Below are 115343 nucleotides of genomic sequence, written 5' to 3'. Positions count from 1 at the left end.
GGCTGATCATGTGGATGCTGAAGATAAGGATGGGGTAACGATTCGTGACGCCATCGGTCGTGAGCAAACGGTCATTTCAATCAATGAAAGTGGGCTTTACAGCCTTATCCTTTCAAGTAAAATGCCAAATGCTAAGAAGTTCAAACGTTGGGTAACTTCTGAAGTACTACCAGCGATTCGGAAACACGGCGTGTATGCGGTTGAAGAATTGATTAATAATCCTGATCTTGCTATTGCTGCTTTGACAGCGTTAAAAGACGAGCGTGACAAGAACAGTTTGTTGAATCAGAAATTGGCTATCCAAAATCAACAAATTTCTGAACTGAAACCCAAGGCAACATATTATGATGTCATTTTGCAATGCAAAGATTTAGTCGCTATTTCTGTCATTGCGAAAGATTACGGTTGGACGGCCAATAAAATGAACCAGTTTCTACATTCAAAAGGTATTCAATTCAAGCAAGGACGTATTTGGTTGCTCTACAAAAAATTTGCGGAGCAAGGTTATACCAGCACGAAAACGCATTCTTACGATGGTAAGGACGGCACAATGCACAGCAACATTCATACCTACTGGACGCAAAAAGGACGTTTGTTTATCTATGATTTGTTGAAAATTGACGGCATTCTACCAATGATTGAAAGAGGTAACGAAAATGACTAGAAATCCAAATTACAAACCGCTGGTCTTCATCAGCTCCCCATTTTCTGGAGATGTTGAATCAAATATTGTAAAGGCAAGAAAATATTGTCGTTTCGCTGTGGATAATGGCTATATTCCAGTTGCACCACATTTGCTATATCCACAATTCATGAATGAGAAAAATGAGCGTGACTCTGCCCTGCATATGGGCATTGTCTTGCTTGGAAAATGCGAGGAGGTTTGGGTATTTGGCGACACGCTTTCGGAGGGAATGTTGCAGGAAGTACTTCAAGCTGAGTATTGGGGAAAAATAGTCCGTTGTTTTAACGAGGCTTGCGAGGAGGTAAAGCATGCTTAATTTCACACTCTATAAATCAGACTTTAGAGGTAATCTGAAAAATTGCCTGTTTCCTACTAAGGTTGATGTAACTGATCAGCAGTCACTACAAAGTGCGATTCAATTTGATCATGTAACTGCTGAGTACAGAGATAGCTATCGGAGTGGGGCAAATTTTCTAAGTTCAAACGTGATTCCACTAGACTGTGACAATGACCACTCCGATAATCCGCAAGATTGGGTAACGTCTGTTGATGTCGCAATGGCGTTTCCAGATGTTTCATTTGGGGTTACTTATTCACGAAACCATATGAAAGATAAGGGCGTGAAGTCAACACGTCCACGTTTTCATGTGTATTTTCCAATCACGACAGTTACAAACGCAGATGAGTATGCTGCATTAAAACAACAAGTTCAAGCGGAGTTTCCGTATTTTGATGATAATGCTCTGGATAGTGCAAGATTGCTTTTTGGTACGCCAAATACTGAAGTTGAGATATTTGAGGGTAGTAAAACTGTTCTTGATTATCTGAATGATGACTTGTTTGTGAATTGGGATGAAGAACAATATCAAATTTCTGAGGGTAGTCGGAATAGCTCTATGAGCCATATTGCGGGAAAACTTATTAAGCGGTTCGGTAATTCTACCGAGGCGCATGAAGAGTTTATCAAAGCATCTGAGAAGTGCCATCCACCATTGCCAGATGAGGAATTGTCTACAATTTGGAATAGTGCCGTGAATTTTTGGAAGAAAGTATCCAAGCAAAAAGATTATATTCCACCAGAACAATACAACTCTGATTGTGCACTTAAGCCTACTGACTATTCAGACGTGGGACAAGCGACAGTATTAGCTCGTGAGTATGCAGGTGTTTTACGCTATTCGCCATCAACGGATTACATCGTTTACAACGGGAGCTATTGGGAGGAGTCTAGTCCAAAAGCTCAAGCTGTGGCACAAGATTTGACTGAGCGTCAATTAGAAGAGGCGGAAACTGAAATCAAGAAAACGATGAAAGAGATGATCGACAATGGGGCTTTTGAAATCCTCGCAAGTGTTGGTGCGAAAAAGGCACAGACTATTTTTAATAAAGCTCAATTGCACTCTTTTGAAAAATACGAAGAGGCGGGAATTTACAAGAAATATGCGATAAAAAGGCGTGATGATAAGTATCTAACTTCAGCCTTAAAGGTTGCTAGACCAAAACTAGAGATTGAGCAACGGATTCTTGACGTGAACGAATTTTTGCTCAATACACCATCTGCTACGTTTGATTTGCAAACTGGCGATAAGCGAGAACACAATGCATCAGACTTTATTACGAAACAGACTGAGTGTGATCCAAGCTCTGATAAGGATAATATTTGGCAAGACGCACTCAGCACGATTTTTTGTAATGACCAAGAGTTGATTGATTATGTCCAAAAAATTGTTGGTTTGGCATCAATTGGTAAAGTTTATGTTGAGGGATTACTTATCTCCTTTGGCGAGGGTCGAAATGGCAAGTCGACATTTTGGAATCTGATTTCTCGTGTCCTTGGGAATTACAGTGGTAGTATTTCTGCCGATATTCTTACAACAGGGATTCGCAGAAATGTGAAACCAGAGCTTGCTGAGGCAAAAGGAAAGCGATTATTGATTGCGGCAGAGCTTGAGGAGGGGATGCGACTCAATACATCAAACATCAAGCAGTTGTGTTCGACAGATGAAATCGCTGCAGAGAAGAAATACAAAGACCCATTCAAGTACGTGCCAACTCACACGCTCGTTCTTTATACGAACCACTTACCCAAAGTTGGTGCGATTGATAAAGGGACGTGGCGCAGGCTGATTGTGATTCCTTTTTTGGCTAAGATTGAGGGGAATGACGACAAGAAGAATTATGCGGATTATCTTTTTGAGAATGCGGGAGGGACTGTTTTACAGTGGATTCTTGAGGGAGCGAAAAAAGTGATTGCGGATGATTATCATATTGCGCTCCCCAAAGTAGTTGAAAATGCAATAAATACTTATAAAAGTGACAATGATTGGCTTGGACATTTTCTAGAAGATTGCTGTGAAATGGATAAAACGTACACTGAGAAATCGGGAGAACTTTATTCCGAATATCGTGCTTTTTGCCTTAGAACGGGCGAGTATGTTCGCAGTGCAGCAGATTTCTATACTGCCTTAGACGCTGTGGGAGTCACGCGCAAAAGAAGCAATAAAGGCGTAATCGTTTATGGTCTCCGTCTAGTTTCCGAGTTTTTGGAATAGCGTATTTTTATTAAAAGTGTAGCCCCATGTAGGGTCTTACCTTACTTTTCCTAGTAAGTAAAAAAATACTACCTATAGAAAAGTTAATGTAAAGGGGTACATGGGGATACACTAAAAAATTTGGAGGTTGAAATGTTAGAAAAAATAATTGAACAAAAGCTTGGTATAGCAGTCAAATCAGCAGGTGGTCGCTGTTTAAAGTTTATAACACCAACACTTGATGGTGTTCCAGATAGACTTGTCTTAATGCCCCAAGGTCGAATTGCCTTTGTGGAAGTCAAACAGAAAGGGCAGAAACCCAGACCACTACAAGTTTTACGAATGAAACAATTGACGAATCTAGGGTTTAGGTGTTTTGTTCTTGATGATATTGAGCAGATACCTGAAATTGTAAAAACGTTAGGAGGTGATGCCAAATGAAGTTCATATCACATGACTACCAGAAATTTGCGATTGAGCATATCAAGAAGAACAAAATTTCTGCCTTATTCCTTGATATGGGCTTGGGTCGGAAAAACTGTGACGACTCTGAGTGCTATAAAAGATTTGATGTTTGATGAGTTTGAGATTGGTAAGGTATTGATTATTGCACCACTTCGGGTAGCACGTGATACATGGCCAACGGAAATTGACAAATGGGATCACCTAAAAGACATGACGTATTCAGTTGTCATGGGAACGCCAAAACAGAGAATAGCAGCACTTCAGAAATCGGCGAATCTGTATCTCATCAACCGTGAGAATGTTGATTGGCTGATTACGAAAAGTGGCAAAGCTTTTGATTTCGATATGGTTGTAATTGATGAGCTGAGTTCGTTCAAAAATTACAAGGCAAAGCGATTCACGAGTTTGATGAAAGTCAGAAATAAAGTCAATCGAATTGTTGGTTTGACTGGGACACCTTCGAGTAACGGTTTGATGGATTTGTTTGGCGAGTTCAAACTACTGGATATGGGCGAGCGACTTGAATATTACATTACACATTATCGTGAGAAGTATTTTGAGCCAGACAAACGAAATGGGATGAGGATATTTTCTTGGAAACCAAAATCTTGGGCTGAGGAGGCAATCTACGACAAGATTTCAGATATCACGATTTCGATGAGGTCAGCTGACTTTCTTGATATGCCTGAGTGCGTGATGAATGAAGTTTCCGTTTCTTTATCAATCAAGGAATTAGACAACTACAATGAGTTTAAGGAACAGTTGGTTGTTGAACTAGGTGACACGGAAATTGATGCAGCCAATGCGGCGGTTCTTTCAGGTAAACTACTTCAGATGGCAAATGGAGCAGTTTATGACGAGGACAACGAAAGTATCCCAATTCATGATCGAAAACTTGATGCTTTGGAAGATTTAATTGAGGGCGCAAATGGTAAGCCACTACTCATTGCTTATTGGTTTCAACATGATTTGGCGAGAATTAAAAGTCGTTTCAAGGTACGACAAATCAAGTCAAGTCGGGATATACAGGATTGGAACGAGGGAAAGATTGAAGTTGCGATGATTCACCCAGCAAGTGCAGGACATGGTTTGAATCTTCAAAGTGGTGGCTCAACGCTTGTGTGGTTTGGGCTAACGTGGTCACTAGAATTGTACCAACAAACCAATGCACGACTTTGGAGACAAGGACAAAACGATACCGTTGTGATTCATCATATCATTGCGAAAGATACAATTGACGAAGATGTGATGAAAACATTGAAACTAAAAGAGAAAACGCAAAATTCACTGATTGATGCAGTGAAAGCAAGATTAGGAGGAAGATAGAAATGACACCAAAGGAATATTTGAAACAAGCCGATAGATTAAATGAGCGAATTAATTCTTTACTTACTGAAGTTGATGAATTGAGAGCATTATCGTTTAGCGTACCAACAACAAGATTTAGAGAAAGAGTGCAAACAACAAGAAGCAATGAGGCATCATTTGTTCGTTGCTTGACTAAAATTGCAAAGCTAGAAGATAAGATTAACAAAGAAATCGACCATTTAATTGATTTGAAAATTGAAATTGGCGAGGCAATTGAACGAGTAAATAATACTGAAGAACGTATATTATTGCGTTACAGATATGTAAACAGCTACTCTTGGGATAAAATCTACGTTTTGATGAACAGATCAAAGAGTGGCACACATCGAATCCATTCTCAAGCACTACACCACTTTCAAGTACCTAACTCAAAAGTTGGGACACAAATGGACTAAACTGGACTTGTTTAGACTGGGAGAGTTGATATAATAGTATTATGAAAATATTGTAAAAGCACAGAGCCTTTGAGGAGTAATCCTTGAAGGCTCTTCTCATGTTCAAATGGAGGTAACATGCAATGCCAAGAAGTCCACGCAAGCCATGCAAGTTCCAAGGCTGTCCGAATCTAACTGATGGAGACTACTGTGAGGAACATAAAGATAAAGCAAGGAAACGTTACGAAAAGTATGAACGTGACCCAGCAACCTCAAAGCGTTACGGCAGAGCTTGGCGAAAGATACGTGCGAGGTATGTTGCAGAGCACCCTCTGTGTGAGATGTGTTTAGAAGAAGGACGGCTGACACCTGTCGAACACGTACATCACATCATTGAGTTGAGTGTTGGTGGTACAAATGATTTTAGTAATTTGATGAGTGTATGTAAGCATCATCACTCAAAGATTCATAGAACTAGAATGAACTTAAAAGACAAGAGTGCATTGTAAGAATAGGTGGTAGGGGATGTCAATCTCTACCACTATTTTTATGCACCAGCGGCGTGGGGTCACACGCACAAAGTTTTGAGTTCAAAGGGGGGATAGCCCCTAGATAATGAAATGAGGTGAAAAATAGTGTCAAAAGATGGAACAATGCGTGGTGGCAGAAGAACTCGTTCAGGGGAACGTCCGCAAGCATTAGTTGATAAAATCTCCGCTGGAAAATCTGTCAAGCGGATGGAAATAGATGATTTGCCAGATGTTGATTTATTGGTCGGTGGAGATATTGGTGAAGGAGTGGAACTTGAAGGTAGCTATTTCCCAGAGCCAAGTGAATATCTGTCGGCAAAGCAAAAAGATGGAACGATACTCGGGGCTGATGATATTTACCGTGATGTTTTTGAATGGCTACATGATAGAGGGTGCGATAAGTTAGTCGCTCCTCGAATGGTCGAAGCATACGCTCAGAATTTTGCTCGTTTTGTGCAATGCGAAACAGCACTGAGCCAATATGGTTTGTTAGGAAAGCACCCAACCACATCGGCAGTAATGGCATCTCCGTTTGTTGCGATGAGTCAGAACTTTCAAAAGCAGGCAAATGTCATCTGGTATGAGATTCAACAAATTGTAAAAGAAAATTGCAGTGTGGAATATACGGGAGATCTTAACACGGATGCAATGGAGAAATTATTACGCTCAAGGAAAGGAAATTAATATGATTGAAAAAGTAAATCCGAGTCACCCAGACAAGGTGGCAGATAGAATAGCAGGAGCCATTGTCGATTTAGCTTATGCAACTGAAGAAAATCCTAAAATAGCAGTTGAAGTTTTGATTGGTCACGGTAAATGCCATGTGATGATTGAAACATCGGCTACTCTTTCTTTTGATGAAGTGAAACGTGCGATTAACCGTATCGCAGGTGACGTGAAACAAGATATTGTAATTGTTCCACAAGACAAAGAATTGGCGGCTAATCAAGTTGATGAAATTCGCTGTGGAGATAACGGTATCTTCAAGGGTGTGCCACTCACAGAAGAACAGCTCAAACTTTCAAAAACTGCTCGAAACCTTTACGAAAAGTATCCAATGGACGGCAAATACATTCTTGATGGAGAAAGGTTAATTATTTGTCAAAGCCATGCGAAAACAACTGACTTACAGAAATTGTATCCAACTGCACAGATTAATCCACTAGGTGATTGGACGGGTGGAACTGATGTTGATACAGGGGCAACCAATCGTAAACTTGGTTCTGATATGGCTGACTCTGTTACTGGTGGTGGCTTACACGGTAAAGACTTATCTAAAGCTGATGTATCAATTAATATCCATGCGTTCCTTAAGGCCCAACAAACAGGAAAACCTGTCGAGTTGGTGTGCGCCATTGGTGATGAGAAAGTTGATGGCTTGCCTTACTCGGAAATTGTAGAGGAAGCCAGAGACTTCGTGGATCAGCTTGGAGGCTTTGAGAAACTTGCGAAATGGGGGTTATTCTAATGACAAAAACGATAGACCGATTTGAAAAAGTTGATATTGAAAAGCTGATACCCTATATCCGAAATTCTCGAACTCACTCGAAGGAGCAAGTGCTACAACTTCGAGCCTCTATCCGTGAGTTCGGATTCTTGAATCCATGCTTGATCGATAAGGAGTATAATGTCATTTCTGGGCACGGCAGAATCACTGCGGCAAAGGAAGAAGGCATCAAGGAAGTCCCGTGTATCTTTATAGAACATCTGACAGATGCACAAAAACGAGCTTACATCATTGCCGACAACAAACTCGCCATGAATGCGAGTTGGGATGAAGAAATGCTCTCGATTGAGTTATCAGACTTACAAGGTGCGGAATTTGATTTGGATTTACTTGGCTTTGACGCTTCTGAGATTGATCAGTTGCTTAATGGTGATGCAGAAGGACAAGATGATGATTTTGATGTGGATGCTCAGCTAGAGAAACCAACTTTTTCAAAAGCAGGAGACTTGTGGCTTTTGGGCAATCATCGTCTTGTCTGTGGCGATAGCACCAATCAAGAAACCTATGATGTTCTGATGGATGGGAAGAAGGCAAATCTCTGTGTGACAGATCCACCTTATAATGTGAACTACGAAGGGGCGGCTGGAAAAATCAAAAATGACAATATGGCAAACGAGGAGTTCTACAGTTTTCTGTATGATGCTTTTTCTTGTATGGAAAAGGCAATGGCTGATGATGCTAGCATTTATGTATTCCACGCTGATACGGAAGGGTTGAATTTTCGTAAAGCCTTCGTTGAGGCAGGCTTTTATTTGTCAGGGACGTGTATTTGGAAGAAACAAAGTCTTGTCCTTGGGCGTTCGCCATACCAGTGGCAACATGAGCCAGTTCTCTATGGGTGGAAAAAGAAAGGCAAACATCAGTGGTACACAGGTCGTAAAGAATCAACCATTTGGGAATTTGATAAACCTAGGAAGAATGGTGACCATCCTACGATGAAACCAATCCCACTACTTGCCTATCCTATTACAAACTCAAGTATGAGCAATTGCATCGTCCTCGATCCATTCGGTGGTAGCGGCTCGACTTTGATTGCCTGTGAGCAGACGAATCGCATCTGTCACACGATTGAACTTGATGAGAAGTTTGTGGATGTTATCGTGAACCGCTACATCGAACAAGTCGGAACATCTGAAAATGTCACACTGATCCGTGACGGCAAAACATACAAATACAGTGAGGTGACTGGTGATGAGTAATTTAACTTTAGGTAGCTTATTTTCTGGTAGTGGTGGCTTTGAATTAGGTGGACTCCTGAGTGGGATTACACCTAAGTGGGCTTCAGAAATTGAACCATTTCCAATTCGAGTGACAACCAAACGGTTACCACAGGTTAAACATTTAGGAGATATTAAAACTATCCACGGAGATGAAATCACACCCGTGGATATTATTACATTTGGCAGTCCGTGTACTGACTTATCCATTGCAGGAAAACGTGCAGGACTTGAGGGTGATAAGTCATCCTTATTTTACCAAGCTATCCGAATAGTCAAAGAAATGAGGGAGAAAACTAATGGAGAAAAACCAAGATTTATCGTGTGGGAAAATGTCTGCGGGGCATTTTCCTCAAACAAAGGCGAGGACTTCAGAAGTGTCCTCGAAGAAATCTGCCAAATCAAAGATGAAAACCTTACTATCGCTCAACCTAAAAAGTGGGCAAATGCAGGAAGAATCGTGGCAGATAACTTCTCACTTGCATGGCGAGTGTTTGACGCTCAGTATTGGGGAGTTCCCCAACGCAGAAAACGTATCTACCTTGTCGCAGATTTTAGAGGCGAATGTGCCAACAAAATATTATTTGAGTCAGAAGGCTTGTCTGGGTATTCTGCGAAGAGCTTCCGTGCGTGGCAAAGAGCTACCACAAGTTTTAAAGAAAGCGCTAAAGATGCAAGCAACCTGTGCTTAAACGACCAAGGTGGCAGTCGAATGGATGTGACCAAAGATATGACTTGTACTTTAAGGGCAACATCGAACCACCCACCGTTAGTATTTGAAAATCATAGCCAAGATAGCAGATTTAAAGGACCACTTGAAACCGCTCAAACTGTTCTTGCGACTTACGGAACTGGTGGGAATAATCAGCCCTTTGTCGTTGAACTAAAAACATATGATGTGAGATTAACATCTGAAAGAACAGTAAATTCACGAGCGAACATCTATGAAAGTGACACTTCACGAACGATTGATACTTCTGGGAATGCACCAGATAGCAATCAAGGAGGTATTGCAGTTGTCTCTGTTCAAGGTTCTATGATTGGTCGCAGTGATGAAAATGGACCGAAAGGAAGTGGTATAGGTGAAGAGGTTAGTTTTACGCTTAATACAGTGGATAAGCACGCAGTGGCCTATTCATCAAGTAAGAATTCGCATTTTACACAGGCAGAAAAAGAAAGGGCGAGTACACTGGTCGCCACTGATTACAAAGATCCTCCGCTAGTCAATGATGGTAGATATATTGTTCGTAGACTGACACCAACGGAATGTGCAAGACTGCAAGGCTTTCCATCTTGGTGGTGTGAGAGCCTTGAAACTGAAAACCTAGCTGAAGATGATTTAATATTTTGGAGAGAGGTATTTGAAACCTACCGATTAGCAGTTAAGCCAAGCGTAAAACCAAAGACAGATAAGCAAATCTTGAAATGGTTAGCTAATCCATATTCTGATTCTGCTTCTTATAAGATGTGGGGTAATGGAGTCGCTTTACCAAATGTCATATTCGTGCTTAGTGGCATTGCCTACTATGCTCAAAAATAATTAGAAATATCGCATAAAAGACTTGCTATTATAGGCGTTTAGAGTGATATATAGTGTAGCGAAAATAAGAGGAGGTAGGCGAATGTTTCCAAATAGAAAAATAGTAGAAAGGCTTAAAAAACAATATCCAAAAGGCGCACGAGTGAAATTGGTAAAAATGGACGATACATATGCACCACCAATTGGAACACTTGGAACGGTAAGAGGTGTGGATGACATTGGTTCTATCATGGTTTGTTGGGACAATGGTTCGGGTTTGAGTGTGGCTTATGGCGAAGATATGGTAACGAAAGTTGAGGCGGTTTGAAATGAAAAAAGTAAGTAAACGCAAAATCTACAACATTGCTAAACCACATATTTATGAACTTGAGGAACGTGGCGATTTACAAGCACATAACAGCGACTCGGAAGACTTCCTTGATGTTGCGGTTTGGAGCCTTGAGAAAGCACTTGTGGCGGCGTACGAGCAAGGAAAGTTGGATGCTCAAAAAGCATATGAGAAGGAGAAAAAAGATGAACTCAAAAATTAAGGAGCAGATACTGGCAGTCAGAGAAACAGGTCAAACAAATATGTTAGATGCGACTACTGTTCAGCGAATTGCCAATGACAAAAATTTCTTTGAACTTGTGATTTTCATTGAAGAACATAAAAATGATTACACAAATTTCATTATGACAGGAGAATCCAATGATTGAAAAAATCTATTTTCCAGAAAATGATTATGGGATTAAAGAAGGTTATTACGCATGGCATGAGTTAGTGGCTTTGCTCAGAGAAAACTGCGATAAAGCTGATGTTGTACGATTTATCGCTGATATGATGGAATAATAACTTAAACAGGACTTAGCAAGGACAGCTTGAAAGGCTGTTTTTTGCGTTGCGAAGAAAGGAGTTGACAGCTGTTGCGAAAATTAAAGAAATACAAACCAACGAAGTTTAAAGCGAAAGATTCTGTCTACAATGAGACACTGGCAGATTACGCTGTTAACTTTATTGAATGTTTATGTCATACGAAAGGCACATGGGCAGGCAAACCATTTGAATTAATTGATTGGCAAGAACAGATTATTCGAGATTTATTCGGCACTATTAAGCCAAACGGCTACAGGCAATTCAATACGGCATACATTGAAATTCCCAAAAAGATGGGCAAACAGGTATCACTTAACACACTCATTCCCATACCAGATGGTTATACGACTATGGGAGATATTAAAGTTGGAGATACTGTTTTTGATGAAAGAGGACATGAATGCCAAGTTGTCGCCAAAAGTAACATTGATTATCAAGAAAAAGCCTATCGAATCATATTTAAAGATGGTGAAGTCATTGACGCAGGGGCAAACCATCAGTGGGCTGGACAATGGACTTATGGCAAAAAGAAAAATTGTACGATGACAACAAACGAATTATTTCATCTTCCTAAAGACGGTAATTCCTATAGATTTCGTATTCCAATTGCCAAGTCGATTCAGACGGATTCAAAGGAATTATTGATTGAACCTTATTTGATGGGTTACTGGCTAGGAAATGGGAATGCTGTCAAGCCAGAAATCACCATTAAGACGGAAGATATAGCAGGAGTTCTTAAAAATATTGTTGGCTATTATGATATTAGTAGCACATGGCTAAATGTCGGTGATAGCATTGTGGTGAATATTCCTGCATTAAGGCCTATATTGCTTCATAGCTTTCATGAAAAGAAAATACCAATAGAATATTTACGTGCTAGTCATGGGCAACGTCTGAGATTGTTACAAGGACTAATGGATTCAGATGGATGTGTGAATGGGTTGAAAGGTCAGGCTATTTATACCTCAACAGAAAAAATGTTGTCTGAGTCTGTAAGTGAGTTGCTTTGGAGTTTAGGGATAAAAAATGCGATTTCTGAAGCTGAATCTACGCAAAGGGTTGATTGGAATTTAAAAAGTAGTGAATGTGGACGTATTTCGACGGGAGAAACTTTATATTATGTGAAATTTACGGCATTTGAGGATACAAGAATCTGTGGTTTAACGAGAAAGCAGAAGAATAGTACAAAACGAAATCCAAGAACTAGAAGTCATTTTAGGTATATAGATAGAATCATTCCGATTAAGAATAGGGGAATGCAATGTATTCAGGTAGATAGTCCATCACATCAGTATTTGATTGGCAAATCCTATCTGCCAACACATAATAGTGAACTTGCTGCGGCTGTTGCACTACTGCTTACGTGTGGCGATGGTGAGGAGCGTGCTGAAGTGTACGGCTGTGCGGCTGATAGGCAACAGGCAACCATTGTGTTTGACGTAGCTGCTGATATGGTTCGAATGTGTCCCGCTTTGAACAAGCGTGTGAAAATATTAGCCTCACAAAAACGGATAATTTTTCAACCGACAAATAGCTTTTATCAAGTGTTGTCCGCTGAGGCTTATAGCAAGCATGGTTTCAACATTCACGGTGTGGTGTTTGATGAACTTCATACGCAGCCGAATAGAAAACTGTTTGATGTTATGACCAAAGGTTCAGGGGATGCGAGAACACAACCCCTTTACTTTTTAATCACAACTGCTGGTACAGATACCAATTCTATCTGTTTTGAAACACATCAAAAGGCATTAGATATTATCGAGGGACGGAAAAAGGATGCGACCTTTTATCCTGTGATTTACGGCGCTAAGGAATCGGATGATTGGACTGATCCAAAAGTCTGGAAGAAAGCAAATCCGTCACTTGGTATTACAGTAGGGATTGACAAAGTTAAAGCAGCTTGTGAATCCGCCAAGCAGAATCCTGCAGAAGAAAATTCGTTCCGACAGTTACGACTCAACCAATGGGTCAAGCAAGCTATACGTTGGATGCCAATGGATAAATGGGACGCTTGCTCATTCAAGGTCGATGAAGAAATGTTAAAAGGTAGAGTTTGTTATGGTGGACTTGACCTTTCAAGCACAACGGATATTACAGCTTTTGTTTTGGTTTTTCCACCACTTGATGAAGAAGATAAATTTTGCGTTTTGCCTTTCTTTTGGATTCCAGAAGATACGCTAGATTTGCGAGTCAAACGAGATCATGTCCCTTATGACTTGTGGGAGAAACAGGGGTTCGTCCAGACGACTGAGGGGAATGTGGTACATTATGGCTATATCGAAACATTCATTGAAAATTTAGGGAAAAAGTTCAATATCCGAGAAATTGCTTTTGACCGTTGGGGCGCAGTGCAAATGGTGCAGAATTTAGAAAACATGGGATTCACAGTTGTACCATTCGGACAAGGCTTTAAAGATATGAGTCCACCGACTAAAGAGTTGATGAAACTGACACTTGAAAAGAGATTGGCTCATAGTGGTCATCCAGTCCTACGTTGGAATATGGATAATATTTTCATTCGAACTGACCCTGCAGGTAATATCAAGGCTGATAAGGAAAAATCAACTGAGAAGATTGATGGTGCGATTGCGGCTATTATGGCGCTTGATAGAACGATAAGATGTGGCAATGATAATGGTGCGAGTGTTTATGATGATAGAGGATTATTTGTGATTTAAAAAAGGTTGCTATTGTTCCGTTAATTCGTTTTGTGTTATTCCGATAAGTTGCTATTGTTCCGATAAAAGGTTATAATTAGTGAAAGATTGGAGATGCGAACATGTATATTACCGTGAAACAAGCCGCCGAGAAGTGGGGGATTTCTGATAGACGAGTTAGAATTCTTTGTGCTGAAGGAAAAATAGTTGGTGCAATTCAACTTGGACGTGCTTGGAAGATTCCTCATGATGCTGTAAAACCTTCTGATGGTAGGTACAAGTCAGAAGAGAATCAATTGAAAAAGATTGATGAAAAAAAACGTGAACTTGATTCAAAACGTCCACTAACTTCAGGGGAATTAGAGAGATTAACGGAAGAATTTATTGTAGAATATACTTATAATTCTAATGCGATTGAAGGGAATACCTTAACGCTTCGTGAAACAGATATGGTTTTACGTGGTCTCACTATTGATAAGAAACCGTTAAAAGACCATATGGAGGCGATTGGTCATAAAGAAGCATTTGAATTTGTTAGCAGTTTAGTGAAGGAAAATGCACCAATTTCTGAAAGTATCATCAAGCAAATTCATTATCTTGTTTTGGCCGATAAGAAAGAAGATAGAGGTATCTATCGAAAAGTTCCTGTACGCATTATGGGAGCAGCACATGAACCTGTTCAACCTTATATGATTGCACCAAGTATGGAGCAGTTAATGAAAAAATATCATGAGAGTGACGAACATGTTATTCCTCGGTTGGCACGATTTCATATTGAATTTGAAAGCATACATCCATTTATTGATGGGAATGGCCGAACAGGTCGATTGCTAGTCAACCTAGAGTTGATGAAAGCAGGGTTTCCGCCAATTGATATTAAGTTTACTGATAGGGTCAATTATTATACAGCTTTTGATGACTATCATGTTAAACACAATCTAGCAGCTATGGAAAAATTATTTGCAGGGTATGTAGATGAGAGACTAGATTCATATTTGACAATGCTTTCCGACTAATATATCGTAAATTGAATTGAGATAAAATCAAAAATTATTATCAAGCATCTATCAAATCGGTGGGTGCTTTTCTTATGCCCCAAAACAAAGGAGGTTGATGTGTATGGGAATATTTACAGGTTTATTCAAATCAAGAGACAAACCAAGCGATAGCACTGTTGGAAGTGGCTATCGTTTTTTAATGGGCGGAACAACAAGTGGCAAATCTGTCACAGAACGAAGTGCTATGCAAATGACAGCAGTTCACTCATGCGTGAGAATTTTATCTGAGGCAGTCGCAAGTCTGCCACTTCATTTGTATAAACAAACTGAAACGAGTAAGGAAAAGGCAATAGACCATCCACTGTATTTACTTTTGCATGATGAGCCAAATCCAGAGATGACCTCGTTCGTTTTCCGAGAGACGTTAATGACACATCTGTTGCTTTGGGGTAATGCCTATGCTCAAATCATTAGAAATGGTAAAGGCGAGGTGATAGGACTTTATCCGTTAATGCCAAATCGCATGGGTGTGGATAGGGATAAGAATGGCGCGCTTTATTATATTTACACTGTGACTACTGGTGATGCTATGAAAGGCAATCAAGTCAAACTTCATTCATCTGAAGTTTTGCATATTCCAGGACTAGGGTTTGATGGCTTAGTAGGCTACTCACCAATTGCGATGGCAAAAAATGCGATAGGTATGGCGATTGCCTGTGAGGAATATGGGGCGAAGTTCTTCGCTAATGGTGCAGCACCTAGTGGGGTATTAGAACACCCCGGAACCTTAAAAGACCCTGTCCGAATTCGTGAAAGTTGGCAACAGACCTTTGGTGGGTCAAGCAACTCGCATAAGGTGGCAGTTTTGGAAGAAGGCATGAAGTACACACCGATTTCCATATCGCCAGAACAAGCCCAATTCTTGGAGACAAGGAAGTTTCAAATCAATGAGATAGCTCGAATTTTCAGAGTGCCACCACACATGGTTGGTGACCTTGAGAAATCGAGCTTTTCTAATATTGAGCAGCAATCACTTGAGTTTGTGAAATATACGCTTGACCCTTGGGTATTACGGATTGAGCAATCAATGATTCGTTCACTTTTGACTAAAGAAGAAAAGAAGAAATATTTCATTAAGTTCAATGTGGATGGGTTACTTCGAGGCGATTATCAATCACGGATGAACGGTTATGCGACAGGTCGTCAAAATGGCTGGATGAGTGCCAATGATATTCGTGAGCTTGAAAATCTTGACCGTATTCCTAAAAGTGAGGGTGGCGATTTATATTTAATTAATGGCAACATGCTCCCGTTAAAAGATGCAGGAGCTTATGCAAATAAAACGACTAAGGGAGAGGAGGAAAACAAAAATGAAGAAGTTTTGGAAGTGGAAGAATCAAACAGTGATAAATCAAAAGACACTGGAGGAAGTGCAGGAGAGAACCCTGTTCCTAAATGGCACAATCGCTGAGGATAGTTGGTTTGATGATGATGTCACACCTAAGTTGTTTCAGAGTGAACTTATAAGTGGTGAGGGAGACATTACTGTGTGGATTAATTCGCCCGGAGGCGATTGTGTGGCAGCGGCACAGATTTACAACATGCTGATGGACTACAAAGGGAATGTCACGATTAAGATTGATGGCATTGCGGCAAGTGCAGCGAGCGTGATTGCGATGGCTGGTACAAAAGTGTTCATGTCGCCAGTATCAATGCTAATGATTCATAATCCTGCAACAATGGCTTGGGGCGACAGTGCTGAAATGAAAAAAGCGATTTCTATGCTTGATGAAGTCAAGGAAAGTATCATCAACGCTTATGAAATTAAGACGAGAATGAACCGTGTGAAATTATCACATCTCATGGATTCAGAAACTTGGATGGATGCTCATAAGGCAGTTGAACTTGGATTTGCGGATGATATTTTACATCGAGAAACGAATGAAATTGTAGAGGACTTGACACCGACATCAAATATGATGTTCTCACAAGTTGCAGTCACAAATTCACTCATGGATAAGATTGCACATCATTGCAAAATTGATAAACCAAAGCCACAAATTCAACAAGAACAAATAAATAGCAAGTCAACAAAAGCCGATTCACTTATGAGTCGGCTTAATTTAATTAAAAATTGGAGGTAAGCAAAATGGATAAGATTTTAGAATTACGAGAAAAGAGAAACAAAGCATGGGAGGCGACAAAAGCCTTTGTTGAAACGAAAAAGGATAAGGACGGCCTTTTATCTGAAGAAGATGCGAAAGTCTATGCAGAAATGGAAGATAAAGTGAAAAATTTTGGTATTGAAATCGAACGTTTGGAAACAATGCAACAGATGGAGAATGAACTATCAAAACCTGTTAATCAGCCACTAACTTCACGTCCTATGGCAGACGGAAAACAAGCCGAAAAGACTGGTCGAGCAAGAGATGAATACAAAGAGGGAATGTTACAGGCTTTCCGTTCGAATTTCAAACAGGTTTCAAACGTCCTTCAAGAAGGCGTGGATTCGGCTGGTGGCTATCTTGTGCCAGAAGAATATGACAAACGTTTGATTGACGGTTTGACTGAAGAAAATGTCATTCGTGCGCTTGCAACAACAATCACAACAAGTGGCGAACACAAAATCAATATTGCAGCGACTAAAGCTGCGGCATCGTGGATTGAAGAAGGTGGCACACTGACTTTCGGCGATGCGACATTTGACCAAATCTTGATGGATGCACACAAACTTCATGTGGCAATCAAGGTGACAGAGGAGTTGCTATATGATAACGCATTTAACTTGGAGGGCTATATCATTGACCAGTTCGCTAAGGCACTTGGTAATGCGGAAGAAGATGCGTTCTTGAATGGCGATGGGGTTGGCAAACCACTGGGGATTTTTGCGGCAACAGGCGGTGGTCAAATTGGTATCACGACCAATACGCAGAGTGCGATTACGGCTGATGAGATTATCAATTTGATTTATGCCTTGAAACGGCCCTATCGGAAAAATGCCGTGTTTATCACAAATGACCAAACCTTGTCAGTGATTCGCAAGTTAAAAGATGGCAATGGTGCTTATCTGTGGCAACCATCTCTTCAACAAGGTGAGCCAGACCGATTACTTGGCTATCAGATCCAAACTTCGCCTTATGTGCCAACGATTGCGGCTGGTCAACCAGTTCTTGCTTTTGGGGACTTCAGTTACTATAACATTGGCGACCGTGGCACTCGTTCATTTGCGGAATTGAAAGAGCTTTTTGCGGGAAATGGCTTAGTCGGCTTCCTTGCAAAAGAGCGTGTGGACGGTAAACTTGTCTTACCAGAAGCCATTCAGATTTTGAAAATGAAAGGCACCGCATCGTAATAGGTTAGGAGATTGAAGTGATGGATAATTTATTCGAAAAGGTCAAAGCAAATCTGATTATTTCTCATGATGAAGATGATGAATTGATTATAGTATTCATCACTTCAGCGATTGCCTATGCGGAAAGTTACCAACATATCACAGAAGGATATTACTCTGAAAATGAAATGCCTGCAACAACGGAACAAGCAATCATTATGCTGTCATCTCACTTTTATGAAAGCCGTGATGGTTCGACTGGAGGGTTTTACGCAGACAACGTGAATGCAAGTAGCCAAATCTGGAATACCGTTAATATGTTACTCAGACTAGATAGGCGGTGGCAACTATGAGTTTTGGAAAGATGAATCAGCAGGTTGAAATTCGGAATAACTCGCCATCAAAAGATGCGGACGGTTTTCTAGTTTCAAGCGATACAGTGCTCGCAACAATCAGAGCATATCGAGAAAACCAACATGGCAATGAAAAATGGGCAAATATGGCGACCTTTTCATCAGCGACAGCCCTTTTCAGATTTCGAATGATTCCAAATCTGAAAGTGACAACTGAGATGATTCTTGTTTGTAATGATGAGCGATTTCAAATTTTATCCGTAGAAGACGTGCGAAATCGTGGGATGTACCTTGAAGTCTTAACTGAAAAAATTGAAGGGAGTAAAAAGTAATGGCGAATGTTCAGATGAAACTGCCAGATGACTTTCTGCTTGCTTTATCTAAATTAGAAGGCAGAACAGATGAGATACTCTCAAAAGCTCTTGAGAGTGGTAGTCAAGTAGTCGAATCAAAAGTTAGAGGTAATCTATCAGCGGTCATTGGCACAGGAACGAAAGTATCAAGTCGTTCAACAGGAGAACTGGAACGTGCCTTGGGTGTTTCAAAACCATTGCAAGACAGAAATGGCGATTGGAATATCAAGGTTGGCTTTTCTGAGCCGAGAAGTGATGGTAAATCAAATGCCATGATTGCGAATATCATCGAATATGGTAGACACGGACAACCTGCAAAACCCTTTTTAAAACCAGCCAAATCACAAAGTAGAAAGGCTTGTCTCGAGGCAATGAAAACGAGATTACAACAGGAGGTGGACAGTATATGAATATTTTATCAGAATTAAATGCACTACTTGATGAGCGTTCAATTCCTGTTGAGATTGGAGTCTTTAGTGGTGTGCCACCAGATGAATATTGTGTGTTGACACCACTTTCAGATAGCTTTGAAATATTTAGTGATAATAGACCGCAGATTGATTTGAATGAGGTACGAATTTCATTATTTTCAAAAGGGAATTATCTGCAGACTAAACAGAAAATTACTAAAGTGCTTATTGAGGCGGAATTTACAATCACAAACCGATTATTTGTCGGCTTTGAAAATGACACGGGCTACTACCATGTAGCGATTGATGTTGCAAAATATTATGAAATTGAAACGGAGGAGTAAAGATGGCAACAGTAGGATTGGATCGACTTTTTTATGCACCGATTACGGAATCAGCTACGACTGGTGATGAAACTTATGGCACACCAGTCATGCTTGCCAAGGCAATGACTGCTGAATTATCAGTAGAACTTGCCGAGGCAACGCTTTATGCGGATGATGGGGCAAGTGAAGTCGTCAAGGAATTTAAAAATGGGAAACTCACACTTGGCGTTGATAATATCGGGCGAAGTGTGGCGAGTACTTTGACAGGTGCCACCACTGATGACAATGGTGTACTGATTTCAGCTAGTGAAGATGGCGGTACACCAGTAGCAATTGGTTTTCGTGCTAAGAAGTCAAACGGCAAGTACAAATATCTCTGGCTTTATCGTGTGAAGTTTGCCGTACCAAGTACAAGCCTTGCGACTAAAGGTGATAGTGTCACTTTTTCAACGCCAACAATTGAGGGAACGGTCATGCGAAGAAACAAACTCGATGAACAGGGGAAACACCCATGGAAAGCCGAAGTAGATGAGGGCGATACAGACGTGTTACCTGCAACAATTAGTGCTTGGTACACTTCGGTGTATGAGCCCAGTTTTGAATAGGAGGCAGATGAAATGGCAGATGAAAGAAGTGCAAGTATTACGATTGGTGATGACCAGTTTGAACTAATTCTGACAACCAAGGCAACTAAACAGATAGCTAAACGTTATGGTGGGTTAGAAAATCTTGGCGAGAAATTGATGAAGTCAGAGAATTTTGAAATGGCGCTTGATGAGATTATTTGGCTGATAACCATTTTGGCGAATCAATCCATTCTTATCTACAATCTCAAGAACAAGGAAAAGCCTAAAGAGGTATTAACGGAAGAATACGTAGAACTATTGACCACCCCACTTGATTTGGCAACTTACAAATCAGCAATCACAGAGGCAATGTTCAAAGGTACAAATCGCAACATTGAAAGCGAAGATACAGGAAAAAACAAGGCGGGCGTGTAAGTGATGAAGTCACATTTACACGCCTTTACTATTACGGAACAGTTCAAATGGGTATGAGCACAGAAGATTTCTGGTTTTGCCCGCTCGGACTGTTCTTGGATTTATGGGAATGTCACAAGCAGTATGTTGGTATCAGTAAGCCAAAAATTGAGTTGTTTATTGACGAAATTTTATCTTTAGGGGTTTAAAGTTGTGGTATAAATACTGAACAACTGAATACGTATTGGACCATAGGACAATATATCGTGGAGTTCGAACAGGAAGGTGAAAATAAAGCTAAGTATGGGACTAGCTTACTGAAAAAACTTTCAAAAGACTTAACTTTAAGGCTTGGGAGAGGTTTTTCTAGGTCTAGTTTGCAAAACATGAGATTGTTTTACCAGCGTTTTCCAATTTGCCAGACAGTGTCTGGCAAATTGAGTTGGTCACATTACATCGAAATAGTTTCGATTGATGATGAGTTAGAACGACAATTTTACATGGTCGAAAGCATAAAAAATCATTGGAGCATTCGAGAATTACGTAGGCAAATTGATTCTGCGTTATTTCCAAGGTTAGCGTTATCCAAAGATAAAGAAGGCATTTTGAAATTAGCTCAAGATGGACAAATTGAGGAAACGGCTCAAGATATTGTCAAGAGTAATTATGTCCTTGAATTTTTAGGATTACCCGAACAAGAGAAAATATTAGAACGCGATATTGAAACGGCGCTAGTAAATCATCTAGAACAGTTTTTGCTAGAGCTTGGGAAAGGGTTCGCGTTTATCGGGCGGCAAGTGAGATTGACTGTCGATAACACGGATTATTACGCAGACTTAGTTTTTTACCACGTTGTACTAAAACGTTATGTAATAATTGATTTGAAAGTTGGGAAAGTTAAACATTCAGATGTCGGACAGATGAACCTATATTTAGGATATTATGCGCTCGATATGAATAACGAAGACGACAATCCACCTATTGGTATTATTCTTGGTGCTGGTAGAGATGACACAATGGTAAAATATGCCACTTACGGTATGGATGTCGATTTATTTATTTCAAAATATCAACTTTATTTGCCTGATGTTGAGGAATTACGAAATTTAGTTAAATCAGAATTTGAGGAGCTAGACGCTGAGTGATTTCGCAGACGATTTTACAAAAAAAATAGGTGATATGTCAAGAGCGCTAGATAAGCTAGATAAGGGAATTCCAACAAATCATTTTGAGGTGGCGCTTCAATATCGCTATGAACTCAGATATGAAAGAGTTAAAAGTCAGAGATAATTAAATAATATTTTTAAGACTGCTTAGGCGGTCTTTTTTCATGCTCAAAAACAACAAGGAAAGGAGACATTTAGGTGTCTGATAATTTTGGCTTAAAAATCGGTGTTGAGGGTGAGAAGGAGTTCAAAAACTCACTCCGAGATATTAATCAGTCGTTCAAGGTACTGGGCTCAGAGATGAAATTAGTATCATCTGAATTTGATAAAAATGACAAGAGCATCAGTGCAGTCTCCGCCAAGAACGCTGTTTTGAATAAATCAATTGATGCTCAAAAAGAAAAAATCGCCACACTTGAAAGCGCATTGAAGAACGCAACTGAAAGTTTTGGTGAAAATGATAAGCGAACACAAAACTGGGCGATTCAATTGAACAATGCCAAAGCGCAACTCAATGGTATGACGCATGAACTTGAAGAGGCAACTGAAGATACTGATGACTTTGGTGAGGAAATCAAAGAAACAGCTGAAGAAACAGAGAAATCTGGTTCTAAGTTTGAAAAGTTCGCAGGTGTTCTCAAGGGAATCGGTGTCACGGTTGGTGCTGTTGCTATTGCAGCGGGTGCTGCGGCCATCAAACTTGGTAAGGAAGTCGTCTCGCAATTTGGCGAACTTGAACAAAACCTTGGTGGGTCTGAGGCGGTATTTCAAAACTATGCTGACCATATGCAAAAGATAGGGGAAGATGCCTATAAAACGATGGGTGTTTCTCAAAGTCAATACCTTGCGACTGCTAATAAAATGGGTGCTCTCTTTCAAGGTTCGGGTGTTGATGTTCAAAAGTCAGCTGAATTGACTGAAAAATCCATGCAACGTGCAGCGGATATGGCATCTGTCATGGGGATTGACATGCAAGTAGCACTTGACTCTGTTGCGGGAGCTGCCAAGGGCAACTTTACCATGATGGATAATCTTGGAGTTTCCATGAATGCCACAAATATTGAGGCTTATGCTCTCGCAAAAGGTCTTGATTTCACATGGAAAACGGCAAGTCAAGCTGAAAAAGCTGAAGTTGCTATGCAGATGTTTTTTGAAAATACTGAGCAGTATGCAGGGAATTTTGAAAGAGAGGCAACACAGACAGTTTCTGGTTCAATTGGACTGCTCCAAGCAGTACTAGGTTCATTTACAGCAGGATTAGGCAATGCGGATGCTGATATGCAAAATCTAACAGGTAATATGGTTGCAGCCTTTCAAGCGGTCATTAAAAATATCGTGCCTGTCATTGAAAACATTGTTAAAGCATTGCCTCAAGCAATCAGTGCAATCCTAACCGCAGTGAGTGATTTATTGCCAATATTACTAACAACTGTAACGACACTTTTTAAATCTGTTTTAGAAACCTTGCTCGCTTTATTACCAAAGTTAATACCAGTAGCTGTTGATGCAGTGCTGACGATTGTTAAAACCTTGATTGAAAACTTGCCACTCATTATTGATGCGGCTTTTCAATTGGTCACGACTTTGGTATCGGGATTAGCTGAGGCGTTGCCCCAATTAATTCCCACTGCAGTCACAGCAATCATCACAATCGTTAATGGTCTGATTGAAAATCTTCCACTGATATTGGATGCAGCTCTCCAGTTGATTTTAGGCTTGGCAGAAGGGCTGATTGCTGCGATTCCAATGTTGGTTGAAAGTTTACCTACGATTATCACGGCATTAGTCGAATTTCTTATCAACTCAATCCCATTGATTATCGACACAGGCATCCAATTATTGACGGCTCTTGTCACGGCTTTACCAACTATCATTGAAGCTATTGTGGTTGCGATTCCAGTGATTATTGAGAATATTATCACGGCAATTATTGGCTCAATTCCCCAATTGATTGATGCTGGGATTCAATTATTGGTCGCTCTGATAGGGGCATTACCACAGATTATCACAACAATTGCCAATGCTATACCACAAATTATAGAGGCGATAACAGGTACATTAGTCAATAACATTGACAAAATAATTATGGCAGGTGTGCAACTACTGGTTGCTTTGGTTCAGAATATGCCACAGATTATTTCGGCAATTGTTTCAGCTATTCCGCAAATCATCAATGGACTTGTTACAGCCTTTGACTCTTATATTTCAACTATGGGAACGATTGGTTTTAATCTCATCAGTGGTGTATGGAATGGTATCTCAAACGCTGGAGATTGGTTGAGGAGCAAGATTTCAGGGTTCTTCGGTGGTGTCGTTGATAATATCAAGGATTTCTTTGGTATTCATTCGCCATCAACGCTATTTAGAGATCAGATTGGTAAAAACATGGCACTGGGGATCGGCGTTGGGTTTGATGGGGAAATGGCTAAAATCTCCAAAGAAATGCAAGAGGCAATTCCAACTGAATTTGATGTGCCGAACTTTGATATTAAGACAGGCATCCACACAGCAGTTGATAGCATGGGTGCAACTGTCAGTCTAGCTGATTTGGCAGTGAAAATGGATGCAATCTCAGAGATGTTCCCATTGCTTTTAAAGGCACTTGATTTGAAAGTGGTACTTGATGATGGGACACTGGTTGGTCGGTTGACACCAGAAATTGACAAGGCTTTAGCCCAATTGAAAAAGCGTAATCTGGCATGGTAAGGAGGTGAGGAGATGAACGCTTTTATATTAGATGACACAATTAATTCCAGAACCAATCTAGGACTTCGGATAACTCAACCGCCGACAATTCCAATGTCAGAACAGCTTGCGGATACGATTGAAATTGATGGACGAGAAGGCACCCTCAAAATTTTAAAAGGTTGGGCAGACATCACATTCACTTTCAAGGTTGCAACATCAAGTCAAACACAATGGCGAGACGTTTTGCCACAATTAATCAAGGCAAAACGCATTACTTTTAGTAATGACAACACTGTTCATTTCAAAATCAAGCAAGTAAAGGCAAGTGGACTCACACAGTTATTATCTAGCCTTTGGGAGAGTGAGCTGACTTTTGTTTGTGCGCCATTTCGTTACTTGAACAATGTGGCAATTTTGAATCGAACAAGTTCAGGTGTGGTCACTAACAACGGTGGTGTTTATTCATTACCTAGAATCAAGGTATACGGTACAGGTACAAGAACACTGACCATTAACGGAAAGCCAATCGTCCTGAATTTACTGCAAGATTCTCTCATCATTGATAGTGAATTGAAAGAATGTTATCACGGTAATACGGCTCAAAATAATTATATGACAGGTGATTTTCCAATCTTCAATGTTGGCAACAATCAAGTAACGCTTGGCACAGGCATAACCAAACTAGAAATAGAACCGAGGTGGCGCTATTTATGATTTCTTATTTTGATAAAACAGAGACAAGCTTCACAAATAACGGTTTAGGTATTCTTGATGATTATGTGATAAATCCAATTGTATCTGAAGAGTTGAATGGTCTGTTCATGCTTGAATTTGACTACCCAATCCATGCGCCACATAGTGAGAAACTTGTCTCAGAAATAATTGTGCGAGCCCCTGTACCAGAACTGGCAGACCAGTTGTTCAGAATCAGTGAAAGAAGTGAGGCACTTGGTGGATTACGTCATATTGTCGCTTATCATGTCTTTTATGATTTGGCGAAAAATCTGATTGAAGATACGTTTATCACCATTAAAAATGGTAGCGGAGCTTTGAATCAATTGCTCAACGCCACGCAGTATTCCCATAATTTTACAGGTGCATCAAATATCAGTACAACAAATAATGCGAGACTGGTGCGATTAAATCCTGCTGAGGTATTACTTGATACAGATTTGGATAATAGTTTTCAAGCGAGATGGGGTGGCGAAATCACTCGTGATAATTTTCATATCATCATGAGCAACAAACGTGGCAGCGATAATGGCGTGCAGATTCGAGACAAGAAGAATCTTACAGGCTACAAATCAACTATTGATTATTCAAGCATTGTCACTCGGATAATGCCAGAAGGCTCTGATGGTCTGTTCTTACCAGAAAAATATGTGGACAGTCCTCGAATCAATCACTACGTTGCACCTAAAATTAAGGTCATCAAGTATGATTCAGTCAAGGTTGGAACGAATGAGGGCGAACTGACTCAAGCACAAGCCTGTGCCAAACTACGAGAATTAGCTAACCAAGAATATTCTAAAAACCATATTGACCTACCAATCGCAACCTATGAAGTTGAATTTGCGCCACTTGAAAAAACGGAAGAATATAAAGATTTCGCAGCACTTGAAACGGTTAATATTGGCGATACGGTATCTGTGATTCATGAAGAAGACGGACTAAATATCACGGCACGGATGATGTCTTATACTTACAATCCATTGTTACAAGCCTACATTTCTGTTTCCCTCGGTAATGTTACACCAAAATTTACGGACATTGCTAAAGACATTAAACGAGTAGATACTCATGTCAAACAAGCGGTAGATGATGCCAACTATGCTTTAACCTCTGCGAATGGGAAAAATACGAATTATTTCGGGACAGTCACACCCAATCATCCACGGATTGGCGATATTTGGTATAAGGAAAATGGCGATAAGATTGAGTTGTGGATTTATGAAACAAGAGAGGGCGTCACACAATGGTATCTCTTGGTTTCCGAAACCACCCAAGAAGAAATCGAGTTCAGTATTCATGAGATTTTAGACCCAGCCATGGCAGAACTGCAGGAAAACTTATCTGCCAAAGACCAATTACTAGAGGCATTGGAACAAGCAAGAATCATTGCAGAGGCGGAAATCGCTGAGAATGAAAGCCTCCTTGCACAACTTGATGAAGAACTTGAACAAACCAAAACCCAATTGACGGCGGATTTGGCAGAAAATCAAGCCCTTCAAACCCAGCTAGCAGAAGATTTATCACAGGCTCAATCACAAATGAATGCGCAAATCACACAAGCATTGAGTGAAACTGAAACTGCTAAAACAAATGCCAACAATGCCGTAGCGAAAGCAGATAGTGCTATCGAAAATGCAAGTACAGCCTTGACACAAGCACAAAATGCTCATGCGAAATCGGTCAAAAGTTCTGCCGTGACATATCAAGCAAGTTCGTCTGGTACAACTGCACCAACAAGCACGTGGGGAGCGACAATCCCAGTTGTAACTGCTGGTCAATATTTGTGGACGAGAACAGTTTTTACCTTGCAGGATAATTCAACCGTCACAAGTTATTCAGTTGGTATGAAAGGTCTGACAGGAGAGACTGGTGCAACAGGGGCAAAAGGCGCTGATGGTTCTACTGGAACAAATGCCCCAACTATCACAACCGTCCAAGACCAGTTCTATCTGTCAACATCACAAACAGCCCAATCGGGCGGTTCATGGGGAACAGCTGTGCCAACTTGGGCAAGTGGAAAATACTACTGGTCGAGAGTAGCAACTACCTTTAGTAATGGCACAACAACTTACTCTACCCCAGTTTTGGATGTAGCTCTGAATCAAGCGCTGGTATCAACTTTAGAGGTTCAAACAACAGCTGCAACGATTCAAACGACAATCACACAACATGCGACCTTGATTGCAACAAAGGCAAGTCAAAGTTCGGTGGATAGTTTGACAGGTAGAATGACCACTGCTGAAACATCCATCACAGAACACGCAGGACAGATTGCTTTGAAAGCCAGTCAGACTTCGCTTAATAGTCTAACCAACAGAGTAACAACCGCTGAAAGTTCCATCACACAACATGCAGGCTTGATTCAACTGAAAGCAAGTCAAAGTTCTGTAGATAGTTTGAATGGAAAAATAACAACGGCTGAGAGTAAAATCACGCAAATGGCAACAGACATTAATCTTCGAGTCACAAAAGCCGATATCATTAATCAAATCAACCTATCAAGCGAAGGCATTTTGATTTCCGCAAACAAGCTAACGATTGAAACGGCTGGCAATCTATTCATCAATTCAGAATTTCATTCGAATAATGTATTGGACGGTTGGAGTCAGCGCCAAGGTGGTCTAACGAGAGGATTTGGCATCTCAGATTCCTATTATACAGATAAGGCAGGTTCAAGGAGTCACTATATTGCCTTCAATAATTTGACAGATGATGTGACAACGGCTGATTGGCGAACACTTGAGCAGATATTTCGTGCGAGAGCCAACTCAATATGGTCAATGAGTGCAGTGGTTTATTTCTATAGCAGAGGAACCGTTGCCGCAGGGGATTACAAATTAAAAATCGAGTTTCTGGATAGTACAGGTGCCATATTGCAAGAGAATAATGGCACTGTTGTCACAACAACAGGAACAACTGTTCAAAAATTAGAAAACGCCATAGCCCCTGCAAGTACAACACAAATAAGAGCCATGCTTGTTGTAAAAGGTCAAGTCAGATTATATGCGACACGGTTTATGTTGAATTATGGGACAAAGGTAGCCCCCTATTCATCATCAGCGGGTGCGTTATCGGTCGTTGGCAATATGGTTGTGACAGGCGCTATCACAGGTGATAAAATCACAGTCGACACAGGATTCTTCGACAAAATCAATGCTGTAAGTGGTAATTTCACAAACATCAATGCGACAAAAATCACAACAGGCACCTTGTCGGTTGACCGCTTAGCTGCCAATGCCATCGTTGCAGGAAAACTTGCGACCAATTCCGTCATAACGGAGAAAATCAATGCAGGAGCCGTGACTGCTGCAAAAATGACCATTGATGCGGCATTCATCACAAAACTTAACGCAGTATCTGCGACCATTCAAAATTTGAATGCAAGTAACATTACCACAGGCACCCTGTCAGTCGACCGTTTAGCCGCCAATTCCATCGTGGCAGGAAAACTGACCATCAGCACCTTATCATCCATCTCGGCAAATGTCGGCACGCTCACATCAGGCACTATCAATGCAAGTGGGGTAAATGTTATCAATCTCAATGCCGCTAATATCACAACAGGGACATTAAATGCGGCAAGAATTGGGGCGAATACGATCACAGCAGACAAAATTAAAGCAACAAGTTTGGACTTGTTTGCCACAGATACGTATACCAATGTCACGGCAACAGGGATGAGGATTCAAAGCAAAGCTCAGATTATCTTTGCCAACTGGAAAGATAGTAGTGGGAACACTATGAGCACCCAAGGTTTGTATATTGGTGGTTATGGTTCTGGAACGAAACATATCGCCTTTACTCGCTCGAATGGCACAACTTTTATGTTAAGAGCCGAAACAGGGATGGACTATGGTGCAAATACCAATGTGGCGACAGGTGCCTTAAATATTTATGATTATGTCCATGTTTGGAATGCACTAAGAGCTCATGGGCATATTATTACGGAGGGCGGTGCCTTTGTCTTTAACGCGACAACAGATGCAACGATTCAATATGCAGTCGATAAGTGTACCATGAATTTTCGTGTTCCGGGTGGGCAATCGGGTGGCAGTTATTTCTGGTTCAATCAAAAGATTCTCAGTGCGGACGGCTTTGCCTCAAGTTCACTTTTGTCACTAAAGGATGTCAAGGGTAACTATAAGGGAGATGCACTGTCAGAAATCTGTCAAACGGATATTGTTGAGTACACCTACAAGAACAATCCGCATGACAGACAGTTATCACCGATTATTGACGATTTACATCAGACAAAAGCGTATTATTTACCAGACATCATTCATGATGAACAGGCGGTAAATTTATATGCGATGACTTCGCTCTCTTGGATAGCGATTCAGCAATTAGCAAATAAAATAGAAAAATTGGAGGAAAAAAATCAATGCTTACATTTAACAATGAGGAACTTGTCCCAATTGTCAACTTTCTCGGAACTTTAGAACTTACTCCTAAAGTCAGCCGTTGTCGCACAAAACTCGTCAAAAAATTAATGGCAAAAGTTGAGGCCTTTGGGGCAGATGAAAAAGCGTTACTAGAACTATATGGCGAACGTGATGAGGACGGAAAACTTGTCGAAAGTGACTCAGGGTATCGCTTACAAGTGGAAAGTGCGAGTGACTATCATGCCGAATATCAAGACTTATTGAACGAAAACGTGAATATAGACATTGCGGAAATTAAGGACCAGATACGTCTCTTGGTTACAGCACTAAACGAGCTTGATATAAAATTAGCCAATCAAGATGCCATGATTTTTGATGAATTAATGGAAAAACTAGAGGAGGAACTTTAAATGGCTTTGACAAACTTAATCTCACAAGGCACGATTTCAGCATCATCCAACATCAATGGAGCAGATGCGGTCTACTATTCGGCGAATGTTTCAACGGATGGCAATTTCAATATTTCAGTCACAGGTCAGATTGCGAATGCGATTTTTGACGCTGATAAAAAAGTCTCAACAGAAGTAAAAAGTGATCTCACAAAGTTTATCACGGAGACTTACAAACAAGCACAGGCAAAGCGTGCAAGTTATGTCCCACAAACGACTGACGAAATAAGCGGATAGAAGAATAAATCTAAAAAAGTAATTACTCTAAGGCATTTTGAAACTATGGTTTTGAAGTGCCTTTTATCATGCAGAAAGTGAGGATACGAAAATGAAAGAAACATGGAACTGGATTCAAATAGCACTTAGTGCAGTAGGCGGATTCACAGGTTGGTTTTTAGGAGGATTTGACGGATTGTTATATACACTGGTCGCCTTTGTGGTCGTTGACTACATCACAGGCATTCTGCGAGCGGTCGCAGATAAGAAGTTATCAAGCAAAATTGGTGCACACGGCATTACAAAGAAAATCATGATTTTCTTATTGGTTGGTGTCGCACATTTGCTTGACTTAGAGATTATTGGCAACGGCAGTATCTTGCGAGATGCAGTCATTTTCTTTTACATTTCAAACGAGGGCATTTCTCTTTTGGAAAATGCCAGCAAGATTGGTTTACCAATCCCACAAAAATTAACGGATATTTTAGAACAATTACACGACAAAACGGAGGATAAATAACATGAGTATTAGTACATTAGCAAGTCCATTTGGCTTTCAGAGTTTCCCACATTTCACAGCAGGACGTTCTGGTGCGAAAATAGATAAAATCGTCATTCATCACATGGCAACTACTAACTTTGATAGCGTACCAAGTATTTGGCAAACACGTCAAGCTTCAGCACATTATGGCATTGGCAAGAACGGAGAAATTCATGCTTATGTAGATGAGAACAACACGGCATGGCACGCAGGAAACTGGAATGCGAATATTTCAAGTATCGGAATTGAACATTGTAATAGCACAGGTAGTCCAGCTTGGGGAATTAATCAAGCTACGATTGACGCCAGTGCGAAATTGTGTGCGGATATTGCCAAACGTCAAGGCTTAGGGCAACTCGTCCCATATAAAAATATCTTCCCACATTCGCACTTCTCAGCGACTGCTTGTCCAGGACAATTACTGAATAAATTGCAGTATATTGCGGATAAGGCGAATGCGATTAATAATAGCACTCCTGCTCCAATAGCACCATCAAGTGTCCTTTATCGAGTCCGTAAAACATGGGCAGACGTGAAATCACAAAAGGGTGCATTCAAGGATTTAGCTAATGCCAAGAAATGTGCGGATAGTAACAAAGGCTATTCAGTATTTGACGGTAATGGCAAATCAGTATATACGAGTAGCACATCAGCACCAACGCCACAACCAGTCAAACCAGATTTGACAGCAATCGCTAAACAAGTCATTGCAGGAAACTTTGGCAATGGTGCAGACCGCAAGCGCAACCTTGAGGCAAAAGGTTACAACTACGATCAAGTACAAGCCAAGGTCAATGAACTGCTTGGTAGTACACCAGTTTCAAAACCAGCGGTAGATTTGAACGCCATAGCTGATGCGGTCATCCGTGGCGACTATGGCAATGGCGATACCAGACGGCAACGTATTATAGCAGCGGGTTATGACTACAATGCAGTTCAAGCACTCGTGAATAAAAAATTAGGATAATAACCAAAAGCCTGTAAGGATGTAGCATTACATTCTTACAGGCTTTTTTCTTTTGTCAAAATTTCTGACTACTAGAGGGTTCGATTTTCACTGATTCTTCGCTTATAGATAAGGACAGAAGAAATTTATATCAGAAGGGTTTACTTCATTCAAATTTCTTCGCCTGTAACTTGAGGAGGAAGAAATTATGAATGACTATCAAAGAGAACAAATAAAGAATTTACGCCATCAAGGGTTGGGTTATAAGCGAGTAGCTATGGCACTAGAACTACCCGTTGATACAATCAAATCATTTTGTCGGAAGAATCAGCTTACTGGCGTGATGGCGAAACCAAATACTGATGTTTCCATTGGATTTTACTGCAAAGAATGTGGCAAGGAATTACGCCAAGAGGAGAAGAAAAAACAACTGAAGTTTTGTAGCGCTACTTGTCGTGATATATGGTGGCGAAAACATCGAAATGAATCCAAAAAAGGTAAAGCTAAAGTCATCTCCTGTAAATATTGTGGCAAAGAATTTTTAGCTTACCAACATGAAAAAAGAAAATATTGCTCGCATGAATGTTATGTGACTGACCGTTTTAAAGGTGGTGAGCATCATGAGTGAGAAAGAAATCAAAAATGACATGATGTATTCGGTTTCACTTTCTTTGGCTAAATCCATGCTTGAAAAAGGCATCGTTACGGAGAGCGATTATAGAAAAATAGATGCTTTTCTTCTTGAAAAATATCAACCATATATAGGTCTATTATTAGCTGATAAGGCTTGACTTTACAAGGCTTTAGAGTGATATATGGTAGTGGAAAGAAAGGAGGAAAACCATGAAAACAATACAGAAAATCGACGCAAAAACGCCTCAATTTGAAAAGCGAAAACGGGTGGCGGCTTACGCTAGAGTGTCCGTTGAAAAAGGTAGAACCATGCACTCACTATCTGCTCAAGTCAGTTACTATAGTTCATACATACAGAACAATCCCGAATGGGCGTATGTAGGCGTGTATTCTGACGGAGGTATATCTGGAACAAGCACAGGTGCAAGAACAGAATTTCAACGAATGATAGCCGATTGCGAGAAAGGTCAAATCGACATCATTTTGACAAAATCTATTTCACGGTTTGCAAGAAACACAGTAGACTTGCTTGAGACAGTCAGACACTTACGAGAGATTGGCGTTGAGGTGAGATTTGAAAAAGAGAATATACGCTCTTTAAGCGGTGATGGTGAGTTGATGTTATCAATTCTTGCCTCATTTGCACAAGAGGAAAGTCGCTCTATTTCAGAAAACATCAAGTGGGTGATACAAAAACGTTACAAGCAAGGTCTGCCAAATTCCAAGCAAAATCTCTATGGCTACCGCTGGATTGGGGAAGAATTGATTGTTGTTCCTGAAGAGGCAGAGAATGTGAAATTCATCTTTGACAGTTATTTGAATAAAATTTCAGCTGAACAGACAGCGAAAAAGTTAAATGAAATGGGGTGTAAAAGTTTTCGCGGTGGGAGATTTGGTGGTCCCGCTGTTCGCGCAATACTTCTGAATATCACGTATACTGGGACACTTCATCTTCAAAAAGAATATATCGTGGATTCAATTACCAAAAAGAGTAAACGCAACAAAGGAGAATTGCCACAGTATTTTGTGGAAAATCATCATGAACCAATTATTTCAATGGAGACTTGGCATGCGGTAACAGAGGAACGAGCTAGACGCCTTTCGGAGGGGGCAACATCTAATTGGAGTTTGAACACCACTTGCTTTACAAGCAAAATCAAATGTGGGCATTGTGGTAAGAACTTTCAAAGAAAACAACGCAAAAAGATAAAAAGTCCTTATCGCTATTGGTGTTGTGCAACCAAGAATAATAAGGGTAAAAAATATTGTCAATCCTGTAATATCAAAGAATGGCAATTGGAGGAAATTTCTGCAGAAGTTTTGGGTTTATCAAAATTTGATAGTGATGTGTTTATCAATAAAATAAAACAAATCAGTATTCAAGACCATGAACTTATATTTCTGTTCAAAGACGGTCATTCTGAAACTCGGACATATGAATCGCATACGTCTTCAAGAACTCCTGAGTGGACGAGAGAAATGAGAACGCAAATGAGCGAGTTTCAAAAGAATAAATGGAGGGAAAGACGTGACAAAGAAAGTAACAACAATACCAGCAACGATTGGCAAGTTTAGTCAGACACCGATAAATGAAATGAAGAAACGTAAAGTTGCCGCCTATGCTCGTGTTTCAACTGACCACGAAGACCAAGTGTCAAGCTATGAGGCACAGATTGATTACTACACGAATTACATCAAGGGTCGTGAAGATTGGGAGTTTGCGGGAATGTTTGCGGACGAAGGAATTACAGCGACTAATACCAAAAAGCGTGTCGGGTTTAAAAAGATGATAGCTGAGGCACTTGACGGTCATATCAACCTTATCATCACGAAGTCCGTCAGTAGGTTTGCGAGGAACACGGTAGATAGCTTAAGCACCATACGAAAGCTAAAAGAACATGGCGTGGAGTGTTATTTTGAGAAAGAGAACATTTGGACTTTTGACGGCAAAGGGGAACTCCTGCTTACCATTATGAGTTCCCTTGCTCAAGAGGAGTCAAGGTCAATTTCAGAAAACTGTACTTGGGGTCAGCGAAAGAGATTTTCTGACGGAAAAGTGACAGTGCCCTTTAAGAGATTTCTCGGCTACGATATGGGCGAAGATAGAAACCTTGTGATAAACGAAGAACAAGCCATCACGGTTCGCAGAATTTACGGTTTGTTTCTAAAAGGCATATCCCCTCATGCCATAGCTAGACAATTATCTGATGAAGGGATATTATCACCGGGTGGCAAACCAAAATGGAATCCGAGTAATATAAAAAGTATTTTAAGCAACGAAAAGTATAAAGGTGATGCATTACTCCAAAAATCTTACACAATCGACTTCTTATCCAAGAAAAAGAAAGCCAACGAAGGCGAGATTCCACAGTATTATGTCAAAGGTAATCACCCAGCAATTATCAGCCCAGAAGTGTTTGACATGGTACAAAAGCAATTGGCTTTAAGAAAGAATGGCAAGAACAGATACAGCAGTGTGAATATTTTTTCAAGTAAGATAAAATGTGGAGATTGTAGCAGTTGGTATGGCTCAAAGGTTTGGCACTCCACGGATAAGTACCGAAGAACTATATGGCAGTGCAATCATAAGTTTGAGGGGGAGAAATGTCAAACGCCACATCTTAAAGAAGATGACATCAAGCAAATATTCATCAAGGCAACTAATCAGTTAATTGACAACAAAGCTGAAATACTTGAGAACTTTGACACCATTAAAGGTATGCTGTTTTCAACTGAGAAACTTGAAAAAGAGGAAACGGAGCTAGAAAATGAAATCAACGTGGTTGCAGGGTTGATTCAAGAAGTTATCGCTGAGAACTCACGAGTCGCACTTGACCAAGCAGAATACGAGAAACGGTATAATAGCTTGGTTGAAAGGTTTGATAGGGCGAATGTTAGACAGGCAAAAGTCAAAGAGCAGATAGTTGAAAAGCAAGCACGCAGGGAACAGATTGAGATGTTTCTGAAAGAACTTGAGAGTTTGGATTTGATTACTGATTTTGATGAGGACTTGTGGTGCAGTCTGGTTGATTTCATTGAGGTCAATAGGGACGGAGGTATAAAAGTTAGATTTAAGGACGGGACGGAGATAGACAAATAGGAAGAAAATGAAAGGATGGCATTCTGCATTGATTGTGGAGTGCTGTTTTTGTATTTATAAAAAACAATTTTCAGCTTAAGGCGGCTATCAAATAAATGTTCAAAATGATATAATTGTGATATTGAGAAAAGTTGACGGAGAAAAGAATATATGAACAGAGTGAGAGCAACATTAAATGCAGGAGGTGTGTACTAATGGATGAAATTACTGTTGATTTATCACAACATGTATTTGGGGATGGAATAAAGGTATTTAAAGATTCAGAAGTTACCCTTAAAAATAAAAATTTTATTTTTGCTAGAAACGGTTCTGGAAAATCTACATTTGCAGAAATTATCAAACACCAATTTTCTTCAAAATATGATGTTGAATTATACCAAGGATTTGATGCTTTACTAGGTGAAAATAAAAATTTAGATGCCTTTACATTAGCGGTAAATGCAGATAAGAATGAAGATGAAATTGAAAAGAAAGAATTCGATATTCAAGAGAAGAAAAAAGTTGTTAAAGGAATTAAAAATTCATTAATTGAGCCAGATAATGCTAAAACTGTAAATTATTTTACAAGTTTAAAAAAAGCAGAATCTGAGAAAGCTAAAAAATCAAAAGAAATAACTGATTTTTACAAGAAATCAGCTGCAAAAATTAAGAACTGCTCGGATCCTCAGATTGCTAAGACAACTTATCAAAGAAAAGATTTTGAGGATGAAATCCCTAAAGCATCCTTGTTGCAAGATATTGAAATAGAGACTTTAAGAGAAATATTACAATCAAATGCAAAATCAGCTGACAAGTTACCATGCGTAGATTTTGAGTTTCGTACAATTTTTGAGAGCGTTAATGAAATTTTAAATAGCGAAGTTAAAGAAAAAACTATAATTAATAGATTTTATAATAATCAAGAAAAAACAAATTTTGCACAAAAGGGATTAGAAATTCATGCTCATAATAATGGAGAAGTTTGTGCCTTTTGTGGAAACGAAATATCACAAGCAACATTTGATGAACTTGAAAATTATTTCTCAGCTGACGAGGTCAAAGAACTACAAAATATAATTTTAAAAAAGAAAAAAGAGGTGGAACACCAAATTGAACAAATTAATATTATTAAACTGAATGAGTCAGGTTTTAATTCACCCTACATTGAGGAGGCAAAAAAATGCTATGAAGAGATTGAGAAGCAAAAAATAGAAGCAATCCAATTTTTGGACAAAATCAAAAGTGCTCTTGAAGGTAAAGAAAAGAATTTATTCAGTAAAACGGAGCAATTGATGTTAGATATTCCAAGTAGTATTGATACTGAACCATTAAATGAAATTATTGATAAAAATAATAATTTTGGGAAAAATATCGAGAGTGAAAAAACAAAGTCTAAAGAAAAATTACGTTATCATGAGATTAAATGTTTATTAAATGAATTTAATTTTGATGTCAAAAAATCTGAATCAAAAAAAGCTGATGAGTTGTTTGAAAGTGCTCAAAATGATTTTGACGAGAAAGAAAAAGAGAGACAGTCTGTTCAAAATGATATAGATAATTTGAAGAGTGAAATCGAAAAATTAAAACCAAAAGCAGAAAAGCAAGCTGTTATTAATATCAATAAAAGATTAAAGGTATCAGTACCATGGCAAGTAGACTATTATTCGAATGAAGATTCTGGATACTATCGAATTGTGCAGAATGATGTGGAAGGTAATCCTACTTATAGAGGAGTGAAGGAGCTTTCAACGGGAGAAAAAAATGTAATAGCGTTTCTGTATTTTATAGAAAAACTTGAAGAAAAACTTGAAGAAAATCAAAATAAAACTTCATTGCCTAAAATTATTATTTTTGATGACCCTATGAACTCTAATGATGCAACAATGCAATATTTAATAATTACGGAACTCCAGAGATTATATCAAGGTAAAGAAAGCCATAAATGCAATCCGCAAAGGGATTACTTATTGATTTTAACACATAACATTCATTTTTATTTAAATGTTCAACCCCATGGAAATTTCAAAGAGTTAAAAAAACAAAATGTTGATGGGGAAGATATAGTAAAAGAAATTTCAAAATACGATAAAATTAATTTTTATCGCTTGGAATCAGGACGGTTTAATTTAATTAAGAGTGAGAAAGAAGATTTTAAAACAAACTATGATGCACTGTGGGTAGAACTTCAGGATTTATCAAAAAATGGGTTAAGAAATTCTATGCTTAATTCAATGCGCCGTATTATTGAAACATATATGGAATTTACTAAAATTAGTCAGGATAATTTTTATCGAGGAAATGAACAGTATTTAAAATTGTTTAATGTAAATTCGCATTCAGCCATTGATAGTCTGTCAGCTGAATCATTTACTGAGTCTACTGAAGAGTTATTGGAACTTTTTAAGCAAATATTTATTGATAATGATGCCAATAGTCATTTCGATGCACATTGGAAAGGGTCGTTGACAAAATCTCGTAACTAAGTATTAGACGAAATAAAAAATAATATTTGACTTTGCACTCTACCAAATCAGTAGGGTGCTTTTAAATGCTCTAAAATCCCTGCAATACAATATTTCCCCGCACCCAATTTCTCCGAGTACCCAAAATGTCAGAGTTCTACCCAATTTGTCAGAGTAAAAAGGCAAAATGTCAGAGTTCAAACCCAAATTGTCAGTGTATCAAAGACAACGTCTTAATAGATCCGCCATATAACACAGGGAAAGATTTCGTTTATCACGATAACTTCAAACAAACGCAAAAAGAAGCTGATATCGCTGATGGCAGTGTTGATGAGTACGGCAACCGTCTGGTTAAAAATGAAAAGTCAAATGGTCGCTATCATTCTGATTGGTTGAGTATGATGTATCCACGCTTGAAATTGGCGCGTAATTTGTTGAGTGATACTGGGGTGATTTTTGTCAGTATTGATGATAATGAACAGGCTAATTTGAAGTTGTTGATGGATGAGGTTTTTGGGGAAGATAATTTTGTCGCTTCGGTTCCGGTTATTAGTAATTTAAAAGGTAATCAAGATCAATTTGCATTCGCAGGAACACATGAATATTTGGTAGTGACCTCAAAGAATGTAGAAAAGGCTGAATTTGGAAATTTGTCAATAGACGATGAAAGTATAAATGATTGGGAAATTGATGATAATGGATACTTTAAGAAAGGAGCGAATCTCAAGTCTACTGGAGTAAATGCACCCAGGGAAAAACGCCCTAATTTGTTTTATCCAGTATATTTGAATAGCCAAAAACAGGTATCACTTCATAAAATAAATGATGATGATATTGAATTGCTTCCGATAACTAATGGTCAAGAAATGTCATGGCGTTGGTCGAAAGAAAAAATGTCGAATCAACTTTATGACGTTATTGTCACTAATTCAGAAAATGGATTTTCTTTGTATAAAAAGCAACGACCTGAGCTGGGGGATTTACCGTCAAAGAAACCAAAATCAGTATTTTATAAACCAGAGTATAGTTCTGGAAATGGTACAAATCAAATAAAGAATTTGTTAGGTGATAAGTTATTTTCCAGTCCTAAGGCCGTTGATTTAATAAAAGATATAATTCAAATTTCCACAGATTCAGGCAGTTTGATTCTGGATTTCTTTGCGGGTTCTGGAACAACAGCAGATGCAGCCATGCAACTTAATAAAGAAGATGGCGGCAATCGTAAGTTTATTGTTGCGACATTAGATGAAGAAACGCCCGAAAATTCTGAAGCCCGCAAAGCTGGATATTCTACAATTGATCAAATTTCCCGCGAACGCATCCGTCGTGCAGCTGCAAAGATTGGTGACACAAGCGGATTCCGTGCATTGAAAGTCGATAAAGTTGGTATCAAAGAAGATGTGTTCAAAACAGCCGATAATTTAAATCAAGAATCTCTCTTGCTTGATGTAGATAATCAAGCAGATGAACGCAGTGATTTTGATTTACTATATGATGTTTTGGTTGATGGCGCTTTGGAATACAACCGTCAAATTTCAAACGAGACAATAAATGATGAAGAAACCATCAAGTACGACTATTTTGGTGAATTATCTGGTGTGATTGCGTACTTTGGCGATAATCTTACTGATGAATTGACCCGCGAAATTGCCAAGCTAAAGCCACTTATTGCTGTATTTAAAGAAACTACTTTTAATAAGTCTGCTGATAAGGTCAATGTTCTAGAACAATTCCGGATTATTAGCCCTGATACGAAAGTCAAGGTGATTTGATATGCCAGCATATGGAGATGATAATCGTAAAAAAATTATTTTTAATTATTATCAATTATTTGTAGACCGAAAAGTAGGAGAGGAGAGAAAAAAATTCTTGTTTGATTTGTCACAGTGGGCCACTGACATTATGGAACCGATTACATCTGTTGAAGAAAAAAACTGGGATTTTGGTGGAGACACTGTTAGATTACAAAAGCAAACTCTTAATGAACATAATCAACTCGAAATGCAATTTATGCGTCTATCAGAAACACAAATGTCTTATGTTGGGAAACGTGATTCAGATGAAGAAGAAGACTTTGAATTAGAAGATAATGAATTTCCAGCACAAGACACCTTTGCAATTTTTGATCCTGAAAATTCGGTGTTAATGCTGCAAAGAAATATTCAGGGACTATCCTTTAAAGGGATAACAGAATATATTAATCATTTTTGGAATAAGGGACGAGATGCAGATGATAAGGAAATTATTGAATTGATCCCTATAATCTCAAAAGATGCGTTTTCTAAAGCAAAATTAGCACATGGATTTAAAAAAATAACAGTAAAGACTGCTAATAAATATGATTCAAAGCGAAATATTGTGCAGAAAATTGGGAATTCTTTTAGTGGTGTATTGGAAAATATAATTGCTGCCGCAGAACCAGTTTCGGGATTAGATGTCGAATTCACAATATCAACTGCACCACGAAGTAAAGAAAACTTATTGGATGATAGGCAAGTCAACGAAATTTTAAATGAAATCGAACAAAATCCAAATTCTGTTGGCAAAGCAAGCGTTTCATATATTAACGAAAATAATAAAATGGAAATACTTAATCTATTAAAGGCGACTATCAAGGACGAGTATATATTTGAGTTGCCACCAAAATCTCGGTTACGTCCGGATGTGGTTTTATATGAAATGCAAGGGATTTATAACGGGAACATTAACAGGGAAGCTAGGAAAACTTCTATTAATCAAGCAATTCGGTAAATGATATGAAAAATACACTGTTAAATAGAATTTACCCCTGGTTATTAGGAGTTATATTGTTAATTGTTTCTTTCTGGTTGAATTGGCATGTGGGTATGCAGGGTTACGAAAATATACTTGAATCAATAATTCAGTTCTCGGGATTAGTCATAGGATTTTATACTGCAATGTATGGGTTAGTCTTTATTGCAGATAGCAAGCTATTGAAAACATTTAGAGATAATGATTTAGATAAAATTTTTCAGTCTAATTTGATTCAATCTCTATCTTTTTCGTTTATGGCATATGTTGTTTCTTTGATAATGCAGGCGTTAAGATTTAATTCCAGCATTGTACTTAGACTTAATTCCCTACATTTTTTTGTGAAATGGAATGAACTTGGATTTTGGATATGGATATTTGTCGTTGGTGTATTTGTCGGGATGTCCTATCGTACAATCAGACTGCTTTTGAAAATGTTGTTCTATACAGAAAATAAAGCGAAGCGATTACCCAGTACGTCAGATTTTGAGAATGATCAAGAAAAAAGTGAAAGACTAAGTAAGATAGAGAGAAGTAAGTAAAAAATTTTATCAAAAATAAAAACGCCTCACGGTGTTCAATCATCTGAAAATAATTGCATGACATTTTGACCTTTAGTCAAAACATGCGTGACGTAGACTGCCTTTTCAGATTTATCGATATAAAATAGTGCAAGGTATTGTTGGTAGGGCATGAAATATTGATAGTTATGCTGACCTCAAAACGATTTTTCACAAAAGGAAAGCCGTCTGCGCTATAACTGAGCCGATTTGCACCTTTAACAATATTGAACATCGTTTTTCTGGCAGTATCAGGGCTTTTGAATTTATCATTGATATAATGACCGATCGCAATAATTTCTTGTTGTGCGATTTCAGTAATCAGGACTTGATAATCACTCAAACTCATACCTCGCCAGTTCTTCAGCGACTTGTTGAATTGGGATTGCCTTGTCACGATTGTAGTTGAGTTCATAGTCAGAGTGTGCCAGTAACTTCTCTAATTCTTTGATGGCTGCTTCATGGTCAAAGGGCTTTGGCACAGTCGTCTCAAAAGGTAGCTTATTTTGTGCGACGAGTTGCTTTGACGCCATGACGACAAAGGTATTAAAGTTCATACCAAGGGCGTCGAGCTTTTCATTGACGGCTTGCTTAAGGTCATCGTCCATACGAATACTGGTGGCTGTTGTAGTCATAATTATACCTCTTGTAGTTTGATAACTATATTTTAACATATATTTTAAAAAAGGAGCCTTATGAAACTTCAATATAAGCAACAACAATTTCAGATAGATGCCGTTAACGCGGTGACGGCTGTATTTTCAGGACAACCCAAACAAAGCGGCGTGTCCTATTTGATGGACACTGGAGATGAACAAAACGTCACTTTGGACGTTAACAGTGGCTTCAAAAATGAAAAAATGGCCTTATCTGATGCTGACCTGTTGCAAAACATCAAGTCAGTCCAAAGAGATAACGGCATTTTAACGGATAGTAAGTTAGTTAAAATGGCCGTTGGTGGCAAAGATAAAGCGACTAAAAATGACAATTCTCGTGAAAGCTTAACATTAACGGTTGAGATGGAAACTGGAACGGGGAAGACATACACCTACATCAAAACCATGTTTGAATTGCACAAACTATACGGTTGGTCGAAGTTCATTATTGTCGTGCCAAGTATCGCGATTCGCGAAGGCGTAGCGAAAACGTTTGAATCTACAGCTGATCATTTTAAATCAGAATATGGCATTGCGATTCGTCCATTCGTTTACAACTCGAGCCAGCTGGATAAGATTGAAGCTTTTGCATCTGATTCTGGTATTAACGTGATGATTGTGAACACACAAGCTTTTAACGCTCGTGGCGCTGATGCAAGGCGTATTGATATGGTACTCGATCAGTTCCGTGGTCGTCGCCCGATTGACGTGATTGCGGCGACTAACCCAATTATGATTATTGATGAACCCCAATCAGTGTTAGGTGATAATGCCTCAAAGGCAGAATTAAATGCTACCCGTGTTGGATTGGCCAAGTTTAATCCCTTGTTTTTCATCAACTATTCAGCTACACATCGCGATAATTACAACATGGTCTATCGTTTGGATGCTGTAGATGCTTACCAGAAGCAACTGGTTAAAAAAATCAGTGTGAAAGGTATTGAAATTTCCGGCTCAACGGCCTCAACTGGTTATTTGTACCTTGAATCAATTGTTGAAAAGCCGAATCTGAAAGCGCGAGTACAATTTGAAAAGATTGCTGCCACGGGTAAAATTGTCAAAAATTCTAGATTACTCGACCGTGGGGATAACATTTATCCACTGTCTGGTGAAGTTGAATCCTATAAGAGTGGCTTTGTTATTTCTGAGATTAACGCCGTTGAACAATTCGTTGAATTTACCAATGGCATGAAGATACACGCTGGTGAAGTTGTTGGAAATGCCAGCGATGATGATCTGCGTCGAATTCAGATTCGGGAAACAATTCATTCGCATTTGAATAAAGAAGCTAGTTTATTTAAACTTGGGATAAAAACACTTTCGTTGTTCTTTATTGATGAAGTGGTGAAGTATAAAGATTACGATGCGATTGATGACAAGGGCGCATATGCTGTAATGTTCGAAGAGGAATACGACAACATTGTCCGCGACCGCTTAGTCGACACGCTGATGCCAGTAGACTATCGGACCTACTTAGAACGTGATATTGATGCGCCTGACGCTGTTCACGCTGGCTATTTCTCGGTGGACAAGAAAGGTAAGTCCATTGATAGCAAGGTGAAGCGTGGCAGTGCAGCTAGTGATGATATTTCAGCTTATGATCTGATTATGAAAAATAAAGAGCGTCTGTTATCATTTGATGAACCAGTGCGCTTTATATTTTCACATTCAGCCTTGAAAGAAGGTTGGGATAATCCTAACGTTTTCCAAATTGCGACATTACGCCAATCATCATCAGACATTAAAAAGCGTCAAGAAATTGGGCGTGGTTTGCGTCTTTCAGTTAACCTAAATGGTGAGCGTCAAGATGCAGATGCACTTGGTGAAGGGGAAGTTCAGCAAGTTAATGTGCTAACAGTTATCGCCAACGAAAGTTATGATACCTTTGCGCGTGACTTGCAATCAGAATTTGCGGAAGCGGTTAAGAATCGTCCAAAATATGTTGAGCCCAAGTTATTTGAAGGGCGTGAGTTAGTCGTTAAGGACGAAAATGATCAAGTCGTCTCAACAATGACGATTGACAACTCGCAAGCTGCTGAAATCTGGGCAAGCCTAAAAAGCAATGACATTATCACCAAAGATAAGCAGACTGCCGATAGCTATAAAGAGCTGAGCACTGAAGAGCAATTTGTGGCGATAGCTGACGCGCTAGATGATGAATATCAAGACTACGTGGTGTCAATTCAAGCCCTTGTTAGTAGTGTTTACGACCCGAATTATTTAGAAGTGGAACCTGAACGCAAGCGCGTGACTTTGAAGCTTAACAAAGAAAAATATGCCAGTGCAACCTTTAAAGAGTTGTGGTCAAAGATTAACCGCAAGAGTTACTATACGGTGGATTTTAGCGATGATGAAATTATTAAGAAATCAATCGATGATATTAATCAAAATTTAATTGTTGCTACTCTAAAGGCTCGAATTACTCAAGGTGAAATGAGCGCCAGGGACACAGAGACAACGTTTTCAATTAATGAAAAGCACGAAGAATACATTGCGACGCCAAGTAATCGCGTGAAATATGATTTGATTGGTGAAGTCGCACAAATTGTTGGCTTATTGCGCAAAACTGTTGGCCAAATTTTGGCAGGTATTGATCCAGCACAGTTTGCTAAGTATCGCTCGAATCCAGAAAGCTTCATTGTTAAAGTAGGCAGTATCATTAATGCGGTTAAAGCGCAGAATATTATCTCACACATTACTTACAACAAATTAGACGAAGTCTGGGATGAAGAGGCGATTTTTGCTAATAGTGATATCCAAGGCATATTGGGAGATAACGTCTGGGATGTGAAAAACCATTTATATGACCGCGTTCGTACAGATTCGAAAACAGAAAAGAAATTTGCCAATGAATTAGACGTGCAAAGTAACGTTGAAATGTATGTGAAATTACCGGGTGGGTTCTACATCAATACACCAGTTGGGAAATATAATCCAGACTGGGCGGTTGTACTAAATGAACCAGAACAAAAGCATGTGTATTTCATCGCTGAAACTAAAGGCGTCTCAGATAATATTGGCCTCAAGTTAAAAGGCGTTGAAAACGCTAAAATTGAATCAGCGCGTCAGCATTTTGCGTTGATTTCAAACAGTGAAGTTAAGTATGCTGTTGTGGATAGCTATGAAAAGATGATGGATATAATCGGCGTTTAATGATCAGAAAATAAAATACCTACTCATATCCAGTGAGTAGGTATTTTAGGAGTGATTTATGAAAAAATATTTTAGGAATAAACATAGTATACACGACATGACTTAATTCAAACTTAATTTTTTATGATAAAATAAAAGAAGACGATATGGAGGTATTTGATCATGAAATTAACAGCACTTGGTGTTTGGGGCGGCTATCCCGCGCGTGATGCGGGGACAACATCTTATCTTTTGACGAGTAATTCAGGGTTTAATCTCTTGATTGACGCGGGGAGTCGTGCTGTGACAGAGCTAGAGCATGAAGTTTCACCGCTTTGCATTGACGCTGCAATCATCAGCCATTATCACGAGGATCATATTGCGGATCTTGGTGTTTTGCGCCAATATCGCCAGCTTTGGCCTAAGACAGATCCTGACTGGGACAGCGCTATTCTCAAAATCTATGGTCACAATGAAGATGCTGACTCGCACGAGTTTGACAAGCTGACTTTGGCAGATGTTAGCGAGGGTATCGCCTATGATGTCGCAGGAACGCAGAAAATCGGGCCTTTTGATATTACCTTTACAAAAACGGTACATCCGGTCACGTGTTTTGCCATGCGCATTGTCGAGCGAAAAACGGGTCAGACGCTGGCATTTACAGCAGATACGGGCTATTTTGATGGCTTGATTGACTTTGCACGCGATGCGGATATGCTTTTAGCTGATGTTTACTTTTTTGCGGACAAGTCAAATATGGCCAATCACTTGTCAAGCACTGAGGCAGGGACGATTGCAAAGGCTGCTGGTGTGAAAAAGCTTGTTCTGACACATCTGCCGCAGTTTGGTGATTTGGAAACGCTTAGAAAAGAAGCCGAAACAGCTGCAGAAACAGTCGTGACTGAACTTGCAGAGCCCCATAAATCTTGGGATTTTAATGACTAAAATGAAAATAGGACATGGTGTGATAAAGCACACTATGTCCTGTTTTTTTTAGTCAGTCATTCGCCTTTTGCCAAGGGTCAAGTTGGTTGACAATCAAGGCAAGAACGAGGAGCAAAAGTCCTATCAAGCTAAGCGTGTGTAGGCCTGAGAAAACTGTGCCGCGCAGTGCGTGAACAAGATTACTAGGGATTTCTGACAACTTGGTACTGTCAGAAATTTTATTGATTAGACCATAAGTCAAGTGGTGATTTGACTTGATAGAACGTGCAAAAGTTTGATTGAGTGCAAGTGCTAGCCCTGACAAGATAAGTGTTGTGCCCATGGTACGAATAAGGGCGTTCAGTGCAGTAGCAGCTCCCATCTGCTGCATTGGAACGGTTTCTTGAATGGCAACAGAGGTCGTGCCGTTGACAATACCTGTTGCAAGCCCTAAAACGGCACCGATGACAAACAGCAAGCTGACAGGATTGGTATGCGTCAGAAGGACGAGACTAGCTGCGGCAAGGATCATGACAATCATACCAATGCTGACAGTTAGTTTTTCGCCAAACTTAGCAATCAGCGGATTGGCAAGACGTGTCCCCACAACTAAAAAGACAGAGGCTGGGATCAAAATCAAGCCTGCAGTAATCGCCTTGTGGCCCATGACGCCCTGCCCCCAGATTGGGAAATAGTTGCTGTAAAAGCCAAAATAACCATATTGGAGAAACATGAGCGCATTTTTCATCATGAGTGAGCGATTTTTGAATAGGTCAAGCGGCACAATCGGATCAAAGGCACGTTTTTCAGCACGGTAAAATAGCAAGCCGAAAATCACAGTTATCGCAAGCAAAATACCAACAAACAGGTAGTTTATTGTGAGATTGCCAAGCGTTTGAAGGGCAATCATAAAGGCAATCACTGTAATCGAGAGAAATGTGGCACCAGAAAAATCAATTTTCTTGGTATTTTTTGTGAAGTTTTGAAAATAATTGCGCTGAATCACGGCAATCATCAAAAAACCAATCGGGATATTGATGAAAAAAACCCAACGCCAGCCCAGGCTTTCGACGATAATACCACCAATCACAGGGCCAATGATAGACGCAATCGAATAGGCAGAGATCGCATTGCCAAAGGCTTTTCTGCGGGCGACAGGTTCAAACATGTCACCGTAGATGACAAATGGCAGTTGTTGCATGGCGCCTGCACCTATGCCCATGGTGAGCCGTGCCAAAATCAGCATGGTCATGTCCTGTGATAGCCCCTCAACGAGTGATGAGGCGATGAAAATCAGGGTGCCTAGGATGAAAAGTTTTTTGAAGCCGAACCGTTCAGAGAGTTTTGTCCAGATGGGTGCTGTGATTGCCATGAGGAGCATGTAAATCGTAACGACCCAGCTCATGAGGGAGATGCCGTTTAGGTCGGCCATCATGGTAGGAAGCGCGGTTGCGACGATCGTGCCCTCAAGTCCGACCATGATATTGCTCAGTAAAAAGGCGCGCGCGGCGAGTTTAATTTGTTTATCAGTCATCTTGTTTTTTAGTTCCTTTCGTGATAAAATCAGTATATCACCTTAGAGTGACTCTAAGTCAAGCGTTTTTTCAAAAAAATAAAAGAAAGTGATCAAACGACATGAAAATACAAGAAGTCAGCAAGCTAACCGGCTTTTCAGCCTATACGCTGCGCTATTATGAAAAAGAAGGTTTGGTTCACGTTTTGCGCGATGAAAATGGCGTCAGGCAGTATGAGATGTCAGATATAAATATCCTACACGCTATTGCCTGCTACAGACGTGCTGGTGTCTCTCTCAGCCAAATCAAAGCCTTGTTTAACTCAACAGATGATGACTTTCACTTGCAGATATTGCAGGACAGCAAGGCGAACATGGAAGCCGAAAAAGAAAAGATAGAGGCGACACTTGCTTATCTTGATCTCAAAATTCGATTGCATTCAGGCGAGATTTCAAGGGGCGACTATATTAACGAAAGCGTGGAACTGTTTGGTGGCTGAGAGAGATAATTCGCTGGTAGTTACATTTACAGAGGAAGAAAAGGCTTTTTTCATGCGTGAGGCCTTGGTGGAAGCACAAAAAGCGGCAGATAATGGCGAGGTGCCAATCGGAGCTGTCATTGTCAAAAATGGTGAGATCATCGCGCGTTCTTTTAATGCGCGCGAGCTGCACCAAAAAGCGACGCACCACGCGGAGATTTGTGCGATAGATGCGGCAAATGAGGTGGTGAAAAACTGGCGGTTGCTTGACTGTGCGCTGTTTGTCACGATTGAGCCTTGCGTCATGTGCTCGGGTGCGATTAGTCTTGCTAGGTTACCGCAGGTTTATTTTGGGGCAACCAATCCTAAGTTTGGTGGGGCTGTGAGCTTGTATCAGATTTTGGAAGATACGCGGCTTAATCACCGATTATACGTCGAATCTGGCATTTTAGAAAAAGAGTGTGCTGAAATCATGCAAAATTTTTTCAAAAATCGGCGCAAAAAATAATTTTTATGGTATAATAGTCTACGAGGCAATAGTAAGTTTACGAAGCGGGTCAGATGCGGAAGCAAGCAGCCCTAAGTAGGGTTATTATGTGCCTTATTTTTTTGTTTTGAAAAATGGAAAGGCTGCGATGATCTGATGGCATATTACAAAACAACTTATCAGTCGCCATTGGGACAGCTGACTTTGGCGAGTGATGGCAAAAATTTGAACAGTCTGTGGTTTGAAAATCAGAAGTATTTTGGTGCGACTTTACCTGATTCGGTTCTGACGTCAGATGAGTTGCCTGTATTTGCTGATGTCAAGGCATGGTTAGATATGTATTTCTCAGGTGATCAGTCTGATCCGTCAGACTTGCCTTTGTCTCCGATTGGCAGTGATTTTAGGCAAGAAGTCTGGCAGTTTTTGCGTGAGATTCCTTATGGCAGCCTTGTGACTTATGGAGACATTGCAAAAATGATTGCAAGAAAACGAGGATTAGTCAGTATGTCAGCACAGGCAATCGGTGGGGCTGTGGGACATAATCCTCTGTCTATCATTGTGCCTTGTCACCGCGTTGTCGGGCAAAATGGCAGTTTGACAGGCTATGCTGGCGGTATTGATAGAAAAATCCGACTTTTAGAGCTTGAAGGCGTGGCTGTTGCTGACTTGACTGTCCCGTCAGAACGATAATAAATGAAAAAATCCAACATCAGCTGATGTCGGATTTTTTAGTCAAATAAATTTTCAAGAAACCCTTTTTTCTTTTTAGGGTTATCATCTAAAGTAGCATCTGTTAGCCTGATTTCAGGGAAGCGTTCTGACAAGCTGATTTTTTCAAGATTGACTGCGTGATCCGTGTGAATGACAAGGCCAAAGACATCTGATGGTGAATCTAGCAGGATCTGACCGCTAAACTGGTGATTGTCAGCAGTTTTTAGATAGAAAGCACTGAGCGCATCAGGGAGATTGCCAGAAATTTTAACAGAAACCTTGTCATATTGCCCGTCAAAACTGCTAAGAATTTGGTCGAAATGTGGTTTGAGCAAGGTATTTTCAGCGTCAGAAAAGGTGACGGCAAGCAACACTCGCTCACGATAAGTGTTCAGATACAGTTTTTGTTCATCGGGGTTGACACGATATTCGCCACAAGAGGCGCGTTCGATACGATTATCCAAGTTAGTCATAAGACTATCATACCATAAAAAATGCGGCAGAATAGGAACATTTTTAGGACTTTTTGGGTGAAACTGTGCTATAATACAACTATGAATTTATACGAAAATCTCGCGACTTACGCAACCATAGAGACGGATCGTTTGTTGCTGCGGCCCTTTAGCATGACAGACGCTGCGGATATGTTTGATTATGCGGGAAATCCTGAAAATCTGCGCTACATTTTTCCGGCACACCGAGATATAGCTGAAACGCGTCACAGCATTGCTATGTTGTTTATGAAGGCGCCTTTGGGAAAATGGGCGATAGTCCTCAAATCCAGTGGCAAGATGATTGGGTCGATTGATTTTGTTAAGCTCAATGAAAAAAATCGGACTGGTGAGCTTGGCTATGTGCTCAATAAATCTTACTGGGGGGAGGGGCTGATGACAGAAGCCGTACGGACTTTGAGTGAGTTTGCACTGGGTGAGTTTGGCTTGTATCAGCTTGATATCGTAGCAGATGCTGAAAATCTAGGGTCAATCAAAGTCGCTGAAAAATCCGGCTACGACCTTTCCGAAAGCTACAAAGCGTTCAATCAATACACGAAAATCCTCAGAACATTCAAGCGATATAGAAAACTTGCAGGTCATAAAAAATGAGTAAACATCAAGAAATTCTAGATTATATTGACGATTTGGACATTGGTAAAAAAGTCAGTGTTCGGGGGCTTGCCAACCGTCTTAAAGTCTCTGATGGCACAGCTTATCGGGCAATCAAAGAAGCACAGGCACGCGGTCTTGTCTCAATCAATGACCGTTCGGGTACGACGCGGATTGCAACAGCGGAGCAGCGCGTGATTGAAACGCTGACTTTCGGTGAGATTGCTAAAGTCGCAAGTGCTGAGGTTTTGGCGGGTGAAGAAGGGCTGACTCAGGCTTTTAGCAAGTTCGCCATTGCCGCGATGACAAAGGAAAACGTGCTGAAATATCTGACGCGAGGAGGACTTTTGATTGTCGGTGACAGGACAGACATTCAACTACTTGCCCTGCATGAAAAAAATGCGGTGCTAATCACGGGTGGCGTTGATGTTGAAGACACGGTTTTAGACTATGCCAATCAGCAAGCTATTCCAGTTCTGCGGACGGATTTTGATACCTTTACAGTGGCGAGCCGCATCAATCGGGCGCTGTCAAATGAACTGATCAAAAAAGAAATCACAACGGTAGCAGACGTCTATCAAAGCCACGCCCCAACATTGTTTGAGATTTCAACGGTCAAGGATTATCTGGACTTGGTCAAAAAGACAAACGAATCCAGATTTGCTGTCATCAATCAACACAAGCTTGTTGTTGGCGTAGTCAGTATGCGGGATGTGACGGGCAAAAAAAATAGCACGACTATTGACAAAGTAATGACCCGCAATCCAAAACTTGCCCGCTTTGAGATGACTGTCGCCTCAACCAGTCAGAAGATGATTTTTGACGGCTATGACATTATGCCCGTGGTTAATTCTGACAGTACTTATGCGGGGATTATCAGTAAGTCTGACATGTTGCGCAGCATGCAGGAGTCGTCAGAACAAAGTCAGTTTTCACATACGCTGACAGACGATGTGGCTCGCAGCATTCGCGAAGTCCAATCCTACTTTGTTTTTACGGTCGAGCCCTTTATGATGAATAATGTCGGCAATATTGCAAATGGGATGCTAGCTGAAATTATCAGCAGTATTTCAGGGCGCGTCATGACAAAGACCAAAAATAAAAATATTATCATTGAGTCCATGAACATTTATTTCATGGGCGCTGTCGCCATTGATGATGAGCTTGAAGTTTATCCAAAGATTATCAGTGAGACGAGACTTGGTGCAACCATTGACTTTGAAGTTTATCTGGATTATCAGATTATCAGCAAGGTTTTGGTGACGGTGCAGATTAATTAATAGCGAAAAGGAGCAAGCATGCAAGACATTTTAGAAAAAATCAAACAGTATGATGAGGTTATCATCCACAGACATCAGCATCCAGATCCTGACGCTTTAGGGAGTCAGCTGGGCTTGCGTGATATTTTGCGCACAAATTTTCCAGAAAAAAAGATTTCGGCGGTGGGGTTTGACGAGCCAAGTTTAGCATTTATGGGCAAGATGGACGAGGTCATAGCACATGATTTTTCTGGTAAGTTAGTCATCGTGACGGATACGGCAAATACGCCACGAATCGATGATGCGCGTTATGAAACGGGTGATTTTCTGATCAAAATCGACCACCATCCAAACGATGATGCCTACGGAGATTTGCGTCTGGTTGATACGACAGCAAGTTCTGCGTCAGAGATTATCGCAAACTTCGCCTTTGAAAATGAGTTGCAGGTTTCTGACGAAGCGGCTAAACGACTTTATGCAGGGATTGTTGGTGACACAGGTCGTTTTCTCTATCCTGCAACGACGGCCAAAACGCTTTATACAGCAGCCAAATTAGCTGAGCATGACTTTGATCGTGCAGGGCTCATGCGTGAAATAGATAGTTTTGACATGAAAATCGCACGTTTACAAGGCTATGTCTATGAGAATCTTGAGATTGCGCCAGAAGGTGCAGCACGGATTGTCATCACACAAGACCTTATGAAATCGCATGATATTACAGATTCTGAGACGTCAGCCATTGTGTCAGCACCGGGAAAAATCCGCGAAATAGAAAGCTGGGCGATTTTTGTCGAACAGCCTGACGGTCATTATCGCGTCAGAATGCGCTCAAAAGTGGTTACGATCAATCAGATTGCTAAGCAGCACGCAGGTGGCGGTCATCCCTTGGCAAGTGGTGCAAATAGTTATTCGTTAGCAGAAAATGAAGTAATTTTTCAAGCACTTCGAGACAATTTAGTCGCTTTTAAGAAATAGTGGTATAATGTAGTTATGAATAAAAAAGATTTTCCTTGGCTCCATGACGCTGAGTACATGTCTTATGTGGGCGGCCTACTTGATACGCCAGAGCTCCAAAAACTAAACGATATTACCCATCACTACATCTCGACACGCCTGCTGCATTCGTTAAATGTCAGCTACACGTCCTATAAAATCAGCAAAAAATTTGGCTGGAATCAAAAAGCGACGGCGCGTGCGGGACTTTTGCATGACCTTTTTTACTATGACTGGCGCGAAACCAAGTTTGACGAGGGAAGTCATGCCTATGTGCACCCACGCATTGCCTATCAGAATGCCAAAAAGCTGACGCACATCTCAAAACTTGAAAAAGACATCATCATCAAACACATGTGGGGTGCAACCATTGCGCCACCACGCTACAAAGAAAGTTTTGTGGTGACTTTTGTCGACGATTATGTGGCTATCAAAGAATGGCGTGAGCTCATGAAAATGAAGTGGAAACACCGCAAACACAGTAAACAGATGAAGAAAGAAAAACTAAGTTAATGAATTTGCAAAATCAAGACATCAAAATTGGGAAAACCATTGACGAATTGGTCGAGGGCGAGACGTTTAGTTTGTCTGAAACCATCAAAAATCGTGAAATTTTGCTCTATCTCGGTCTTACGAACGATGACAATCCACTTTATTCGCAGTATGATTATGTTAAGGAACTTGGTCTGACAAAGCCAGTCGTGCCTACAGCACTGATTTTTGGCATTATCACGTCAACTATTAACAAACATTTGCCAGGGCCAGGTAGCCACGTGGTCAATGTCAATCTCAATCTGATCGAGAAGATTTTTCGCAACGATTTGCTGAGTTTCAATTTTGAGATTATCAAGATTGATACGAATAAAGATTTTGTGACAATCAACATCGAAATTGTCAGAAATGACGAGCGGATTGCGGATGCTATTGTCCTTGTACAGCCGCCCCTGAAAGATCAAAATGTTCCAACAACATCAACTTCATCGGAGGATTTAAATGGCTAATCAAATTTTTGAAAGCAATCAAAATACAGGGAAGTTTTCTCTGGCTGACTTTTTCGCACGAATCTATGCGCTCGTTGGTATGGGCATCGCAGTCAGTGCAGTTGTTGCCTTTTTGACACTGACATTATTTGCGGACAACATCTCAGCGATTCTGACGGGCAAATCTTGGCTACTTGTCGTGCTATGGATTTTGGAAATGGTACTAGTCGTTGCAGTGACGCCGTTATCGGCTAAAAATTCGCCGATGGCATTGCCTGCATTTATCGGCTTTTCAGCGCTAAACGGCTTTACTTTGACCTTTACTTTGGCTTACTTTGACTTGGGCAGCATCGCGATTGCCTTTGCCATTACAGCAGGTATGTTCTTTGCCCTATCAGCCTATGGTAAGTCGACTAAGCGTAACCTATCAGGTATGGGAAAAGCCATGTTTGCAGCCTTGATTGGCATCATCATCGCAAGTGTGGTCAATTTATTTGTCGGCTCAAACGGGTTGAACTTCATCATTTCGATCATCTCAGTTGTCGTCTTTTCAGGTCTGATTGCTTGGGATAACCAAAAAATCGAGCGCCTGTATCACAGCGCAGGTGGCAATGTGTCAGACGGTTGGGCAGTCAGTATGGCGCTCAGTCTCTATCTAGACTTCATCAACCTGTTTATCTCAATCTTGCGAATCATGGGGATTACAAACTCAAAAGACTAACTTAAAAGTAAACTGATATAAAACAAGTAATTATGTGGATTGCTTGTTTTTTGTCAAATTGACGGCGTAACCGCAAAATAGAAAAAGATAATGAATTTTCTGAAAATTCACTTGATTTTCCTGTCAAAATTTGGTAAAATAGCTTTATATCTTTTGTCTGATAACCTAATAAAAGTAAAAGGTTTTTGACATTATCTGTGAGAGGATGAACAAATGGATAAATTACAAGCGAAACAACAAACGCTCTGGGACCAGTCTTTTGAGTCTGACGCCTGTGGTATGGGCTTTATCGCCCAAATCGACGGCGTTCCTACGCACGAGTTGGTTGACCATGCGATGACTATCTTGGAACGTATGAACCACCGTGGTGGGACGGGGGCTGAGCCTGATACTGGTGATGGCGCAGGTGCCCTTTTTGCCATGCCGCATGACTTTTTTGTCAAAGTTGGCGCTGCTTCTGACGTGACACTGACAGCAGGAGACTATGCAGTTGGCCAATTTTTCTTGCCAAAAGATGCCATTCAAAAGGCAACTCTGACAAAGTCGATTTCTGCAGAGATCCAAGCTGATGGCTACCAAATTTTATTGACACGTGACGTGCCATTTAACTTTGATAATTGTGGTCCAGGTGCACAAGCTATCATGCCATCCTTTGTGCAATTTATCATCTCAAAACCTGCTGATAGTCAAGCAGGACGTGATTTTGAAGATCGCCTTTTCCGTCTGCGTCGCAAACTGGAAAAAACATTTGCAACATCCGAGATGTTTATCTGTTCATTATCAAGCAAAACAATTGTTTACAAAGGCATGTTGCATGCTTTCCAAGTCCGTTTATTTTTCCCTGATCTATCAGACCCGGACTTTAAATCAACGATCGCACTGACACATTCACGTTTTTCAACCAATACATTCCCGTCATGGGACCGTGCACAGCCGTTTCGTTTTCTTGCCCATAATGGTGAAATCAATACCTTGCGTGGCGCTGAAAACTGGATGACGTCACATAAAATCGAGATTTATAACGAAGAAAATTCAGATTCAGCGAAACTTGAAAACTGTATGGAATACCTCTATCGAAATGGCCGTGATATTCCGCATTCGCTCTTGATGATGATCCCTGAAGCTTGGGGCGATGAGGCTGGTCTCTCACCTGAGCTGACTGCCTTTTACGAGTACACGTCATCATTTATGGCGCCATGGGACGGCCCTGCTGCGCTTGTCTTTACTGACGGAGACACAGTCGGCGCACGTCTTGACCGTAATGGTTTGCGCCCTAGCCGTTATAGCATCACCAAGGATAACTTTATCGTCTGCTCGTCAGAGTCTGGTGTCGTTGATTTTGAACCGAGCAATGTCGTTGAAAAAGGCGTGCTTGGACCAGGTAACATGATGCTAGTTGACACGATCAACGGCAAGATTTTGCGCAATGAAGAAGTCAAAAAATACTATGCAGCCCAATACCCATATGAAAAATGGCTGGCTAAAAATCTCCTTCATATCAATGAAATCGCTGAACAAGCTAAATTTGATGAGATTTCTGAAGCTGACCGCAAGACCATGCATAAACTTTTTGGCTATACTGAAGAAGTCATCAGAACCGTTATCGTTCCAATGGCTGAAAATGGTCAAGAACCAACGATTTCAATGGGTTATGACAGCCCACTTGCTGTCTTGTCAGATAAAAATCAATCCCTGTTCACCTATTTCAAACAGCAGTTCGCCCAAGTAACCAATCCGCCAATTGACGCCATTCGTGAAAAAATTGTCGTGGGAACAGAAGTCTATCTCGGTCGTGACGGTGATTTGCGCGTTGACAATGACAAAAACTGTATCAAACTCAAACTTGACAGTCCGGTGCTTACGACCGCTGATTTTGAAAAAATCGCCTCTGTTAAAGATAAAAAACATCAATCACAGATCATTTCAACCTTGTATGATGTGACGGTTGATACGCCAAACCGCTTGGAACATGCCCTTGTTGATATGTTCAAAAAAGTTGAAGAAGCCGTTGATAAAGGTACGAGCATCATCATCTTGAGTGACCGCGACCAGGCTGAAGGCCGTATGCCAATGCCAATTTTGCTTGCGACATCAGGACTTTATAACTATATGGTTGAAAAAGGCAAAGGTAGCCAGTTTTCAATTGTTGTTGATACAGCTGAGGTCAATGAAGTGCACCATTTTGCAACCATTGTGGGCTACGGCGCAAGCGCCATCCACCCGTATGGTGCCTATGAAACACTCAAAGACTACAACTTGTCTGATAAAGCTGAGTCATTTAGAAAAGCAGCTGAAAAGGGCATCATCAAAGTCATGAGCCGCATGGGAATTTCAACGATTTCAGGCTATAAAGGGGCACAACTTTTTGAAGCGGTTGGGCTTTCAAGCAATGTCGTTGATAAATATTTCCGTGGCACGGTCACACGTATCGGCGGTCTCAGCCTTGAGCAAATCGAAGAAGAATACTTAGAACGCTACGCCTTTGCTTATGGTCCACGTAGCCATGAAACCTTGCCATCAGGCGGTTCATACCAGTTCAAAGCTGACGGTGAACACCATATTTTCAACCCTAAAACAATCTACAATTTCCAAAAGGCGATTCGTCAAGGGGACTATGACCTTTACAAAGCCTATTCTGCTGAGATCAATAAAGAAGCTGACGAAACACCGTCAAACCTGCGGCACATCTGGGAATTTGACAACAAACGCACGCCTGTTACCTTGTCAGAAGTGGAACCAGTTGATAATATCGTCAAACGTTTCAAAGTTGGTGCCATGAGTTTTGGGTCATTGTCAAAAGAAGCCCATGAAACAATCGCAGCAGCTATGAACTCTATCGGTGCAAAATCAAACTCTGGTGAGGGTGGCGAAAACCGTGCGCGCTTCCATAAACAAGCTGATGGAACCAACCTCAACTCAAAAATCAAACAAATCGCCTCAGGCCGTTTTGGCGTCAATGCGGAATATCTGATGAGCGCTGAAGAACTACAAATCAAGCTCGCGCAGGGTGCAAAACCCGGTGAGGGAGGCCAGTTACCAGGTGGGAAAGCATTCCCATGGGTGGCTGAAATCCGTGGTTCAACACCGGGCGTGACCTTGATTTCACCTCCACCACACCATGATATTTACTCTATCGAAGATTTGGCGCAATTGATCTATGACCTCAAAGCCATCAATCCGTATGCGAAAATCAACGTTAAACTTGTGTCATCAACAGGTGTTGGGACAATCGCAACAGGTTGTGTCAAAGCAGGTGCTGACAAGGTTGTCATCTCAGGTTATGATGGCGGTACTGGGGCATCACCGCGCAATTCTGCACGTGATGCAGGTCTGCCATGGGAAATGGGACTTGCCGAAGCTCATCAAACACTCAGCCTAAACAATTTGCGTCAACGCATGACCCTCGAAACTGATGGGAAACTCATGACAGGACGCGACGTTGCCGTAGCTGCGCTGCTTGGTGCTGAAGAATATTCATTTGCCTCACTTGCGCTTGTTGCAATTGGCTGTGTCATGATGCGTGTTTGCTCACTTAACACTTGTCCAGTCGGCGTTGCCACGCAAAATCCTGAACTCCGTGCGCATTTTGCAGGTAAACCAGAGCATGTCGTGAATGCCATGAAATATTTGGCACAAGAACTGCGTGAAATCATGGCTGAACTTGGATTCCGTTCAGTTGATGAGATGATTGGTCATGCTGAAGTTTTGAAACCTAAGTTTATCGCAAAAGGTAAAGCAAAATCGCTTGACTTTAGCCGTATGATTGGTCAAAACGTGTCAGCAATGCCAATCGAGCGTAAAGTTGTTGATCCATTTGTCGAAGCACGTCAATGGAAAGAACTTGATGGCTTTGCAAAATCGGCCATTGACAGCGGTACAGGTGTTGTCATCAAAGAATCTATCAACAATGTCACACGTACCGCAGGTGCCCGTATGGCGGGGTGGATTGCTGAGCGATATGGCAACTATGCGCTTGAACCAGGCTTGTTGAAATATGAATATACTGGGATTGCGGGTCAATCATTTGCCTCATTTGCAACACAAGGCATGGAAATCACGCTAATCGGCGAAGCCAATGACTATATTGCAAAATCCCTTTCAGGTGGTCGTGTCATTGTCAAACCGCCAGTTGATGCTGGTTTCAATGTTGAAGCATCTCCGATTGTCGGCAACGTCTCACTCTTTGGTGCGGTTCGTGGTGAGGCTTACTTCCGTGGCCGTGCGGGTGAGCGTTTCTGCGTACGTAACTCAGGTGCCAAAGTCGTCGTCGAAGGTGTTGGCGAACATGGTTGTGAGTATATGACAGGTGGCCTAGCCGTTATCCTTGGTAGCACTGGTCAAAACTTTGCAGCGGGTATGAGTGGCGGTGTCGCATATGTTTACGATGCTAAAGGCGACTTTGCCAATAAAGTGAACATGGAAATGGTTGACTTGTATAAAGTTGGCGAAACACGTGGTGATGAAGTCCTGAAAGAAATGGTCGAAAATCACGCGAAATATACAGATTCTGAAAAAGCAAAGGCATTGCTTGCTGACTGGGATAATGCAGTTGACAAATTTGTCAAAGTCTACCCAACAGAATTCCACGAAATTAAAGAAATTGAGCATCGTTTGGCTGAAACAGGCCTGAGCGGCGCAGAACTTGAAATGGAAACATTTGAAAAAGCAATGTCAACGCCTGCAAGTGAAAAGGCTGCATTGATTGAAGTTAAAGTTGGAGGAAAATAAACATGGCAGATCCATTTGGTTTCATGACATATAAGCGTAAGGATAATCCTTACCGTCCAGTAGCAGAGCGTGTTTTGGACTTTGCAGAATTGCAAGTACCGCTTGGCGTTGAAGACCGTCAAGAACAAGCAGCACGTTGTATGGCATGTGGCATTCCATTTTGTCATTCAGGTGAATTTTACGGCGGTGGTCGTGCGGTTTCAGGCTGTCCAAATGACAATTTGATTCCTGAGTGGAATGACCTTGTTTACCGTGGTGAGTTTAAAAAAGCGTTTGATCGCTTGTCACGGACAAATCCGCTTCCTGAAATGACTGGTCGCGTCTGTCCAGCACCTTGTGAAAAAGGTTGTACTGAGGGGCTCAACGGTGAGGGTGTAACAATCCATGATAATGAACGTTTTATCATTGATAATGCTTTTGAAAACGGTTGGGTCGCTGAAAGTGGTATGCCAAAAGAACGCACTGACTTTAAGATTGCGGTGGTCGGTTCAGGCCCTGCAGGCTTGTCTGCAGCTTGGCGTTTGAACCAACTCGGTCATAACGTGACAGTATTTGAACGTAGTGACCGTTTTGGTGGCTTACTCATGTACGGCATTCCAAACATGAAGCTTGATAAAGACATTGTTGAGCGTCGAATCAACGTGATGCGCGAGATTGGTATCGAGTTTGTTGCCAATACTGAAATTGGAAAAGACATCACGTTTGAAGCACTTGAAAATGATTTCGATCGCGTGGTTATTGCAACTGGTGCAAGCGTCCCACGTGATTTGCAAGTGCCAGGTCGTGAACTCAGTGGTGTACGCTTTGCAGTTGATTTCTTGACAGACGTGACAAAAGTTGTCTTGTCAAATGGCGATAAAACAATGCGGAAATCACTCGAAGGTAAACATGTTGTGGTCATCGGAGGCGGTGATACAGGTAATGACTGTATCGGCACATCCGTTCGTCTGGGTGCAGCAAGTGTGACACAGCTTGAAATCACACCTCAATTGCCAGGTGATCGTTTGGCGACAAATCCATGGCCTGAATACCCTATGACAGCTCGTCAAGGATATGGTCAAGAAGAAGCTATTGCAGCAGGAAATATCAACTTGACACGCTATGCAACGTCAACAACTGAGTTTATTGGCGCAGAACGTGGTCAATTGATCGGAATCAAAACGGTTCAAGTAGGTCCTGGTTTCAAACCTGTTGAGGGTACAGAAGAAACACTCAAAGCTGACTTGGTCTTGCTTGCAATGGGCTTCACAGGTGCAGAACAATCAGTCTTCCAAGGCTTTGGTGTCAATCAAGTCTTTGATGACAATACAACAGATAACGAAAAAGTTTACGTTGCAGGTGATGCAAAACGTGGTCCATCACTTGTTATCTGGGGGATTCGTGAAGGCCGTAAAACAGCAGAAAAAATTGACGAAACTTTGCGTGTCATGGTGACACAATAAACATTCACATAAAATGACTGTCCTGATAAATGTGGCAGTCATTTTTTAATCAGTTAAACATGTTTGTCAAAATCCGCAAATTTTGATAAAATGAGGTTACTGAAGAATTGAAAGGTTGACCAGATATGGCAAATTATACAGCAGTAGAAGTTGAAAAGATTAAGGATCGGATTTTATCAGCGCTTGAGGGCGTGATTGACCCGGAGCTAGGCGTGGATATTATCAATCTTGGTCTGGTTTATGCGATCGAGTTTGATGACACAGGGCGCACTGAAATTCAGATGACGCTAACAACTATGGGATGTCCTCTGGCTGATATCTTGACAGATCAGATTCACGATGTGCTCAAAGAAGTGCCTGAAGTCACTGATATTGACGTTAAGCTAGTCTGGTATCCGGCTTGGAGCGTTGACAAGATGAGTCGCTATGCGCGTATTGCACTCGGCATTCGATAAATTATGAAATTTCAGCCTTATGGCTGATTTTTTTATGCCCCAACATGGTAAAATAGAGATATGAGAAAATTCAAGTTATTGGTTATCGTTGAGATTATATTGGTCGCACTACTAGGTGTGTCTTTGCTGAAAAGTCCCTTTTTTATGGTCGTGCTTGCAATCAGCCTGTTCATGCTCTACCTCTCGACTAAAGTGAGAAACTGGATGGCGCAGCAGGTCTTGCGCCAAATTTCAGCAGGCTTTGGCATTGTTGCGCTGATCATGTTTGTAGCAAATGGTTATACCTGGCTTGCCTTGTTATTTCCGCTGATTGTCGGGATTTTTTTTTGGAAATCTCATCCGTCAACGGACTATCACTCGGTTAATGGTAACACAAATGAGCCCAGTCAGTTTGAACGCAGGAAGATTTTTGAAAATGGTTCTGATGACGCTGTATCACGATTTTCAGGCAATGATGTCATTGACCTTGCCTATACCAACTTTAGGCCGTCGGGTAATGACATCGCTATCAAAAAAGCTTCCGGCAATACGAAAATTATTGTACCAGATGACGTGGCTGTGATCTTAGACGTCACGGCACTATCTGGTGTGGTCAAGATTTTTGATGAGCTGACCAAGGTCAACGCTGAGCACGTGCGCTATATGAGTGATGAGTTTGGTGCCTCTGATAAGCGTGTTCGGATTACAGTTCATGTTGGTCGTGGCAATGTTGAAGTGGTCAAAGGTTAGGCTGATATGATCATGAAAAAAAATGTCGTTGCGACTTTTGTGACCTGGTTTCTGATCATGTTTGGTGGTGTCATCGGGCTTTTGCGCCTGCTAAATGTGCCACTTTTGGACGTCAAAACCATCTGGCTTGTGACAGTTGTGACTGCGATTCTGACGCTTGTTTTCACGATTTTTTTAGCCGTTTTAGTAAATGAAGAACGCAGATGTCTCACGCAAGATGTGGACAAGATTTTGAGCAATGAACCTGTGCAATTGCCAGATCTACAAGTCTTGTCAGAGCGTGTCAAGGTCATGTCACAAGAACTGCAGAGCTTGACATCAGAAGAACAGCTTGACCGTGCGGCTATTGTTGAGTCTGAGCGCATCAGAATCTCACGTGAGTTGCATGATTCGGTCAGCCAAGAGTTATTTGCAGCGACGATGATCTTGTCATCTGTTGTCGATAATCCAAAGCTGACAAGCACGCAAGTCGCCAGTCAAGCTAGTCTGACCCTGAAAATCTTACATGAAGCGCAAGATGAGATGCGGGCGCTGCTCTTGCATTTGCGGCCGTCAGAGCTTGCTGATAAGACCTTGACAGAAGGTCTGAAGTCACTCATAGATGAACTACAAGCCAAAATTTCAGCGAAAATATCTGCTAACGTTGCAGATATCAAAGCCGATAAAACCGTCGAGAACAACATTTTCCGCATGACGCAGGAACTACTTTCAAATACGCTTCGGCATGCCAAGGCGCAAAATATCTACATCAGTTTTACGGAGACAGCGGGGACTTTGGTGCTGGTCGTCAGGGACGATGGCGTCGGGTTTGACGCAAGTACGAGCGAGGAGAAAACGGCGAGTCAGGGTCTGAAAAATATCAGGGAGCGCACGCTGTCTCTAGGTGGTGATGTTGAGCTGATTTCCGCGCAAGGCAAAGGCACAACAGTCAAAATCATCATCCCAAAAGTTAGATTAAGGAAATAAAAATGGACAAACTATCACTCATGCTAGTCGACGATCACCAAATGGTGCGTCTGGGGCTCTCAAGTTATCTCAATATGCAGGACGATATGACGGTGGTCGTCGAAGCCGTCAATGGGCTTGACGGCGTCAGAAAAGCGAAACAATATGCGCCTGACGTCATTCTTATGGACTTGGTCATGGATGAGATGGACGGGATCGAGGCATCAAAAGCTATTTTGACGGAAAATCCAGCAGCGAAAATCTTGATTCTGACGAGTTTTTTAGATGATGAAAAGATTTTTCCAGCACTTGAGGCTGGCGTCAAAGGCTATATCTTAAAAACCTCACAGGCAAGTGAGATTGCAGCATCTATCAGGAAAATCGCAGCAGGGCAGGATGTCATTTCTGACAGTGTTCGTGCGAAAATCTATGCTAAAAATCATGCTAAGCCTGAGTTGCATGATGATCTGACGGCACGTGAGTCAGAAGTCTTAAAAGAAATCGCAAAAGGCTTATCCAATCAAGAAATTGCAGAGGAGCTGTATATCTCGCTCAAAACAGTCAAGACGCATGTGTCCAATATCCTTGCCAAATTGCAGGTGGATGATCGTACGCAAGCAGCAATCTATGCAATCAAGCACAAAATCGCATGAAAATGGTATAATATATGATATGGAAAAAAATATGACGGCAGCCATTACAGCGGCGCAAAAAATCAAAATTATCTTTTTTGACATTGATGATACCTTACGTGTCAAGGATACGGGTTTTATGCCTGACTCTGTCAATCGAGTGTTTGATGCACTTCGTGAAAAAGGAATTCTGACAGGGATTGCAACAGGGCGCAATCTTTTTGGCGTTGTGCCAGAAGTTCGTGCGCTCAAACCTGACTTTTTTGTCACGGCAAATGGGTCTCACGTTGAAGACAAAACAGGCAAGTTCATCTATGATCAGCCATTGCCAGAAACGGTCGTTGTAGACTTGGTGACTTGGTTGCGTGATGAAGGTGAAGATTACGTTTTTTATGGGTCTGATAAGGTCGTTGGCTCGAACTGGTCAGCGATTGCGCGCGATGCGGTGACGCCTGTCTATGGTGAGATTCCGATTGATAAAGATTATTATCTGACGCATGCGGTATATCAGATGCTGACGATTTCAGAGCAAGATGACAAGCTTATCTTGCCTGAAAACTTGGCGGACAAGGTGCGCATGGTGCGCTGGCATAAGCACTCGTCAGACATCGTGCCGATGACAGGCAGTAAAGCGATTGGCGTATCACACGTCTTAGACACGCTTGGTCTGACGTCAGAAAACTTGCTCAATTTTGGCGATGAACTCAATGATTTAGAGCTTTTTGACTTTGCAGGCTTATCAGTTGCTATGAAAATCTCACATCCAGATATTTTAGAAAAGGCGGACTACGTGACAGATACCGTTGAAAATGATGGCATAGAGAAGGCTTTGCAAGCACTAAATATTTTATAATAAGGAGAAAACATGACAACATATCCACAAACAGACCTTGGCAAATACCAAGGTACAATCGCAACAATTCACACGAACTTGGGAGATCTCAAGGTCAAATTATTTGACACAATTGCACCGAAAACAGTCAAAAATTTTGTCGAATTAGCTGAAAAAGGTTATTATGATGGCATCATTTTTCACCGTGTCATCCGTGATTTTATGATTCAAGGCGGCGATCCAACAGGAACAGGCATGGGTGGCGAGTCTATCTATGGCGAAAAATTTGACGATGAATTTTCAGATAACGTCTATAATATCCGTGGTGCGCTTTCAATGGCAAATGCTGGTCCAAACACGAATGGTAGCCAATTTTTCATCGTGCAAAACGAAAACTTGCCTTATGACAAAGATGCGCTGATCAAGGGTGGCTGGCCTGATGAAATCGCTGAAATTTATACAGCGGGAGGCACACCACATCTAGATGGTCGTCACACTGTTTTTGGACAACTCGCAGATACTGACAGTTTTGCGACACTTGATCGCATTGCCAAAGAACCTGTTGGTTTCCAAGATAAACCTGAAAATGATGTTGTCATCACGAGCATTGATTTAGAAAAAGTGGCAACAGCTGCAGAAAAAGTTGATATAAAATAGCTAGCAAAACGGCCAAAGTCCAAAAACAAGCTAAAAAATCAAGCTACAATCCAGTGACAGCAGAAAAAGCTACCAAGAAAAAAACGAGTAGTAAAAAACGCAACGTCAGCAAAAAGAAAACAAACAAGAAGAAAAAATAATGACAGCAGAAACTCCTATCAAAATTGGTAACATTGTCGACGTCGAAATCACGGGCCTGCAAAAATACGGTGCTTTTGTTAAATTTGGAAAAAGCCGAGGTCTGATTCATATCTCTGAGGTGCAATCTGGTTACATCGCAGATATTCATGAGGTGATAGAGACAGGTCAGATCAAAAGAGCACAAATCATTGACATTGATGACTACACTGGTAAGATTTCGCTGAGTCTTCGGACACTTGAAAAGCAGCCGCAAAGTCATCATATTCAGCGGAAATTTCATTTTAACAATCCCAACAATAAAATCGGCTTCCAACCGTTTAAAGACAATCTTTCTGACTGGACAAATGAGCAAATGGCTTATTTGAAAAAAGTTAAGTCTGAACAGCTCTAGGCGCTTTTTAAACAGGCTGATCAGTTAAAATAAGCTGGTATATTGCTTGTTATCAAAACTCCCCGCTCAACATAAACTCCCTCAATCACGACTAGGAATCGCACAAGGATATGAATGAAAAAGTATTAAAAGTTGTCCAGAAATTTTTTAATATCATCTCAGTTCTTGGGATCATTGCCTGTCTGATTGGCGGTTATTATCTGTATCGGATTGGTGTTCTACAAGATCAGCACGCTTTATCAGAGCTTGTTTTGGCGCATTATGTACTGGGACCATTTATTTTTATCGGCTTACAAATCGTTCAGGTGGTTATTCCGATCATTCCAGGTGGTATCTCAACTGTTGCAGGTGTCATGATTTTTGGCCCTTACAAAGGCTTTCTATACAACTATATCGGCATCGTCATTGGTTCAATCATCCTGTTTCATCTGGGACGCGTTTACGGCTCGGCTCTTGTCAAGACATTTATCAAAGAAAAAAATTATGATAAATATATGGGATGGGTCAATCGTGGTCAGCGTAAGTACGATCTCATTTTCTTCATTGCGATATTGTTGCCCATTGCACCTGATGATGCGCTGGTTCTGATTTCCAGTCAGACCAAGATGAGTTGGCGATTTTTCCTCTTTACTATATTTGTAGGAAAACCTCTACCGATATTTTTATATTCTTATATCCTGATCAATGGTGGCAGTTTCCTGACCAATCTATTGACATAAAAAAAGCGAGATGCACCGAAATCGGGCTCTCGCTTTTCTTATTATTGAGTATTAAGCACGTGAGCGCTTTTTATTGTAGATTGTAAAGAGGACGATGGCAATGACAAAGCAAATACTGCCAGCCTTTAAGCCTTGTGGTACAAATCGAAGTTGGACTTTATGCTGACCTTTTGAGACAGGAACACGCATGAAGCCAGTTTGTGCCTGCTTGACGGTGACAGATTTTCCGTCAACCTTAGCAGACCAGCCTTTATCATAAGGGACAGTGATAAATAAGTCGCCGGAGGTTTTGGCTGTGACTGTTAGATTTAGCCCGTTTTTGACTTCTTTTGCGGTGACAGGATTGCTCTTTAGCTTTGCAATGGCACTGTTATACGTGTTCACAGGCATTGCCCAAAATTCAGTCGTATCAAAGTTGACGTAACGATTTTGGGGAAATTCGAGTGTGACTGTCACTTGCGTCGACTTTTCAAAATAGCCCAGATTGATCAAACTGCCTGTATCGTAGGTATTTACAAAAAGTGTGCGTGTAGCGTTGCCCGAAGAAAGTGTGACTTTGACGTATTGGGCATCCGTGTTTTGATAGGTGGCATCGGCAAACTTGAGGTAGCTTTGGCTTTTCGCCGGAGCTGTGACAGTATAGCTTAGCGAGATTTCTGCCGCATTTTTCTGCGTCAGTGTGACACGACCATTGCCACCAGTGATCGCGGCATTTGTCGTTTCTTTATCGGTGTAAAATTGTTTGAAGAACTGTGACGACGTGCCAGAAAGCGCATTAACAAAGGCGGTTTGGTTGGCAATAATGGCCTTCTTTTTTAGTTTGACGTCAGAATAGCCATTTGCTACAAAAATCGCAGGCGGTAGTGCGGCAGTGTTTTTCGTCAGATTGGGAAGACTTGTCGGTTCAAAACCATATTTGGCAGGTTCGTTGCTGTTGAGGTTATAGCGAATGTCGAAAATGCTATCCATCAGCACAGTATTGAGCGGATAACGCAGGTTCAGATTGGTTCCGTCAGAACGAAAGCCGAGCAGATTAAGTGTTGATGAGGACTTGCGATTTCTGACGGATGAAAACTGGCTGAGTGAGTTATAACCATACTTCATGCCATCATTTGCAGTATCAGGTTGTGTTTCATCCATACGGGAAAAATCAGTTTGATCATCTTTTGCAATTTTCTCAGCAGCGGGCATGATTTTTTTAGTGTTATTATCATAGCTCGCCCGAGATGAATAGTGCCATTCATCAGAAATGCCGTTGAGCTGATAATAGGCGTTGATGGCAAGCTCTGAAAACATAAATAGACTGACAAAGATGTAAAATTGTTTGGCAGACAGCCATTTTTTACGGCTAGCAACAAGCAAGACCAGATAGGCAATCCCAAATAGCAAGGTGAGCGTGCTATTGAGCGATTTGACATAATTGTAATGTTTGCTTAAAACAGTTGCCACAAATGCAGTACAGGTTAGGAAGCTGAGACTCAAAAGCCACCGTAGTCGAATCTCAGCTAGTCTCGTCAGTGTTTCTGCCGCCATGATTACGACCAAAATGCTGAAAACAAAGCTATAACGGTGTAAAAACATGTTTGGGGTGTGCATGCCCTGCCAGAAAAGGTCGAGTGCTCGCAGGTAAAATGATGCGATGATAAAGCTAAGCAGCAGGAAAAATGCAATTTTTGTGCGCAATCGAATGCTTTTTGTTGCAAAAAATAAAATGGCGAGAAAAAGTGTCAAAATACCAACATAAATCGATGGGACAGCACCGTACTGCGTGGTGTCATAGCTAGCAACGAAATTTTTTGAAAAAATATCCAAATACCAAGATTTATCTGTCCAAAGCGACGTGACCGGTGTAAAGGCTTCGCCGTTAGCTTTTAAGTCCAGATACATGGGCAATATCATAATCAAACTAGCAAGACCCGCTAGAAGTGACGTGATAGCAAAATCCAGCAATTTTCGAAAAGACCAGCCGTCAAACGTCATTCTGACGAAGAAATACCCTGTCAGAAAGATCGCCATCATAAAGCCAAAATAGTAGTTTTGGATAAAAAGTAATGCCAAACTGACAAAATAAAGTGTTCGTTTTTGGGTGTCCATCAGGCTGTGTAAGCCCCAGAGAATCAGAGGGATCCAGATGAAGACGTCTAGCCACATGATGATTTCTGATTGATTGACAAGAAAGCTCATGAGCGCATAGGCGCCAGAAAGGCTGAGCACGAGCCAGTTTGACAGTTTGCTGTACATGTTTTTGAGCGCAATAAAACTCGATAATCCAATACAGCCAAACTTGAGCAAGGTCAAAAGATAGAGGGCATCAGGCATATTGCTAGCATTGAAAAAATAGGTAATCGGCATGAAAAAACTACCGAGATAGTAAGCCGAAAAACTTAGGAAATTAAGCCCAAGACCACTTGTAAAGCTATAAAAAAAGCCAGAACCATGGTGTAAAATACTCGAAAAAAGAGCGTGAAAGGCGACATACTGATGATAAGCATCACCTGCAAGAACAGTGGTATTACTATGCCAATAAATGCCTAAAATAGCAAAATTGACAGTCATAATCAGTAAAGGCAAGAGAAAACTAGCCAAAAGAAATAAGCGATTTTTTTTGATAAAAGTTATCATAGTCCTATTGTACCAAAAAGTAAGACGGATATAAATCAAAGCTCAGATAAAATCTTGTCATTATACCTATAATTTGATAAAATAGGGACAAGATGAGAAAAGAAAATACGACAACACAAACAACAAGTAAGGCCGCCGTTTTAGGTCTTGTTTTAGCGATTATTCCTGTTACTGCGGTACTGGGTCTGATTTTTAGCCTGACTGCTTTTGAACATATTGAAAAATATGATTTGAAAGGTAGCCATTTTGCGAAGCTCGGTACCATTATTTCGGTTATCTGGATGCTCCTCTTTATCGTTGCTGGCTTTTTTCTCTTTCGTTATTTCGGCTAAATTTGGAAGACAATCACTCAAAAAATTGGCATAGACCAATTTTTTTGTTATAATAAGTTTGTAGATAAAACGCTTTCAACTATTTAAAAATAGAAAATGGAGACAAACATGGGCAAACTAGGTATTTCGATTTATCCAGAACGCAGCACATTTGAACAGGACAAGGCTTATCTTGACTTGGCGCATCAGTATGGTTTCAAACGCGTTTTTACAAGTCTGCTTGAGATTAATGGCGACAAGGCAGAAGTGCTTGCAGGTTTTAAAAAACCAGTAGATTACGCAAACTCCCTTGGCATGGAAGTCATGGTTGATATCAATCCTGGGCTTTTTGAGCAACTCGGCGTGTCCTATGACGATTTGTCATTTTTCCATGACATGGGTGCAGACGGCGTGCGGCTTGACCTTGGTTTTACAGGTGCTGAAGAGGCGAAAATGACTCGTAATCCATACGGCATCAAAATCGAGATTAACATGAGCCAAGGTACTAACTACGTGGATAATATCATGAGTTATTCACCAAATCCGGATAACCTGCTTGGCAGTCACAATTTCTATCCCATGCGCTATTCAGGGCTTGCGCTGGATCATTTCATCAAGTGCACGGAGAAATTTAACAAATACAATCTTAATACCATGGCTTTTGTCAATTCACACGATGCGACATTTGGACCGTGGCCTTATAATGACGGACTTGCAAGCCTTGAACTGCACCGTGACCTTGAGCTTGCAACACAAGTCAAACACATGAAATTACTGGGAGGTATCAACGACATCACGATTGGTAACGCCTATGCCAGTGAAAAAGAGCTTAAAGCAATGAGCGAGGCCTTTTTCGCAGCTGAGCCTGCTTTGAAAATCGTACCCAGCAAAACGATTACGGCTAATGAACGCATTGTCTTGTTTGAGAGTGAGCACAGCTATCGTGGGGATCGCAGTGCCTACATTTTACGATCAACGATGACGCGGGTTTGGCATAAGGACAAGGAGTTTCCCGCTCATGACACAGCTGACATCACGCGTGGCGATATTTTGATTGGCAATGTCGCGTTTGGTCAATACAAAGGTGAAACACAGATTGCGTTGAAAGATATGCCAAACCATGGTCAGATCAATGTTGTCGGGCGCATTTCTGACGACGAGCTGTTCTTGCTGGACTATATCAAACCTTGGAGTGGCTTCACATTTGAAGAAGTAAAATAAGCGTTAAATGAAATGGTTTCCTGATTGGGAGCCATTTTTACGTGACCAATAAGCCTTTCGTTTTTTTGACAGCGGCCATATCTTTTTTTTATAACCAACCGTGAATTTCAGTGATAAAATGAAATAATAATTCATAACTTAACAAGCTAAATCGGAGAATAGGCAAAATGAAAAAAACAACGAAATTATTCCTTTCAGCGCTGACATTGACTGCAGCAGTATCGCTTGCAGCATGCGGTAAATCGTCAGATAGTAAATCAAGCAGCAAAACGACAACCATCACCTTAGCAACTGACGCGGATACAAAACCGTTTACCTATGCTGACAACGATAAAACAACAGGATACGACGTTGAAGTCGCGCGTGCTGTTTTCAAGGAATTACCTGAGTACAAACTCAAAATCGACGTTACTGACTTTGATAGCGTCGTTGCAGGCGTAGACACAGGACGCTACCAATTGGCCGCAAACGACATCGGCTGGAATGCTGAACGTGATGCCAAATATTATTATTCGGCACCGCTTTCAAAATCAAACAATGCTGTTGCAGTCAAGTCTGATAAAAAAATCACAAGTTTGTCAGACTTGGCTGGCAAGTCAACAGAAGTCTTGCCATCAGCAAACTTCACAACGATTTTGACCAAGTTCAACACAGCAAATCCTGATAAAGCGCTCAAACTCAACTATGTTGACGGTAACTATCCGATTGCAAGCCGGATTGCTGACGTGGATTCAGGCAAGATTGACTTTATTTTATATGATGCGATTTCACTCAAAGCTATCATCAAAGACAAAGGCTTGACTGACGTTAAAGTTGACAATATCAAGTCAGAATCAGAAGATGCGCATGACGGCTACGAATATCTCCTCTTTACCAAAGATGACCAAGGTAAAGAATTGCAAGGTAAAGTCAACAAAGTCTTGAAAAAATTGCAAGCAAATGGTACACTTAAAACCTTATCTGAAAAATATTTTGGTGGCGACTTCGTCCCAGCAGCAGATCAATATAAATAAGATTTTGCCACGGTTAAGTAAAGCCTGAAAAATTGATAGAAAGTTTTTGACACATGAAAAAAGCAACAAAAGTAGCACTCGGCATTTTAGCCGTGATTGTGATTGCCATCGCAATCGTGAGCTTGACTGTCAAAGGTCAGTACAATTTCACTGATTTTTGGACCATGTTTTTCGACAAGATATTTAACTGGGACGCATTTGTGAAGGCCTTTGCACCAATTATTAGCCGCGTGCCAACTTCATTTATCATTACAGTGATTGCCATGATTATTGGCCTTGTTTTGGGTCTAGTTTTGGCGCTGATTAAAATCAATAAATTACCTGTTTTGGATCAAATTCGGGCTTTATTTGTTAGTTTTATCCGAGGAACGCCGATCTATGTGCAACTGCTTTTGACTTACACAGGCATTCCATTGGTTTTAAAAGCCATCAACCTCAACTATGGCACAAGCTACAATATCAACGATATTTCACCGATGCTATTTGTCATCTTGACATTTGCGGCAAATGAAGCAGCTTATAACTCAGAGACGATTCGTGCAGCGATTGAGTCCGTTGATTCAGGTCAGATTGAAGCAGCAAAATCGCTTGGTATGACCAATAGCCAAGTTTTCAGACGTGTGACGTTGCCAGAAGCAGCAACAGTTGCTGCGGCACCGCTTGGCAATGCGCTCATGGGCTTGTTAAAAGGGACTTCTCTAGCCTTTGTTGCAGGTGTCATTGAAATGACCGCAGAAGCTAAAATCATCGGCGGTTCAAATTTCCGTGTCTTCGAGAGTTATTTGGCTGTTGCTTTGGTCTATTGGGCTATCAATCTTGTGTTTGAAAACCTGATTCGGCTGCTTGAGCGTAAGCTACAGATCACACCAAAAGACAATAACAAACACCGCCTTTTAATCCCCAAAGGTAACCCTTTTGACACTGATAATGCAGCAGCATCAAACACGAAAGGAGCACAAGTATGACGATCAAACTTTCAAATCTCTATAAAAAATTTGACGATAACATTGTTTTAGATAATGTCTCGCTTGATATCGAGCCTGGTGACGTGATTGCGCTGATTGGTGCGTCAGGTGCTGGTAAATCAACCTTCCTGCGCTCAATCAATTACCTTGAGGCACCAGATTCTGGTCACGCTAATATCGCAGAACTTGATATTGATTATGCTAACATTGCCAAAGATGATATTCTTGCTTTGCGCCGTAAAACGGCCATGGTTTTCCAACAGTTTAACCTGTTTGAACGCAGAACCGCCCTTGAAAATGTCATGGAAGGCTTGATCCAAGTTAAAAAACTAGATAAAGCAACAGCCGTCAAAGAAGCCGCAGAGGAACTTGCAAAAGTAGGGCTGTCAGAACGTGCAGACTACTATCCCAAGTTTTTATCAGGTGGTCAGAAGCAACGTGTTGGTCTTGCCCGTGCCCTTGCAATGAAGCCAGAGCTATTGTTACTTGATGAGCCAACGTCAGCGCTCGATCCAGAGCTTGTGGGCGAAGTCCAAGCATCAATTATCCAGGCTGCTAAAGCAGGTCAGACGATGATTATCGTGAGTCATGAGATGGACTTTGTCTACAACGTTGCGACAAAAGTGCTATTTCTTGAAAAAGGTAAAATCATTGAAGAAGGAACTGCGCAAGACGTCTTTTATGCGCCTAAACAGGCACGGACGAAGGAATTTTTGGCGCGTCATACGAAAAATCTTGAAATGGGGAATTTTCTCTGATGCAAGCAGTTTTAAGCATATATTTGAAAAGTTTACTCATTTCAGCGGTTTTTGTTATCATAGTCAGCGGCATCTACATGTTGGGTGTGATTTCTCGCAGTTATAATCAGCCAAAAAATGTCCGTCAGAACAGGATTTTTGACATTTTACTGATTGATATTTTGACGATACCGGTTCTGAGTTTTGCAGTCGTTGCGGTTTTGATCATTTTAAAAGCGAGATGAATCGTTATATTAGAAAAAAAAGGTAATTTCAGCTATAATGGAGTTATCTTTTATTATGAAAATGAGAAGTAAAAAGTGAGGAAATAACATGACATTATACGATACAGTAGTGATTGGTGCGGGACCTGGTGGTATGACAGCAGCGATGTATGCCGCAAGAAGTGAGCTAAAAGTGCTCTTGTTAGAGCGTGGTGCGCCCGGTGGTCAGATGAATAACACCGCTGAGATTGAAAATTATCCTGGCTATGGGACGATCATGGGTCCTGAGCTGTCTATGAAGATGCACGAACCACTTGAAGGTCTTGGCGTTGAAAATGCTTATGGCATCGTGCAATCTGTCAGCGTTAATCCTGACGGGACTAAAAAAATCACGACAGAAGACGCTGAGTTTGATACAAAAACGGTCATCATCGCAACAGGTGCTAACCACCGGCATTTAGGCGTTCCTGGTGAAGAAGAGTATGGTGCGCGTGGGGTGTCTTACTGTGCGGTATGTGATGGTGCGTTTTTCCGCAATCAAGAAATCTTAGTTGTTGGTGGTGGTGATTCCGCAGTCGAAGAAGCACTGTTCTTGACACGTTTTGGTCAATCTGTGACCATTTTACACCGTCGTGATGAATTGCGTGCACAAAAAATCATTCAAGACCGTGCTTTTGCCAATGACAAAATCTCATTTATCTGGGATTCAACAGTTGAAGAAGTCCTTGGAAATGATATGAAAATCACGGGTGTCAAGATCAGAAATCTCAAAACAGGCGAGATTACGGAAAAAGACTTTGGTGGACTTTTTGTCTATGTCGGCCTTGACCCGATGACTGAAACTGTTCAAGACCTTGGCATCACGGATGAAGCTGGCTGGATTATCACAGATGACCACATGCAAACAGCGGTTGAGGGCATCTATGCGGTCGGAGACGTCCGTCAAAAAGACCTCCGTCAAATCACGACAGCTGTCGGGGAGGGCGCAACAGCAGGCCAAGCCGTCTATAAATACATCACGGAAAATGCTTAATCAATAGAAATAGACTTCAGAAAATGAAGTCTATTTTCATGCCAAGACATCAAAAATCAGTGATAAATCGCAAAATAAGACCACCATCTCAATAATTTTCAGCAAAAAATTCAAATTTATGATATAATTGGACATAATGTAATCTCTAGAAAGACGAAAAAAAATGATAAAAGTAATTTACGATATTTTAATCGCTGTCTTGTTGGTTTTGTCTGCTATTTTAGTGGTCTCAATCATGATTCAGCCCTCAAAACAAGATAGCGCAGCAAGTGCCTTTACAGGCGGTGGCGATGAGCTATTTGAGCGCCGTAAAGCACGCGGTTTTGAAGCTGTCATGCAGCGTTTTACAGGTGTGATGATTGGTATTTGGCTGCTTGTCGGCTTTGCACTCGTCGTCCTTTCAACCAGATAATTAACCTTAACAAGAGAAGCTGGGATAAAATCTCAGCTTTTATATCGGCGTAAAATTTGCAAGTTATCAGCGCCATATGGAAAGAAAAACATGAAATTAAGTAAAAAAATCACAGATTATTTGGCGAGTATGCCGTCAAAATCTATCTCACCAAAAATGCTCGCTCAAAATCTCGGTATGGCTGATGACGCAAACGACTACAAATTAGTCGTCAAAACCATTGCCCAGCTTGAAGAAAATAAGACAATCGAAGTCACAGCAGGTGGCAATATTGCCTTGCCACAACCTGAAGTTGCGCTGCTTGAAGGGACTTTTTCTGCTAATCCACGCGGCTTTGGTTTCGTCAGAATTGGCGAAAATGAGCCTGACGTTTTCGTTAAAAAAGGCAATACAAAATTTGCCATGAATGAAGACATAGTCACAGTTAAAATCACGTCACCAGCCAATCCCCTCAAAGGCAATGAAGCCGAAGGTAAGGTCGCAGCCATTAAAACACGCGCGATTACAGGGCTTGTCGGCGAATTTTTCGAGTTCAATGAAGAAGAAAAGAAAAACAGCGGCTCACTTTTAGGCTATGTCATCAATAAAAACAAGAAAATTCCGTTTAGAACCAACATTTCCAAAAAAGGTTTGACGCCTGAAGTTGGCGATATTGTCAGAGTGGACATCACACATTACCCAGACCGTGATTTTCCAGATGTACTGCAAGGGCTGGTCACAGAAATCATCGGAAAGTCAACAGATACAGGGATTGACGTTTTGGAAGTTCTCGAAAGTCTGGGGATTCCATCAGAATTTCCTGAGGATGTGATGGCTGAGGCAAATGCCGTGCCAGATGAGATTGACGAAAAAGACATCGTGGATCGCGTGGATTACCGTGATGAGATCACATTCACCATTGATGGGGCCGATGCCAAGGACTTGGATGATGCCGTGCATATCAAGGCGCTTGACAATGGTAATATCGAACTTGGTGTCCATATCGCAGACGTCAGCTACTACGTGACGGAGGGCTCAGCCCTTGATCGTGAAGCGCTCAACCGTGGCACGTCGACCTATGTGACAGACCGTGTTGTGCCAATGTTGCCAGAACGTTTGTCAAATGGCATCTGTTCACTCAATCCACGTGTCAACCGTTTCACGCAGTCATGTGTCATGGAGATCAACCCTGACGGATACGTCATCAACTACAAGATCTCGCAGTCAGTCATCAAAACGACAGAACGCATGACCTACTCAGACGTCAATGAAATGCTGGCTGAAAAACCAGAATTTCTAGAGAAATTTGCTAAAATTTCTGAGTCAGTAACACAGATGGCAAGACTTCATGAGATTCTACTCAAAATGCGTGCCCGCCGTGGGTCGATTGATTTTGAAACGCAAGAAGCGAAAATCATCGTTGATAGCCTAGGAAAACCCGTTGACATCCAAGTCCGCAAACGTGGTACAGCTGAGATGATGATTGAGTCCTTCATGTTGATTGCAAATGAAACGGTTGCACGCGATTTTGCAACGCGTGAACTGCCATTTATCTACCGAGTGCATGAACATCCAAAAGTTGACAAACTCACACGTTTCATCGATTTTGCTTCAGTTTTTGGTATTCCACTCAAAGGTACGCCAGAAAAAATGCAGTCAAAAGATTTGCAGGATTTCATGCTACAAATCAAGGGCAAGCCTGGCGAAATGGTACTGTCTACCATGCTTTTGCGCTCAATGCAGCAAGCACGATATGACGAGGATAATCTCGGCCATTTCGGTTTAGCCGCCGAGTATTATACGCACTTCACATCGCCTATTCGTCGCTATCCTGACCTGCTCGTCCATCGTCTCATCCGTGCAGAAAGCCATCCGACGACCGATGTTATCGAGCATTTTGAAGAAATCATTCCTGAGATTGCGACGCAAACATCATCACGCGAACGCCGCTCTATCGATGCTGAGCGGACGGTCGAAGCTATGAAAAAAGCTGAGTACATGGAAAGCTATGTGGGTACCGAGTATGACGTCACGATTTCTTCTGTGACACGTTTTGGTTTCTTTGTTTCATTGCCTAACACCATTGAAGGCCTCGTTCACATGTCGACACTGGGTGACGATTTTTATAACTTCAATGAGCGTGATCTCAGCTTGAAAGGTGAGCGTACCGGCAAAACTTTCCGCATGGGGCAAGTCGTCAAAGTCAAGCTGATCAAGTCTGACAAGATTACAGGTGATATTGACTTTGAACATGTCAACAGTGAGCTAGATGTCGTTGAAGCCGTTGAAAAGCGTAGTAGGGATGATCGCAGCAAACAAGGTGGCAGAAACGCTCGTGATAAGCGCCCAGACTGGAAGAAAAATAAAGACAAAAAACCATTTTACAAAAACAAAGATGTCAAGAAAAAATAACAAGATTGACTGAATAAATATAGCTTAGAGCAAAGAGGTCATCAAAATGGCAAAAGAAAAGGTCAAAGATAATGTCGTTGCGCAAAATAAAAAAGCGCACTATGACTACGAAATCACAGACACATTTGAGGCGGGCATTGTTCTGACGGGGACTGAAATCAAGTCCGTCAGACAAGCACGTATCAATATCAGAGACGGATTTGCCCGCGTCAGAAACGGTGAAGTCTGGCTTAGTAACGTCCATATCACACCGTTTGAAGAAGGTAACATTTGGAATGTTGATCCGACACGCAGCCGCAAACTCCTGCTCCATAAAAAAGAAATCGCAAAAATTGAAGCTGAGATTTCTCAAGCAGGCATGAGCTTTGTGCCACTACGCGTCTACATTAAAGACGGATTTGCTAAAGTTCTCATGGGTCTTGCAAAAGGTAAAAAGAACTACGACAAACGCGAAACCATCAAACGAAAAGAACAAAATCGTGATATTGCAAAGCAACTTAAAGCGTTTAATCGATAGAAAATATGCTATAATAATCTCATTGGAAAATGAGATTATTATTTTATCCGCAAAAAAATGAGTAGGGAGTAGAGAGTAGAGAATTTGAATGAACAAAGAAAGATTATCCGCCTTTTCTGACGCCATTATCGCGATTTTAGTGACGATTATGGTATTGGAGTTTGAGGTGCCTGAACATGCGACTTGGCATGATTTATTATCAGAAAACTGGGCCTATTTTTTAGCCTATCTCGTTGCCTTTGTTGACGTTGGCGTGTCTTGGTACAACCACCATTATCTGTTTGCCATATCAAAAAGAATCACCCGAAAAATTTATTTTTCAAATCTTTTTTGGATGTTTACATTGAGTCTGATCCCGTTTTCGATCAAGTTTCTTGGCAGTCACATGATGAGTGTGGTTCCAGCAATATTTTATTTTATTGTGAACTTTTCGTGGGGAATTTCGTATAAGATATTGACGGGTAATTTAGCGAAGGCAAATCCAGATGTTTCTGACCGTCTTCGTGCCATGCCTGTCTATCGATTTATCAACTCACCGATCTGGTGGGGACTGCAACTTTTTAGTCTTGCAGTGACGATTTTCCTTTTCCCACCATTTGTCCTGATTATAAATGGGATAGAGATTGGTGTTGCAGCGCTTGTGAGCGATAACCCGGAGGTATAGATGACAGTAAAAACCATTATTTTTGACTTGGACGACACGCTTTTATTAGATGAAGCAGCGGTTCAGATTGCATTTGATCGCACGACATCTTTTGTGTCAGCCAAGTATCCGCAGATTGACGCTAAATTGCTAGAAGAAGCCGTACGTGATCGGACAGAGTCGCTTTTATCTAGTTATGATATTTTTGATTTCACAGTCCAGATAGGCATTGGCCCCTATGAAGTGTTATGGGGCGAGTTTGCTGATAGCAGCTTGCGTTTTCCTGATCTACGAGACACGGCAAAAGAGTTTCGGCAGATGGTCTGGTCGCTCGCCTTTGCCGATGTGGGTGTGCCTGACATGCGCTTGTCAAAGGTTGCAGCCATGATGTTTGTGACCATCAGACTAGAGTTAGCACTTGCCTTTGACGATACTTATGAGGTGCTTGATCAGCTGAAAGATGCTGGTTATCAGCTGGTTCTTTTGACAAACGGTGCGCCGTCTTTGCAGCATTTCAAGATTGATAAAACGCGCAAACTCAGACAATATTTTGACAAAATCCTTGTGTCGGGTGATTTTGGTCAAGGTAAACCAGCGCCTGGTCTGTTTGACTTTACGCTCACCCGTGCAACGGCTGAAAAAGCAAGTACAGTCATGGTTGGTGATAACCTATTTACAGATATTTTAGGGGCAAATGCCTCAGGCATCATATCAATCTGGCTCAACCGTGACGATAAACCAGCAAATAGCACAGTCACGCCAGACCATAGCATTCAAAGTCTTCATGAACTACCAGACCTACTTGAAAAGCTTTAAGTTTCAATTTAGTTTGAGTTTAGGTTGACGAAAGTCCTAAATAGTAAACTATCCTTATCAAGAGTTGAGTTAGGCTCACAATATTGAAAGGATTTTTTATTATGGTGAAATTTTTTAACAAAAAGCGCGTAATGACAGTTATTGCTGGCATTATCCTGGTAGCTCTAGGATTTGGAGGAGGCTATACGCTAAAAAGTATGGCAACACCTACTAATACCGTGCCAAGTCATCAGAGACCGACTGATTTTAAAACTAGCGGTCAAAGTGGTGATGGCAATGCGCCAGATGCACAGGGAGGTGCGACCTCAGATTCGTCAGACTCGTCAACGTCCGGATCATCAACTGCAACATCGTCGGACAACAGCACAAGCACTAACACTGCGGTATAAGAAAGTAGGTAGAAAATGGATTTTATCAGACGCGCATGGTTATTTACAAGAGCCAAAATCGGTAGAACAGTTCTTTTGATCGTGACTTTCTCAGCGATTCTCATCTTTGTCTTATCAGGACTTGTCATCAATAACTCAGCCAACCAATCAATCGAAAATGCTAAAAAAGAAGCTGGTGCAACCGTGACGCTTGCCGTTGACCGCGAAGCCATGATGAAAAAAGCGCAAGCAACTGCTTCAAGTAGTAGCAGTACAACAACTCGTGGGACGTTTGATCTGACACCTGTCAAGCTGACGGATGCCCAAAAAATAGCAGCATTGTCAGGCGTTAAATCATACAGCTTTACCAAGCAAACAACAGCTACAAAAGGGAACATCACACCAATCACGTCAACAAGCAGCACAACAACATCTTCAACAACAGAAACAGATGGTGGCGGGAAAGCTGAATTTTCAGGCGGTGGCGAAGAAAAACAACCTTCAGGAGATTTCCAAGTCATTGGGACCAATAACCTGAAAAGTGTCACAGCCTTCTCAGCTGGCACCAATAAAATCACAAGCGGCCGTGCCCTTACGACTTCTGACGAAAAAACAAATAATGTCGTGATTGAGTCTGACCTTGCCACTGCAAACAGTCTAAAAGTCGGCTCAACCTTTACATTGCTTGATAGCAACAGCAAGTCTTACACCATGACAGTTGTAGGGATTTACAAGTCATCAGCAAGCCTTGATAGTACAGCTATGAGCTTCTCATTTATGAACGTTAGTAACCAAATTTACTCAAGCTTAACGTTTGCAAATACACTCGCAGGTACAACAGGGACGGTTGATTCAGCCGTGTACAATCTGACAGATCCAGCAAAAAGTGCTGCCTTTGTCAAAGCAGCTGATAAGCTAATTGATACCACAACTTATAGCGTGACAAGTAACGACGCTACCTATCAAACTATGCTCCAACCTTTGAATAATGTCGCAAAATTTGCACGTAACATCGTTTTATTGGTAGCAGTAGCAGGGACGATTATCCTGAGTTTGATTGTCATCTTGACCATTCGCGAACGTCGTGGCGAAATCGGTATCCTCATGAGTATGGGGGAAAGCCGTCTCAAAGTCATCGGTCAATTCTTTGTAGAGCTTTTCATTGTTATGGTTGTAGCTGTTGGGATTGCCACAGCATCAGGTAATTTCGTTGGTAATGCCGTAGGTAGTCAGCTCCTTGAAAGCCAAACAACAGCGACTACAACGAGCACGACAACTACTGATAAAGCTGGTGGACCACAACAAGGTGGCGCGGCACGTACAAATCCATTTAACCAAAGCGCGACACAGATTAAGGCAATTGATAAACTAAATGTCAAAATGAGCGGCAAACAAATTGCTATGCTTGGTGCGATAGCCTTTGGTATCATCGTGATTGCTGTGGTGATTGCAAGCATTGGTATCATCCGTCTCAACCCTAAAGAAATCTTGACAGGAGCTTAATATGACACTGAAAATCGAAAATCTGACCTATTATTACACACAAAACCCTGACGACTACCTCTTTCGTGACGTGACAGAAACATTTTCAGAAGGCGTCATGTATGCCATCTTGGGCTCATCTGGCAGCGGTAAAACGACCCTGCTCTCGCTCCTAGCTGGCCTTGACACGCCAAAGGGAGGTAAGGTCCTCTACGACGATACTGATATCAAAAAAAAGGGCCTGACTAAGTACCGCCTAAAGACCGTTTCGACCGTCTTTCAAGCCTACAACCTCCTGACCTATATGACAGCTTTTGACAATGTCAAAACGGCCATCAACATATCGGGTGCAACTTATAGCGATGAAAAAGCAGCGATCACTGATATTTTGAAACGTGTTGGACTAGGTGAAGAGCTGATTCACAAAAAAGTTGGCATGCTCTCCGGTGGACAACAGCAACGTGTCGCCATTGCCCGCAGCCTCATCACCCAGTCCCAAATCATCATCGCAGATGAACCCACAGGCAACCTAGACGAAGAAACCACTCGTGATATTGTAAAAATCTTCCAAGACATCGCACACGACGAAGGTAAAATCGTCATCCTAGTCACCCACGAAAGCGAAGTCGCAAACAGCAGTGACGTTATCTATGAACTCAAAAATCGCACATTTAGTGAAAAAACAGCTTAAAAATAATCAAAAAACGCTTGTATTTCAGGCGTTTTCTGGTATAATAGAACTTGTGCGTAATGGACGCACTAAATATCGCTAATCCGCTGGGCACGAGTGCCATAAGATTGGTAGACAAGGAGAATAAAATGAATCCATTAATCGAAGCTATCAACGAAGGTCAACTTCGTAGCGACATCCCTGCTTTCCGTCCTGGTGACTCTGTGCGTGTTCACGCCAAAGTTGTCGAAGGTACTCGTGAACGTATTCAGTTGTTTGAAGGCGTTGTTATTGCGCGTAAAGGACAAGGTATCTCAGAAACTTACACAGTTCGTAAAATCTCAAACGGTGTTGGTGTAGAACGTATCTTCCCAATCCACACACCACGTGTTGAAAAAATCGAAGTTATCCGCTACGGTAAAGTCCGTCGTGCGAAACTTTACTACTTGCGTGCCCTTCAAGGTAAGGCTGCTCGTATTAAAGAAATCCGTCGTTAATTTGTCGGATAAACCCCCTTATTTGATAAGGGGGTTTTCTTTTATTTGAAAGGTATGATGCCTTACCACATAGGGCATTTTTTTGCATCAAAAAAGCCACATTTCTGTGACTTTCAGATGAATCTTCCTGATTACATCAAACCAATAAGGTGGAAGACGATACCCACGACGAAGAGGCCGAGGATGATGATGATTGGTGATACTTTTTTCTTGAGGAGCCACATACAAAGGAATGTGAGACCAAGTGCTGACAAACCAGGAACAAGGGAGTCCAAGTTATTTTGTAAAGTTGTCACTTTTTCAGAAGTCAATGACAATCCAGAACCTTGTTGTTGCAAGGCTTCTTGGATACCTTTTGATCCGGAAGTAATATGATTCCAATCGATGAATGCACCTTTATCAAGTTTAACAGTAGACACGATAGGAGTCCAAGTGATAGATACCCAACGTGCAACGAGTACGCCAAGGACGAACATACCAAGGATAGAAGCACCTTTAGTGATGTCTTTCAAGAGACCACCAGAGAGGTCATCAGTGATAGCAGAACCAGCTTTATAGCCAAATTCTTGTGTATACCACATGAATGCCCAACGAATCAAGTTCCAAGCGATAAAGAAGATGATTGGACCTAAGATGTTACCGCTCATTGCAAGAGACGCACCAAGGGCACCAAGGATAGGACGAACTGTAAACCAGAAGACTGGATCACCGATACCGGCCAAAGGCCCCATCATACCAACTTTAACCCCTTGGACAGCAACGTCATCAACAGGTGCACCATTGGCTTTTTCTTCTTCCAAGGCAAGTGTTACACCAAGGATAGGAGAAGCAACATATGGATGTGTGTTGAAGAATTCCAAGTGACGTTTAAGTGCTGCTGCACGGTCTTCTTTAGTTGTGTAAAGTTTTTTAATAGCTGGGACCATGGCAAATGCCCATCCCAAGTTTTGCATACGTTCGTAGTTCCAAGAACCTTGAAGGAAAGTAGAACGCCATGCTACTGACAGACGGTCAGATTTTGAAAGTGTAATTTTTTCAGACATTTTTCGTTTCCTTTCTTAGTAGTCGTTCAAGATGTCGCCGATAGGATCACCAGATCCTGCACCGCCACCACCATTACCTGAACCACCTTGTTTAGAGAGGTTAAGATAGATGAAAGCGATCGCAAGACCGATCATACCCATGGCAATCAAAGTCAATGATGAAACGGCTGCAAGTGCGAAACCGATGAAGAAAAATGGCCATACTTCGTTAGTTGCCATCATGTTGATAACGATCGCATAACCAACGGCAACGACCATACCACCACCGATAGCCATACCTGCAGACAACCATGCTGGCATTGCGTTCAAAACAGATGATACGCGATCAGCACCGATTGCAAGGATAAGGCCAGCAGGGATAGCGATACGAAGACCTTGAAGGGCAAGGGCGATAAAGTGGAACATTTGCATACCAGCAATGTTACCTTTTTCAGCTTCAGCATCAGCCCCGTGAACGAGACCAACTGAAACAGTACGCACGAGCATTGTCAAGAAAAGACCAGCTACTGCAAGGGGAACGGCGATAGCAATGGCGTCAGAAACACCAGCTTTACCTTTACCACCAAGGGCAAGGATGATAGCTGAGGCAACAGATGCAAGCGCTGCATCGGGTGCAACTGCAGCACCGATGTTTGCCCAGCCAAGTGCGATCATTTGGAGTGAACCGCCAAGGATGATCCCAGCAGTCAAGTTACCTGTTACGAGACCGATCAGGGTACACGCCACAAGTGGTTGGTGAAATTGGAACTCGTCGAGGATACCGTCCATACCAGCTAAGAAGGCAACGATGAGGACCAAAATTATAGAAATAACAGACATTTTTATAAGTCCCTTTCATGTAATAAATAGTTTTTGAGATGTGTGATGTGTCTTAAGCTCTGGCTTATTTCACATCTGCTTTCTTGATCAAGTCGAACAAGTCAGCTTTTGAATCATTTGGTACTTTACGTACGTCAAATTCAACGCCAAGGTCTTTCAATTTTTCAAAAGTTTCAACGTCGTGTTTGTCCATTGACAGGACTTTGTTGACCATTGTTTTACCAGTTGAGTGGCTCATAGAACCAACGTTCAATGACGTAACTGGTACGCCACCTTCGATAGCAGCAAGTGCATCGTCAGGTGTTTCAAACAAGAGAAGTGCGTGAGTTTCGCCAAAACGCGGATCCTTTGCAACTTCAATCATTTTAGAGATAGGGACAACGTTAGCTTTAACGTTACCAGGGGCAGCTTGCTCGATGAGCTTCTTACGCATGTCATCTTTTGAAACAGCGTCTGAAACCACGATGATGCGGTCTGCCTTAGACTCAGGTGTCCAGGCTGTCGCAACTTGACCATGCAAAAGACGTGAGTCAAGTCGGGCAAGGTTGATCTTGATTTTACCGTCGCCGATGACAGTCCCTTCAGGGATAGCAGCAGCTTTGGCAGCAGGTGCATCAGCAGTAGCTGCGCCCGCTTCAGCAGGTTGCAACTCTTCAGGCAATACCTTGATACCGCCCTTAGCTTCACCGATGATGTTAGCGACAACCTTGTCGACACCAGCATCTGCGTCCATCATGCGTTCAGTATAAGCCTGAATCAGCATAGGTAGGTTAAGACCTGTGATGATAGCGATTTTACGATCAGGGTTTTCACCCATGACAGCACTTGCTTGGTTAAATGGAGACCCGCTCCACAAATCCGCAAGAACTAAAACCTCATCATCAGCGTCGAATGTGGCAATGGCTGCGTCGAACTTAGCGCGCAAGTCATTTGGACCTTCCGATGGCATAAAAGTTACAGCTTGTACTTTTTCTTGTTCACCGAAGATCATTGAACCAGATTGCTTAATGCCATTGGCAAATTCACCATGGCTCGCAATTACGATTCCGATACTCAAATTGAGTTCCTCCTTAGATATGATAAAAAAATGATTACTTAACTATTATATTCTTTTAATAAAAATAAATCAAGCGCTTTCAGAATACGTTTTCATATTATGATAAAAAAACTTTTTTGTGGGAATATTTCGAAAATTATTGTAAAATAGATAAAGCGTGATAAATAGGACATTTTGGTGGATTCCCCAAGGGAAATATTAGCTGAAAATGGAAGAAAAAATCTCTCAATCGAATTGAAAACTTAGGAAATTATAACAGATAACAAAGTTGTCGTGAGCTTGTTAAGTGTTATTTTTGGCGTTTCGTGTTAGAGTGGTAATTAAATAGAACGAGATAGATTTTTTGGAAGTTTGGGTTAATGTGTATGTGGCAGTGCTTTTATGCGCTGAGTAATCGCAGGCGCAACTTCCTTAAGCTCTTCGTCATTTCATTCACTAGGATATAGAAAGTTATGTTTTTGAGATTTTTGGGAAGTTGAAGTTGTTTTGTCGTCCAACGCCTAAGCGGTAGAACCGCTAAGGCACGTTGTACGTAGCTACTTCCCTAAGTTCATCACGACTTCGTCGTTCTTCACTAAAGGAGTAGCCAACCCAACGGCTAAGCGATAAATCGCCAAGCCACGTTGTGCATAGCTACTTCCCTAAGTTCTTCACGACTTCGTCGCTCATCACTAAAGGAGTAGCCATGAGAATACAACAATTAAAATACATTATCAAAATCGTCGAGACGGGTTCTATGAACGAGGCGTCTAAGCACTTGTTTGTGACGCAGCCGTCTTTGTCTAATGCTGTGCGGGAGTTAGAAGAGGAGATGAATATCAAGATATTCATGCGCTCGACTCGGGGAATTACGCTGACTTCTGATGGGGCTGAGTTTCTATCCTATGCGCGCCAGATCGTTGAGCAGACGGAGCTGTTGGAAGAACGCTATAAGTTCAACCGGGAGAAAAAAGAGTTATTTGCAGTGTCTGCGCAGCATTATGCCTTTGTCGTGGAGAGTTTTGCCAGTATTTTGCGGGAGAACGACATGCGAAACTATGAGCTGATTTTGCGAGAAACGAGGACGCATGAAGTCATTGATGACGTGCGTGATTTTCGATCTGAGATTGGTGTGCTTTACCTAAACGACTTTAACCGTGACGTCTTGACCAAGCTTTTTTTGGATAATCAGCTTGAGTTTACGCCATTGTTTACGACGACACCGCATGTTTTCATCTCAAAGCAGCATCCACTTGCGGCTGAAAAGTCGGTCACGCTCGAACAAATGGCAGTTTTCCCTTATCTCAGCTATGAGCAAGGTGAGCGCAATTCATTCTATTTTTCAGAAGAGATTCTCTCCACAGCGCGCCATGACAAGTCAATCGTTGTTTCAGACCGTGCGACCTTGTTCAATCTCCTGATCGGACTTGATGGCTATACCATCTCCACAGGTATTCTTAACAGCGATCTAAACGGAGATGACATCGTGAGTGTGCCTCTAGCCGTTGATGAAACGATTGAGATTGGCTATATTCGCCACAAAAAAGCCATGTTATCTGAGCTTGGCAAGCGTTTTCTAAAAGAGCTTGAAGCGCAGGTCTGAGCAAATGCCTTGTTTGCACAGGCTTTTTTTGATAAAATTGCCATTATCATTTATTCAAAGAAGGAAAAATCATGACAAAAACTAGACTGACGCTATTTACAGATGCGGTGGTTGCAATCATTATCACCATTCTCGTGCTCGAGTTTCCACACATCAAAGGCAATAAATTTTCAGATCTTTTGGTGCTCAAAGACGTGTTTCTGGCTTACGTTGTAAGCTTTGTCTTTCTCATTATCTACTGGACTAACCACCACCACATCTTTCAGCTCATCGACAAAGTCAGTGGCAAGACGCTCTGGCTTAACAATGCCTTCATCTTTCTCATGAGCCTTTTTCCATTTGCAACCAACTGGCTGGGCGAAAATATCTTTGCGCGTGATCCAGAAATGCTGTATGCAGCGCTTTTTCTCGTAATCAATGGCGTCTGGCTCTTGATGATCAAAAACCTCGTAAAAGTCAATCACCACAACGCTCATGTCGCTGAAATCCTTGGCGACTATAAGAAGTCTTACCATACTTTGATGTTAAATGCGCTTGCTTTTATCATCGCCATCTTTATTCCGATTGCTGGACTGATTGTGAACATCATCTCATTTTTACTTTGGGTCATTCCGGATAAACGCATCGAACATGCTAAAAAATAATGTATCAAAAAAGCCTGTTAAAACAAGGCTTTTTTCATATCTATTAGATAATTAATATCGAATACGGTTATGAGCAGTCATTATATGGTGTGTGCCAAAAAATCCATAAACACCTAGCTTCATCCTCATAAGAAAGATAACCGACGAAATTTATCAAGACAAACTGTTCTTCAACCTGTCTAATTTTAAAAGTATCAATCCAAGACGGTTTATCTAATCCTGAGTAAGCCCAGTCCTTGATTTCAAAATACTTAGATTGATAATAGTCTGATTTTGATTTGTATTGACTTGTAATGTTATAGTAACTGATAATCGTATTGTCATATTTTAAAACAAAGGCAGGTCTGGTCTTTGAACCGTATTCTCTGCCTTCATCATATGCTAAATTAGCAATCATTATACTATGTTCTCTAATCCCTTTAGTCATCAAAGAACTCCTGTATATCCTCTTTTTTAGATAAATCTAGCTTTTGAATTTCAGATTTTTGAAAAGCCAAATCAGTGATATTTTTTCGTGTTTCTACTCTGCCATCGGTAAACCAGTCATCAGGATAAGGACTAGTAGCGTCATTATTTTTTAAAGACAGCGGCACTTCTTGCTCATAAGCAGTTTTGGTGATAAACATTTTAAGCGCAGTTGAAACATCAAGACCTTGACGCTCAAAAACTTTTTGTGCCATATCTTTTATTTTATCATCAACTCTTGTAGAAATTTGTATTGTAGCCATAATATATCCTCCTTGACTAACTTTAGTATATCACAAAATGTGATTATATGTTATTAAATATCTTTGAAAAGTAACGTTTGATATGGATTTGTTCTTGATTATGCCATATTTATCTCTTGGAAATTATACCATAAATCCCACGATGCACGAATCTTTATAAAGCCTGTTAGAACAGTGCTTTTTTCATGTCTAGACAAAAACGATCATGATATTTTTTGACATTTGGAAAAAATAGGGTATCATAAATATTATCCTGAAATATATTTCAGATAGCATGTAAAAGGAGCAAAAAAAGTCATGGAAATGATTGAAACACTAGAAACTTACAGGAAAGGAAAGAGCATTCCAGTGAGTAGGCTCGATACGGTGGGTATCACCCGCAGCAAGTACTATCGCCTACTCAAAGAGCCGTCTGGTCTGTCGTTTGAAGACTTTGTCAATCTTGGCATGATGTTTAACGTTACGCCAAATGAACTGCAGCGGATCATCTATGTCATCCCGACTGTTGATACGTTTAAGGGCGAGCAAAACCCTTACGAAAAGTACGACATCATTGTTGTCCTTCAGATTGCTGCCTACGCCACGATTTTAGAAAAAGATGAGGCGCTTGAGATATATGAAAATATCACGAAAAACAAGTATGTCAGTGAAACTTTTCCACTCATGGTAGATCTGATCAAGATCTACCAGTTACAGACCACAGACTACGAGGTAAATCAAAAAAAGATCGCAAAAAGCATGAGTAGTCTCTTTGATAAACTCATGAAGCGTGAGGAATGGTCAGCATTTGAGGTGACACTGCTTTACTCGCTGAGCTTTGTTCAGGACGCCGAAGAATCGATTCCTTTTAAGAAAATGTTGCGTGAGCTTAACAAACTTTACAAGGTTCAAAACGATGACCTGTTGACTATCAGAACGGTTACAACATTACGACTGTCACTGTTTGAGATAGAGATTGCTAACCGTGATAGTGCTGAAATCATCACGGCATATAATGCCCTCCAACACGCGCGACACAACGAAAATGTCATCTATGTTGCCTTCATGCAGCGCATGGCGCAGACGATTTATCTCTATCTACAGGGAGACATGCCCGCATCAACAGACAATGTAAGAAAACTAGAGGAGAGCATGGATTTTATCCTAGACTATAAGATGCCAAGAACCTTTGGGCCTGCCATCCTAAACGGGATACATGACATCTTTGCGCAAATCGACGCTTGGCGCAGTGATCTAGGTGTGGATGAGACGTATGATCTGCTGGCACAAGAAAAATAAATAAAAATAGCTAAAAGTGTTTCGATTTTGGAACACTTTTTCTATTATCCTAAAAAAGGCGGTAAGATAGTGTATATTGTTTTTAGATCTTATGCAAGATAGCTATAAAAATAGATCAACAGATTACATCTATTGGGGGATAAAAGATGACCTACAAACACGACATGATCAAACAAAACACGAACTTCCGCACATGGAAGTCAGGAAAAAGCTGGCTTTACGCCAGTACAGCACTCGCAGTACTAGCAGGCGGCGCAGGAGCTGCACAGGTGGCACACGCTGATGAGACAGTTGTCTACAGTGCGACTACAGTCCCAGCAGAAAGTAGTAGCGCACAATCAAGCTATGTAGCGCCTGCTGAAAGCTACACAGCACCAGCCACAAGTGCCTCATCGACATATGCCGCATCTGCTGAAAGTGCCCAAATCTATGTCGCTGAAAATACGTATACGACTGAAACAACACCAGCGTCAGCAGAAACAGCAACGGTAGCGGACACAACGGTTACACCAGATACGACGACAACGCAAGTAGATGTGGCACCAGCTGAAACACCGGCACCAGAACCTACTATCACAGTAGACACAACAGCTGTCACACCACAAACGCCAGATGATCTAACAACACCAGATACAGCAGCAAACACAGATACGCCTGCAATCAAAGACGACCTCGAAAACTTAGAAACGGTAGCTGATACAACGACGCTCGACGAAACGCTTCCAGTTGATAAGGTAGAAACAGTGGTCACAGATATCACAGACGTCAATGACTCGCTCGCTGCCGCCTATGTGACAGGACGCAGCAAAACAGCGCTCGACTCAGAGAACAATCAAGACGACACAGCAGCAAATACTGGCACTACGGGTGCAGCATCAACTACTGCACTCGAGCCTACTGACTACGGCTTTAGTGCGTCTACTGCAATCACACTCGCAGACGGCGTAGTGACAGTCGCACTTCCAGCAGGCGAGCTGCCGGAAGCCGCGGCGTTAGACGCCATCGCAGCCTACGCCGTAGAAAACGGCTATACCGTTGCACAGAGCGCCAATCTCGACACCACGGCAGAAGCGACTAGCGTCGCCATGGTAGCAGATGACGCCGTGACAGCAGAAGCAACGACAACTACAACCACCGCATCTCTGACACAAAAAGAAGCAGCAGTCCAGTTTGGCCTGCCTACAGGCAGCACCTATACAGACGACAATGGCAAGATTACGATCGCCTTTCCAGCAGACATCAGTCCAGCTGACTACTCAGATACACTAGCCCAAGTAGCAGCCTATGCACAGGAAAATAATAAGACAGTAGCGATTACAGCCAAACTAGCTGATAGCGTAAACGTACTAAGTAGTTTAACTGCTTACAACCCTGATGGATCTGCCACTATGGTTCTTCAAAGCGGAACTCCTAGTGGACCTTTCCAATACGCTTTAGGTAATGGGGGTGAGTCAGGTACAGGCACTTTTGATTCGGGCGGAAACGCTTATATCTCTATAACTGCTGATCAAGTTGGTAAAGGTACGCCAAATACTGTAATTATTTCTGATTTAACAAGCGGGCAGACTATTATGCCTACTGTTCAGAATCCGATAGTTTCTGTTAGCCAATCGGTTGTTACCAATGCTGATGGATCGAACACCATCACGACAACAACCAACTACGCATATGGTGATCCTGAATCATCTTCTATTACTATACCTGCTGAAACCGGACCTACCGGACCAACAGGTGCCACTGGAGCTACAGGCGCAACAGGTAAAACTGGAGCAACTGGACCACAAGGTGAAATAGGTGATGCTGGTGAAGATGGACAACAAGGACCAGCTGGACCTCAAGGACCTCAAGGACCAGCTGGACCTGTTGGACAAACTGGTGCGCAAGGACCTCAAGGTATTACTGGAGATACTGGTCGTACTGGTGCCACTGGCGCAACCGGAGCAACCGGAGCCACCGGAGCAACCGGAGCCACTGGTGCAAAAGGAGCCACTGGAGATACCGGAGCCACCGGAGCCACTGGAGACACAGGAAAAACTGGAGCCACAGGAAACACAGGAGATACCGGAGATACCGGTGCTCAGGGTATTCAAGGTGCAACCGGAGCGATAGGTCCTGATGGACCACAAGGACCAGCTGGACCACAAGGACCTCAAGGTATTCAAGGTGCAACCGGACGTACCGGTGCTACCGGACCTCAAGGTGAACAAGGTGATACCGGAGATACTGGAGCCACAGGAGCCACAGGGGCAACTGGAGCCACAGGGGCAACTGGAGCCACAGGTAAAACCGGCGCCACTGGAGCCACAGGTGATACCGGCGCTACCGGAGAAACTGGCGCCACCGGAGCTACCGGATCCACTGGAGCCAAAGGTGATACCGGAGCTACAGGCGCCACTGGACCACAGGGAGAAATGGGTGATACTGGTGATCAAGGACCTCAAGGACCTGTTGGACCTCAAGGACCAGCTGGACCTGTTGGACAAACCGGTGCACAAGGACCTCAAGGTGTTACTGGCGCTACCGGAGCAACTGGTACCACCGGCGCCACAGGCGCCATAGGAGCTACAGGCGCTACCGGCGCCACAGGAGATACCGGTGCCACAGGAGATACCGGTGCCACAGGTGCCACAGGAGCTACAGGCGCTACCGGCGCCACAGGAAACACCGGCGCTACCGGCGCTACCGGTGCACAGGGTATTCAAGGTGCAACCGGAGCGACAGGTCCTGATGGACAACAAGGACCTGCTGGACCACAAGGAGCTCAAGGTATTCAAGGTACAACCGGACGTACCGGCGCCACCGGAGCCACAGGAGACAAAGGAGATACCGGAGATACTGGAGCAACCGGAGATACTGGAGCCGCCGGAGACAAAGGTGATACCGGAGACACTGGAGCCACAGGCGCAACTGGAGCCACCGGAGACAAAGGAGATACCGGAGACAAAGGAGATACCGGAGCCACAGGAGACAAAGGAGATACCGGAGCTACTGGAGCAACTGGAGCCACCGGATCTACAGGCGCCACCGGCGCTACAGGTGCCACCGGAGCAACCGGCGCTACAGGTGCCACCGGAGCAACTGGTGCCACCGGCTCCACTGGAGCAACTGGTGCTACTGGATCCACAGGTGCCACCGGAGCAACCGGAGACAAAGGAGATACCGGCGCAACTGGAGATAAGGGTGACACCGGCGTCACAGGTGCCACAGGAGCAACTGGCGCTACGGGTGCTACTGGTGCTACTGGAGACAAAGGAGCTACCGGAGATACTGGCTCCACCGGAGCAACCGGCGCTACAGGAGCAACTGGTGCCACCGGCTCCACTGGAGCTACCGGAGATACTGGCTCCACCGGAGCAACCGGCTCCACAGGAGCAACTGGCGCCAAAGGTGATACCGGCGCAACTGGAGATAAGGGTGCCACCGGCGTCACAGGTGCCACCGGCTCCACTGGAGCTACTGGCTCCACCGGAGCTACCGGAGATACTGGATCCACAGGAGCAACCGGCTCGACAGGAGCTACAGGCGCCAAAGGTGATACCGGCTCCACAGGCGTAACCGGCGCTACTGGAGCTACTGGAGCTACAGGAGCCACTGGATCCACAGGTGATACAGGATCTACCGGCGCCACAGGAGAAAAAGGTGATACAGGCGCAACCGGATCCACCGGAGACAAAGGTGATACAGGATCTACCGGCTCCACCGGCGCAACTGGAGATAAGGGTGATACCGGCGTCACTGGTGCTATCCGACCAACTGTTAATGGTGTTGTTGCGCTGAACAATGATGCTTATATCGTGGTTGCAGGTGAAAGCGACGCAGTGTATACGATAAAAGATATTAACACGGGTGCCACATATTCTGGAACATTGTCAAGCGACGGCTACGCCGTTTTAGCAGCGACAGACCTAGCAGGCCTAAGCTTTAATGCAGGCGATGCGCTCACCGTCACAACGACTAATGCCGCTAACCAAACACTCAACGGTATCGGCCTCATCGAGTTTCCGGGTCTTACAGGTGCAACAGGTAAAACTGGTCCTCAAGGCGATCCCGGTACGACCGGTACAGATGGTGCAAAAGGTGATAAGGGAGATCCCGGCACGAACGGCGTAGATGGCGCAAAAGGTGATAAGGGCGACCCCGGCACGAACGGCACAGATGGCGCAAAAGGTGATAAGGGTGACCCTGGCACCAACGGTGCAGATGGCATCAACGGTAGCAATGGTGTCGGCGGAGCCAAAGGTGATACCGGCGATACTGGCGCCACCGGAGAAAAAGGTGATACTGGAGCTACAGGAGCTACAGGGACCAGCGGAGCTACAGGAGCTACAGGAGCCACCGGAGCCAAAGGTGACCAAGGGATTGCTGGCACCAAAGGAGACTCAGGTGCTAATGGGACAAACGGCATTAATGGCGTCAATGGACTAGCTGGTGCGAAAGGCGATTCAGGCACCAACGGAATTAACGGTACCAATGGTACTAACGGCGTTGACGGAAAAGACGGAAAAGACGGAAAAGATGGGAAAGACGGCGTTTCTGGCGTCAAAGGAGATCCAGGGATTGCCGGCGCTAAAGGAGACCCTGGCATAAACGGTACCAACGGCACGAATGGCATAAACGGTACAGATGGCACTTCAGGTGCCAAAGGCGACAAGGGTGACAAGGGAGACACTGGTGCCAAAGGTGATCCCGGTACAAATGGTAGTAACGGTGTCAACGGAATATCTGGTACCAATGGTAGTTCAGGTGCGACAGGCACAAATGGTACTACTGACGGTTCACCAAGTCTGGTGAATACGAACAACAATACCAGCACTAACCCCTCTACCAATAGTACCCCTAACACTAGCGATAGCGGGTCTACCAATAGTACCCCGAACACATTCCCAGTTTATGATCAAAATGGCAACAAACTGCCAAATATCAGCATTGGCTATAGCGGAAAACCTGGTGAGTTGATCACATTGCCTAAGATCCCTGGCTATACACCGGATCCTAGTATCGACCGCAACAGCAATATCCCAGGTGTTCAGATCGCAATCGGTCCTGATGGTAAAATCACTGGCGCTTTCTATGTGAAAGATGGCCTGGCTTTACCAACTACAGGGAATTCGCAAACGAGCTTGACTTACCGTAATGGCAATAGCTATCCAACATTGCCACAAACTGGTAGCAGCATGCCTGTCACCTATATGGTGGCACCACATACGCAGGTTGCTGGTAGCAATCAGGCAACTCTACCAGTTTTACCGAAAACAGGTGAAGCGGGTGATGCTGGTTTGCGGACGCTTGGCGCTTTGTTTATGGCAACTACCGTTGCCTTAGCCGAGGTTGGTCGTCGTTCAAGTAGAAAAAAGTAAAAAAGTGTAAAATATATAGTAGAATCGAGGCAGGCATGGCATACCAAAAGTTAGTCAGTATCATCATACCCTATCATAGCGAGGATGTTTATCGGCTAAACGTCGTTTTGTCGTCAATCAACAACCAGATTGGTGTTGACTTTGAGCAAATCGAGGTGATTTTGGTAGGAGATGCGCCGGTTGAAGCGGTGCGTCTGTCTGACTTTGTGCTATTGCAGCATCTGGATTTGCAGATGCATGTTATCACGGGTGATTCTGTGGGTGCGGGTCTCGCGCGTCAAGCGGGTATGGACTTGGCACGTGGGCAGTATCTGATGTTTATGGACGCAGATGACCAGTTTCAGTTTGTTGGCAGCCTGCTTGAGTTTTTCAATGTGGCAAAGATGGGCAATCATGATATGATCATCGCGCGTTATCTAGAAGAGAGTTACTATAATGGTGCGTATCGCTACTATACGAGTAGCGCGCGGGATTGGAAGGCGGCTTATGGGAAGTGGTTCAGTGTTGATTATCTAGCACGGATTGGTCTCAAGTGGCATCCAAACCTGCGCATCTATGAGGATACTTACTTTGTCGGGATTGCTGCGACATTGTCCCCGGATACGCACTATATCGACTCGGTGGTCTACACGCGCATGTATAATGCGACGTCGACCGTGCGAAAAGATGACTACTGGTTTGAGCGCCAGCATCATACTTGGGCTGATGAAAATCGCTACTGGTTACAGTTTATGCGGTTTCACAGGCCTGAGCGGATGCTTTCTGATCTTAACTATTATCTGGTGGATGTCTACTTTCGTAGGCAGGTGAACGCTTCTGAAGATGATGCTTTGTTTTGGGAGGCGCACAAGCGCTTGGTTTTGGAAAATCGGGACATCTGGGCAGGTTATACGCCTGAGCTTGCCACCTATGCTGAGTCCTTGCAAGATCGTGAGGATAAGTACAAGGCGTTTAGTCTTGATGGTTTGTCAGACTTTATCGCAAGTTCTGAGCAGTTTTTGAGAGACTAGTCTCTCTGTCGTTCTTGGGTCCGTGAAGCCCAAGTAAAACTAAAATTCATGTTCATGTTTATCTTGTATTTCCCCTATAAATACAGACGAAGGCAGCCCTTTCCCACCCTTTTCCCATGAGGTGGGGGCTGTTTTTGTTTTGTCTGAAAATTGTTTGCATTTAGTGATGTATTATTTCCAAAAATATGATAAAATTAAAGTAATCATTTTCAGTTGAAAGGTTGTTGGTAACTTGATTAAAATTTTCGGCAAATTACGGTATCACTGGCAACCAGAGTTGTCCATGACATTGATTTATTGGTGTCTCGCGATTTCTCCTATTTTCATCAGTCTTGCGCTATTATATGAGAAAACAAAGATTTCGACGACGTCTTTTATCTTGTTTATCATCTTCATCATACTCATGTGGGTTGGTTTTCAGCGCTATTTTGAGATTTCAGAGGATAAGGACTTGCTTTTGTCACGTGGTCTCGTGCCGTCTTATTCGGGTAAAATGGTGATTTCAGAGATTAGTAAGATTCAGATCAGCAAGCGTGCACTCGTGATTTTTAGCACCCGTTATGCCGATGGTAAGATTTTTTACATGAGAAAATGGCCCAAAAAATATTTTGTGGATGCACTTGCGATCAACACCTATTTTAAAGGCGAGATTGAGCTGATTGGGCATATCGATCATTATTTTGATACGTATGTAGACGATAAAAAAAGCAAGCTCAGTCAGATTTGACTAAGATTGCGTGAGTTGGGCAGGTTTTTACTGCAGTTGTGAGCGACTCGTTTTCTGCGAATGGCAGTGCGAGTTCCAATGTATCAGCTGCAGTTGCAAACTGGACAAGGCCCTCGTCGTTGTAGTCGAAAATGGGATTGTAAGTGTGGCACAGACCACAGGCAATACAGTTTTCAGGTAATATTTGAATTAACATACTATTAGTATACCAAAGAAAGGACATCATGGCGAAGAAAAATGACCCGTGGAACAATGAAATATACGATGCCATGCAGGAGTCGCGAGGTGATGAGCCACAAAAGCGTTCTGATAAGAAAGAACGCTCAACGACAAATTTTTTGACATTTCTTGTCGTGTTATTATTTATGATTATTGGTGGTATCGTGATTGTCATCGTCTGGAACAATCGCTTGGTTGACAATACCAAGATTTCAACGAGTTTTTATACGAGTAAATCAAGTGTTGTCACTAAAAGTACAGCTAAGGCGGCAAGTTCAGCAGCACCAGCAGCCTCGTCAGAAGTAGTAACTGCTTCATCAGAAACCGAATCTGACTCATCCACTGATGATAGCACAAGTGAGACGACAACCGTTATAGCAGGTGAAGGGCTTTATGCGATTGCGGCACGGACAGGTGTCGCAGCTGAGACGATTGCCAAGGCAAACGGTATGACAGTGGATAACTGGTATGCCAATCCAGGAGATGTGGTGAAACTAAAATGAATTTAAAAAATATCCGAATCGCAATCGATGGTCCAGCCTCAAGTGGCAAATCGACTGTCGCAAAGATTATCGCAAAAGATTTTGGCATCATCTATCTAGACACGGGGGCAATGTACCGTGCAGCGACATATATCGCTTTGAATAACGATCTTGGTGAGGATGCGACAGCGATTATCGCTTTGTTGAAGGAAAATCCGATTGCTTTTGGCAATTCGCTAGAGGGTCAATTGGTCTATCTTGGCGAGGTTGATGTGACAGATGCCATTCGTCAGAACGACGTGACAAACAATGTCTCAAAAATTTCGGCTATTGCTGAAATTCGCGAGTATCTGGTCGAGGCGCAGCGCGAGATTGCAAGCCACGGCGGTATCGTCATGGATGGCCGCGACATTGGCACTGTGGTCTTGCCTGATGCTGAGCTCAAGATTTTCTTGGTTGCTTCTGTCGATGAACGTGCGGAACGCAGGTTTAAGGAAAACTTGCAAAAAGGCATTGAGACAGATCTTGATACGCTGAAGGTTGAAATTGCCGAGCGTGATCGTAAAGACTCAACACGTAAAGTTAGCCCACTTAAACAAGCTGAAGATGCGATTTTGCTCGATACGACGGGTATTAGTATCTCAGATGTTGTCGCAAAAATAGAAAATTATGCAAAAGAACGCTGATTATGATTGGCGTTCTTTTGATGGTTAAACATGATATTGGGTAACTGATAAAAGAATGTCGTGGAAATCATATAAGCGCTTTTACATTTGTTAATAAATTTGTTAAAATAGGGTAATGGACCCGAGAATTAAACTAAGAATAGAATATTTAAAAGCAAATCTCAAGTATCTCAACGATAATGAGCTTGCTGAATATAATCGACTGACAGGGCAGAGTTTGTCGCATGACCCAAAGCCAAATGCTCGCACATCACATGAGCAGGCTGTCTGGTCAGATGTTGACACCGACTATAATCAGACGGCTAGTCGTGATAATGTTTATCATAATAGCTATGATGATATAGAAAACAATCACCATCAGAACAGTAAAGGCCAAGCGCTTTCTGCCGGCTTTAGAAAACAACTCAAGCCAAAGAATACAGCACCAAAATCTAAAAAGCCTAAAAAGCAACGCAAAAAAGCCAGTTTTTGGAAGAAAGTTCGCCGTGTCATTGTGCTTATCTTACTCCTGATGATCGGTTTCTTTATCTGGGGCTATTATCGTGGTAAGACCAATGCGCCTGACGGGCTGAAAACAGAGAAATTTGCTGGTGAAAAGCCAAGTTCTGGTGCAACTAACATCTTGATTTTAGGGACTGATCAGCGAGATTTTCAGACGACTGGGGACGCGCGTAGCGACTCCATCATGGTCATGCAGATCAACAACAAGGATAACAAAGTCAAGCTAGTCAGCTTTATGCGTGATACTCTGGTCTATCAGCCTGGTGTCAGTCAGTATGGTGCAGATACCAAGCTCAATGTCGCCTACAACATTGGCGAGCAAGAGGGCAATGAAGGTGCTGATTATATGCGTGAGGTGCTAAAACAAAACTTTGACATCAATATCCAGTATTATGCTTTGGTTAATTTTAACAGTTTTGCGACGGTGATTGACTCCCTTTATCCGTTTGGTGTCAAGATTGATGCTCAGTTTTCAACGATTGATGGGAAGAAAGTGGATTCGGTTGATGTGCCAGATGACCTGAACTGGACGCCTACGCACCAAAATCCGATTCAGACCATTAAAGTTGGTAAGCAGCGCATGGACGGTCGAACCTTGTTGAACTATGCGCGTTTTCGTAAAGATGACGAGGGAGACTATGGTCGTACCAAGCGTCAGCAGCAAGTCATGCAGGCCATCATGTCTGGTGTAAAGAATCCCCTAACCTTGTTTACAGGCAGCGCAGCACTTGGTACCATCAAAGGTGTGACATCGACAAATGTCAGCAATATTTTTATGTTGACACATGCACCATCGCTTGCTATGGACGCTTCAAAGGGCATCACAAGCTATACCGTGCCTGAAAATGGTGACTGGATAGATGCTTATGATCAATACGGCGGACTAGGTTTGCAGATTGACTTTACAAAATATCAGGCGAAGTTAAAAGATTTACTTGGCTAATAAAAAATGTTGTTCAGAAAGACTGAACAACATTTTTTATTAACCTTTAACACCACCAGCAGTGATACCTTCAACATAGTATTTTTGCATGAAGATAAAGAGGATGGTGATCGGAATTGCAATCAGCACACAGCCTGCAGTGAAGGTCATGAACCAGTTATTGATCTTATCTGGTGAGACCATGGTAAACAGGCCGATAGCAACGGTGTATTTTTGCGTTTGGTCACCTAGGATGACTTTGGCAAAGATGAAATCCATCCAAGGCGCCATGAAGGCCATCAGTGCCGTGTAGACGATGATTGGTTTTGACAGTGGCAAGGTAATCTTAAAGAAGATCTCAGCGCGTGTCGCACCGTCAATCATAGCTGACTCATCAAGGCTATAAGGAATGGTATCAAAGAAGCCTTTTGCGATGTAAAAACCAAGTGCAGCCCCTGCAGAGTAGACAATGACAAGCGCCGTTAGCGTCTGGTCAAGTCCCATTGCTTTTAGGATGTAGTAGATGGCAATCATGCTCATGAAACCAGGGAACATGTTTAGTACTAGTGCTAGTTTCAAAAAGCGATTACGGAATTTGAACTTAATCCGTGACAATGAGTAGGCCATGGCAACCGTGATAAATGTCGAGATGACCATGGTAAACAAAGCAACGATGAAAGTATTACCAAACCATTGGGCAAAAGGAAATGAGTCGTTGGTAAAGAGATGCGCATAGTTTGACAAGGTAAAATGTTTTGGAATGATGTATGGTACAGCCATCGCACCCTCACCACGCAAGCTTGTCATGAGGATCCAGAAGATTGGGAATAGCCAGATGACCGCAAGGACGGCAAGAACGATGTAGACAATCGCGAGATTTATATTTTTTTGTTTTTTCATTATGCAGCGCCACCTTCCTTGTAAGATTTAGTGTGCGTGTAGGCAAGTAAGCTAAAGATAGCTGAGAGAGCAAAGATGATGATACCGATGACAGACGCAAGGTTATAGTCAGCTGCAGTCACAGTCAAGTTATAGAGCCATGTGACAAGTAAGTCAGTTTCGCCGGCTTGATAATAGCTAGAGTTGACAGGACCGCCGCCAGTCAAGAGGTAAATCACGTTGAAGTTGTTGATATTTCCGATAAACTGCTGAATCAAAGTTGGTGTCATGATTAGCAAGATTTGTGGGAAGGTGATTGATTTGAAAATTTGGAATTTATTTGCGCCATCAATCTCAGCGGCCTCAATCTGCTCTGTTGGCAGGTTCATGATGATTCCTGTTGAAACAAGCATAGTCACAGGAATACCGACCCACATGTTGACAAAGATGATTGAGAATTTAGCCCAAAGTCCATCTGAGAGAAACGGCAGTGGACTGTTGATAATGCCCCAATTCTGAAGAAGTTGGTTGATTGGTCCCCAGTCTGATAGCAAATTTTTCATTGTCAAAAGTGAGACGAACTGTGGCACAGCCATGGTAATCACAAAGATAGTCCGCCAAACTTTCTTAAACTTGAGGCCTTTGGTATTGATCAAAAGCGCAAGGATAATGCCAAAAAAGAAGTTGGTCACTGTGGCAAAAACTGCCCAGATGAGCGTCCAAGTCAGGAGGGGCAAGAAGGTACCTGCCATGCGACCTGTGAAGATGCTCGCAAAGTTGGTCAGGCCAACCCAGTCAAAGAGATGCTTTGGTGGCAAGTGGTTATGGTCGTAGTTGGTGAAGGCAAGGAGCGTCATGTAAATCAGTGGTAGCACTGTGAAAATCAAGACACCGACCAATGGAATGGTCATGAGAGTCATGTGGAAACGGCCGTCTGTCAAGGTTTTAAAGTCTTCTTTCAGACTTGGTGCGTTCAGATGCAGTTCTTGCATGGCAAAGAGTTTGCGGTTCGATTTGAGACCACACCAGAAGATGTAAGCGTAAACGGCCACAAAAATCAGTGATGCAAGTCCGAAAATCATCATCAGCATCGAGTTATCGCCTGCTATTGCAACTTGCATCTTGATGCCATCTTTTGTGACGGTATGTATGCCTTGTGTGTGTGTGCCAAGTGAGATAAGTCCGCCAACGGCTGGTACGACTTGAATAACGAAAGTAAGAAGGAAAAGAATCTCTGCAATGAGAAAGGCTAGGCCTTTGATGATCTGTTTGTTGCGAAGATTGTTTAGTCCACTAAAAAGGAATGACAGTTTTGTGATGAGATCGCCCTTTGTAAAAACGTCTTTCATCGTATACTGTTCTTCAATGATTAGATTGTCCATTCTTGCTCCTTTCTATGGAGTGCTAATTTTTTTAAAATTGGGAATCAATAATGACGTAAAAGATAAGGTTTTGCCTTATCTTTTTGACGCGTGTTTATTTCGTGCCTGAGATGTCTTTGACGAGTTGGTCAAGTTTGGCTTGATACTGATCAGCTGTGATTTTGCCGTTGTAAACGTCAGATAAGACAGCTGCTGATGATGTCCAGAAGTTTGTCATTTCTGGAATTTTTGGCATAACAACAGTGTAAGCAGGCTCACTCATTTTAACAACTGCTTGTGCGAGTGCGTCAGATTTGACATAGCTTGCAGCTTGGACAGCTGTGTTTGATGGGATGATGTTACGTGATTTGTCTTTGAACTGAAGTTCTTGGACTTTTTCGCCTGAGAGGTAGTCGGCAAGTTTATAGGCCGCTGCGATTTGAGCAGTATTGCCATTTGCTGCGGCTTGGTTGACGGCGTAGAGTTTCACACCAAGGAAGGCTTTTTGTTGGACGCTTTTGCCACCGATGGTCATGGTTGGATAAACAGCGATACCAAGGTTGTCTTTGCCGATTGCTTCGACAGCTTTTGACTTGTCCCAAGGCCCTGATTCAAATGATGCGATGGCACCTGATTGGAATTGAGAGAGTGTATCGTCACCGACATTGACAAAACCTTTGTTTGTTTTTTGATCAGCAATCCATTTGAGAACATTGACACCTGCAGCATTGTTCCAATCAGTACCTGAGACGGTTTCACCGTCTTTACCAAAGAGATTATCGCCGACTGACATGAACAATGGGGCAATAGCATAGGCGTTTACTGCTTTCAAGTTAGCGCCAAAAGTGGCTTTTGATGTGATGCCTTCGTAAGTTTTAACGTCATCTGCTGAGAGTTTTGTTTTGTTATAGTAGAGAACTTGCGACTCGATGCCATAAGGAAAGGCGTACATCTTGCTTTTATATGTTGCACCAGTGACGGCATTTTCAGAGTCATCTTTTTTGATGGCAGTTGCGTACTTGGCGGGGATTTCTTGGATAACACCTGAGTCAACGAGTTGACCGAGTTGGTCATGTGGGAGTGAGAAGACATCAGCAGCTTTTGAAGGGTCTTTTTTGACGTTTTCTTGAGCTTTGGCATCTTCAGTTTCGATGACGTTTACAGTGACATTTGGATTTTCTTTTTTGAAGTCAGCAAGGGCACTGTTGTAGAATTTTTTTGAGTCAGTTGTTACCCAAAGTTTGACAGTGACTTTATCAGAGCTGCTGCTTGAACTATCTTTTTTATCAGAGCTGCCACATGCTGCAAGTGTTAGTGCAGCGGCACCGAGAGTTGCACCAGCAATGAGTGTTTTTTGCCATGTTTTCATAATTTTTCCTCCTGTGGAAACGTTTTCTTTTATCTACTCTTCTATTATGCAACCGTTTTCATAAAATGTCAAGCCTTTTTTGAATTTTTTTGAGATTATTTTTCTGGATAAGAAAAATAGAGCTGATATAGGGTGATATGGCCTGAATTAACAGGAAAAATTTGCTGAGATGGATAGTGCAACCGTTTGCGTAACGGAAATTCAAAAATATTGTTTGAATTTGCGAGAAAAGTGTAAAAAAAGCCTCGTCAGAAGACTTTTAACTTCTGACGAGGGTTGCGTTAATAATCAAGTGTTATAAAAATAGTTCTTGCATCTGACGCGCGACACCGTCTTCGTCATTTGTCCAATTGATTTGCTTGTCAGCGTATGGTAGAAGTGTCTGGCTGGCATTTTTCATGGCATAGCCAGTCCCTGCTAATTTTAGCATTTCAACGTCATTGTGCTCATCACCAAAGGCTATCAAATCTGACGTTTCTTGTCCGTTGATTTTGAGCAGATGTTTGAGGGCTGAAGCTTTGCTGACGTCTTTGGGTACAACTTCGAGAATGCCATTTGGACCGCCCCAAGCGCTGACGTTGACCCGAAAGTCAAAGTACTCGTCCATTTTGTCGGCTAGGCTGATTTTATCTGTAAAGCGCGTTTGCAACAAGATTGCATTTGGATCGGCATCTAGCTTATCCATTCGCATCTGATGATAAGGCGCAAAATTATCCACACCAAAAAGATTTGGATCGGCATGCTCAAACGAATTTATGAAAAATTTTCGGCGATATTCAGCCGCTAAAAAATCAAGCTTGAATAGTTGTTGTTTTTTTATGAGATCAAAAACAAGTGTTTTGTCAATGTGTTTTGAGACTTCATGCGGCCATTTTTGGTCAGGAACCGTTGTTAGTGCACCGTTGAAATTGATCATGGGACTGCTCAAGCCGAGCTCACGGTAAATTTGTACCGCCATGCGATAAGGTCTGCCTGTCGCAATGACAATCTGATGGCCTTTATCTTCTACGGATTTGAAAATTGTTTTTGTGAAATCTGACACAGTATAGCCGTCAGAACGCAGTGTCGTGCCGTCAAGGTCGATTGCAATCAATTTTTTTTCTGTCATGATAATATTATAGGATAACTTTCTAAATCAAATTTATCTCTATTATAGCACGTTTTCAAACGAGAGTGAAAAACCGAACATTCAAGCTGAAAAATTTACTATTTTTTTACATTGACTTGAAACTTTCACGCCTAACCCGTAAACTAGATAAGTAATTAATATTTTATTTTTCTTATGAAAGAGGTTTATTTTGGAAAAGTTTTTCAAACTTAAAGAAAATGGCACGACTGTCAGCCGCGAGATTATGGCGGGGCTTACGACTTTCTTTGCCATGAGCTACATCTTGTTTGTCAATCCGTCTATTTTGTCACAAACAGGCATGAACTACCAAGCGGTCTTTCTTGCGACGATCATCTCTGCGGTGATCGGGACATTGATCATGGGGCTTTTTGCAAATGTACCCTATGCACAAGCACCAGGTATGGGGCTAAACGCCTTCTTTACCTTTACAGTGGTTTTCGGCCTTGGTTATTCTTGGCAAGAAGCACTTGCGATGGTGTTTATCTGTGGGATTATCAACATCATTATCACAGTCACTAAGATCCGTAAAATGATCATCAAAGCCATTCCTGAAAGCCTGCAACATGCGATTGGTGGCGGTATTGGTGTGTTTATCGCCTATATCGGTATCAAAGACGCAGGACTCTTGAAGTTCACGATTGATCCAGGCGCTTATTCAGTGATTGGTAAAGGTGCTGACAAGGGTAAAGCAACGATTGAAGCGGGTAGCTCTGCTGTTCCAGCACTTGTTAATTTTAACTCACCTGCTGTTATCGTAGCTCTGATTGGGATTGCATTGACTGCTATCTTGGTTGTTAAAAAAGTACCAGGTGCCATTTTGATTTCGATTCTCGCAACGACGATTATTGCTATTATTGCTGGTGTTGTTGACCTAGGGGCTATTGATTTTAAAGGAAACTCGCTGAGCTCAGCCTTTAATGATCTTGGTCAAACTTTTGGGGCTGCTTTTAGTCACAAGGGTATGGGCTCACTGTTTTCTGATTCGTCGAAAATTCCACAGGTTCTGATGACGATTTTGGCTTTCTCACTGTCTGATACGTTTGACACGATTGGGACATTTATCGGGACGGGTCGCCGTACTGGTATCTTCTCAGAAGAAGATGAAAAAGCCTTGGAAAATGGCTCTGGTTTCTCATCAAAAATGGACAAAGCTTTGTTTGCTGATGCGACAGCGACATCTATTGGTGCTATTTTTGGAACGTCGAACACGACAACTTACGTCGAGTCAGCAGCAGGTATTGGTGCTGGCGGCCGTACTGGTTTAACATCAGTTGTTGTTGCGATTGCTTTCTTGCTCTCATCAATCTTCCTACCATTTATCTCAATCGTACCGTCAGCCGCGACTGCGCCGGTCTTGATTATTGTTGGTGTGATGATGCTTTCATCATTCAAAGAAATTGATTGGAACAACCTTGAAGATGCGATTCCTGCTTTCTTTGCTTCTATCTTTATGGGCTTTGCATACAGCATCTCATATGGTATCGCAGCAGGTTTCATCTTCTTTACAATCATCAAAATCGTTAAAGGTAAAGCAAAAGAAGTCAGCCCAATTATTTATGTTGTAGATGTCTTGTTTATCCTCAACTTCATCATCTTGGCTGTTATTTAACGAAAACTTAAAGCACTTGTAAACTTTTACAGGTGTTTTTTTGATATAATTTAGAGAGTGAGTTTCAGGCTCGCTGTTTTAGATTATAGAAAGAAGGTCATTGTTTTGACTTTAACACATAGAAGAAATACGCGCGCGGTCAAGGTTGGTGAGGGTGAAAATGCGGTCATCATTGGCGGGCGCAACAAGGTGATTTTGCAGTCGATGTGTACGACGAAAACGCAGGACGTGTCGGCCACAGTTGAACAGATTTTACAGTTAGAAGAAGCAGGCTGTCAGCTGGTGCGTGTGGCTGTTCCTGATATGGAAGCGGCGCTTGCCATCAAGGACATCAAGGCGCAAATCCATATTCCATTGGTTGCTGATATTCACTTTGACTATAGACTGGCCTTGCAAGCGATCGAGTCAGGTGTGGACAAGATTCGAATCAATCCGGGAAATATCGGGCGACGCGATCGTGTTGCCAAGGTCGTAGAAGCTTGTAAAGCGCATAACATTCCGATTCGTATCGGGGTTAATGCTGGCTCGCTTGAAAAAAAATTCCTTCAAAAATACGGTTATCCAACAGCTCAAGGTATGCTTGATTCTGCGATTGAGCACGTTGAAATCTTGGAAGAACTTGATTTTCATGACATTATCATCTCGATGAAAGCCTCAAATGTTGAACTGGCACTTGAAGCCTATAAGCTTGCAGCTGAACGATTTGACTATCCACTTCATCTGGGGATTACTGAGGCGGGCCCGCTGTTTTCAGGATCTGTCAAGTCGTCAGCAGGCATGGGTGCGCTTTTGTCGCTTGGCATTGGGGACACCATGCGGATTTCGCTTTCTGCTGATCCGCGCGAAGAAATCAAGGTCGGCCGTGAAGTCTTGAAATCTTTTGGTTTGATTGACAATGCAGCAACCTTGGTATCTTGTCCAACTTGTGGTCGCATTGAGATTGATCTCATTCCCATAGCCCAAGAGCTTGAACGCTATATCGAAAAAATCAAGGCACCGATGACCATTGCCATCCTTGGTTGTGGTGTCAATGGTCCTGGGGAGGCACGGGAGGCAGATATCGGTCTTGCGGGTGGTGCTGGTAAAGGCATGCTTTTCAAAAAAGGGAAGATTATCAAAACAGTCCCTGAGGCCATCATGTTAGAAGCTTTCAAGGCTGAGATAGACGCCATGTATCAACGATTCCAAGAAACGGGTCGATTGCATGACGATGAAGATGAAAATAAAGTAGTAAGAGAGGCGTAAGCTAGGAAACAATAAACACTAATGCTAAATCCGAACAATCCCAACAATTATCTGGATAATTGTTGGGATTTTCTATTTTTTTCCAAACAATCGGTGTAAAATAAGACTATAAACAAATAGATAGGTGTAAAATGACTTACGAAGTAAAATCACTCAACGAAGAATGTGGCTTGTTTGGTGTCTGGGGACATCCAGAAGCTGCGCGTCTCACTTATTTTGGCTTGCATGCGCTGCAACATCGCGGTCAAGAAGGTGCTGGTATCATCTCAAACGATAAAGGTCATCTGAAAGGTCACCGTGACCTTGGCCTTTTATCAGAAGTTTTCAAGGACGAAAAAAACCTAGAAAAACTAACAGGTAGCGCAGCCATTGGTCACGTACGTTATGCAACGGCGGGTTCTGCTTCCATTGACAATGTGCAACCGTTTTTGTTCAACTTTTATGATGGCCAGTTTGGCCTTGCGCACAATGGCAATCTGACAAACACCCGGTCACTCAAAAAAGATCTGGAGTCAAAAGGCGCGATTTTCCATAGTAATTCTGACACGGAAATCCTCATGCACTTGATTCGTCGTGGCTATTCATCAGAACTCATGGATAATGTCAAGGCTGCACTGAACACGGTCAAAGGTGGCTTTGCTTACCTGCTGATCACAGAAGATAAGATCATTGCAGCGCTTGATCCTAATGGTTTTAGACCGCTTTCTATCGGCCAGTTGCCAAATGGTGCTTATGTGGTAGCAAGTGAAACTTGTGCGCTTGACGTTGTAGGTGCGGCTTTTGTTCAGGATGTGTTGCCTGGTCAAGTTGTCATCATTGATGAAAATGGTGTGCAGATTGATACCTATACAAACGATGTTGATCTGAAAATTTGTAGCATGGAGTTTGTTTATTTTGCACGTCCTGATAGCAATATCAGTGGCGTCAATGTCCACACAGCTCGCAAAAATATGGGCAGAATTGTCGCTCAAGAAAATCCAAATATCGAGGCTGATATCGTTGTCGGTGTCCCAAATTCTTCATTGTCAGCAGCCTCAGGATTTGCTGAAGCCTCAGGTCTGCCCTATGAAATGGGGCTTGTTAAAAATCAATATATCCAGCGGACATTTATCCAGCCAACACAAGAATTGCGTGAACAGGGCGTTCGGATGAAACTCTCAGCTGTACGTGGTGTTGTTGAAGGAAAACGCGTGGTCATGGTTGATGACTCTATCGTGCGTGGCACGACGTCAAAACGCATCGTCAATTTGCTCAAAGAAGCAGGTGCAGCAGAAGTTCACGTGGTGATTGCAAGTCCACCGCTTGCCTATCCTTGTTTCTACGGAATTGACATTCAGACGCGTAAAGAGTTGATTGCTGCCAACCATACAGTAGATGAAATCAATGACATCATCGGTTCTGACAGCCTGACTTTCCTGTCTATTGACGGCTTAAAAGATGCTGTGGGGCTTGGAGACCAAATCTGTACGTCATATTTTGATGGGATTTATCCGACACCACTTTATGATTACGAGCATGATTATAACCTTGGTTTGAAAGAAAAAGTATCATTTTACTAATGTTTAAGGTAAAAAAAGAGGCATCTCTCTGATAAGGAGATGGCCTCTTTTTAAAATTTCCGTCGTGCGGCATCGCGATAGGCGATGATGACGTTGAGTGTCGAGATGAGGAGGACGCCGATTAGGCCTGCGATTGGCAGAACGAAAGTCAGCAACATAAAGATGAACATTAGGATAGAAATCATGCCGTTACCGTTTGTGACAACGTCATAGGCTCTAAGATTGGTTGGGACTTTGACGTGAGGATTGGCACGCTTGATTGCTCGTGCAAGTAGCATATAGCTAAACGACCAAACTAGCATGACAAAGACATAAATGAACTCAGGTAGGGTGTCTGTCGGATGATTGCCCACCCAGTCTGTCGAAAATGGCACTAGGCTGAGTAGAAATAGCCAGAGCCCATTCATGTAAAAAACGTCTGCTGTCACCGTTTCAACCTGCTGAAACAGATCGTGGTGATTGCGCCAAACGATATAAATCAGCGCAAATGAAACGAAAAAGGCAAAGAAAGTTGGCCAGACAGCCAGTAATTCGTGAAGTTTCGTGCCTTCTGGTGGTCGAAGTTCAATGACCATGAGCGTTGCGATAACCGCGATGACGGCATCGGTAAAGCCTTCTAATCTGTGTTTATCCATTTATAAGTCAACCTCATTATTTTATTTAATTTGTGCTAGCTATTTGACGAACATAGCATCACCAAAGCTAAAGAATCGGTAGTGCTCGTCGATGGCGTGTTGATAGGCGTCGAGAACGAAGTCACGGCCAGCAAATGCGGAAACCAGCATGACGAGTGTTGATTTGGGCAGGTGGAAGTTGGTTGAAAAGGCATCAACCACTTGAAATTGGTAGCCAGGTTTGATAAAGATACTGGTCCAGTCACTGTCAGCTTGTACTTTGCCATCAAATTTCTGTGCGACAGACTCTAGCGTTCTGATAGAGGTTGTGCCGACTGCGATGACACGTTTACCAGCAGTCTTGGTTGCGTTGATGATCTGAGCCGTTTCTTCTGGCAGGATGTAAAATTCGCTGTGCATGTCGTGGTCCTCAACATTTTCAACGCTGACAGGGCGAAAGGTGCCAAGGCCGACGTGGAGCGTTACCCAGGCGATGTTGACACCTTTATCCTCAATTTTTTTGAGTAACTCTGGCGTAAAGTGTAGGCCAGCAGTTGGTGCAGCAGCTGAACCATTTTCCTTGGCATAGACGGTTTGATAGCGCCCTTGATCGGCGAGTTTTTCATGAATATAGGGTGGTAAGGGCATCTCGCCCAGACTTTCTAAGACTTCTAGGAAAATTCCGTCGTAGTCAAAGGTCACAATGCGTCCACCATGGTCCAAACTATCATCAACGACAGTGGCTTTCAAACGGCCATCACCAAAGAGAATCACGGTGCCATTTTTCAGCTTTTTTGCAGGCTTTGCAAGGACTTCCCAGTCGTCATCAACCGTGTTTTTCAAAAGCAGTAGCTCGATATGGCCGCCGGTATCAGATTTTTGCCCGTGAAGTCTTGCGGGTAAAACGCGAGTATTATTCAGCACCAAGGTATCACCAGCATTAAGCTCGTCGATAATGTCGTAGAAATGTTTGTCTGCCATGGTTTTTTCAGCCTTGTCAATGACAAGGAGGCGGCTCTCAGCGCGGTGTTCAAGCGGCGTTTGTGCAATCAAGTTTTCAGGTAAATCAAAATCAAAATCGTTAATATTCATAAAATAAATTATATCACTTTTGCACACTTTCTGCTTGACAAGAAAACAAATTGAGGTTATAATTGGTCTAGACCAATAATAAAAAACAAACTAAGGAGAACATCATGAAAGTCATCAAAGTAGCAAACCAACTCGAAGGTGCAAAAGTCGCATTTGACATTTTGTCAGAAAAAATTGCAGCAGGTGCAAAAACTTTTGGCCTTGCGACAGGTTCAACACCCGTTGAATTTTACAATCAAGTCATCAACAGCAATCTTGATTTTACAGATAAAACGTCTATCAACTTGGACGAGTATGTTGGTCTTGACGGTTCTGATGACCAGTCTTACCGTTATTTCATGAACCAACATTTGTTCAATGAAAAACCTTTCCATCAAAATTTCTTGCCAAATGGCAAAGCAACTGATTTGGATGCCGAAGTGAAAGCATATGATGCCATCATCGATGCCCATCCAATTGATTTCCAAATCCTTGGCTTGGGTGCCAATGGTCATATCGGCTTTAACGAACCTGGGACACCATTTACAGCGACAACACACGTTGTTGACTTGACTGAAAGCACGATCAAAGCAAATGCTCGTTTCTTTGACAATGAAGAAGACGTGCCAAAACAAGCTATTTCCATGGGGATTGCAAGCATTCTCAAATCAAAATCCTTGGTTTTGATGGCATGGGGTGCTGAAAAAGCAGATGCCGTCAATGGTATGGTCAATGGTGATATTACTGAATCACTACCAGCATCAGTTCTTCAAAAACACGATGATATTGTCGTTATCGTTGATGAAGCAGCAGGAAAATTTGTCAAATAATTAACTGATAATAAAAAAGCGTTCTGACGAGTTTTGTCGTCAGAACGCTTTTTTATTTAGGGTTTAGACATTGAGGACTTTGTTTAGGAAGTCTTTCAAACGTGGGTGTTGCGGGTTGTCAAACACTTGGTCAGGCGTGTTATCTTCCAAGATTTCACCGCCATCAGTAAAGATAACGCGGTTTGCCACCTTGCGTGCAAAGCCCATTTCGTGCGTGACGATCAGCATGGTCATGCCATCCTTGGCAAGATTTTGCATGACCTCAAGTACGTCGCCAACCATTTCTGGATCAAGCGCACTTGTAGGCTCATCAAAGAGCATGAGATCAGGATCCATGGCAAGGGCGCGTGCGATAGCAACGCGTTGTTTTTGACCGCCAGAGAGCATCTCTGGCATGGCGTCTGCCTTGTCTGAAAGTCCGACTTTTTTGAGTAGGTCGAGCGCCTTATCATGCGCTTCAGACTTGCTGAGTTTTTTTAGCTCAAGCGGTGCATAGGTGATGTTATCAAGCACCGTCATGTTTGGAAATAAGTTGAACTGTTGGAACACCATTCCGACTTCTTGACGGACTTGGTTGAGGTCTGTTTTCTTGTTTGACAGGTCGTAGCCATCCACGATAACAGTGCCAGACGTGATTTCTTCAAGGCCGTTTAATGTGCGCAGAAAGGTTGATTTACCAGAGCCTGATGGGCCGATAATGCAGACGACGTCGCCTTCGTTAAACTTAGTTGTAATGCCGTTTAGGACTTCATTTTTGCCAAATGACTTGTGTAAATCATTGACGTCTATTTTTAATTTAGCCATTATTTCATATTCCTTTCAAGACGACGGGCGAAGATGGTCAAAGCCAAGATTACGATGAGGTAGATAATCGCAATTAAGCCGTAAACTTTAAATGATTGGAAGTTGCGGGCAACGATGATTTTACCAGTTTGCAAAAGCTCAATCAGACCAATCGCAGAAATAATTGTTGTGTCCTTGAGTGAGATGATAAATTGGTTGACCAAACTTGGAATGGTGATTTTAACTGCTTGTGGCAGAATCACACGTTGCATCGTTTTCACATAAGACACGCCAAGTGAGCGTGAGGCCTCCATTTGTCCCGTAGGGACGGAGTTGACACCACCACGAACGATCTCAGCGATGTAGGCTGAGGCGTTGAGTGTGAGTGCGATAATCCCTGCAGCGAAGTCGTTGAGCGGGCTTGAGTGACCTGTGATGGACTCAAGCAGGTTTGGAATACCATAGAAGATGAAGATGGCAAGCACCATAAGAGGCACACCGCGGACAAGGTCGACGTAGACTTTGGTAAAGCCACGCAAGAACTGGCTTGGTGAGACGCTGAACAGGCCAAAAATCACACCGATAATCAGGGCAAGCACAAAGGAAATAATAGTCAAGCTCAGGGTATAACCTAGACCTTTGGCGAGTTGTTGCCAGTTATTTTTGATGATACCAAGCATGGTCGACTCGTCGACTTTTTTGGTGTCAGATTCCTTGTCACCCATGTATTTTTCAACGATGCTGTCATACTGACCGTTTGCTTTGAGTTTGGCAAGGCCTGCGTTAAACATAGCAATCAGTTCAGGATTAGTGCCTTTTTTGACAGCAAATCCGTATTCACCGATTTTGACCGATTTGAGTGGCGTGGCAAATTTCTTGCCTTGTAAAATCGCGTATTTGACAACGGGTTCATCATCCATGAAGGCATTGATAGAGCCTGTGTTTAGGCTTTCATACATGGTATCTGCTGCATCGAAAACTTTGACTTTGTAGCCGTATTTGTCTTTGTTTTTTTCGATGTAGGCTTGAGAAGCTGTCCCGTTTTTGACGCCGACAGTCTTGCCTTTCAAGTCCTTGTAAGATTTGATGTCTTTGGTTGAACTTTTGACAGCAATCGTAGCATTGGCCGTGAAATAAGGATTAGAGAAGTCAAACACTTTTTTGCGCTCGTCAGTGATTGACATGCCAGCAATCATGCCGTCGGCATGTCCTGCTTGTGTTTGGTCAACGGCAGTTTGGAAACCAACGAAGTCCATGGTCACGTTGAATTTTTGATTTTTGGCAATGGCGTTAAGCAAATCAACGTCAATACCGACATATTTTTTCGCAGAATTTTGAAACTCAAATGGTGCAAAAAGTGAGTCTGATGCGATTTTGTAGTTTGATTTGACGGGTTTGATCGTAGCTGTTGTTTTTGCTGCTGTGTATTTTTCGATGATGGCATCGTAGCCACCGTTAGCTTTAAGCGTTTTAAGGGCTTTATTAAATCCTTTGATGAGATCAGCATTCTTGCCTTTTTGAACAGCAAAACCGTAGCTTCCAATAGCATGTGGTTTCATGTTGATAGCAAGGTTTTGGCCTTGGCTAATGGCGTAGCCGAGCACTGGATTTTCATCCATAACTGCGTAGACGTCACCGATTTTTAGGCTGTCCATCATTTGTGCGCCTTCGTCAAATGTCTTGATTTTGTAGCCGTATTTGCTTTGGTTGTCGGTCAGATAAGTCTGGGAAACGGTGCCGTTTTTAACACCCACTGTCTTACCCTTGAGCTGGGTCATGCTACTGACTTTTTCTGACTTTTTGGTCGCAATGACAATGGCTGACTCATAGTAGGGATCAGAAAAGTCAAAGACTTTTTTACGTTCATCAGTGATAGACATGCCTGCGATAACGCCATCAACCTGACCAGCATTGAGCTTGTCGAGTGCCGCTTGGAATCCTGGGAAAGTTTGGTCAAGCTTCCAGCCGTTCATGTCAGAAATTTTCTGCATCAAGTCGACATCAATCCCGACGTATTTTTTAGAGGCATCTTGGAACTCAAATGGTGCATAGGTTGAGTCACTGGCAATTTTCACTGTTTTTTCGTCAGCGTGAGCTGAAATTGAAACGCCTGAAACAAGCGCAATGAAAAATGTCAGCAAGATAAATAGTTTCTTTTTCAATTTTGGATTACCTTTCAAGTATATTGCTTATCATTTTACCATATTTTGCGCTAAAAATAAAGCTGAAAATAAAAAAGATGTGAGTTTTCCTCACATCAGAAAAATGTTTTGCAGTTTAAACAGCCAAATGGAAGCTTTCAAGATGGTGCTTTTTAGCATATCTATCAAGCTCGTCTTGACAAATCGACTCGCTATTGACATCATCATAGATAGGTTTGTGGAAGTAGTGCTTGCCCTCAATCTTGCTTTTGAGATAAATGGCGTGTTCACTAAAAGCGATTTCTGTGTGGTGGCGATGGCGCATGATATACAGATGTTGTAGGTTGTACCAGCGATTTTTGGGCGCATGCTCGGCAAAATAAGCTTCATACTTGGCAATATCATCAAAATGAATTGGTCGGAAAGTAAGTTTTGGCATATGGAAAGCCCTTTCTTAATTATTATAATTCTATTTTAATAAAAAAGTTGCTATTGACAAAACCATATGTGAGATATAGCGGGTTTTATGTCATAAAAAAAGTCATCATGACAAGTCACGCTGACTTTCTTATAATGTTATAATCTTAAAATACGAGCAAATCTTTTGATGTCTTGGTCAAACTTTCAGCACCATTGTCTGTCACATAGAGGCAATCTTCGATGCGGACACCGACTTTTTCTGGGATGTAAATCCCAGGCTCAATCGAAAAGCACATACCTTTTTCAATCGTGATGTCTTCGCTGCCACCGATAGACGGAAACTCGTGAACATCCATGCCGATGCCGTGGCCCGTGCGATGCGTGAAGTAGTCACCGTAGCCCGCTTTTGTGATGACGTCACGCGCGACTTTATCCACCTCAAACGCTGTCACACCAGGTTTTACAAAGTTAAACGCGGCAGCCTGTGCTTCACGGGTAATCTCGTAAATCTTGCGGTCAAAATCAGTCGGCTGACCAATCGAAATGGTACGTGTCGCGTCAGACGCATAGCCGTCAGACATAACGCCCAAATCAAACAGCAACAGTTTATTTTGCTGGATTTTGATTGCTTCAGGAATACCGTGAGGGTTGGCAGCACGGGCACCAGATAAGACCATGGTCTCAAAACTCATCTCAGAGATGCCTTGACGTTTCATTTCAAACTCGATTTTGGCTACGATGTCCATCTCAGTCAGGTTTGGGTCTGATGCTGCAAAGTTAAAGCCGATGTCAAAACATTTGTCAGCGAAGTCACCTGCGACAATCATCTTTTGAATTTCATCAGGAGACTTGATCAGTCGCATTTGATTGATGAGAGGTGTTAGATCAGCAAATTCAACATTGTCAAAAACTGATTTTAGTCCAGCTGATTTGCTGAGGATGAGGTGGTCATACTCGACAGCGATTTTTGAAACCTTGCGTCTAGCAAGGCTTGATTTGATTTTTTGCCAAGGATTTTCACTGTCAACATAGCCAAATACGTCAAAATCAACAAAAGATTTGGCTTTTTCGACTTCAAGCTCAGGCGTGAAAAGCACCGGAGCCTGATCAGGAAAAATCATCAGACCTAAAATCCGCTCGTGCGGGTCCATGCTGAAACCTGTCAGATAATTGACGGTTGTTGGATTGGTTAGAAAGGTCATATCAATGGCGTTATCTGCTAAAAAGTTAGCAATTTTTTGTAATTTAGTCATGGCTATATTTTCTCACTTTTTGTCAGAAATTACCACCCTGAAGATATTTTTTAAGAAATATGCTAAAAACTCTTGAAAACCTTTTCATAAAATGATAAAATAAGATGATGAAATGAAAATTATATTTTCATGAAAAGTAATGGAAACAAGGAGATATGAAAATGGATAATGAAACAATTACGATATACGACGTGGCGCGTGAAGCAGGCGTTTCTATGGCGACAGTCAGCCGTGTGGTCAATGGCAATCAAAATGTTAAAGAAGCCACACGCCGCAAGGTTTTAGACGTCATCGAACGTCTGGATTACCGTCCCAATGCTGTGGCTCGCGGCCTCGCCTCTAAAAAGACAACAACGGTTGGTGTGGTGAT

Annotated in this window: 117 protein-coding genes, 1 other RNA gene and 2 pseudogenes (2 of these 120 running past the window's edge); 98 read left to right on the top strand and 22 right to left on the bottom strand. The window is 42.1% G+C overall.

What is annotated here, in order from left to right:
* From Hs20B_RS03375 to Hs20B_RS03170, 42 genes and pseudogenes are all read left to right on the top strand, one after another.
* Positions 1-664, top strand: partial view of a phage antirepressor gene (locus Hs20B_RS03375; protein ID WP_172355608.1) — the 3' portion only. The gene continues 134 nt to the left of window position 1, outside the view; only the last 664 of its 798 coding nucleotides appear in the window; the start codon falls outside the window, past its left edge; it ends in the stop codon at positions 662-664.
* On the top strand, positions 657-1001 hold the full coding sequence (locus Hs20B_RS03370; protein ID WP_172355606.1) for a DUF7768 domain-containing protein: 345 nt from the start codon (positions 657-659) through the stop codon (positions 999-1001). Before Hs20B_RS03375 ends, Hs20B_RS03370 begins: the two co-directional genes overlap by 8 nt.
* The gene (locus tag Hs20B_RS03365) at positions 994-3237 is read left to right on the top strand and encodes a phage/plasmid primase, P4 family (protein WP_172355604.1); all 2244 of its coding nucleotides are present in this window, start codon (positions 994-996) and stop codon (positions 3235-3237) included. Before Hs20B_RS03370 ends, Hs20B_RS03365 begins: the two co-directional genes overlap by 8 nt.
* A 132-nt stretch (positions 3238-3369) precedes the next feature.
* Positions 3370-3657, top strand: a complete 288-nt coding sequence (locus Hs20B_RS03360; RefSeq protein WP_172355602.1) for a VRR-NUC domain-containing protein — start codon at positions 3370-3372, stop codon at positions 3655-3657.
* Positions 3654-5007: pseudogene (locus Hs20B_RS03355) on the top strand (SNF2-related protein). The gene Hs20B_RS03360 and the pseudogene Hs20B_RS03355 overlap by 4 nt, the downstream one beginning before the upstream one ends.
* 2 nt (positions 5008-5009) lie before the next feature.
* Entirely contained in the window at positions 5010-5444 is a 435-nt protein-coding gene (locus Hs20B_RS03350) for a DUF1492 domain-containing protein (protein ID WP_172355598.1), read from the top strand.
* A gap of 122 nt (positions 5445-5566) precedes the next feature.
* Positions 5567-5932 (top strand): HNH endonuclease, encoded by a 366-nt coding sequence (locus Hs20B_RS03345; protein WP_172355596.1) that lies wholly within the window; start codon positions 5567-5569, stop codon positions 5930-5932.
* Between the two features lie 126 nt (positions 5933-6058).
* The gene (locus Hs20B_RS03340) at positions 6059-6637 is read left to right on the top strand and encodes a P27 family phage terminase small subunit (protein WP_172355594.1); all 579 of its coding nucleotides are present in this window, start codon (positions 6059-6061) and stop codon (positions 6635-6637) included.
* Position 6638: 1 nt separating this feature from the next.
* Entirely contained in the window at positions 6639-7421 is a 783-nt protein-coding gene (locus Hs20B_RS03335; RefSeq protein ID WP_172355592.1) for an S-adenosylmethionine synthetase N-terminal domain-containing protein, read from the top strand.
* On the top strand, positions 7421-8659 hold the full coding sequence (locus Hs20B_RS03330) for a site-specific DNA-methyltransferase (RefSeq protein WP_172355590.1): 1239 nt from the start codon (positions 7421-7423) through the stop codon (positions 8657-8659). Before Hs20B_RS03335 ends, Hs20B_RS03330 begins: the two co-directional genes overlap by 1 nt.
* The gene (locus tag Hs20B_RS03325; protein ID WP_172355588.1) at positions 8652-10217 is read left to right on the top strand and encodes a DNA cytosine methyltransferase; all 1566 of its coding nucleotides are present in this window, start codon (positions 8652-8654) and stop codon (positions 10215-10217) included. Before Hs20B_RS03330 ends, Hs20B_RS03325 begins: the two co-directional genes overlap by 8 nt.
* Before the next feature lie 82 nt (positions 10218-10299).
* Positions 10300-10524: a DUF4314 domain-containing protein gene (locus Hs20B_RS03320; RefSeq protein ID WP_172355586.1), complete on the top strand. Its 225-nt coding sequence runs from the start codon at positions 10300-10302 to the stop codon at positions 10522-10524.
* Position 10525: 1 nt separating this feature from the next.
* On the top strand, positions 10526-10747 hold the full coding sequence (locus Hs20B_RS03315; RefSeq protein WP_172355584.1) for a DUF6900 domain-containing protein: 222 nt from the start codon (positions 10526-10528) through the stop codon (positions 10745-10747).
* Positions 10731-10913 carry a DUF5049 domain-containing protein gene (locus Hs20B_RS03310; protein ID WP_172355582.1) on the top strand — a complete coding sequence of 61 codons (183 nt, stop codon included), beginning with the start codon at positions 10731-10733 and terminating at the stop codon, positions 10911-10913. Before Hs20B_RS03315 ends, Hs20B_RS03310 begins: the two co-directional genes overlap by 17 nt.
* A complete protein-coding gene (locus tag Hs20B_RS03305) occupies positions 10906-11046 on the top strand; it encodes a hypothetical protein (RefSeq protein ID WP_172355580.1) in 141 nt (46 codons plus the stop codon). Before Hs20B_RS03310 ends, Hs20B_RS03305 begins: the two co-directional genes overlap by 8 nt.
* A 74-nt stretch (positions 11047-11120) precedes the next feature.
* The gene (locus Hs20B_RS03300) at positions 11121-13748 is read left to right on the top strand and encodes a terminase TerL endonuclease subunit (protein WP_172355578.1); all 2628 of its coding nucleotides are present in this window, start codon (positions 11121-11123) and stop codon (positions 13746-13748) included.
* A gap of 101 nt (positions 13749-13849) precedes the next feature.
* The gene (locus tag Hs20B_RS03295) at positions 13850-14743 is read left to right on the top strand and encodes a Fic family protein (protein ID WP_172355576.1); all 894 of its coding nucleotides are present in this window, start codon (positions 13850-13852) and stop codon (positions 14741-14743) included.
* Between the two features lie 103 nt (positions 14744-14846).
* Positions 14847-16196 carry a phage portal protein gene (locus tag Hs20B_RS03290; RefSeq protein ID WP_228407460.1) on the top strand — a complete coding sequence of 450 codons (1350 nt, stop codon included), beginning with the start codon at positions 14847-14849 and terminating at the stop codon, positions 16194-16196.
* Positions 16096-16869: a head maturation protease, ClpP-related gene (locus Hs20B_RS03285; protein ID WP_228407458.1), complete on the top strand. Its 774-nt coding sequence runs from the start codon at positions 16096-16098 to the stop codon at positions 16867-16869. Before Hs20B_RS03290 ends, Hs20B_RS03285 begins: the two co-directional genes overlap by 101 nt.
* Before the next feature lie 5 nt (positions 16870-16874).
* A complete protein-coding gene (locus Hs20B_RS03280; RefSeq protein WP_172355572.1) occupies positions 16875-18077 on the top strand; it encodes a phage major capsid protein in 1203 nt (400 codons plus the stop codon).
* Positions 18078-18097: 20 nt separating this feature from the next.
* Positions 18098-18409 (top strand): head-tail connector protein, encoded by a 312-nt coding sequence (locus Hs20B_RS03275; RefSeq protein ID WP_172355570.1) that lies wholly within the window; start codon positions 18098-18100, stop codon positions 18407-18409.
* Complete coding sequence (locus Hs20B_RS03270) at positions 18406-18741, top strand: head-tail adaptor protein (protein ID WP_172355568.1); 336 nt, start codon at positions 18406-18408, stop codon at positions 18739-18741. The genes Hs20B_RS03275 and Hs20B_RS03270 overlap by 4 nt, the downstream gene beginning before the upstream one ends.
* Positions 18741-19172 carry an HK97 gp10 family phage protein gene (locus tag Hs20B_RS03265; RefSeq protein ID WP_172355566.1) on the top strand — a complete coding sequence of 144 codons (432 nt, stop codon included), beginning with the start codon at positions 18741-18743 and terminating at the stop codon, positions 19170-19172. The genes Hs20B_RS03270 and Hs20B_RS03265 overlap by 1 nt, the downstream gene beginning before the upstream one ends.
* Positions 19169-19516 carry a hypothetical protein gene (locus Hs20B_RS03260; protein ID WP_172355564.1) on the top strand — a complete coding sequence of 116 codons (348 nt, stop codon included), beginning with the start codon at positions 19169-19171 and terminating at the stop codon, positions 19514-19516. Before Hs20B_RS03265 ends, Hs20B_RS03260 begins: the two co-directional genes overlap by 4 nt.
* 2 nt (positions 19517-19518) lie before the next feature.
* Positions 19519-20103 carry a major tail protein gene (locus Hs20B_RS03255; protein WP_172355562.1) on the top strand — a complete coding sequence of 195 codons (585 nt, stop codon included), beginning with the start codon at positions 19519-19521 and terminating at the stop codon, positions 20101-20103.
* A 12-nt stretch (positions 20104-20115) separates the two neighbouring features.
* Complete coding sequence (locus Hs20B_RS03250; RefSeq protein WP_172355560.1) at positions 20116-20499, top strand: hypothetical protein; 384 nt, start codon at positions 20116-20118, stop codon at positions 20497-20499.
* 197 nt (positions 20500-20696) lie between these two features.
* A complete protein-coding gene (locus tag Hs20B_RS03245; protein WP_172355818.1) occupies positions 20697-21623 on the top strand; it encodes a PDDEXK nuclease domain-containing protein in 927 nt (308 codons plus the stop codon).
* Positions 21624-21842: 219 nt separating this feature from the next.
* Positions 21843-24350, top strand: coding sequence for a phage tail protein (locus tag Hs20B_RS03240; RefSeq protein ID WP_172355558.1), 2508 nt, complete (start codon positions 21843-21845; stop codon positions 24348-24350).
* A 12-nt stretch (positions 24351-24362) separates the two neighbouring features.
* The gene (locus Hs20B_RS03235) at positions 24363-25046 is read left to right on the top strand and encodes a phage tail protein (protein WP_172355556.1); all 684 of its coding nucleotides are present in this window, start codon (positions 24363-24365) and stop codon (positions 25044-25046) included.
* Complete coding sequence (locus Hs20B_RS03230; RefSeq protein WP_172355554.1) at positions 25043-29503, top strand: phage tail spike protein; 4461 nt, start codon at positions 25043-25045, stop codon at positions 29501-29503. Before Hs20B_RS03235 ends, Hs20B_RS03230 begins: the two co-directional genes overlap by 4 nt.
* Complete coding sequence (locus Hs20B_RS03225; RefSeq protein ID WP_172355552.1) at positions 29446-29856, top strand: DUF1617 family protein; 411 nt, start codon at positions 29446-29448, stop codon at positions 29854-29856. The genes Hs20B_RS03230 and Hs20B_RS03225 overlap by 58 nt, the downstream gene beginning before the upstream one ends.
* Complete coding sequence (locus Hs20B_RS03220; protein ID WP_172355550.1) at positions 29857-30132, top strand: hypothetical protein; 276 nt, start codon at positions 29857-29859, stop codon at positions 30130-30132.
* A gap of 91 nt (positions 30133-30223) precedes the next feature.
* Positions 30224-30631, top strand: coding sequence for a phage holin family protein (locus Hs20B_RS03215; RefSeq protein ID WP_172355548.1), 408 nt, complete (start codon positions 30224-30226; stop codon positions 30629-30631).
* A gap of 1 nt (position 30632) precedes the next feature.
* Positions 30633-31619 carry an N-acetylmuramoyl-L-alanine amidase gene (locus Hs20B_RS03210; protein WP_172355546.1) on the top strand — a complete coding sequence of 329 codons (987 nt, stop codon included), beginning with the start codon at positions 30633-30635 and terminating at the stop codon, positions 31617-31619.
* Between the two features lie 187 nt (positions 31620-31806).
* Positions 31807-32226 (top strand): hypothetical protein, encoded by a 420-nt coding sequence (locus tag Hs20B_RS03205; RefSeq protein WP_172355544.1) that lies wholly within the window; start codon positions 31807-31809, stop codon positions 32224-32226.
* Positions 32219-32389 (top strand): SHOCT domain-containing protein, encoded by a 171-nt coding sequence (locus Hs20B_RS03200; RefSeq protein WP_172355542.1) that lies wholly within the window; start codon positions 32219-32221, stop codon positions 32387-32389. The genes Hs20B_RS03205 and Hs20B_RS03200 overlap by 8 nt, the downstream gene beginning before the upstream one ends.
* Positions 32390-32441: 52 nt before the next feature.
* The gene (locus Hs20B_RS03195) at positions 32442-33806 is read left to right on the top strand and encodes a recombinase family protein (RefSeq protein WP_172355540.1); all 1365 of its coding nucleotides are present in this window, start codon (positions 32442-32444) and stop codon (positions 33804-33806) included.
* Positions 33760-35331 (top strand): recombinase family protein, encoded by a 1572-nt coding sequence (locus Hs20B_RS03190; protein ID WP_191088433.1) that lies wholly within the window; start codon positions 33760-33762, stop codon positions 35329-35331. The genes Hs20B_RS03195 and Hs20B_RS03190 overlap by 47 nt, the downstream gene beginning before the upstream one ends.
* A gap of 194 nt (positions 35332-35525) precedes the next feature.
* A complete protein-coding gene (locus tag Hs20B_RS03185) occupies positions 35526-37793 on the top strand; it encodes an AAA family ATPase (RefSeq protein ID WP_172355538.1) in 2268 nt (755 codons plus the stop codon).
* Between the two features lie 125 nt (positions 37794-37918).
* The gene (locus tag Hs20B_RS03180) at positions 37919-39544 is read left to right on the top strand and encodes a site-specific DNA-methyltransferase (RefSeq protein WP_172355536.1); all 1626 of its coding nucleotides are present in this window, start codon (positions 37919-37921) and stop codon (positions 39542-39544) included.
* 1 nt (position 39545) lies between these two features.
* Positions 39546-40523, top strand: coding sequence for a DUF6731 family protein (locus tag Hs20B_RS03175; RefSeq protein WP_172355534.1), 978 nt, complete (start codon positions 39546-39548; stop codon positions 40521-40523).
* A gap of 5 nt (positions 40524-40528) precedes the next feature.
* Positions 40529-41086 (top strand): hypothetical protein, encoded by a 558-nt coding sequence (locus Hs20B_RS03170; protein ID WP_172355532.1) that lies wholly within the window; start codon positions 40529-40531, stop codon positions 41084-41086.
* Positions 41087-41439: 353 nt separating this feature from the next.
* Here the strand turns inward: Hs20B_RS03170 and Hs20B_RS03165 are convergent, their stop codons facing one another.
* Positions 41440-41739, bottom strand: coding sequence for a type II toxin-antitoxin system RelB/DinJ family antitoxin (locus tag Hs20B_RS03165; protein WP_228407456.1), 300 nt, complete (start codon positions 41737-41739; stop codon positions 41440-41442).
* 60 nt (positions 41740-41799) lie between these two features.
* Here Hs20B_RS03165 and Hs20B_RS03160 point away from each other — a divergent pair, with 60 nt between their 5' ends.
* Positions 41800-44913, top strand: a complete 3114-nt coding sequence (locus Hs20B_RS03160) for a type III restriction-modification system endonuclease (protein WP_172355530.1) — start codon at positions 41800-41802, stop codon at positions 44911-44913.
* A gap of 162 nt (positions 44914-45075) precedes the next feature.
* On the top strand, positions 45076-45837 hold the full coding sequence (locus Hs20B_RS03155; RefSeq protein ID WP_172355528.1) for an MBL fold metallo-hydrolase: 762 nt from the start codon (positions 45076-45078) through the stop codon (positions 45835-45837).
* 52 nt (positions 45838-45889) lie between these two features.
* On the opposite strand, the gene Hs20B_RS03150 is transcribed toward Hs20B_RS03155, so the two are convergent.
* Entirely contained in the window at positions 45890-47350 is a 1461-nt protein-coding gene (locus tag Hs20B_RS03150; RefSeq protein WP_228407455.1) for an MFS transporter, read from the bottom strand.
* A gap of 101 nt (positions 47351-47451) precedes the next feature.
* Between Hs20B_RS03150 and Hs20B_RS03145 the strand changes: the two genes are divergently transcribed.
* The 4 genes from Hs20B_RS03145 to Hs20B_RS03130 all read left to right on the top strand — a co-directional run bounded on the left by Hs20B_RS03145 (position 47452) and on the right by Hs20B_RS03130 (position 48985).
* On the top strand, positions 47452-47829 hold the full coding sequence (locus Hs20B_RS03145; protein WP_172355526.1) for a MerR family transcriptional regulator: 378 nt from the start codon (positions 47452-47454) through the stop codon (positions 47827-47829).
* Positions 47822-48316 carry a tRNA adenosine(34) deaminase TadA gene (gene tadA / locus Hs20B_RS03140; protein WP_228407453.1) on the top strand — a complete coding sequence of 165 codons (495 nt, stop codon included), beginning with the start codon at positions 47822-47824 and terminating at the stop codon, positions 48314-48316. Before Hs20B_RS03145 ends, tadA begins: the two co-directional genes overlap by 8 nt.
* 17 nt (positions 48317-48333) lie before the next feature.
* An RNA gene (gene ffs, locus Hs20B_RS03135) (signal recognition particle sRNA small type) lies at positions 48334-48419 on the top strand.
* 32 nt (positions 48420-48451) lie between these two features.
* Positions 48452-48985, top strand: coding sequence for a methylated-DNA--[protein]-cysteine S-methyltransferase (locus Hs20B_RS03130; RefSeq protein WP_172355524.1), 534 nt, complete (start codon positions 48452-48454; stop codon positions 48983-48985).
* 38 nt (positions 48986-49023) lie between these two features.
* Here the strand turns inward: Hs20B_RS03130 and Hs20B_RS03125 are convergent, their stop codons facing one another.
* Entirely contained in the window at positions 49024-49479 is a 456-nt protein-coding gene (locus tag Hs20B_RS03125; RefSeq protein ID WP_172355522.1) for a DUF1694 domain-containing protein, read from the bottom strand.
* A gap of 81 nt (positions 49480-49560) precedes the next feature.
* On the opposite strand from Hs20B_RS03125, the gene Hs20B_RS03120 reads away from it, so the two are divergent.
* The 16 genes from Hs20B_RS03120 to Hs20B_RS03050 all read left to right on the top strand — a co-directional run bounded on the left by Hs20B_RS03120 (position 49561) and on the right by Hs20B_RS03050 (position 65733).
* Complete coding sequence (locus tag Hs20B_RS03120; protein ID WP_172355520.1) at positions 49561-50109, top strand: GNAT family N-acetyltransferase; 549 nt, start codon at positions 49561-49563, stop codon at positions 50107-50109.
* Positions 50106-51389 (top strand): DRTGG domain-containing protein, encoded by a 1284-nt coding sequence (locus Hs20B_RS03115; protein WP_172355518.1) that lies wholly within the window; start codon positions 50106-50108, stop codon positions 51387-51389. The genes Hs20B_RS03120 and Hs20B_RS03115 overlap by 4 nt, the downstream gene beginning before the upstream one ends.
* An 18-nt stretch (positions 51390-51407) precedes the next feature.
* Entirely contained in the window at positions 51408-52343 is a 936-nt protein-coding gene (locus Hs20B_RS03110; protein WP_172355516.1) for a DHH family phosphoesterase, read from the top strand.
* Between the two features lie 15 nt (positions 52344-52358).
* Positions 52359-52874, top strand: a complete 516-nt coding sequence (locus Hs20B_RS03105; protein WP_172355514.1) for an HD domain-containing protein — start codon at positions 52359-52361, stop codon at positions 52872-52874.
* The gene (locus Hs20B_RS03100; RefSeq protein WP_172355512.1) at positions 52874-53362 is read left to right on the top strand and encodes a hotdog family protein; all 489 of its coding nucleotides are present in this window, start codon (positions 52874-52876) and stop codon (positions 53360-53362) included. The genes Hs20B_RS03105 and Hs20B_RS03100 overlap by 1 nt, the downstream gene beginning before the upstream one ends.
* Positions 53355-54062: a Bax inhibitor-1/YccA family protein gene (locus tag Hs20B_RS03095; RefSeq protein WP_172355510.1), complete on the top strand. Its 708-nt coding sequence runs from the start codon at positions 53355-53357 to the stop codon at positions 54060-54062. The genes Hs20B_RS03100 and Hs20B_RS03095 overlap by 8 nt, the downstream gene beginning before the upstream one ends.
* A 213-nt stretch (positions 54063-54275) precedes the next feature.
* A complete protein-coding gene (gene gltB / locus Hs20B_RS03090; protein ID WP_172355508.1) occupies positions 54276-58790 on the top strand; it encodes a glutamate synthase large subunit in 4515 nt (1504 codons plus the stop codon).
* A 2-nt stretch (positions 58791-58792) separates the two neighbouring features.
* Positions 58793-60232, top strand: a complete 1440-nt coding sequence (locus tag Hs20B_RS03085; protein ID WP_172355506.1) for a glutamate synthase subunit beta — start codon at positions 58793-58795, stop codon at positions 60230-60232.
* 125 nt (positions 60233-60357) lie between these two features.
* Positions 60358-60687: a metal-sulfur cluster assembly factor gene (locus Hs20B_RS03080; RefSeq protein ID WP_172355504.1), complete on the top strand. Its 330-nt coding sequence runs from the start codon at positions 60358-60360 to the stop codon at positions 60685-60687.
* Positions 60688-60747: 60 nt separating this feature from the next.
* Positions 60748-61416 (top strand): cell wall-active antibiotics response protein LiaF, encoded by a 669-nt coding sequence (liaF, locus tag Hs20B_RS03075; protein ID WP_228407451.1) that lies wholly within the window; start codon positions 60748-60750, stop codon positions 61414-61416.
* Between the two features lie 6 nt (positions 61417-61422).
* On the top strand, positions 61423-62382 hold the full coding sequence (locus tag Hs20B_RS03070; protein ID WP_228407449.1) for a sensor histidine kinase: 960 nt from the start codon (positions 61423-61425) through the stop codon (positions 62380-62382).
* A 2-nt stretch (positions 62383-62384) separates the two neighbouring features.
* Entirely contained in the window at positions 62385-63014 is a 630-nt protein-coding gene (locus Hs20B_RS03065; RefSeq protein WP_172355502.1) for a response regulator, read from the top strand.
* 31 nt (positions 63015-63045) lie between these two features.
* The gene (locus tag Hs20B_RS09710; RefSeq protein WP_371863839.1) at positions 63046-63846 is read left to right on the top strand and encodes a Cof-type HAD-IIB family hydrolase; all 801 of its coding nucleotides are present in this window, start codon (positions 63046-63048) and stop codon (positions 63844-63846) included.
* A gap of 12 nt (positions 63847-63858) precedes the next feature.
* The gene (locus Hs20B_RS09705) at positions 63859-64482 is read left to right on the top strand and encodes a peptidylprolyl isomerase (RefSeq protein ID WP_228407446.1); all 624 of its coding nucleotides are present in this window, start codon (positions 63859-63861) and stop codon (positions 64480-64482) included.
* 139 nt (positions 64483-64621) lie between these two features.
* Positions 64622-65014: a CvfD/Ygs/GSP13 family RNA-binding post-transcriptional regulator gene (locus tag Hs20B_RS03055; RefSeq protein WP_172355500.1), complete on the top strand. Its 393-nt coding sequence runs from the start codon at positions 64622-64624 to the stop codon at positions 65012-65014.
* 110 nt (positions 65015-65124) lie between these two features.
* Positions 65125-65733, top strand: a complete 609-nt coding sequence (locus tag Hs20B_RS03050; protein ID WP_172355498.1) for a TVP38/TMEM64 family protein — start codon at positions 65125-65127, stop codon at positions 65731-65733.
* Between the two features lie 51 nt (positions 65734-65784).
* Here the strand turns inward: Hs20B_RS03050 and Hs20B_RS03045 are convergent, their stop codons facing one another.
* Positions 65785-68355 carry a YfhO family protein gene (locus Hs20B_RS03045; protein WP_172355496.1) on the bottom strand — a complete coding sequence of 857 codons (2571 nt, stop codon included), beginning with the start codon at positions 68353-68355 and terminating at the stop codon, positions 65785-65787.
* A 92-nt stretch (positions 68356-68447) separates the two neighbouring features.
* On the opposite strand from Hs20B_RS03045, the gene Hs20B_RS03040 reads away from it, so the two are divergent.
* From Hs20B_RS03040 to rplS, 16 genes are all read left to right on the top strand, one after another.
* Positions 68448-68687 carry a hypothetical protein gene (locus Hs20B_RS03040; RefSeq protein ID WP_172355494.1) on the top strand — a complete coding sequence of 80 codons (240 nt, stop codon included), beginning with the start codon at positions 68448-68450 and terminating at the stop codon, positions 68685-68687.
* Positions 68688-68795: 108 nt separating this feature from the next.
* Complete coding sequence (locus Hs20B_RS03035) at positions 68796-69887, top strand: DUF871 domain-containing protein (RefSeq protein WP_172355492.1); 1092 nt, start codon at positions 68796-68798, stop codon at positions 69885-69887.
* Positions 69888-70054: 167 nt separating this feature from the next.
* A complete protein-coding gene (locus Hs20B_RS03030) occupies positions 70055-70900 on the top strand; it encodes a transporter substrate-binding domain-containing protein (protein WP_172355490.1) in 846 nt (281 codons plus the stop codon).
* A 53-nt stretch (positions 70901-70953) separates the two neighbouring features.
* The gene (locus Hs20B_RS03025) at positions 70954-71865 is read left to right on the top strand and encodes an amino acid ABC transporter permease (RefSeq protein ID WP_172355488.1); all 912 of its coding nucleotides are present in this window, start codon (positions 70954-70956) and stop codon (positions 71863-71865) included.
* Complete coding sequence (locus Hs20B_RS03020) at positions 71862-72623, top strand: amino acid ABC transporter ATP-binding protein (RefSeq protein WP_172355486.1); 762 nt, start codon at positions 71862-71864, stop codon at positions 72621-72623. The genes Hs20B_RS03025 and Hs20B_RS03020 overlap by 4 nt, the downstream gene beginning before the upstream one ends.
* Complete coding sequence (locus Hs20B_RS03015; RefSeq protein ID WP_172355484.1) at positions 72623-72847, top strand: DUF4059 family protein; 225 nt, start codon at positions 72623-72625, stop codon at positions 72845-72847. The genes Hs20B_RS03020 and Hs20B_RS03015 overlap by 1 nt, the downstream gene beginning before the upstream one ends.
* Positions 72848-72935: 88 nt before the next feature.
* Complete coding sequence (trxB, locus tag Hs20B_RS03010) at positions 72936-73859, top strand: thioredoxin-disulfide reductase (protein ID WP_172355482.1); 924 nt, start codon at positions 72936-72938, stop codon at positions 73857-73859.
* Between the two features lie 175 nt (positions 73860-74034).
* Positions 74035-74271, top strand: coding sequence for a preprotein translocase subunit SecG (gene secG, locus Hs20B_RS03005; protein ID WP_172355805.1), 237 nt, complete (start codon positions 74035-74037; stop codon positions 74269-74271).
* Positions 74272-74361: 90 nt separating this feature from the next.
* Positions 74362-76662, top strand: a complete 2301-nt coding sequence (rnr, locus tag Hs20B_RS03000; RefSeq protein WP_172355480.1) for a ribonuclease R — start codon at positions 74362-74364, stop codon at positions 76660-76662.
* A gap of 46 nt (positions 76663-76708) precedes the next feature.
* Positions 76709-77179, top strand: coding sequence for an SsrA-binding protein SmpB (gene smpB / locus Hs20B_RS02995; protein WP_172355478.1), 471 nt, complete (start codon positions 76709-76711; stop codon positions 77177-77179).
* An 88-nt stretch (positions 77180-77267) separates the two neighbouring features.
* Positions 77268-77843 carry a TMEM175 family protein gene (locus tag Hs20B_RS02990; protein WP_172355476.1) on the top strand — a complete coding sequence of 192 codons (576 nt, stop codon included), beginning with the start codon at positions 77268-77270 and terminating at the stop codon, positions 77841-77843.
* The gene (locus Hs20B_RS02985; protein WP_172355474.1) at positions 77844-78638 is read left to right on the top strand and encodes an HAD family hydrolase; all 795 of its coding nucleotides are present in this window, start codon (positions 77844-77846) and stop codon (positions 78636-78638) included.
* A gap of 197 nt (positions 78639-78835) precedes the next feature.
* Positions 78836-79027: a hypothetical protein gene (locus Hs20B_RS02980; protein WP_172355472.1), complete on the top strand. Its 192-nt coding sequence runs from the start codon at positions 78836-78838 to the stop codon at positions 79025-79027.
* A gap of 15 nt (positions 79028-79042) precedes the next feature.
* Positions 79043-80509: an ABC transporter permease gene (locus Hs20B_RS02975; RefSeq protein ID WP_172355470.1), complete on the top strand. Its 1467-nt coding sequence runs from the start codon at positions 79043-79045 to the stop codon at positions 80507-80509.
* A 1-nt stretch (position 80510) separates the two neighbouring features.
* Positions 80511-81179: an ABC transporter ATP-binding protein gene (locus Hs20B_RS02970; RefSeq protein WP_172355468.1), complete on the top strand. Its 669-nt coding sequence runs from the start codon at positions 80511-80513 to the stop codon at positions 81177-81179.
* A gap of 128 nt (positions 81180-81307) precedes the next feature.
* Complete coding sequence (rplS, locus tag Hs20B_RS02965) at positions 81308-81655, top strand: 50S ribosomal protein L19 (protein WP_047915332.1); 348 nt, start codon at positions 81308-81310, stop codon at positions 81653-81655.
* A 131-nt stretch (positions 81656-81786) separates the two neighbouring features.
* Here rplS and Hs20B_RS02960 read toward each other — a convergent pair whose 3' ends face one another.
* The 3 genes from Hs20B_RS02960 to Hs20B_RS02950 all read right to left on the bottom strand — a co-directional run bounded on the left by Hs20B_RS02960 (position 81787) and on the right by Hs20B_RS02950 (position 84574).
* Positions 81787-82698 (bottom strand): PTS system mannose/fructose/sorbose family transporter subunit IID, encoded by a 912-nt coding sequence (locus Hs20B_RS02960; protein WP_172355466.1) that lies wholly within the window; start codon positions 82696-82698, stop codon positions 81787-81789.
* Positions 82699-82713: 15 nt separating this feature from the next.
* Positions 82714-83517: a PTS mannose/fructose/sorbose transporter subunit IIC gene (locus tag Hs20B_RS02955; RefSeq protein WP_172355464.1), complete on the bottom strand. Its 804-nt coding sequence runs from the start codon at positions 83515-83517 to the stop codon at positions 82714-82716.
* A 64-nt stretch (positions 83518-83581) separates the two neighbouring features.
* The gene (locus tag Hs20B_RS02950) at positions 83582-84574 is read right to left on the bottom strand and encodes a mannose/fructose/sorbose PTS transporter subunit IIA (protein ID WP_172355462.1); all 993 of its coding nucleotides are present in this window, start codon (positions 84572-84574) and stop codon (positions 83582-83584) included.
* A gap of 685 nt (positions 84575-85259) precedes the next feature.
* On the opposite strand from Hs20B_RS02950, the gene Hs20B_RS02945 reads away from it, so the two are divergent.
* Both Hs20B_RS02945 and Hs20B_RS02940 read left to right on the top strand, forming a co-directional pair.
* Positions 85260-86156 carry a LysR family transcriptional regulator gene (locus Hs20B_RS02945; RefSeq protein WP_172355460.1) on the top strand — a complete coding sequence of 299 codons (897 nt, stop codon included), beginning with the start codon at positions 85260-85262 and terminating at the stop codon, positions 86154-86156.
* Positions 86157-86227: 71 nt separating this feature from the next.
* Positions 86228-86800, top strand: coding sequence for a TMEM175 family protein (locus Hs20B_RS02940; protein WP_172355458.1), 573 nt, complete (start codon positions 86228-86230; stop codon positions 86798-86800).
* A gap of 67 nt (positions 86801-86867) precedes the next feature.
* Here the strand turns inward: Hs20B_RS02940 and Hs20B_RS02935 are convergent, their stop codons facing one another.
* Entirely contained in the window at positions 86868-87227 is a 360-nt protein-coding gene (locus tag Hs20B_RS02935) for a putative type II toxin-antitoxin system PemK/MazF family toxin (RefSeq protein ID WP_172355456.1), read from the bottom strand.
* A complete protein-coding gene (locus Hs20B_RS02930) occupies positions 87220-87528 on the bottom strand; it encodes a type II toxin-antitoxin system RelB/DinJ family antitoxin (RefSeq protein WP_172355454.1) in 309 nt (102 codons plus the stop codon). Before Hs20B_RS02930 ends, Hs20B_RS02935 begins: the two co-directional genes overlap by 8 nt.
* Before the next feature lie 297 nt (positions 87529-87825).
* Between Hs20B_RS02930 and Hs20B_RS02925 the strand changes: the two genes are divergently transcribed.
* Together Hs20B_RS02925 and Hs20B_RS09880 are read left to right on the top strand one after the other, a co-directional pair.
* Complete coding sequence (locus Hs20B_RS02925) at positions 87826-88806, top strand: hypothetical protein (RefSeq protein ID WP_172355452.1); 981 nt, start codon at positions 87826-87828, stop codon at positions 88804-88806.
* A gap of 146 nt (positions 88807-88952) precedes the next feature.
* Positions 88953-89045, top strand: a pseudogene (locus Hs20B_RS09880) (KxYKxGKxW signal peptide domain-containing protein); the annotation flags it as partial.
* A 188-nt stretch (positions 89046-89233) separates the two neighbouring features.
* Here Hs20B_RS09880 and Hs20B_RS09700 read toward each other — a convergent pair.
* Together Hs20B_RS09700 and Hs20B_RS09695 are read right to left on the bottom strand one after the other, a co-directional pair.
* Positions 89234-89575, bottom strand: a complete 342-nt coding sequence (locus Hs20B_RS09700; protein ID WP_172355207.1) for a hypothetical protein — start codon at positions 89573-89575, stop codon at positions 89234-89236.
* A 258-nt stretch (positions 89576-89833) separates the two neighbouring features.
* Positions 89834-89998, bottom strand: coding sequence for a hypothetical protein (locus Hs20B_RS09695; RefSeq protein WP_172355205.1), 165 nt, complete (start codon positions 89996-89998; stop codon positions 89834-89836).
* Positions 89999-90603: 605 nt separating this feature from the next.
* Here Hs20B_RS09695 and Hs20B_RS09835 point away from each other — a divergent pair.
* The 6 genes from Hs20B_RS09835 to Hs20B_RS02875 all read left to right on the top strand — a co-directional run bounded on the left by Hs20B_RS09835 (position 90604) and on the right by Hs20B_RS02875 (position 95900).
* On the top strand, positions 90604-90915 hold the full coding sequence (locus Hs20B_RS09835) for a hypothetical protein (protein WP_228407472.1): 312 nt from the start codon (positions 90604-90606) through the stop codon (positions 90913-90915).
* A 6-nt stretch (positions 90916-90921) separates the two neighbouring features.
* Positions 90922-91365, top strand: a complete 444-nt coding sequence (locus tag Hs20B_RS09830) for a hypothetical protein (RefSeq protein WP_308780145.1) — start codon at positions 90922-90924, stop codon at positions 91363-91365.
* A 36-nt stretch (positions 91366-91401) separates the two neighbouring features.
* A complete protein-coding gene (locus Hs20B_RS09875; protein ID WP_371863841.1) occupies positions 91402-92361 on the top strand; it encodes a hypothetical protein in 960 nt (319 codons plus the stop codon).
* A 239-nt stretch (positions 92362-92600) separates the two neighbouring features.
* Positions 92601-94163: a collagen-like domain-containing protein gene (locus tag Hs20B_RS09675; protein ID WP_228407470.1), complete on the top strand. Its 1563-nt coding sequence runs from the start codon at positions 92601-92603 to the stop codon at positions 94161-94163.
* A gap of 35 nt (positions 94164-94198) precedes the next feature.
* Complete coding sequence (locus Hs20B_RS02880; protein WP_172355450.1) at positions 94199-95173, top strand: glycosyltransferase family 2 protein; 975 nt, start codon at positions 94199-94201, stop codon at positions 95171-95173.
* A gap of 232 nt (positions 95174-95405) precedes the next feature.
* Positions 95406-95900, top strand: a complete 495-nt coding sequence (locus Hs20B_RS02875; protein WP_172355448.1) for an EbsA family protein — start codon at positions 95406-95408, stop codon at positions 95898-95900.
* Here the strand turns inward: Hs20B_RS02875 and Hs20B_RS02870 are convergent.
* The gene (locus Hs20B_RS02870; RefSeq protein ID WP_172355446.1) at positions 95887-96096 is read right to left on the bottom strand and encodes a ferredoxin; all 210 of its coding nucleotides are present in this window, start codon (positions 96094-96096) and stop codon (positions 95887-95889) included. The genes Hs20B_RS02875 and Hs20B_RS02870 overlap by 14 nt on opposite strands.
* Positions 96097-96124: 28 nt before the next feature.
* On the opposite strand from Hs20B_RS02870, the gene Hs20B_RS02865 reads away from it, so the two are divergent.
* The 3 genes from Hs20B_RS02865 to Hs20B_RS02855 all read left to right on the top strand — a co-directional run bounded on the left by Hs20B_RS02865 (position 96125) and on the right by Hs20B_RS02855 (position 98731).
* Complete coding sequence (locus Hs20B_RS02865; RefSeq protein WP_172355444.1) at positions 96125-96622, top strand: SAG1386/EF1546 family surface-associated protein; 498 nt, start codon at positions 96125-96127, stop codon at positions 96620-96622.
* Positions 96619-97287 (top strand): (d)CMP kinase, encoded by a 669-nt coding sequence (gene cmk, locus Hs20B_RS02860; RefSeq protein WP_172355442.1) that lies wholly within the window; start codon positions 96619-96621, stop codon positions 97285-97287. The genes Hs20B_RS02865 and cmk overlap by 4 nt, the downstream gene beginning before the upstream one ends.
* 115 nt (positions 97288-97402) lie before the next feature.
* The gene (locus Hs20B_RS02855; RefSeq protein ID WP_172355440.1) at positions 97403-98731 is read left to right on the top strand and encodes an LCP family protein; all 1329 of its coding nucleotides are present in this window, start codon (positions 97403-97405) and stop codon (positions 98729-98731) included.
* A 39-nt stretch (positions 98732-98770) separates the two neighbouring features.
* On the opposite strand, the gene Hs20B_RS02850 is transcribed toward Hs20B_RS02855, so the two are convergent.
* The 4 genes from Hs20B_RS02850 to Hs20B_RS02835 form a co-directional block, all read right to left on the bottom strand.
* On the bottom strand, positions 98771-99610 hold the full coding sequence (locus Hs20B_RS02850; RefSeq protein WP_172355438.1) for a sugar ABC transporter permease: 840 nt from the start codon (positions 99608-99610) through the stop codon (positions 98771-98773).
* Entirely contained in the window at positions 99610-100971 is a 1362-nt protein-coding gene (locus tag Hs20B_RS02845; protein WP_172355436.1) for a carbohydrate ABC transporter permease, read from the bottom strand. Before Hs20B_RS02845 ends, Hs20B_RS02850 begins: the two co-directional genes overlap by 1 nt.
* A gap of 94 nt (positions 100972-101065) precedes the next feature.
* The gene (locus Hs20B_RS02840; protein WP_172355434.1) at positions 101066-102319 is read right to left on the bottom strand and encodes an extracellular solute-binding protein; all 1254 of its coding nucleotides are present in this window, start codon (positions 102317-102319) and stop codon (positions 101066-101068) included.
* A 295-nt stretch (positions 102320-102614) separates the two neighbouring features.
* Positions 102615-103427, bottom strand: a complete 813-nt coding sequence (locus Hs20B_RS02835; RefSeq protein ID WP_172355432.1) for an HAD family hydrolase — start codon at positions 103425-103427, stop codon at positions 102615-102617.
* A gap of 190 nt (positions 103428-103617) precedes the next feature.
* Between Hs20B_RS02835 and Hs20B_RS02830 the strand changes: the two genes are divergently transcribed.
* From Hs20B_RS02830 to purF, 3 genes are all read left to right on the top strand, one after another.
* Complete coding sequence (locus Hs20B_RS02830; protein ID WP_172355430.1) at positions 103618-105057, top strand: NCS2 family permease; 1440 nt, start codon at positions 103618-103620, stop codon at positions 105055-105057.
* Between the two features lie 105 nt (positions 105058-105162).
* Positions 105163-106302, top strand: coding sequence for a flavodoxin-dependent (E)-4-hydroxy-3-methylbut-2-enyl-diphosphate synthase (gene ispG, locus Hs20B_RS02825; protein ID WP_172355428.1), 1140 nt, complete (start codon positions 105163-105165; stop codon positions 106300-106302).
* Between the two features lie 131 nt (positions 106303-106433).
* Positions 106434-107861: an amidophosphoribosyltransferase gene (gene purF / locus Hs20B_RS02820; RefSeq protein ID WP_172355426.1), complete on the top strand. Its 1428-nt coding sequence runs from the start codon at positions 106434-106436 to the stop codon at positions 107859-107861.
* Positions 107862-107911: 50 nt separating this feature from the next.
* Here the strand turns inward: purF and Hs20B_RS02815 are convergent, their stop codons facing one another.
* Both Hs20B_RS02815 and queA read right to left on the bottom strand, forming a co-directional pair.
* The gene (locus Hs20B_RS02815; RefSeq protein ID WP_172355424.1) at positions 107912-108496 is read right to left on the bottom strand and encodes a TMEM175 family protein; all 585 of its coding nucleotides are present in this window, start codon (positions 108494-108496) and stop codon (positions 107912-107914) included.
* A 39-nt stretch (positions 108497-108535) separates the two neighbouring features.
* Positions 108536-109567, bottom strand: a complete 1032-nt coding sequence (gene queA, locus Hs20B_RS02810; RefSeq protein ID WP_172355422.1) for a tRNA preQ1(34) S-adenosylmethionine ribosyltransferase-isomerase QueA — start codon at positions 109565-109567, stop codon at positions 108536-108538.
* A gap of 104 nt (positions 109568-109671) precedes the next feature.
* On the opposite strand from queA, the gene Hs20B_RS02805 reads away from it, so the two are divergent.
* Positions 109672-110376, top strand: a complete 705-nt coding sequence (locus Hs20B_RS02805; RefSeq protein WP_172355420.1) for a glucosamine-6-phosphate deaminase — start codon at positions 109672-109674, stop codon at positions 110374-110376.
* Positions 110377-110439: 63 nt separating this feature from the next.
* Here Hs20B_RS02805 and Hs20B_RS02800 read toward each other — a convergent pair whose 3' ends face one another.
* The 4 genes from Hs20B_RS02800 to Hs20B_RS02785 form a co-directional block, all read right to left on the bottom strand.
* Positions 110440-111180 (bottom strand): amino acid ABC transporter ATP-binding protein, encoded by a 741-nt coding sequence (locus Hs20B_RS02800; protein ID WP_172355418.1) that lies wholly within the window; start codon positions 111178-111180, stop codon positions 110440-110442.
* Positions 111180-113321, bottom strand: a complete 2142-nt coding sequence (locus Hs20B_RS02795; protein ID WP_172355416.1) for an ABC transporter substrate-binding protein/permease — start codon at positions 113319-113321, stop codon at positions 111180-111182. Before Hs20B_RS02795 ends, Hs20B_RS02800 begins: the two co-directional genes overlap by 1 nt.
* 115 nt (positions 113322-113436) lie before the next feature.
* Positions 113437-113739, bottom strand: a complete 303-nt coding sequence (locus Hs20B_RS02790; protein ID WP_172355414.1) for a hypothetical protein — start codon at positions 113737-113739, stop codon at positions 113437-113439.
* Between the two features lie 145 nt (positions 113740-113884).
* Positions 113885-114973, bottom strand: a complete 1089-nt coding sequence (locus tag Hs20B_RS02785) for a M24 family metallopeptidase (protein ID WP_172355412.1) — start codon at positions 114971-114973, stop codon at positions 113885-113887.
* Between the two features lie 161 nt (positions 114974-115134).
* Between Hs20B_RS02785 and ccpA the strand changes: the two genes are divergently transcribed.
* Positions 115135-115343, top strand: the start of a protein-coding gene (gene ccpA / locus Hs20B_RS02780) for a catabolite control protein A (protein WP_172355410.1). Its footprint extends 790 nt past the window's final position; 209 of the gene's 999 nt are visible here — the first part of the coding sequence; its start codon is at positions 115135-115137; its stop codon lies beyond the right edge, outside the window.

This window comes from Pseudolactococcus insecticola (assembly GCF_011170065.1).
In the GTDB taxonomy this organism is placed as follows: Bacteria; Bacillota; Bacilli; order Lactobacillales; family Streptococcaceae; genus Pseudolactococcus; species Pseudolactococcus insecticola.
Note: the sequence above shows the minus strand (reverse complement) of the source record. Positions and strands in the feature narration are given on the sequence as shown.

Coding starts and splice junctions, on each gene's coding strand:
- Hs20B_RS03370 (WP_172355606.1), top strand. CDS start 657: ATGACTAGAAATCCAAATTACAAACCGCTGGTCTTCATCAGCTCCCCA.
- Hs20B_RS03080 (WP_172355504.1), top strand. CDS start 60,358: ATGGCAAATTATACAGCAGTAGAAGTTGAAAAGATTAAGGATCGGATT.
- Hs20B_RS03305 (WP_172355580.1), top strand. CDS start 10,906: ATGATTGAAAAAATCTATTTTCCAGAAAATGATTATGGGATTAAAGAA.
- Hs20B_RS02980 (WP_172355472.1), top strand. CDS start 78,836: ATGGCAACACCTACTAATACCGTGCCAAGTCATCAGAGACCGACTGAT.
- Hs20B_RS03345 (WP_172355596.1), top strand. CDS start 5,567: ATGCCAAGAAGTCCACGCAAGCCATGCAAGTTCCAAGGCTGTCCGAAT.
- Hs20B_RS02855 (WP_172355440.1), top strand. CDS start 97,403: ATGGACCCGAGAATTAAACTAAGAATAGAATATTTAAAAGCAAATCTC.
- Hs20B_RS03185 (WP_172355538.1), top strand. CDS start 35,526: ATGGATGAAATTACTGTTGATTTATCACAACATGTATTTGGGGATGGA.
- Hs20B_RS03165 (WP_228407456.1), bottom strand. CDS start 41,739: ATGACTACAACAGCCACCAGTATTCGTATGGACGATGACCTTAAGCAA.
- Hs20B_RS03310 (WP_172355582.1), top strand. CDS start 10,731: ATGAACTCAAAAATTAAGGAGCAGATACTGGCAGTCAGAGAAACAGGT.
- Hs20B_RS02925 (WP_172355452.1), top strand. CDS start 87,826: ATGGAAATGATTGAAACACTAGAAACTTACAGGAAAGGAAAGAGCATT.
- rplS (WP_047915332.1), top strand. CDS start 81,308: ATGAATCCATTAATCGAAGCTATCAACGAAGGTCAACTTCGTAGCGAC.
- Hs20B_RS03180 (WP_172355536.1), top strand. CDS start 37,919: ATGTCAGAGTTCTACCCAATTTGTCAGAGTAAAAAGGCAAAATGTCAG.
- Hs20B_RS02835 (WP_172355432.1), bottom strand. CDS start 103,427: ATGACAGAAAAAAAATTGATTGCAATCGACCTTGACGGCACGACACTG.
- Hs20B_RS03070 (WP_228407449.1), top strand. CDS start 61,423: ATGATCATGAAAAAAAATGTCGTTGCGACTTTTGTGACCTGGTTTCTG.
- Hs20B_RS03230 (WP_172355554.1), top strand. CDS start 25,043: ATGATTTCTTATTTTGATAAAACAGAGACAAGCTTCACAAATAACGGT.
- liaF (WP_228407451.1), top strand. CDS start 60,748: ATGAGAAAATTCAAGTTATTGGTTATCGTTGAGATTATATTGGTCGCA.
- Hs20B_RS03335 (WP_172355592.1), top strand. CDS start 6,639: ATGATTGAAAAAGTAAATCCGAGTCACCCAGACAAGGTGGCAGATAGA.
- Hs20B_RS02975 (WP_172355470.1), top strand. CDS start 79,043: ATGGATTTTATCAGACGCGCATGGTTATTTACAAGAGCCAAAATCGGT.
- Hs20B_RS02990 (WP_172355476.1), top strand. CDS start 77,268: ATGAACAAAGAAAGATTATCCGCCTTTTCTGACGCCATTATCGCGATT.
- Hs20B_RS02945 (WP_172355460.1), top strand. CDS start 85,260: ATGAGAATACAACAATTAAAATACATTATCAAAATCGTCGAGACGGGT.
- Hs20B_RS03265 (WP_172355566.1), top strand. CDS start 18,741: ATGGCGAATGTTCAGATGAAACTGCCAGATGACTTTCTGCTTGCTTTA.
- Hs20B_RS03150 (WP_228407455.1), bottom strand. CDS start 47,350: ATGACTGATAAACAAATTAAACTCGCCGCGCGCGCCTTTTTACTGAGC.
- Hs20B_RS09830 (WP_308780145.1), top strand. CDS start 90,922: ATGGACCACAAGGACCAGCTGGACCACAAGGACCTCAAGGTATTCAAG.
- Hs20B_RS02800 (WP_172355418.1), bottom strand. CDS start 111,180: ATGGCTAAATTAAAAATAGACGTCAATGATTTACACAAGTCATTTGGC.
- Hs20B_RS09705 (WP_228407446.1), top strand. CDS start 63,859: ATGACAACATATCCACAAACAGACCTTGGCAAATACCAAGGTACAATC.
- Hs20B_RS03155 (WP_172355528.1), top strand. CDS start 45,076: ATGAAATTAACAGCACTTGGTGTTTGGGGCGGCTATCCCGCGCGTGAT.
- Hs20B_RS03050 (WP_172355498.1), top strand. CDS start 65,125: ATGAATGAAAAAGTATTAAAAGTTGTCCAGAAATTTTTTAATATCATC.
- Hs20B_RS03030 (WP_172355490.1), top strand. CDS start 70,055: ATGAAAAAAACAACGAAATTATTCCTTTCAGCGCTGACATTGACTGCA.
- Hs20B_RS02790 (WP_172355414.1), bottom strand. CDS start 113,739: ATGCCAAAACTTACTTTCCGACCAATTCATTTTGATGATATTGCCAAG.
- Hs20B_RS03290 (WP_228407460.1), top strand. CDS start 14,847: ATGGGAATATTTACAGGTTTATTCAAATCAAGAGACAAACCAAGCGAT.
- purF (WP_172355426.1), top strand. CDS start 106,434: ATGACTTACGAAGTAAAATCACTCAACGAAGAATGTGGCTTGTTTGGT.
- Hs20B_RS03015 (WP_172355484.1), top strand. CDS start 72,623: ATGCAAGCAGTTTTAAGCATATATTTGAAAAGTTTACTCATTTCAGCG.
- Hs20B_RS03145 (WP_172355526.1), top strand. CDS start 47,452: ATGAAAATACAAGAAGTCAGCAAGCTAACCGGCTTTTCAGCCTATACG.
- Hs20B_RS03170 (WP_172355532.1), top strand. CDS start 40,529: ATGAAAAATACACTGTTAAATAGAATTTACCCCTGGTTATTAGGAGTT.
- Hs20B_RS03210 (WP_172355546.1), top strand. CDS start 30,633: ATGAGTATTAGTACATTAGCAAGTCCATTTGGCTTTCAGAGTTTCCCA.
- Hs20B_RS03295 (WP_172355576.1), top strand. CDS start 13,850: ATGTATATTACCGTGAAACAAGCCGCCGAGAAGTGGGGGATTTCTGAT.
- Hs20B_RS03120 (WP_172355520.1), top strand. CDS start 49,561: ATGAATTTATACGAAAATCTCGCGACTTACGCAACCATAGAGACGGAT.
- Hs20B_RS03360 (WP_172355602.1), top strand. CDS start 3,370: ATGTTAGAAAAAATAATTGAACAAAAGCTTGGTATAGCAGTCAAATCA.
- Hs20B_RS02935 (WP_172355456.1), bottom strand. CDS start 87,227: ATGACTAAAGGGATTAGAGAACATAGTATAATGATTGCTAATTTAGCA.
- Hs20B_RS03215 (WP_172355548.1), top strand. CDS start 30,224: ATGAAAGAAACATGGAACTGGATTCAAATAGCACTTAGTGCAGTAGGC.
- Hs20B_RS02815 (WP_172355424.1), bottom strand. CDS start 108,496: ATGGATAAACACAGATTAGAAGGCTTTACCGATGCCGTCATCGCGGTT.
- Hs20B_RS03325 (WP_172355588.1), top strand. CDS start 8,652: ATGAGTAATTTAACTTTAGGTAGCTTATTTTCTGGTAGTGGTGGCTTT.
- Hs20B_RS02865 (WP_172355444.1), top strand. CDS start 96,125: ATGGCGAAGAAAAATGACCCGTGGAACAATGAAATATACGATGCCATG.
- Hs20B_RS03225 (WP_172355552.1), top strand. CDS start 29,446: ATGCTTACATTTAACAATGAGGAACTTGTCCCAATTGTCAACTTTCTC.
- Hs20B_RS03065 (WP_172355502.1), top strand. CDS start 62,385: ATGGACAAACTATCACTCATGCTAGTCGACGATCACCAAATGGTGCGT.
- Hs20B_RS03255 (WP_172355562.1), top strand. CDS start 19,519: ATGGCAACAGTAGGATTGGATCGACTTTTTTATGCACCGATTACGGAA.
- Hs20B_RS03095 (WP_172355510.1), top strand. CDS start 53,355: ATGGCTAATCAAATTTTTGAAAGCAATCAAAATACAGGGAAGTTTTCT.
- Hs20B_RS02880 (WP_172355450.1), top strand. CDS start 94,199: ATGGCATACCAAAAGTTAGTCAGTATCATCATACCCTATCATAGCGAG.
- Hs20B_RS02930 (WP_172355454.1), bottom strand. CDS start 87,528: ATGGCTACAATACAAATTTCTACAAGAGTTGATGATAAAATAAAAGAT.
- gltB (WP_172355508.1), top strand. CDS start 54,276: ATGGATAAATTACAAGCGAAACAACAAACGCTCTGGGACCAGTCTTTT.
- Hs20B_RS03280 (WP_172355572.1), top strand. CDS start 16,875: ATGGATAAGATTTTAGAATTACGAGAAAAGAGAAACAAAGCATGGGAG.
- Hs20B_RS02850 (WP_172355438.1), bottom strand. CDS start 99,610: ATGAAAAAACAAAAAAATATAAATCTCGCGATTGTCTACATCGTTCTT.
- Hs20B_RS03115 (WP_172355518.1), top strand. CDS start 50,106: ATGAGTAAACATCAAGAAATTCTAGATTATATTGACGATTTGGACATT.
- Hs20B_RS03020 (WP_172355486.1), top strand. CDS start 71,862: ATGACGATCAAACTTTCAAATCTCTATAAAAAATTTGACGATAACATT.
- Hs20B_RS03315 (WP_172355584.1), top strand. CDS start 10,526: ATGAAAAAAGTAAGTAAACGCAAAATCTACAACATTGCTAAACCACAT.
- Hs20B_RS03175 (WP_172355534.1), top strand. CDS start 39,546: ATGCCAGCATATGGAGATGATAATCGTAAAAAAATTATTTTTAATTAT.
- Hs20B_RS03040 (WP_172355494.1), top strand. CDS start 68,448: ATGAGAAAAGAAAATACGACAACACAAACAACAAGTAAGGCCGCCGTT.
- Hs20B_RS03035 (WP_172355492.1), top strand. CDS start 68,796: ATGGGCAAACTAGGTATTTCGATTTATCCAGAACGCAGCACATTTGAA.
- rnr (WP_172355480.1), top strand. CDS start 74,362: ATGAAATTAAGTAAAAAAATCACAGATTATTTGGCGAGTATGCCGTCA.
- Hs20B_RS02805 (WP_172355420.1), top strand. CDS start 109,672: ATGAAAGTCATCAAAGTAGCAAACCAACTCGAAGGTGCAAAAGTCGCA.
- Hs20B_RS03270 (WP_172355568.1), top strand. CDS start 18,406: ATGAGTTTTGGAAAGATGAATCAGCAGGTTGAAATTCGGAATAACTCG.
- Hs20B_RS03235 (WP_172355556.1), top strand. CDS start 24,363: ATGAACGCTTTTATATTAGATGACACAATTAATTCCAGAACCAATCTA.
- cmk (WP_172355442.1), top strand. CDS start 96,619: ATGAATTTAAAAAATATCCGAATCGCAATCGATGGTCCAGCCTCAAGT.
- Hs20B_RS03100 (WP_172355512.1), top strand. CDS start 52,874: ATGAATTTGCAAAATCAAGACATCAAAATTGGGAAAACCATTGACGAA.
- Hs20B_RS03045 (WP_172355496.1), bottom strand. CDS start 68,355: ATGATAACTTTTATCAAAAAAAATCGCTTATTTCTTTTGGCTAGTTTT.
- Hs20B_RS02985 (WP_172355474.1), top strand. CDS start 77,844: ATGACAGTAAAAACCATTATTTTTGACTTGGACGACACGCTTTTATTA.
- Hs20B_RS03055 (WP_172355500.1), top strand. CDS start 64,622: ATGACAGCAGAAACTCCTATCAAAATTGGTAACATTGTCGACGTCGAA.
- Hs20B_RS03275 (WP_172355570.1), top strand. CDS start 18,098: ATGGATAATTTATTCGAAAAGGTCAAAGCAAATCTGATTATTTCTCAT.
- Hs20B_RS03350 (WP_172355598.1), top strand. CDS start 5,010: ATGACACCAAAGGAATATTTGAAACAAGCCGATAGATTAAATGAGCGA.
- Hs20B_RS03160 (WP_172355530.1), top strand. CDS start 41,800: ATGAAACTTCAATATAAGCAACAACAATTTCAGATAGATGCCGTTAAC.
- Hs20B_RS03110 (WP_172355516.1), top strand. CDS start 51,408: ATGCAAGACATTTTAGAAAAAATCAAACAGTATGATGAGGTTATCATC.
- Hs20B_RS02870 (WP_172355446.1), bottom strand. CDS start 96,096: ATGTTAATTCAAATATTACCTGAAAACTGTATTGCCTGTGGTCTGTGC.
- Hs20B_RS03250 (WP_172355560.1), top strand. CDS start 20,116: ATGGCAGATGAAAGAAGTGCAAGTATTACGATTGGTGATGACCAGTTT.
- Hs20B_RS03085 (WP_172355506.1), top strand. CDS start 58,793: ATGGCAGATCCATTTGGTTTCATGACATATAAGCGTAAGGATAATCCT.
- smpB (WP_172355478.1), top strand. CDS start 76,709: ATGGCAAAAGAAAAGGTCAAAGATAATGTCGTTGCGCAAAATAAAAAA.
- Hs20B_RS03220 (WP_172355550.1), top strand. CDS start 29,857: ATGGCTTTGACAAACTTAATCTCACAAGGCACGATTTCAGCATCATCC.
- Hs20B_RS02970 (WP_172355468.1), top strand. CDS start 80,511: ATGACACTGAAAATCGAAAATCTGACCTATTATTACACACAAAACCCT.
- Hs20B_RS02785 (WP_172355412.1), bottom strand. CDS start 114,973: ATGACTAAATTACAAAAAATTGCTAACTTTTTAGCAGATAACGCCATT.
- queA (WP_172355422.1), bottom strand. CDS start 109,567: ATGAATATTAACGATTTTGATTTTGATTTACCTGAAAACTTGATTGCA.
- Hs20B_RS02955 (WP_172355464.1), bottom strand. CDS start 83,517: ATGTCTGTTATTTCTATAATTTTGGTCCTCATCGTTGCCTTCTTAGCT.
- Hs20B_RS03260 (WP_172355564.1), top strand. CDS start 19,169: ATGAATATTTTATCAGAATTAAATGCACTACTTGATGAGCGTTCAATT.
- Hs20B_RS02940 (WP_172355458.1), top strand. CDS start 86,228: ATGACAAAAACTAGACTGACGCTATTTACAGATGCGGTGGTTGCAATC.
- Hs20B_RS03105 (WP_172355514.1), top strand. CDS start 52,359: ATGAATAAAAAAGATTTTCCTTGGCTCCATGACGCTGAGTACATGTCT.
- trxB (WP_172355482.1), top strand. CDS start 72,936: ATGACATTATACGATACAGTAGTGATTGGTGCGGGACCTGGTGGTATG.
- Hs20B_RS03320 (WP_172355586.1), top strand. CDS start 10,300: ATGTTTCCAAATAGAAAAATAGTAGAAAGGCTTAAAAAACAATATCCA.
- Hs20B_RS02840 (WP_172355434.1), bottom strand. CDS start 102,319: ATGAAAACATGGCAAAAAACACTCATTGCTGGTGCAACTCTCGGTGCC.
- Hs20B_RS03365 (WP_172355604.1), top strand. CDS start 994: ATGCTTAATTTCACACTCTATAAATCAGACTTTAGAGGTAATCTGAAA.
- Hs20B_RS09835 (WP_228407472.1), top strand. CDS start 90,604: ATGCTGGTGAAGATGGACAACAAGGACCAGCTGGACCTCAAGGACCTC.
- Hs20B_RS02960 (WP_172355466.1), bottom strand. CDS start 82,698: ATGTCTGAAAAAATTACACTTTCAAAATCTGACCGTCTGTCAGTAGCA.
- Hs20B_RS03025 (WP_172355488.1), top strand. CDS start 70,954: ATGAAAAAAGCAACAAAAGTAGCACTCGGCATTTTAGCCGTGATTGTG.
- Hs20B_RS03130 (WP_172355524.1), top strand. CDS start 48,452: ATGGCATATTACAAAACAACTTATCAGTCGCCATTGGGACAGCTGACT.
- Hs20B_RS03195 (WP_172355540.1), top strand. CDS start 32,442: ATGAAAACAATACAGAAAATCGACGCAAAAACGCCTCAATTTGAAAAG.
- Hs20B_RS03330 (WP_172355590.1), top strand. CDS start 7,421: ATGACAAAAACGATAGACCGATTTGAAAAAGTTGATATTGAAAAGCTG.
- Hs20B_RS03205 (WP_172355544.1), top strand. CDS start 31,807: ATGAATGACTATCAAAGAGAACAAATAAAGAATTTACGCCATCAAGGG.
- Hs20B_RS03200 (WP_172355542.1), top strand. CDS start 32,219: ATGAGTGAGAAAGAAATCAAAAATGACATGATGTATTCGGTTTCACTT.
- Hs20B_RS03125 (WP_172355522.1), bottom strand. CDS start 49,479: ATGACTAACTTGGATAATCGTATCGAACGCGCCTCTTGTGGCGAATAT.
- Hs20B_RS09710 (WP_371863839.1), top strand. CDS start 63,046: ATGACGGCAGCCATTACAGCGGCGCAAAAAATCAAAATTATCTTTTTT.
- Hs20B_RS02845 (WP_172355436.1), bottom strand. CDS start 100,971: ATGGACAATCTAATCATTGAAGAACAGTATACGATGAAAGACGTTTTT.
- Hs20B_RS03285 (WP_228407458.1), top strand. CDS start 16,096: ATGAAGAAGTTTTGGAAGTGGAAGAATCAAACAGTGATAAATCAAAAG.